The following is a 110,246-nucleotide window of genomic DNA, read 5'->3' as shown; positions in this document are numbered from 1 at the left end:
CGCCTTACTGATCCTAACCAAACTCCGAATACCGAGAAGTACTATCCGGCAGACACACAGTGGGTGCTAACGTCCATTGTGGAGAGGGAAACAACCCTGACCGCCAGTTAAGGTCCCTAAGTTATGGCTAAGTGGGAAAGGATGTAGAGATCCCAAAACAACCAGGATGTTGGCTTAGAAGCAGCCATCATTTAAAGAAAGCGTAACAGCTCACTGGTCTAAATAAGGGTCTCCGCGCCGAAAATGTACCGGGGCTCAAGCCATACACCGAAACTGCGGGTGTGCACTTTAAGTGCATGCGGTAGCGGAGCGTTCTGTAAGTCTGCGAAGGGAGACCCGTGAGGGCTCTTGGAGATATCAGAAGTGCGAATGCTGACATGAGTAACGATAAAGGGAGTGAGAGACTCCCTCGCCGAAAGTCCAAGGGTTCCTGCTCAACGCTAATCGGAGCAGGGTTAGTCGGCCCCTAAGGCGAGGCCGAAAGGCGTAGTCGATGGGAAACAGGTTAATATTCCTGTACTTGGTGGTAGTGACGGATGCCGTGTGTTGTATCTCCTTATTGGATTGGGGGTGCAGCGAAGGTGTTCCAGGAAATAGCTCCACCGTATAAACCGTACCCGAAACCGACACAGGTGGACTGGTAGAGTATACCAAGGCGCTTGAGAGAACTATGCTGAAGGAACTCGGCAAAATGCTCCCGTAAGTTCGCGAGAAGGGAGACCTGTACTTGGGCAACCAGGTATAGGTGGCACAGAAATGGGGGTGGCGACTGTTTATCAAAAACACAGGGCTCTGCGAAGTCGCAAGACGACGTATAGGGTCTGACGCCTGCCCGGTGCTGGAAGGTTAAGAGGAGGTGTGCAAGCACCGAATTGAAGCCCCAGTAAACGGCGGCCGTAACTATAACGGTCCTAAGGTAGCGAAATTCCTTGTCGGGTAAGTTCCGACCTGCACGAATGGCGTAACGACTTCCCCGCTGTCTCCAGCATAGACTCAGTGAAATTGAATTCCCCGTGAAGATGCGGGGTTCCTGCGGTCAGACGGAAAGACCCCGTGCACCTTTACTACAGCTTCACACTGGTATTCGTAATGACATGTGTAGGATAGGTGGTAGACGTTGAAGCCTTTGCGCCAGCAGAGGTGGAGTCATCCTTGAAATACCACCCTTGTCCTTATGGATATCTAACCGCGGCGCAACAACGTCCGGGACCGTGTGTGGCGGGTAGTTTGACTGGGGCGGTCGCCTCCCAAATGGTAACGGAGGCGCGCGAAGGTGGGCTCAGAGCGGTCGGAAATCGCTCGTTGAGTGCAATGGCATAAGCCTGCCTGACTGCGAGACTGACAAGTCGAGCAGAGTCGAAAGACGGCCATAGTGATCCGGTGGTCCCTCGTGGAAGGGCCATCGCTCAACGGATAAAAGGTACGCCGGGGATAACAGGCTGATGATGCCCAAGAGTCCATATCGACGGCATTGTTTGGCACCTCGATGTCGACTCATCACATCCTGGGGCTGGAGCAGGTCCCAAGGGTTTGGCTGTTCGCCAATTAAAGTGGTACGTGAGTTGGGTTCAGAACGTCGCGAGACAGTTCGGTCCCTATCTGCCGTGGGTGTAGGAGAATTGAGAGGATCTGTCCCTAGTACGAGAGGACCGGGATGGACGTACCTCTGGTGGACCTGTTGTGGCGCCAGCCGCATTGCAGGGTAGCTATGTACGGACGGGATAACCGCTGAAAGCATCTAAGCGGGAAACCCACCTCAAAACCAGTTCTCCCTGAAGAGCCGTGGAAGACCACCACGTCGATAGGAAGCGTGTGGAAGTGCAGCAATGCATGAAGCTTAGCTTTACTAATAGCTCGTTCGGCTTGATCCTCTCATTAGTCAATGTTCATCTTTACTTGTGCTACCGGCCTTCGGCCTACTTGAGCACGAGTTTTAAAAGCGCCAAAAGGCGCTTTGAAAAGATAAGTCTTAGTGCACTAACGGCCTTCGGCCTACTTGAGTGCGTTTTGACTTATCAAACGACCAGTTCTCATGGAAAAAGATCACGAACCAATAGGTTCGCAAGCGCAACGCGCGCCAGCCGGACAGGCTGCGCCGTCCGCAGGTCAGGGCGTCAGCCCGCTCAACCGTGAGGACCAAACAAATAAGACCAGTTTAGATTCTCAAGGGAAATGACGTCGAACCGAAAGGTTCGCAAGCACAAGCGTGCGCCGGCCGGTCAGGCCGCGTTCCCGCAGGCCAGCGCAGTCATGCGCGGTGCGGCCGTGAGGGCTAAACAACAAGACCAGTTTTACAATTTATCTGCCCTTCGCCGGCCTGGTGGCTCTAGCGGGGAGCCCCCACCCGATCCCATCCCGAACTCGGCCGTGAAACTCCCCAGCGCTAATGGTACTGCATCTTAAGGTGTGGGAGAGTAGGTCGCTGCCAGGCCTGCAAAGTGCAGATAAATACATCTTCAAAACGATAAAGCGCTCACGGTTGAGCGGGCCAAGAGGCCCTAACCTCCGCGAGGGCCCCCTGACCGGGTGGCGGCCACTTGGCCTTGCCTCAGCTGCGCTTCGGAACTAACGTCCCAAATCGGCGCAAAAACCCGGTCTTCTTGAATTACTGTGCCGTATCCACATGGAAACGGGACGCGCTCAAGCAGCCCGAAGGGCGATAGCGCAAATGAATAACGCGGGATGGAGCAGTCCGGTAGCTCGTCAGGCTCATAACCTGAAGGTCGTAGGTTCAAATCCTACTCCCGCAACCAAATCCCCACAAAACAAACAAAACCTCGCACTCGCGGGGATATGCGCGTCTTGAAAAAGCTGCGCGGCAATTACCGCCACTTAGCGTCAACTAACCTAAAAACCTACGCGCGATATCAATCTGTTAGACGCTGCGGAGCCGCGTGCACGCCCGTCTCAATCCGCGTGAGCAGCTGCTGCCTTTCTTGACTGCCGTCTTCCGCATAGTTCAAGTTTTTAAACAGGGATGTTTGTTCGGTGAAAAACTTGCGAGCTGGATCTTTGTCCTCGAATTCAAATGGTGTCCGGGCAATCTTGTAGACAAGATCAAAGGTTTCCTGCTGGCGGGCCAAGGGCGCGGAGACATCCACGTCGTCAAACGCATCCTGCTGTAGATAGACCATGTCCAGAAAGAGGGCCTTTTGTTGCAGAACAAAATCTTCGGTCGACACGCCCTCCTCACCAGTCACTTGCATCATGCGCGTGATTTCATCTCCCTTGGCGAGGAGATCGATCATTTCTTCAACGCGCGGCACCCAATCCGGCCCGATGTTTTCATGATACCAGTCTCGCAATTGGGTGTGATAGCGGGACCAGGACAACAGGGGATCCACGGCGGGGTAAAACCGCTTGTAGGCGCGCTCTGATGAGAGACCAAGGAAGGTTTTGACAGTCCCAAGCGTTGATTGTGTCACCGGCTCTTCAAAGTTTCCGCCAGCCGGCGAGACCGTGCCGATCATGGTCAGACTGCCCGTATCACCGGTCGCGGTTTTCAGGACACCAGCCCGTTCATATATTCCCTTGATCGCGGAATCGAGATAGGCTGGGAAAGCTTCTTCGCCGGGAATTTCCTCCAATCGACCCGATGTTTCACGCATGGCCTGAGCCCAGCGGGATGTACTGTCCGCGATCAGGAGGACGTCATAGCCCATTTGGCGGTAGTATTCGCCGAGCGTGATGCCGGTGTAGATCGAGGCTTCTCGCGCCGCGACCGGCATGGACGACGTGTTACAGATAATGACTGTGCGATCCATCAAGGTGCCATCACCAGACGGGTCCGGCTGATCGGGAAATTCGGTGATGGTTTCCACCACCTCGCCCGCGCGTTCGCCGCAAGCCACCACGATGACGATATTGACCGCAGAGAATCTCGAAATCAGGGACTGCAATACCGTTTTGCCAGCTCCGAAGGGTCCTGGAATACAGCCCATGCCGCCGCGGGCAATCGGGAAGAACGTGTCGATCAGACGCAAGGTGGTAATCAAAGGCTCGCTTGGATAGAGGCGCTCACTTTGACCCGCTTTTACCAAAGCATCCGGGATTGCGCGGCGTACCGGCCAGTGCTGCACCATGGTCAAATCGCGGGTATTGCCGCGATCATCTTTCAAGGTGACGACAACCTCTTCGATTGTGAAGGTTCCTTCCCGGATCCGCTCAACAGTCCAGGTTCCCTTAAGACCAAACGGCACCATGATCCGGTGATTGAAGCGTCCTTCTGGAACCAAGCCGAGCGTGTCGCCTGCATTGACCGGAGCGCCCGAAGTGACTTTGGGTTCAAACGACCATTTGCGGGTGTGGTCAAGCGCATTGGTCAAGACGCCGCGCGGCAGAAAAAACCCGTGTTCGGCGGCTATGTCTGCCAGGGGATTCTGCAGACCGTCAAAGACCGTGCTCAAGAGGCCAGGTCCCAGAGCAACGGACAACATCTCGCCGCTTTGAATCACCTTGTCCCCAACGCGGACACCGGCCGTATTTTCAAAAACCTGCGCTTCGGCTGATTTGCCGCGAACCCGCAATACTTCGGCTTTCAGGTATTCGCGGGGCTTTCCTTCCCGTTCCGGACCGTGCGGGATGATATAGACAACCTCGTTCTTGATCAGAGGGGCCTCCCCGAGAGGTGCCAATGTCACAAGGTCGTCCTGGACGGCGATGATTTCAGCTGTCGGCTCTGGAAGCTGAACATGACTGGTCATGGGAGAACTCCCTCAAGAGATGGAGAAGTATCGGTAAAAAGTTCGGCAGAAACGGATTGAACCACGGCTGCCGTGTCAGATGGGCTCAAGGCTTCTGTGACGAGGGCTTTCAGACGATCGCGAGCCTGGTCGGCGTTGTAACGTGACCAGCGCTCCACAATGATCCAACGCAACACGTAAATCGCAACAGCTTCAAAATCGAATTCATGGGCAATCGAATATTGGTCCAGTTGGCGGAACACCTCGGTCAGCACCAATCGCTCCATGCCAATGTAATCTTCTGCCCGGATCAATCGATGCGCGTCTGCGACCCAAGGCATGAAATGCCCCAGACCAAAGGCCGGGTCGGCCCAATTGTCCTTGATCATCGAACACCAGCGGCCGTATCCCCAAGCCTCTATCGCGCCAGCAGCATCTTGCCCGTTCCGCCGCCGCCGAAGTGCAGCAATAAGGGTCCGCGTTTCCATGCGACCGGTTACCAGGTTCTGGAGATCCGGGTATTCGGAAAGATCACCAATCACCGCACGTGCCCGTTGGATCACATCGGCATCTTCCTGCATGTGTGCAACGCCGGCCCAGGCCGTCACTTCAACCACTTCTTTCAGCAGGCGGGCATGCCCAGGTTCCAGCATCGCCATGCGCTGGCGCAGCCGGTACTGCGAAATCGGCACCTCCTTGCGGCTGAACAATTTGCCAAGATGCGGCAGGCTGGTGATCAGCGCGATGTACTGGTGAGGATTGGACATGGATTTAACGCAACACCCCTTCCATGACGGCTCTGAGCCTCGGCTGAAGGTGGCGCTTTAGGAGCGTTGCGATCGCCTCTTCGGTCAGATCAATGGAAACGTCCCGCCCAGTCAGCTTGATCTTGATACCGTCAAACCCAGGAGCCGTGGAGAAGGTGACGCCTTCCCGCAAGACATCCCCGGCGAGTGCAATGACGAAATGTGTCAATGTTCCTGGTTCGACCGCTTCCGGAGACTGTTTCAGCTCCTCAAAGGTCACAATCTTTTCCGGAAGCACGATCTCCATTGGCTCAGCATCACTCACGGAGGCGCTCTCTTTGGCATTGGCCGCCATCGCAAGGATCAACTTCTGCAAAAAGGCCTCATCGGCGAGCGTTGTGGCCACCAATCGCTTGGCTTCCTGCTGAATGCGTTCGCCGAGTTCGTTGCGCATATCGAGGACAAGGTCTCGGGCGGCTACTTTCAGGCCATCTTCGGTGGCAGCTTTCTCCTGTGCAGCTTCTGCCCGGGCGGCTGCCTTAAGTGCAGCTGCCTTTTTTTCAGCTTCTGCGACCAGGGCCTCTGCCTTTGCTTTGGCGTCTGCCAATATGGCTTCGGCTTCAGACTGACCAGCTTCAACGCCTTCGGCTTTCAGCCGGTCGATCAGCGCCTGAACACCAGCACCTGCGGCAGTTTCAAGCTCTCCGGCGGTCTTGGTTTCTGACATGCTTGCCTCCTAGCTCGGCATTGTTCCGGCGAGCACCAGTGCAAAGACCAGAGCAAAGACCGAAAAGCCCTCCAGAACTGCTGCTGGTGCGAGCGAAATGCCGAAAATTTCGGGTTTTGCCTTGGACGCGTGAATGGCCGATGCCAGAACCTCGCCCTGCCGAATGCCGGTGAACAGCATGGTGAAGCCGGACAGTACCCCGATGCCGAACATGGCGGCGCCATTTGCTGCATCGACGGTTGTTTGCTGGAGCGAGAACATGATGACGATGCCGTAGATCACCTGAGAGGACGGCATGAGAGAAACACCGATGAACCGGCCGTAACCGCCATCGCTGTCGAGCATTGCGCCGATCGCGGCGCTGCCTCCCAGAGCACAGCCCCAGGCACTGCCGATCGCGCCCAGAGCCACCGGCGCATAAAGCCCGAACCAACCGAGCGCCACAACGAATTCGTTCACAGGCGTGTCTCCTCTTTCTTGAATGGACGAAAGGCCGTGCCTTCGTCTTTCAAACCCCAATTAAAAAATTCAATCACGTTCAGGCGCAGGCCATGGACGCACCCCGCAATCAGTCCAAGGCCGATGTTGATGGAGTGGCCAATTATCAGAACGAGGATTGCAATCAGCAATCCAACGCCAGGGACCGCATCATTCAACTGGCCGGAAAGGGTGTTGATGGTTTCCGCGAGCGATGCGGCCGCCAGGCCCAACGCAAAAAGCCGCATGTAGCTGAGCACATCGGAAAAGATATTCACGACCCGGGCAAGGGAGGCCAACCCGTCGAAAACACGCATCCCGCCGGACGACAGCGAATTGACCTTCCGATCACTTCCAAAGAAACCGACGGTCAATAACCCGGCAACAACGGCGCCGGGGCCAAGTGTGGCAAAGGCCGTGCCTTGTCCCAGGAATGTCGCGAGCCCGCCCAGGGCGACAAGGCACCAGCCAAGCGGCTGAAACCGTCCGCTTGGGGTTGTTTCATTGAGGCTGCGCATAAGGTTGGCCAGGACAATGTGCACCACACCGATGGTCAGCGTGATCTTCATCATCGTATCAACGTCTTTCAAATGCAGGACCTTGAGTTTCGCCAGGAAACTGCCGTCCGGCGGCGCAACACCAAAGTAACTGCCCGTTGCGACACCGAACGCGGCTGTCGAGACCATCAGCCACATGGCCATGCGTAAGAGCCGCCGGCTTTGTTCAGAATTGCTGAAGCGGTTTCGGAAGAGGTACAGCAGTGCCAGGATCAATAGGCCATATCCAGCATCTGTCATGATCATTCCGAAGAAGATGACAAACGATATGTAGACGATGACAGACGGATCCCAGTCTCGATATCCCGGTGTCTGGTAGAATTCAACGAGATCCTCGCCCGCGGCTAACCCCGGCCGGTTTTCAAGCAAGGTCGGTGGCTGGTCTTCTGCGGTTACGTCGTCAAAGACAGCCGCAACACCGATCTCTCCAGAAAGGTCCTCGATTTCTTCAACTTGGTCCTGCCGTGCCCAAGCCTGGAGCACAAAAACCCGTCCGGCATCTCCGGTTTCGAGGCCTGCGCGATGACGTGCGGCTTGATCTCTCGCTGCTGCAAGGTTTGATGCCAGCAAAAACCGCCACTTTGTCAGCGCCTGCCGCTGTAACTGCAGCTCTTCCAGTTCAATCGCAGCTTCTTCGTAGTGTTTTTTGAGTGTTGAGAGAGAGACCGCGCCGACATGAACCCGGGGGACGGGCATGTCGCCAACCTCCGGCTCGTCCGGTGACAACACCACCACATAGGCCCTGTAAGTATCGGCGTGCACGACCTCCAGGACCTTATCCGACGGATCAATTTCTCTGAGCTTTCCTGTGGGGACAACGTAGAACCAGAGGCGATTGCCTTTCAGGTTCTCCAGGTCGGTGAAATTGAACTCGCCCCAGGGTTCGACATCGTGAATACGTTTCTTCAGCCGCGCCAAGCGATCTTCGCAGTCTTTGATCAATTGCCGGTTTTCGACTGATCGGCTGACAGTTTCATTGAGGTCAAAGCTGCTCGGGTCTGTGACCTGCAACCGCTGCACAGGCGCATCCATCAGCCAGCGAAGAGCCTCCACGGCTTCCCGGCCTGTCCCGGCCGGCACCGCTTCAAGTTCCTTTTGCGCATCACTCAGGGGAATGAGATGCAGCGCTCCAAAAGCCTGTGTGGCTTCCAGAACCTTTTCCTTGTCTTCCAGAACGCCGATGAGGCTGACTTTTGTGAGGGGCACAATGCTCATAGCTCAGCCATCCCCTTTACTGCGCTTCGCGCCGCTGTTTTGCGCTTGGAGATTTTAGCGCGGACCACGGCATCGCGTTCGGCGTCGGCCAGAGCCATGCGGATCTTTTTTATGTTCTTCTGGGCTTGCGGGATGAGAACCTTCTCAAAGAGGTTGACCCGCCGCGAGATCACCGCTTCGGCTTCAAGCAGCTTTTCGATCCGCTCCCGTGCAACCTCGCGTTCCAGGTTGAGCTTCAAAAGTTTTTTCAGCCCGTTGACCGCAGGATCCACCCAGTGTGGCCGGGCGAGAAGAGAATAGGGTTTGACGTCGACTTCGATATTTTCAAGCGTTGGCAGCCTGGTGCCGGACAGGTTCTGTTCGCCCCGCTCGACCGATTTCACGGTCACGATCCCTTCGACAGGAACCTGCTCGTTCGCGAGCATCGGCAGTGATTTTGCGATTTCGTCAAAGCGGCGCTCATATTCCGCATCAAGCCTGAGTGCGGTCTCCTTTGCTTTCGCCCTCTCGGCCATGATCTGCAGACGCTTCAGCTCCAAAGACGGAAGGAAGCGTTTGTATTCAGACAGATGTGCGCTCTCCCGGGCAAGGGATGACTTGTTGAGCGCAAGCTTGGCCATCAGGCAGCCTCCCCGTCCGCACCATCTTTAGCCGCGTCCTTTGAAGCAGCTTTCTCGCCAGGGAAATATTTGTCGATCAACCCCTGTTTCATCAAAAGCTGTTCGGGCAAGAAACACTCGGCGAGTGTTTGCCAGCACAGGTCCAGTGCCTCCTCAAGGGGAATGGCCACCTCGATATCCATGAACCGCTTCCGGAAGAGCGCACCAAATTTCAGGAGCCGGTGGTCATAATCGGACAGCTCAAAGGCCATCGACTGCTTCTGTTCTGCGTCCCGGGCCCCCGAATAGAACCGGATCATGGTGTTCATGATCTGGTTGTGATCTTCGCGCGTCACCTTGCCGATAACGTGCTGCTTCAAGCGCGAGAGAGATCCGAACGGATCAAGCATCCCGCTGTGCAGGTAGAACTGCCCCTCCGTGATGTAGCCCGTGTTGTCCGGCACCGGATGTGTGACGTCATTGCCCGGCATGGTCGTCACCGTCAGGATCGTGACGGACCCGGAGCCCTTAAAATCACAGGCCTTTTCATAACGCCGCGCAAGTTGGGAATAGAGGTCGCCCGGATAGCCGCGGTTTGCCGGCACCCGTTCCATCGCGATCGAGACTTCTTTCATGGCATCGGCGAAGGCGGTCATATCGGTCATGAGGACCAGAACGCGCTTGCCTTCCTCAACTGCGAATTTTTCGGCAACGGCGAGAGCCATGTCCGGAACCTGAAGGCGTTCAACAACCGGATCAGACGCCTGATTGATGAACATCACCGTCCGCGGGAAAACACCCGCATCTTCAAACTGTTTCCGGAAAAAGGCGTAGTCGTCAAAAATCAGTCCGAGCCCGCCAAAGACGACGATATCCGCATCCGCCTGAATGCCGATGCGCGCCAGGAACGCGTTATAGGGTTCGCCCGAGACGGAGAAGATTGGGATCTTCTGGCTTTCGACGAGGCAGTTGAAAATGTCGATCATCGGCACGTCCGTACGGATCATGCGCGAGGCGAGCACCCGTTTCATCGGGTTCGCCGATGGGCCTCCGATTGGAACAGTTGGATCGGTCGAAAGGTCCGGTCCTTGATCAATCGGGGTGCCGGCACCATCAAACACACGGCCAAGGATGTTGTCGGAGTACGTAACTTTCGCCGGTTCTCCGAGAAACCGGACAGACGCATTGTTGGCCAAACCCTTGGTGCCGGAGTTGACCTGCAGCGACACCATGTCCTGGTCGATGTTGATCACCTGAGCGAGCGAAGACGTGCCCTCGCCGGTTTCCACAATCGCCAAATCCCCGAGACAGGGCCTGCCTTCGGCCTCACTCTTCGTCGAGGACACCATGATCCGGATGATGTCTCCGACGATGTCAACGATCCGGGTGTGTGAGACAAGCATGCGGATCCTCGCGTCTGATGACCAGTGACAAACCGTGGTTGTTGAAACAAACTTGAACCACTTCAAGGACTTTTCGCAAGGCAAAATTCGACGATGATATGTGTCGAACCCGTCCAGCGATTATCCTGGATCCGGTGAATCTCAACCGGAGATCAGTTAAATTCAGTTTCAATTACGCGGATATGACATTGATCAAGAACACGCCATTTCAAAGCTGATCAGCCGGCCACGGAGGACCGCTTCCGGAGAAGATATCGATGCTCGCCGGTCAGAACGATTACGCCATCCTGGTTGCGGATCGTTGCGGTCATGACCACAACACCGGTTGTGTTTTGTTCAATCAGTTCGGAAATCACCAGTTCTGAATAGAGGGTATCGCCGACATAGACCGGTTTCATGAACTTGCACTCCAGTCCGATGAAACCGATCAACGCATCGGCGACCTCTTCGGGGAACGTACCGGCACCGGCGGCTGATTGGATGAGGACCTGCATGCCATGCGCCAGCATGTCCTTGTGGCCGATTGACTGGCAGTAGACCCGGTCATAGTGGATCGGATCATTGTCTCCGGACGCCAGTTGAAACGCAGCAAACAGGGCATCGGTTTGCGTGCGGGACGGCAGCCCGTAGCGGCGGCCGACCTCCAGGTCTTCAAAAAAGAGCGAAGGTCCCGGCCGATGATCGGCGGGGGTCCAATCGGGTGCGGTCGCTTGATCTGCCATTGAGGATCCTTTCGATTGAGAGTTGAAACATCGGGAAAAAGCCTGTTGCGGGTCTTTCAGGGGACCTCTGAAACCGGATTTGGATCAGGCCAGCGCCCGATGGAGAGCGGCTTGATCAACCAGAAAAGCGTGATGCCGATCAGGGAGGTGGCGATAGACAGGGCGAAGCCGGCACCGTAATTGCCGGTCCAGTCAAAAAGCGCGGCGGAAAGCCAACCGCCGACGGCACCGCCCAAACCGAGCCCGATGGTTGTTGCGCCATAAATTGCGGCGACATTGTTGGGATAGAGCCTTGCAACAAGGGCGGATACGGCCGGACCGCGCGAGCCCATTGCGGCACCAAAAACTGCAACAAACCCAGCTAACACAAGTAGGCTTGGTGTTTCCTGGAGCTGCCACAACAGAGCCACGCCGATCGCCGAGAGAATGTAGCCGACTGTCACGGAATTGCGCTGGCCAAACCGGTCACTTGCCCATCCGAAACAAACAAGGCCGACGACAGACATCGCGCCGACAGCCCCATAGCCAAAGGCGGCCATAACAGGGCTGAACCCTGCTGAAATAAGAAAGGCGATAGCCTGCAGCATCACCGACCACACGGTCACCGAGGCCAAAAACAACGTCGCAAACAATCCCCAAAATGCAGGATGCCGCAAAACACCCGCGCCCAGACTGAAGCTGCGGTTTGCCCGGCGAGGCGGTATATGGTCAGCGCCGCCGCCCATTGTTTGCCATGGCAAGAACCAGATCACGGCGACCATTGCAAGGCTGACCCACCCCAAGACTCCGTAGGCCGTTCGCCAGTCTGTCGCCTCAATCAGTATCTGGGTCAGGGGAACGATGACCACCATTCCCAGAGGGATCCCGGTGTAGGCAAGGGCGTTTGCCAATGTAATCCGGTGGGCAAACCAACGGCTCACCAGGCCGGATGCGACCGTCATGCCAGTTGCTGAAATGCCGATACCGGTCATGATGCCGAGGCCGAGAATGGCCTGCCAGAGATGCTCCATCGTGCTTGCCAGCAAAAAGCCCAAACCAAACAGACAAACCCCGGATGTGTAGACCGGACGGGGCCCAAAACGGTCAAACAACAGGCCGATGACGGGCGCAGAAAACCCTATGGTAGCCATATAGGCGAAGTAGATGGTTCCATAAGTGCTCCGGCTCCAGCCAAGGTCGGCGGTGACCGGCAAAAGGAACACGGCAAACGTCTCGCTGACGCCGCGGGAAAAGAAATTCATTGCGGCACAAAAGACCAGAACCGCGATTGCGGATCTTGTCATTTCATGTGTGGCCGGATCTGGCCGTTTCAACATGCTTGAGGCTCCAATCGGTCCACGCGGCCTAGTTCATCATGCTTGGAAGCCAGGTGATGATCTGAGGAAAGAAGATGAGACCTGCGATTGTCAGGACGTCAGCAACAAAAAACAGGAAAATGCCGCGAAAGACGTCAGAGAGCGGGATATCCGGGCGCACGCCGTTGACGACAAAACAATTGATGCCAATCGGAGGCGTGATAAGGCAGACCTCGGCCATTTTCACCACGATGATCCCGAACCATATGCTGGCCTGCGTCCCACTCATGCCGAAGGCGCTATCGGCTGCGGTGACATCCGGCCCGCCATTCAGAGCCATAACGGCGGGATAAACGACCGGCAAAGTCAAAAGCAGAAGCCCGATGGCATCCATGAACATGCCGAGGATCACGTATCCCAACAAAATGGCGGCAAGGATCAGATAAGGATCGGCAGCAAAGGACAGGATCCAGTTGGCAAACGTTTCCGGGAGGCCGGAAAAACCCAGAAATCGGCCAAAAATCAGGACGCCCCAAATCAATGAGAAGATCATCACCACCAGCTTGGACGTTTCCATCAGGGCGGCCTTAAGGCTTGGCCAGCGCATCCCGTTGATCCAGGCCATCACCAGAACCACGAATGCCCCAAGAGCCCCGGCTTCGGTGGGGGCAGCCCATCCGGTGTAGATCGCGCTGACGATAATCCCGACCACAGCTGCGATCGGCAACACGCCCGGCAAGGATTGAAACCGTTCCCGCCAGCTTACGCCGCGCACGGACGGGCCGGCTTCGGGGCGGAATTTGGCCCAGAGCGCGATTATCGCGGCATAAATCGCTGCGGAAAACAAGCCAGGCAAGAAGCCCGCGAGCAATAGCGCTCCGACCGATTCTTCAACGATGATGGCATAGATGACCAAGATCGCTGATGGCGGGATCAGGGAGGCGAGCGTTCCCCCGGCTGCGACAACGCCGGCGGCGAGCGGACGGTCATAGCCAGCCTTGAGCATTTCCGGGATCGCGACGCGGGCAAACACCGCTGTCGTGGCGGTCGAAGCGCCGGAAACGGCGGCAAAGCCTGCCGTTGCAAAGACGGTTGCAACGGCGAGACCACCCGGCAGCCAGCCAATCCAGGCCCGCGCGGCGGCAAAGAGTTGCGCGGTCATGCCGGCATGGAACGCAAGATACCCAATCAGGATGAAAACCGGGATCAGCCCGAGAACAAAACTGACGGACTTTGAGTGCGGGATGGAGCCGATACTGCCGGCCGCCGCATGCCATCCGATGAGTTCGACAAGGCCGATCAATCCGACCAGCCCGGCTGCGAAGACGACACGGACACCGATCAGAACAAAAACCAGCAAAAGCCCCATGCAGATGACGCCAACGAGCGCAGGATTGCTGTAGCCGATGCCGAAGAAAACGCCGGGGGCACCGCTTGTGAGGGTTTCAAGGAAACTCATTTTCCGCTTCCAGCACTGGAGGTTTCATCCTGGGCCTGATCGGCAGCGGTCTTGATGACCGGCACCGCGACCGGATCCGCCTTGGGCCAGATGAACAAGCGCAAAAAGCCGATAAACTGCAGGGTCAACCGCAGGAACCAGATAGAAAAGGCGAACGGCACCAGAAGTTTCGATGGCCACGTTGGAATCCCGTAGTCGTACGTAACGTCCCCAACCTCAAAGGAGCTGTAAAAAAAACTCCAGCTGTAGCGGATGAGAACAGCAATGAGAATCATGCCGAGCAAGGTGGCGACCGCCTCCAGAAACCAGCGCATGCGCCCGTGTGCAGCGCCCACCAGCATGTCCATACGGATATGCGCGCCATACCGCTGTGCATAAGCCACACCGAGGAACGCAAAAACGGCGATTGCCTGTTCGGATGCTTCCAGAAAACCCGGGATCGGATACCCCGCGAGCCGGCAGAAGATCTGAAACGTCGTTACCAGCATCACGATGAAGATCGTCAAAGCCGCGATGATATTGAGCGTGTCTTCAACCGCACTCAATCCGCGGTTCATCGATAATAAAAAGGCGCCACCGCCATGTGTTCCTGTCATGGGAAATCAGGTTCCGAAGCTGGTCAGATTGCGGGAGGGGGTTGTTCCCGCGTACTTGTGATGAGCCTCAGGACGCAGGAATAGAAAACTGTAAGGAAGGCACCGGTTCGGACCGGTGCCTTTCAATGTGTGTTAGCTGCCGCTGCCGGCATTCAGAACCGTGTCGAGAACGCTTTGGGCGTCAAAGCTTTCCTGATTGTCCGAAACCCATTGGCGCCAGATCGGTTCACCGGCGACACTTTTGAATTCTTCCCGCGTTGCAGGGTCGTAGGTGACTTCGGTCAGTGCTTTCTGGAAGATCGGGAGGTATTTCTCGTCCGCTTTGCCGTAGACCTCGCGGTAGATTTCATCGACTTCAGGTTTCAGAGACGCGAGCAGATCCTTGTATTGATCTGGAAGACTTTCATAAGCTGTTTTGTTCAGTACGATCGGGCAGTCAGCAGTGCCGGGCTGAAGATTTCCTGTGAACCAGCTCGCCACTTCCTGCAGTTTGTAGGCACCGTGTGCGTAGGTGAAGGGAAAGGACACCGCGTCGGCAATACCCCGCTGAAGCGCCGTGTAGACTTCCGTCGCTGGCATGGACTGGCGGACCGCGCCGAGTTTCTCCATGGCAAGGCCGACGCCGCCGCCGGCCCGAACACGCAAGCCGTTCCAGTCTTCCAGTGTTTTTGGCGGTTCGCCAGTTCCCATGAACTCATACTGGGGCAAGTGCGTCGACGCATAGCTTATGGCGTTCCACTTCTCCAGATCGGACACGGTAACCGGATGCTGATAAAGCGCATCGCGCACGGCGATCGATGTGTCGAAATCCTTGATCGGCAGGAACGGCAGGCTCATGACCATCAAGGCAGGTGTTTTTGCCGGATGGTAGAAGTTGCAGACGATCGCAGCTTCAAAGGCATTGACCCTCATGCCGTCGAGGTTCTCTTTCGCCTTGGACAGCTGGTCGCCATAAAAGATTTTGAGCTGGAACTTTCCGCCAGTTTCTTCGGCAAGCCGCGCGGCAAGGTGTTCCGGACCGGCTGTTAAAGCCCGTGATTTGCCCCAAACCGAGAATTTCCAGAAGACTGGCGGGCCATCAACATTTGCAGCCATGACCGGTTGCGACACGAGCCCTGCAAATAAACCGGCAGCAACAGCGCCACAGACCGCGTTTTTAATGCGTTTCATAGTCTTTCCTCCCAATTGAGATCCGCCCCATGCCGCAGCCCGGGCTCAGCGCCCGTTCTCTTCCCTGCTGGCCTTCCCCTAAGACTGATGCCGGTCTAACAAGAGCGGCATTTTAAATTTGTTCCCATTTATGGACTAAATGATCATATATCGAGACACAAGTCTAGCCAACTTTTTCCTTTTCGGCCTGTCCAGATCATCGGAATGGGAAGGTCTTCGAGGCCGCGAGAAACCGTCTTGAACAAAAAAACAAAGAAAAATAACAGGTTATGGTGGGAGGGAGTCGTGGACACACTCGGGAGATACAACTCCCGAAAGCGCTGCCGCCAAGACAAACCGACAATATGGGTGATGGCAGTCGCAGGTGCGCTGCATAGGCGGCAAACGCGAGGTTCTTCGAACGCGATTGCTATCTGAAGTTAGTCGCCTGGATTAATTGCTGGCCGCAATCCGGTCCGAAGCGATCTCGTTGCCGGCAAATCCGAACTCTGCTGTCAGTCTTTGCAAGGTCGCGGCAACATCAGCGCACTTCTCTTCAAGCCGGTACTGCGGGCCGGCAACAACAACTGCAAATCTGCGGTCATCGACCATCACTGGAATGGCAATTGCTGCAAGGTCTGCACTGTATTCTCGAATACTCTGATACCACCCGCGGTCCCTGGATTTTTCAAGTGCTGCTTCCACGTCTTCAGCTGTCATCAGGGCGTTTGCGCCATACCGGTCAAAGGAGACCTTGCTCAAAAGGGCCGCGCGCTCGGCTTCTGAATAGAGAGATAAAAGCGCGCGCCCGGAAGCCCCGGCATGGATCGGGATCCGCATGCCCACATGCGCTGCGTAGCGGATAGGGGACGCGGATTCGATGACATCGAGATAAACGGAAAACCGTCCTGCAGGCGCAGCCAGAATGGCCGTTTCGCCGGTTTCATCAGCAAGTTTCCGCAACAGTTCTGCCAGCCGTTCATTCAGAGGGTCCGCCGACATGATGCTTTCGGCAACACTGGCAAGCCGGGGCGTTGGATAGTAGCCGCCGCGCCGCGCAGGCTCATACATGTAGCCGCGTTCCACCAATGTGTTCAAAATATTGTAGGCGCTCGATCGCGGCCATCCGAAATGCTGCTGAAGTTCCGCCAGACTGGCCGGTTTTTTGGTGCGGGCGAAATACTCGATCAGATCGAGTGCATTCTGGATCTGTTTAACAGCCATGGGGCACGGTCTTTTGTTGCAAGGCGTTGATTCCGCAGCGTGTCGGCGCAACCGGGCAGCCTGTCGAAGTCTTCATTTCTGGTCTCGGTCTTCTATCGCGCTTTCCCACAAAACGCGAGCAATCATCGACGATTGGCTTGACAATGTTTAAATATATGGACTTATTATTCATATATGTAGACATAAGCCAAGGTTTTTTTCGCATGGGCCCTTTGGAAGGCATACGTGTCATAGACATGTCGGCGGTGCTCGCCGGACCGGTTGCGACGCAGACGCTGGGCGACTATGGCGCCGACGTCATCAAGATCGAATCCCCGGCAGGTGACATGTTGCGCCAGGTGGGACCAATGCGGTCGGCGGCCATGGGCCCGCTTTATATGAATGCCAATTACAACAAGCGCTCCGTTTGCCTTGATTTGAAAACGGAAGACGGCCGCGAGGTCTTGCTGGGTCTGATCCGGACCGCTGATATCTTTGTCACCAACAGCCGCCCGAAAGCGATGATGCGCCTGGGCCTGTCTTACGACACGATTCAGGCGCTCAAACCGGACATCATCTACACGGCGCTGCTTGGGTTCGACGAAGGAGGCCGGTATTCGGGCCGGCCTGCCTATGATGATCTGATCCAGGGTGCTGTTGGGCTGCCGTTCCTTCAGGCCAAGGCGAGCGGCGGGGTGCCGCGTTATTTCCCGAACGCGATTGCGGACCGGGCTTTTGGTTTGGCCGCTGCGAACGCGATTCTTGCGGCGCTCGTTCACAAGGGCCGGACAGGCGAAGGCCAGCAGATCGCCATTCCGATGTTTGAGACTGTCGCAAATTTCGTTCTCGGGGATCATCTGGGCGGCCTATCTTTTGAACCACCACTAGATGCGGGCGGATACCACCGGCTCACATCGAAAGCCCGCAGGCCGTTGCGCACGAAAGACGGCTATATTTGCCTTCTTCTTTACTCCGATGCGCAGTGGGGCCGGTTTCTGGAGGTCACCGGAAAGCCAGCCGTTCTGTCGGCTGACAATAGGTTCTCCTCTTTCACCGGGCGGCAAGAGCACTTTGACGATCTCTGTAAAGCTGTCAGTGAAGTCACCAAGACGAAATCCAGCAGCGAATGGCTCGCTCTGCTTGAGACCGCGGACATCCCGGTTATGCCGATGCACTCTATTGAGAGCCTGCTGGACGACCCGCATCTCAACGATGTCGGCTTTTTCGAGACGTACGATCACCCAAGCGAAGGCCGTATGCGGCGCACGAAAGTGCCGACCAGATGGTCCCGGACACCGTCAAGCAAACGCCGGCCACCGCCAAACCTTGGCGAGCATACCGTTGAAGTTCTGAAGGAAACCGGGCTCAGCGAAGACACGATCTACGAATTGCTGCAGTCGGGGATTGTTTCCGCTCCGGCGTCTGAACCGGTTCCAGCTTGAGGCGACAATGGATATCCAGCTTTCCCCCGACAGAACGGCCATTCAGGATGCTGTTGCAAGCCTTTGCAGCCAATTCGATGACGCCTACTGGCTCGAAAAAGACAAGACTGGCGGCTTTCCAACCGAGTTTTTTCAAGCCCTGGCCCAGGCTGGCTGGCTCGGCATTTGTATCCCTGAAGCCTATGGCGGCGCAGGCCTTGGGATTACTGAAGCTGCCATCATGATGCGCACGATTGCCGAATCCGGGGCCGGGCTCTCCGGCGCTTCTGCCGTGCATATGAACATCTTCGGTCTTTCGCCAGTGCTTGTTTTCGGTACCGACGAGCAGAAGAGGCGCATGTTGCCGCCGGTCGTCGCCGGTCAGGAACGTACGTGCTTCGCCGTAACCGAGCCCAACACCGGTTTGAACACGACCCATCTGAACACGGCCGCCCGGCGTCAGGGAGACCGTTACCTCGTCAATGGTCAAAAGGTTTGGATCTCCACGGCGCAGGTTGCGGAGAAAATCCTTCTTCTGGCCCGCACAACACCGCTGGAAGAGGTCGAAAAACCGACACAAGGGCTCAGCCTGTTCTACACCGATTTCAACCGTGACCAGATTTCGGTCCGGGAGATCGACAAGATGGGCCGGAAGACGGTTGATTGTAATGAACTTTTCTTTGAGGATTTCGAGATTCCGGCAGAGAATCTCATTGGAGAGGAAGGCGAAGGGTTCCGGGCGATCCTGCACGGCATGAACCCGGAACGGATCCTGATCGGATCGGAAGCCATTGGTCTGGGCCATGCGGCGCTGCGCAAAGCCTGCGCCTATGCCAAGGAGCGTGTCGTCTTTGACCGGCAGATCGGTCAGAACCAGGGCATCCAGCACCCGCTCGCGCGCAACTGGATGATGCTGGAATCCGCCTGGCTGATGGCGCTGGAAGCTGCCCGCCAGTATGACGCCGGTCTGCCCTGCGGCCCGGCGGCCAATGCCACGAAGTATCTGGGTTCGGAAGCCGGGTTTGAGGCCTGCCAGCAGGCGGTCATGACCCATGGCGGGTTCGGGTATGCCCGGGAATATCATGTCGAGCGCTATATGCGCGAGGCCATGATCCCCCGGCTGGCGCCGGTTAGCCAACAACTCATCCTTTGCCATATCGCCGAACGGGTTCTGGAGCTGCCGAAGTCCTATTGAGTTCAGATTTTTTGCCGCGCCCTTTTATTTTGGAGACTGCGTTCATGAATATTCACACAGGCCAGCACACCCCCTTGCCTCAAGGCGAGCTCGCCGAACTGGTTGCGCCGGATTGCCATGGACAGAACTTCTTTGAGATCGACCGCAGCCTTCAGGATCTGCTGACGTTGTACCTGCCTGAAGACCTGCGCGTTCATCTCTGGCCGAAACTGCAAGAATTCGGGGCTTTGGTCGGCGGTGAAATTGATACGCTTTCCAGAACGGCCGACCGGCACGTGCCGGTTCTCCATCACCGTGACCCGCGTGGCCGGTTCGAGGACTGGATCGAGTTTCATCCGGCCTACAAACGCATGGAGCAGATCACGTTCTGTGACTTCGCAATGGCTGGAATGACTGGAAAACCGGGGGTGTTCGGTTGGCCCGAACCGATGCCGCATACGGTCAAGTTTCTCTTCCAGTATTTGCTCGGGCAATCCGAGTTCGGTCAGCTGTGTCCGATTTCGATGACTGAAACCACCGCTGCGATGATCAAGAAATTTGGCGACAAGGCTCTTATAGAACGGTTTTATGACCGGTTGATCAGCCAGGATCCGGCGACCCGTATGGCTGGCGGACAATTCATGACCGAACGCCATGGCGGGTCAGATGTGTCGCAACTCGCCGTCGAGGCGCGGAATGAGAACGGCACATGGCGGCTCTATGGTGAAAAGTGGTTCTGTTCCGCCGCTGATGCCGATGTCGTCCTGGTGCTTGGCCGCCCGCAAGGCGCCCCGGCAGGAAACAAGGGCCTTGCGGTTTTTGCTTTGCCGCGCCGTCTGGAAGATGGCAGCCGGAACGCTTACCGGATTGTCCGTCTGAAAGACAAACTCGGCACGCTCTCCATGGCGTCTGGGGAGGTGGTTTTTGAGGGCGCGGTTGCCTATCCGCTTGGGGATGTCGGGGCAAAGGAAAACCCCGGCCTCAAGATGATGATGAACCAGGTGTCCTTGTCCCGCCTGTCTCACGGTGCCCGTGCTGCTTCAATGATGCGCCGGTGTCTCAATGAGGCCATGACGGTTGCAAAAACCCGCAGTGCTTTCCAAGAAAAGATCATCGGCAAGCCCTTGCTGCGCCGGCAGCTGATGAAACTGATGGTGCCGACCGAACAGGCGTTGTCGATGACGCTCCATCTCGGCACTGTTTTGACCGCAGCCGGTGACGGCGACACCCATGCCGAGCGCGTCGCCCGGATCCTCACCCCGGCCCACAAATACCGCACTGCGCGCGACAACATCCGCGTGGCGACGGGGGCGATGGAGGTCCGTGGCGGCAATGGGTACATCGAGGACTTCGTCAATGCCCGTCTCGTTCGGGATGCCCATGTTGGCCTTCTGTGGGAAGGAACGTCCAACATTAATGCGCTGGACATCACAACGCGGGCCGTTGGGCGAACAGAGACTCACAGGGACCTGAAATCCGCACTGCTGGCGCAGATCGACGGCTGTCCAAGGCTTCCTAACTCCTTTGCCGGCATCTTGAAATCATCGCTGATCAAGTCGTTGGATCTCGCCGAAGAAATCGCCCGGTCCGGTGAGGAGAGACTTGCCCGCCAGGCCGCCAGTGCCGTTTACCATTCTGCGACCGCCGTTCTTTTGGCCTGCGAAGGTGCACGCCTTGGCGCAGATGGTGGCGATGCGCGCAGGCTGTTGTTGGCGCGAATGGTGATCGACCACCGTTTGTCGCCACAAGATCCGCTGTCCAGCGACGGCAGCGCCTTCGAGAAAGCTGCAACAGATCTTCTTTTGAGCGACGCCCCGGTTTCGATCGGGGCAGCTGAACAGACCTTATCTCTTTGAATTTCAATTCAACAGGCCGGCCGGAGATTGCCGGGGCCAAGACCCTATTGGGAGGATTTCAAAATGAATGTTCAACCGCAACACCACACTTTGCCAACCCCAGAGCTTGCCAACCTGGTGGCGCCGGATTGCCACGGATTGAACTTTTACAGCATCGACAAGAGCCTTCAGGATCTCGTTACTCTCTACCTGCCGGAAGATCTGCGGGCCCATCTTGAGCCGCATCTTGAGACATTCGGTGCGCTGGTCGGCGACGAGGTTGATGACTGGTCCCGCATGGCGGACAAGCACATTCCGGTCCTCCATCACCGGGATCCGCGGGGACGGTTCGAAGACTGGATCGAATTCCATCCGGCCTACCGGAACATGGAAGACGTTGCGCTGGGCGATTATGGCCTGGCCGCGATGATCCATAAGCCGGGTGTGTTCGGTTGGGACAAGCCAATGTCCCACACGGTGAAATTCATTTTCCAATACATCTTCGGCCAGTCGGAATTCGGTCAGCTCTGCCCGATTTCGGCCACGGAAACGACGGCGACCTTGATCAAGGATTATGGGGACGAGGCCACAAAGGCCCGCTTCTACGATGGCCTGATAAGCCAAGACACCAAAACCATGCTCAAGGGTGCCCAGTTCATGACGGAGCGCACCGGCGGATCGGACGTCTCCAACATCCAGCTGGAAGCCCGCTTCGAAGATGGCAACTGGAAGCTCTACGGCGAAAAGTGGTTCTGCTCCTGCACGGATGGCGATGTCGCCCTTCTGCTTGCCCGCCCGCAAGGTGCTCCTGCCGGCAACAAGGGACTGGGGCTCTTCGCCCTGCCGCGCCGCCGGGACGACGGCAGCCGGAATTCCTACCGGATTGTGCGGTTGAAGAACAAACTTGGTAGCCGCTCCATGGCGTCCGGCGAGATCGTCTTTGATGGCGCCGTTGCCTATCCGCTCGGTGAGGTGGGCCCGCATGAAAACAAGGGCCTGAAAATGATGATGGATCAGGTGTCCCTGTCGCGCCTGTCCCATGGGTGCCGGGCCGCCGCCATGATGCGCCGCTGCCTCAACGAGGCGCTGGTCACAGCCCAGAACCGGCATGCGTTTCAGGAAAAGATTATCGACAAGCCGCTGCTGCGCCGCCAGTTGATGAAACTGATGGTACCGACCGAACAGGCGTTGTCGATTACACTCTACCTCGGCAATCATATCAGTCTGGCGGAAGCTGGTGATGAGCGGGCCCAAATGATCACCCGGATCCTGACCCCGGCGCACAAATACCGGACCGCCCGCGACAACGTTCGTGTTGCAACGGGTGCGATGGAAGTGCGCGGCGGCAACGGTTACATCGAAGATTTCGTCAACGCCCGTTTGGTGCGCGATGCGCATCTGGGTGTCTTGTGGGAGGGCACCTCCAACATCAACTCGCTCGACATAACGACACGTGCGATTGCCAAGGTCGGTGCGCACAAGGATCTAAAAGACGAGCTGATGGATCAGATCGACACCAGCTCCGACATGCCGGGCCAGTTCAAGGGCGAACTGCGCAGCACCGTCCAGCAGGCCATCGATTTTGCTGAAGACGTTGCCATGAGCGGCAACCAGACACTGGCCCGCAAGGCCTCCAGTGCGGTCTACAATTCTGCGACAGCCACATTGCTCGCAACCGAAGGCTCGGCGCTGGGCGCAGCTGGCCGCGATGCCCGGCGGTTGCTGCTTGCCCGGATGGTGATCGACCACCGGCTGCGGGCGCAAGACCCGCTGAAAGTGGGCGAAACCGGCTTTGAAAAGGCGGCGACCGACCTGCTTTTGTCGGGGACGCCGGTGTCGCTCGACACGGCCACCGACGTGCTGACGCAGTAACCGCGTGCGGGAAAAACATTTCATGGCACTGAACACCAAAAAACCGCTGGATGGGATCCGGGTCCTTGATCTGACTCGGATCATCTCCGGCCCCTATTGCACCCGTCTCCTTGCCGACTGCGGCGCAGAGGTCTTCAAGATTGAGCCGATGGGCGGAGAACACATGCGGGTCAAGGAACCGCTGCGCGACGGAAAGAGCACGTATTTCGGCCATTTCAACGCCGGCAAAAAAAGCATTGAGATCGACTTCCGCTCGGAACGCGATCTGGAGGCAATCCGCAATCTTGCCGCGTCTTGTGATGTGGTGGTGGAGAATTTCCGCCCGGGCGTCGTCCGCAACCTTGGGCTTGATCACACAACCCTCTCCAAAGGCCGCGAAGATCTGGTCTATTGCTCCATTTCTGGCTTTGGCCAAGAAGGTCCACGCTCCCGACATCCGGCGTACGCACCCATCCTGCACGCGCTCTCCGGTCATGACCTTGCCGCGATGTCCTATGCGGAGGATGTAGGCAAGCCCTTCCGGACCGGGATCTGGTACGCTGATTTGATTGGCGGCCTGTTTGCTTTCAGCGCGATCCAGACCGCCCTGATTGGGCAGCTCCGCCACGGGGCTGGGCAGTACATCGATGTTGCCTTGATGGACAGCATGATCAATCTGCTCGTCTTAGAAATGCAGGAAGCTCAGACGCCAAGTTCCTTTGACCGCTGGCTGGCGACACCGGTGAGGGCGTCCGATGGGCATGTGATCGCGGTGCCGATCACGGGCCGGATCTTCGAACGGCTTGCCGATCTCTTGGGTCACCCGGAGTGGAAAGACGACACTCGCTTCAACACCCAGCTGGAACGGGAAAAGAACTGGCCGATCCTCATGTCATTGGTCGAGGACTGGACGCAATCGCGGACCGCCGCTGACTGTGAAGCATCCTTCATGGGCGCTGGAATACCTTGTGCCCGGTATCAGACAGTCGCCGAAGCAATCTGCGACGAACAGGTCGCGACGCGGGACCTGATGAGCACGGTTGGAACCGGCGCAGAGGCCTTTAAAGTCACCAATCTACCATTTCAGTTTTCCGGAGCTCCGCTGCCGGTTGGCTCCCATGTTCCAGATGTTGGCGAAGACACTGAGGCTGTTCTTGGCGCAGCCCGCACACTGGTGGGTGCCAAGGTGCCAGCAATGAATGGGACCAACGACCACGCTGAAGAGGCCCGCCATGTCTGACACGGCTCTTTACAGCGGCGAACGCTCAACCTTGCGGTCGGACTGCGAAGGGCGCGCTCATCGCGCGGCCTCCGGTCTGCGGGACTATGGCATCAATCGCGGTGACAGCATTGGGCTTTTGTTGCGTAATGATTTTGCCTTTTTTGAAGCTGCGCGGGCGGCCACATTGCTCGGCGCAAGCCCGGTGGCGGTCAACTGGCATTTGGCGCCGCCGGAAATTGCCTATGTTCTTCAGGATTCCGGCGCAAAAGCGCTGATCGCGCATTCAGATCTCCTGCAAACCTTCGGCAGCGTAATTCCAAAGGATATGCTTGTTCTTGAGGTGGACACCCCGCCGGAACTGCGCGTGGCCTACCGGCTTCCGTCCATGAATGGCGTTAAAACCGTTGAAACGGTGGCCTGGGAGCACTTCATTGAAACACACCCGCCACTGACAGATCCGTGCCGGGACTTTACCGACACGATGACCTACACCTCCGGCACTACCGGAAAACCCAAGGGTGTGATCAAGCTGCCGCAGGAGCCGGGGCTGGCGAAAGAGTTTCTTGCGGTCCGCGACCGGATTTACGGGATCAAGCCCGGCATTCGGGCGCTCATCTGCGGCCCGCTCTATCATGGGGCGCCGAATTCCTTCGGGATGCGCACCTACGCTGTGGCCGACAAGGTGTTCCTGATGCCGCGCTTCGATGCGCGGGAATTCCTTGCGACAGTGGAGCGGGAGCGGATCACAACGGCCTTCATGGTCCCAACCATGTTTTCACGTCTCTTGAAACTCCCTCCGGAAATCCGCGACCGTTATAACGTCTCGTCGCTTAAATATGTCGTGACGGCTGCAGCGCATTGTCCGCCGGAGGTTAAAACGGCGATGCAGGCCTGGTTTGGACCGGTGGTCCATGAGTTCTACGCAGGCACCGAACAAAACTATGTGACCTTTTGCACCCCGGAAGAAAGCCTCCGCAAGCCCGGAACGGTCGGCCGTGCGCTGGATGGCGTGACATTGCGGATCATGGACGGTGACCGTCAGGACGTGCCGGCCGGAACACCCGGCGAGATTGTCTCCCGCCTCGATACGGCCCCTGAATTCACCTATGCCAACAATCCGAAAGCGCGGGCGGATCTCGATGTCGGTGGCCTCATTACCACCGGCGATGTCGGGTATCTGGACGAAGACGGATACTTGTTCCTGTGCGACCGGTCAAAGGACATGGTGATTTCGGGCGGGGTCAACATCTATCCGGCAGAGATTGAAGCGGAACTTCATGCCATGCCAGGCGTCGCCGATTGTGCCGTCTTTGGTGTGCCGGATGCGGAGTATGGTGAAGCGCTGATGGCGGTTGTGCAGCCAGAGCCCTCCAGTGATCTTACGGCAGATGAAATAATCGCCCACCTGAAGAACCGGTTGGCCGGGTTCAAGGTGCCGCGCCGGATCGAATTCAAATCTCTTCTGCCGCGCGATGACACCGGCAAGATCTTCAAGCGCAAACTCCGAGATCCCTATTGGGAAACCACGCAGGATTTTCGGGAAAAAGCGGTCAGCTGATTCCCAATCCCACACCCAAACAAAACAGTCGCCGTTTCAGCGGAAAAGTGAAAGCATCGCAAATGGATTTTACCCTTTCAGAAGAACAGACCGCTCTCCAGGAAACCGTGCGCCGGTTTGCCCAGACGGAATTGCCGGACATAGCCCGTGAGGTTGAAGAAACGGATGAGTCGCCTGGACCGGATGTCATGCACCGGTTCGCCGAGCTCGGACTTTTAGGGGTGAACCTGCCGGAAGCCTATGGCGGCGGCGGCATGAGCCATTTCGAAGCGGTTCTGGTGCTGGAAGAAGTTGCCAAGGTCTCCATTGGCGTTGCTTTTCCGATCTTTGAATCCTGCTTCGGCCCGGCACTTGCGATCGCCAATTTTGCCCCGGAAGCGATGCGCCAGAAAGTCCTGCCGAAGGTCTGCTCCGGCGACATGATCGTTGCGGTTTCCATGTCCGAGCCGGGTGCGGGATCAGCGCTGACCGATCTCACCACGAAGGCTAGGGTCGAGGGCGATAGGGTGATCATCAACGGTCAAAAGCGCTGGTGTTCCGGTGCCGGCCATTCGGATGCCTATGTTGTCTATTGCCGTATGTCCGACGATCCCGGAGCGAAGGGAATCGGGGCTGTTCTCGTCGAAAAGGGGGCCGATGGCTTTACCTTTGGCAAACGGGAGCACCATATGGGTTTTCGCGGCGTGCACAGCGCAGACATGTATTTCGATGATGTCAGCGTTCCGGCCGAAAACATCATTGTCCCGGCCGGTGGATTCCGGAAGCTCATGGAGGCGTTTGATCTGGAACGCTGTGGCAACACCACCATGAGCCTTGCCTGCGCGCAGTCGGCCTTCGACTACGTCCTGAATTATGTTCAGGAGCGGGAGCAGTTCGGCAAACAGATCATCGATTTCCAGGCGGTTCAGCTTCAAATCGCCGACATGAAAATGAAACTGGATGCAGCGCGCCTGCTGCTCTACCGGGCTGTCGTGAATGCCGAAAGCGGTCTTCCGTCGGTTGGGGAAAGCTCGATTGCCAAGTGTTTTGCCAATGAGATGACCCGCGAAGTCACCGGCAAGGCCATGCAGCTGATGGGCGGTTATGGGTATTCACGCGAATACCCGATGGAACAAAAGATGCGGGACAGCTGGGGCTGGGGCATCGCCGGCGGGTCCATCGACATTCAGAAAACCAACATTGCAAGTGCCCTTGTCGGCCGCCGGTTCAACCAACGGGCCAGATAACAGGCAGCGCGCAATACGGTCCCCTCGATACTCCCTGCGCACATCACCGGAGTGTTTCTTGCCCGGACGTTTGAACAGCGTCCGGGTCTTTTCTTGCAAAATGCCTATTCTGCCGGAATGAATGGGGCAGAAATCAGTTGATCCGGAGTGCCCTGCGATGAAGATCCGGCCTGCCATGCCAGACGATGTATCGGCTGTTCTAGCCTGTGCGGAAAAGGCCTATGCGCCCTATATCGCGGCAATTGGCCGGAAGCCGGCGCCCATGGTTGCTGATTTTGAGACGCAGATCGGCGCTGGGCAGGTTCATGTTGCAGAAGATGAGACCGGCAGTTTCCTGGCCTTCATCGTCTATTCCCCAAGGGCCGACCACATGTTCCTGGAAAATGTCGCTGTTGTCTCGGCCGCAGCCGGTCGAGGCATCGGCAGGGCTCTGATATCCCACTGCGAGGCGGAAGCCCGTTCGCTCGGTCTTTCCGCCATCCGCCTTTACACAAATGAAAAGATGACCGCCAATCTCAGCATCTATCCGAAACTCGGCTACACGGAGATTGGCCGCCAAACGGAAGACGGCTTCGACCGCGTCTATTTTGAGAAGTCTCTGCTCTAGAGCCTCTAGTGTTAAATCGTCAGCCGTCCCGGCCTTGCGCCGGGACCAAATGCAATCAGGCCCCGGCGCAAGGCCGGGGCAGCGCCTTTTGTTGATCAGAACATCAGGCTCGGCAGGCCGAGTGACAGGATCGGGAAGGCCAGAAGTGCCAATAGGACAACAATGTCCAGCACCAGGAACTTCATGATCCCGAAGAAGATCGTGTGAACCTGTATCTCCCGTCCAACCACCGAATTGATGACGAAGACATTGAGGCCGACCGGCGGTGTGATCAGACCGATTTCCAGCAGTTTGACGACGATGACACCAAACCAGATGAGATCAAATCCCATGCCTTCAATGAGCGGGACCGTGAAGGGCAGGGTCAAAAGCATGGTGCCGATCGGATCCAGGAACATGCCCATCACCAGGTAAATCGCGACGATGCACAACAGGATCATCCAGGTTTCCAGGCCCGAAGACGACACGATATCGACCAAGCCGCCTGTCACCCCGGTCAGGGAGACGAAGGAAACGAAGATCTTTGCGCCGACCGCAATGAAGAACAACGACCCGGTCTGATAGGCAGTCTCGCGCATCGACAGGACGAAATCCGCCCACCGCAACCGGCCTGAAATTGTTCCGTAGATCAACACGAATGACAGGCTGACGGCAGCTGCTTCCGTTGCGGTGAAGATGCCGCCATAGATCCCGCCAATGATGATGATCATCAGCGTGGCGGCCGGCCAGGCTTTGATCGCGGCGGTAAACCGGTCGTCTCCGGAGATGTCACCTTCGGGGACGGGGGCCGCTTCCGGCCGGAGTTTGACCCAGACCAGCACGGTAATGATGAACCCGGCAAGGCTCAAGAGGCCAGGTACTACACCGGCCATGAACAGCCGGCTGATCGATGTCTCGGTGAAGGTGCCGTATAGGATGAACAGTACGCTTGGCGGGATGAGTGCGCCAAGCGTGCCACCCGCGGCGACACTTGCGCTTGCCAGCTGCTTATCATAGCCGTAGCGCAACATCTCCGGAACGCAAATCCGACCCATGGACGAGGCACAGGCGACGCTGGATCCTGTGATCGCCGAGAAACCGCCGCAGCCGATCAGCGACGCAACGGCCAAGCCGCCCGGGAGGCGGGACATCCAGACCCGGACCGCATCGTAAATATCCGTTGTAATGCGCGTGTGATAGGCGATGTGACCGGCTGCAATGAACAGCGGCACCATCGACAGGGAATACGAGTGAATGAACTCAAAGGCGTTGGATTCAATCAGCGCCATCGCCGGACGCAGGCCGCGGTCGAAATTGAACTCAGAGCCCGGGCGCCAGGCATATGTGACCAAAGCGCAGATAGAGGAAACGCTGACCAGCGTAAATCCAATTGGAACGCGCAGGATAAGCAGTGTGAGCGCTGCCACAAAGCCGAAGATACCAATTGTTGAGGGGTCCACTAAAGTGTCTCTCGTTCGAGGTGATTTATGAACGAGGTGGCCGCCTGCCTGAAATCAGGCAGCCTCCTCCCAGCTTGGATCATGTGTCTTGTTGGAATTCCCCCCGCCGCCGGACCCTATGGCGGTCCAGACGTCTTGAAGGAACAAGACAGTCAGGCGGATGAAGAACAGGGCGTAGCCTGCAAAGAAGGCGACCCGACCCGGCCATTCAGGCACTTCCAGAATGCCGAAGAAATAGTTGCCGCTTTCGATCGCGTGGATCATGGCAAGATATCCGGCATAAGTGATCGGGATCACCGCGCACAGTCCGATTATCGCCGCGAGCACATTGAGCCAGACTTGGGCAGCCTTCGGCAGCAGGTCTGTTATCACTTCAACGGCAATAAAGCCGCGATCCGCGGCCACATAGGCCAGTGGCAGGATCAAGGCACCGATCATCAGGTCTCCGACAATCACGACTTCATCCGGGATCTGCATTCCGACAAACGTGCGCAGGACGATGCCAAGCGTGATGTAGACACACATGCCCAAAATGGCGACAGCGGCAACTGCTATGAACGCTGTTTCCAGCCCCGCCAGAAGTCTTAAGGGGGAGGAGAACCGGCCCTGCCCGCTGCCAGGCGGGACCGGTTTACCGTGCGTTACCTTGCCCATGGATAGCCTTTGGTGTTCAGCTCATCCGCATACTTGTCGACGAGAACGGCATACTGATCCCAGATCGCCTGGCCGTCATACCCCCGTTCCGTCATGTCGGAAATCCACTCCTGGACATATTTGTCCGTCATGGCGAGCAACTTCGCGCGCTCTGCGTCGTCCAGCGCAACCACGGGCACCTGACGGCCGATTTCGCCGCTGGCAAGGCCGGCTTTCACATCGTTGATGGTCTCGATCTGAATACGTGCGAACTCGTCGATCATCTGGGACCCGGCAGTCATGATCGCGTTCTGATACTCTGCAGGCAGGTCTTCCCAGACATCCTTGTTCATGACCAGGGCAAAGCCGCCGACCTGGCCCCAGTTGGCCTCGGTGATGTGATCGACAATCTCATAATGCCGGAATGCGCGGTTGGTGTAGTAGTAGCCAGCAGCGCAGTCGACCAAACCGGAATCCAGTGCCTGATACACCTTGTCGAAGGTCATGTTGACGACATTGGCACCAAGCTCATTAAGCGCTTTGCCGACCGTTCCGGTTGCCCGAACCGTGAGGCCCTTGAAGTCATCAGCCGTTTCGATCTTGTGATCGCCGGTGCACTCAAACTGGGTGCCGGTAGAGGTGAAGTTACTGAGGAAGACAACGTTTTCCTTGGCAAGAAAGTCCTGAAGCTGTGCGTTCGTGGTCATCAGCTCGTGCATCGCCCGCAGGCCGACCCAGGTATCGGATGAGGAAATGGGCAGGTCGCCGATTGCAAGGCCTTGAAGCTGCTTGGGCGAATAGGGTGCAATGACGGTTCCCATGTCGGCCGCTCCGGCGGCAACACCGTTCAGCACGGCTGACCATTTCAGAAGGGCACCGCCCCAATGAACGTCGAAGGTCAGCTGGCCTTCCGTCATGCGGCTTGCTTCATCCAGGAAATACTGCAGAGCCTTGGCTCTGGCACCCCGGTTTGGACCGGCCTCGGAATACCGCAGCATGGTCTCAGCGGATGACACACCGGCCATGGCGACGGTCAAGCCCAGACCCAAAAGGGCCGACTTTATGGAAATCATCTTTACCTCCTCCCGTGTTCGGACCGGGTCAAACAGGTTCCGGTCCTTGCGGCATGCGTATGTTCGCCGCGTTGTGCTCCCTTACAACTCAATACATTGCTCTATTATTATAAGTATACGAATTATACGCATATAATATAATTACGCAAGTGCGGCTGACACCCGGCCCGGCGTTGCGGGGTGGTATCTGTTGTCAGACTGCGCTGCTTTTCTTTAGAGCTGATACGCCATCGTCAGCCACTCCCCAGTCCTGCAAGACAGTCTCGTTATGTTCACCGATAAGCGGCGGCCGGGACGGCAAGGTGGCTTTGGCATTCTGAAAACGCGGGGCAGGAGCGGGTTGTACAATGCCATCGCGTTCCACGAAGGTCTCCCGCGCCGCATTATGTGCATGAGCGGGCGCTTCTTCCAGGTCCAGAATGGGCGCGAAACAGATGTCCGTTCCTTCAAACAGCTGACACCAATGATCGCGTGGATGTGCGCCGATGATGCTTTCAAACCGGCGCCGGATGTCCGGCCATTGGCGGGTATCATGGCGGTCGCCAATGTCCGCTTCGTTAAGCTTCAGCAAATGCAGGAACAGCTGCCAGAACTTTTCCTCGATCGGTGCGATTGACACCCATTTGCCATCGGAGCATTTGTAAACACCGTAATAGGGCGCCGTACCGTCCAACCGGTTGCTCGCCCGGCGGTTTTGCCAGCGATTGTTGGCAAGCCACATGTAAACCGGTGCCATCAGGGCCGCAGTTCCGTCTGAAATGGCGGCATCAATCACATCGCCTTCACCGGTTGTTCTAGCCCTCAGCAAGGCGCACACAATGCCAAAAGCGAGGAACATGCCGCCGCCGCCATAATCTCCGAGGAGATTGAGCGGTGGCACCGGATCGCGCCCCTCCTCTCCAAAGGACCAAAGGGCCCCGGACAGCGAGATGTAATTCATGTCGTGACCGGCCGCATGTGCCAAGGGGCCGGTTTGGCCCCAGCCGGTCATGCGGGCGTAAACAAGCGCCGGGTTGCGGGCAAGACATACGTCCGGGCCAAGGCCGAGTCGCTCCATAACACCGGGGCGAAAGCCTTCGACAACAGCATCTGCCTTTTCGATCAGCTTGAGCGCGGTTTCAACGGCTACAGGATCTTTCAAATCAAGCGTGATGGATTTACGGCCACGGGCAACACTGTTTTTCCGCTGTTCGTCAATGCCTTCAATATCCGGCGCTCCGGTCGGTTCCCGGTCAATCCGCAGGATCTCGGCCCCCATATCGGCAAGCATCATGCAGCCGTAAGGGCCGGGCCCAATACCGGCAAATTCAACGATCTTCACACCGTGAAGTGGCCCCATCCCAAGTCCTCCCAGACTTTGTTATCGCCGCGTTCAACCGGCATCTTTGTTAAGTGTTTCAAGCAGGTTCTGCCGCACCGCCTGTAGGTCCGACAGCAAAACGTGAATGCTGGTTTCCGGCAACCCCTTGAAGGACACGCCATCAACTTCTGAACTGCATTCATCCATGATTTTTTCCAAAGGGCGGGCCTCGTCCGTTAGGCAAACCCGCTTCGCGCGCCGGTCGACCGGATCGGCTCGGCGCTCAACAAGACCGCGTGCTTCCAATCGGTCGACAAGGCCGCCGACCGTCACCGTTCCGACATCCATGCGGCGCGCGATATCTGATTGGGTCAGCTTGTCTTCGGCAAGCAGGTGCAAAAGCACCCGTGCCTGGGACATGGTCAGTCCGTAGGGAGCGATGAGGCGATCGAACAGAAGGCCACGAAACCGGGCAATGTCCTGAAAGATCGATTTGCAGGCCGCGAGTGTGTCATCCATTTCGCGTCCGTCCTCTTTGTTATCCCAGTTCGACGCATCCATTGTTCAATACCACCGTATCGCGCTCCAGAACCTTTGACCGGAAAGAGATTACGTCGCCATCCCGCCACATCTCCGTCCGGATGGTTTCGCCTGGATAGACCGGGCTTGAAAACCGCAATTTCAGGGATTTCAGCCGGGTCGTGTCATATCCGCAGAAGCTGCGCAGAACCGCATGTCCGGCGATCCCCAAAGTACAAAGGCCATGGAGGATCGGCGCTTTGAACCCCGCTGCCGCGGCCACCTTCGGGTCGGCATGCAGCGGATTGGGATCGCCGGACAAGCGGTAAAGCAGCGCTGCATGCGGCCTTGTGGGGAGGTCACACACAGCGCAGGGCGCGCGCTCAGGTACTTCGTGCGGTTGCGGCTGTGGGCCCGGTGCCCCGCCAAAACCGCCATCCCCGCGCGCAAAGGTGGTTGACGACAAAGTGGCGAGCTTGTCGCCGGTGCTTTTGTCAACGAGATCGCGTTCGGAATAGATCAGCGCGCCCTTGTCCGCCCCCTTGTCGAGAATGCGGGTGATGCGAGTGCGGGCTGTGACAGTTGCCGATTTCGGCAGAGGCTTGTGCCAGCGGATGCCTTGTTCGCCATGCAGGATCTTGCGCCAGTCAATGCCGGTCTCAGGCTTGCGTAGCCAGAAACCTGGCCCGGCCAGCACAACGGCCAGGGTCGGTACAGCCTTGAAATCGGCTTCCTCGAAAACGAAGGGCAATTGCCCCTCGTCGACCGGGTCATGGCCATATCCGACGCCAAGGGCATAGATGATGCTGTCCTTGATTGAGTAGGTTTGTTCAACCTCCTCGAAGGGCCAGGCCATCAGCTTGTCATAGTCGATGGCCATCAGACCGGATCCCAGCAGAACACGTCGGCTGAGCGCTCAAGGGGCACAAGTGTGCTGGAAAAAGCCGGGAATGCGTGTTCGAGAATGGATTCCGGCGTCCAGCCGTCGGGACGCGCCATGGACCGGATCGGCCGCGGTTGGCTGAGCAGCATGACCTCGCTGCCCCGGGACACAAACACCTGGCCGGTGACGTTCTGGGCGGCATCGGAGGCAAGAGCTGCAACCAGCGGCGCGACCTTTGCCGGTGTCATGCTCTTCAGGCGCTCAACCCGGATACGCTCTTCTTCGGACTTGATCGGGATGGTGCCGATCAGGCGGCTCCAGGCGAAAGGCCCGATCGCGTTGGACGTCACATTGTAGCGCGCCATATCAAGGGCGATGGAGCGTGACAGGCCGACCATACCGAGTTTTGCGGCGGCATAGTTGGCCTGACCGAAGTTACCGATCAATCCGGACGTGGATGTCATGTGAATCATGCGGCCGGATTGCTGCTCTCGGAACACGGTTGCGGCGGCGCGGCTGACATTGTAGGCACCTTTCAAGTGGACGACGATCACCTGATCCCACTCGTCTTCCGTCATCTTGTGAAAGATTGCGTCCCGGACGATGCCGGCGTTGTTGACCACGATGTCGAGCTTGCCGAAGTTTTCGATTGCCTGATCGATCATGCCTTGAGCTGCTGCTGAATCCGTGACGCTGTCGAAGTTTGCAACGGCCTTGCCGCCAGCGGCGGTGATTTCGTTGACGACCTCGGTTGCCGGGAGCGCATCCTCGCCCTCACCACCGCCGGTTCCGCCAAGGTCATTGACGACAACGCAGGCACCCTTTTGAGCCATCAAAAGAGCAATCTCCCGGCCAACACCGCGGCCCGCGCCGGTGACAATTGCAACTTTTCCATCCAGCAAAGCTTTGTCAGACATTCCCATCCCTCAGTATTTTGGCCTCAAAATCGGGCAATTGCGGCGCGTAAGAAGATAAGCCGCCAAATTTGTATCGCAGATTAATAATACGCTTGCGAATAATAATCAAGACATATAATATCCGGCTGAAAGGCGATGCTTCGGACAGCGGCCATCATGGATCGTTGCGAAGGCCGGAGCTGTAAGAGCGGGAGAAATCATGACCCTTGCCGAGACATCGGGGCCAATAGGGGAGTTCAACAAGCATGTCGGGTTTGAGCTGACCGAATGGCAGCGCAATCATGCGTGTGTCGAGGTCGAGATCGACAGCTACCATACCAATGTCATGGGTGTGACCCATGGCGGTGTTTTGGTGAGTGCGCTCGATTTCGCATGCGGCATGGCAGGCTGTTATCGCCCGCCCCCGGAGCCGCGTTTTTATTGCATGACATTGACATTAAACACGAATTTCGTCGCGCCAATGCGTAAAGGGTTGCTGCGGGCACATGGCCGCCGGATTGGCGGGGGGCGGTCCGTGTTTTTTGCCGAAGGAGAAATTGTGCTGCCGGACGGCACTCTGATCGCCACCGCATCGGGCGCGTTCAAGCTGTTTGACCGGAAGCCGAAAACATAAGCGCTGAAAGGCGAGCGAGGAGCAGCATCATGGACTTGGGAATTCTGGCCTTTGGCGGCTACTTGCCGCAAAGCCGGTTGCAACGTGCTGAGATCAGCAAGATGCACGGCTGGTACAACCCGGGCTTGAAAGGATTGGCAAAGGGCGAGCGTACCATCGCCAATTGGGATGAAGACGCCATCACCATGGCGGTCGAAGCGTCCAGGGACTGCCTGACCGGGCTCGATCGTTCCGAGATTTCTGCAGTCTTTATGGCGTCGACCAGCTTTCCGTTCGATGACCGTCAGAATGCCGGAGTGGTTGCCGACGCGCTGAACCTCAAAAGCCAACTGATGACTCTCGATCTGGCAGCCTCTCAGCGCGCGGGCAGTTCCGGATTGTCAGTCGCCTTGCAAGCGGCCTCTGGTGCCGAAGGGCCAATTCTTTTTACCGCCTCCGAACAACGTAAAACCAAGGCCGCGAGCCCGCAGGAGATGACCTATGGCGATGGTGCCGCGGCGGTTCTGGTGGGCACTGGCGAAGTGATTGCGAAATTCATCGGGGCGCACACCGTATCTGCCGACTTTGTCGATCATTTCCGGGGATCCGGTCACGCGTATGACTATGCCTGGGAGGAGCGCTGGCTGCGGGATGAAGGCTATTTGAAAATCGTGCCTGACGCGATCAAAGCCGTGCTTGATAAAACGGGCATTGCGGCAAGCGATGTCACGACGTTCTGTTTTCCGGCCGCCATGAAACGGGTCGCAAGCATGCTCGCAAAGAAGGCGGGTCTTGCGGACGAGGCCGTTGCCGACAATCTCCAAGCGACTTGCGGGGAAGCGGGGGCCGCCCATCCTGTCATTATGTTGGTGCACGCTTTGGAAACCGCAAGACCGGGCGACAAAATCCTAGTGACCGGCTTTGGCCAGGGGTGCGATGCTTTGATTTTCGAAGTGACGGACGCCATCGAAAAGCTTGCACCGAGAACCGCTGTTTCCGGCCATCTGGCCCGCCGCCGGGCGGACACCAACTACGCCCGCTTTCTCACCGTCAACGGCTTGGTCACGATGGAAAAGGGCATAAGGGCGGAGGTCGATAAACAGACCGGCCTGTCCACCCATTATCGAAACCGGGATATGGCACAGCGCATGATCGGAGGGTGCTGCAGTGAATGCGGCACACTGCAGTTCCCCAAAAGCAATGTTTGCGTCAATCCAAATTGCGGTGCCATCGGGACCCAGAAAGACCACGAATTTGCAGACAAGAAGGCCCGGTTGAATTCCTTCACGGCCGACCGGCTAACCTTCTCTCCGGACCCGCCCGCCTATTACGGCATGATCCAGTTCGAGGACGGCGGCCGGTTGATGGCCGACTTCACAGACATTGATCCGGACCAGGAACTGGCCGTCGGTATGCCCATGAAGCTGATGTTCCGGGTGAAGGACTACGACAGGAACCGTGGTTTCCGGCGGTACTTCTGGAAGGCAACGCCAGACAATGATGATCAGGCCAGCGCGCCCGCCGAAGCGGCCGAATAGGGAGGAAAAAACATGGCATCTGGAATTAGAGACAAGGTCGCCATTCTCGGCATGGGCTGTTCGCAGTTTGGCGAGCGCTGGAGCGACAATGCCGAAGATCTGATGATCGAAGCGTTCACCGAGGCGCTCGGCGACGCAGGCATTGAGAAAAACCAGATCGATGCCGCCTGGCTCGGGACGGCCATTGAGGAACAGCATGTCGGCAAGTCCGCCGTGCCCCTGTCGATGGCGCTGCGTTTGCCGAATATTCCGGTCACGCGCGTTGAAAACTACTGTGCCTCCGGCTCGGAGGCTTTCCGGGGTGCCGTTTATGCTGTCGCAGCCGGGGCAGCCGACATCGCGCTGGCTCTTGGTGTTGAGAAGCTGAAGGATACTGGTTACGGCGGTTTGCCTCAGCGCAACCGCGGCTCGGTGAATGATCTTTTCTGGGCGAACGTGTCCGCGCCTGGATCCTTCGCACAGCTCGCATCCGCGTATCGCGCCAAACATGGTATTGACGCCGGCGATCTGAAGCGCGCGATGGCTCATATCTCCGTCAAAAGCCACGACAATGGCGCGCGCAATCCCAAGGCCCACCTGCGCAACCGGATTGATGAAGACAAGGTGCTCAATGCCCCGATGATCGCAGAGCCGTTGGGTCTGTTCGATTGCTGCGGCGTGTCTGACGGCTCGGCCTGTGCCATCGTGACCACACCGGAAATCGCCAAGTCCCTTGGTAAACATGACCTCATTACCGTGAAGGCCTTGCAGCTTGCGGCGTCGAACGGACTGGAAGCGCAGCACAATTCCTGGGACGGCAGCCACTTCGTGACGACGCGCAAATGCGCCGAGCGGGCTTACAAGGAAGCCGGCATCACCAACCCGCGCGATCAGATCAGCCTGTTTGAAGTGCATGACTGCTTTTCGATCACCGAGCTGGTGACCATGGAAGACTTGTTTATCTCACCGGAAGGCGGCGCTGTGAAGGACATCATGGACGGTTTTTATGATGCCGACGGCAAGGTCCCCTGCCAGATCGATGGCGGTCTGAAATGCTTTGGCCACCCGATCGGAGCGTCGGGTCTCCGGATGATTTACGAAATGTATCTGCAGCTTCAGGGCCGTGCGGGTGACCGCCAGCGCAAGGAAGAACCCGTTTTCGGCATGACTCACAATCTGGGCGGTTTCCCGCACCAGAACGTCTGCTCTTTGGCAATCGTCGGAAAGATGGGGGCATAAACACCGCCATCGCGATGGCAGGGCCCGGTGACTGATACCTAGCCGGGCCTTGTCACAGCAGTTCGGCAGAAGTGCCGGCTGCAAAAGCATCCTGGGGAGGAGCAATTGAGCGATTTACTTGTAAAGCGGGACAGCGGTGTGCTGAGCCTGACCCTCAACCGTCCGGACCGGTTGAACGCCCTGTCAACAGACATGCGCGAGGGCATCTTGTCGGAGCTTCTTTCAGAGCTGCATGCTCCGAGTGTGCGCGCTGTTTTGGTGACGGGGTCCGGCCGTGGTTTTTGCAGTGGCGCCGATCTCGATCTTGAGACAATCCTGGCGCGCCGTCAGTATATCGAGACGCAGATCCTTGGTGGTATCAACCGGGTGGTTCAGGCCTTGCGCGACCTGCCGGTTCCGGTCATTGCCGCCGTCAATGGTCCAGCTGCCGGTGCCGGGTTTTCCATTGTCCTGGCGTCCGACATCGTCATTGCAGCCCAATCCGCGAAGTTTCACCTGTCTTTTGCCCGGATCGGCGCGGTTCTGGACGGCGGTGCGTCGTCGCTCCTGACGCACCGGATTGGCGCGTCGCGCACCACGGCGTTGGCCATGCTTGGCGGATCGATGGACGCGGAAACGGCAAAAGACTGGGGCCTGGTGCATGAGGTTACGGAAAATGGCAGCCTTTTAGATACCGCAACCGCACTTGCGCAGCGCCTGGCTTCCGGTCCGACGGTTGCGCTTGGACTGATCAAGCGCGAGATCGCAGCCGCGCAATCGGCGACCCTCGACGAGTCCCTGCGTCTGGAAGCAGCCTGTCAAAGCAAGGCCTTCAACACTCAGGATTTCGAAGAAGGCGTCCGTGCCTTCGGTGAAAGCCGTAAGCCCAATTTTCTGGGCCATTAAAACGGGAAGAGTACCGACCTTATGCCAAAGACACTGTTTTGCGGGCCGCGGTCCATGGCTCAATCCGATGTACGTACCCTTGCCCGACGGGCGGCGAGCGGTTTCCTGAAGGCCGGCGTCACGGAAGGCGGGACAGTCGCCACCATGATGCGGAATGATTTTCCGCTGGTGGCGATGGATCTGGCGGCCGCTCTTGTGAAAGCAGCAGCTGTTCCGGTCAATTGGCGTTTCACGGCTGAGGAAGCCGCCTATATACTGAAGGACTGCAAGGCCAAGGTTTTTGTTATTCACGCGGATCTTTGGAACCAGATCGGCCAGGATCTCCCGGCAGATGTTATTGACCAGCTTCAGATTGTCGTCGTGCCGACCCCGGTCGACATTGCTCAAAGCTATGACCTCTCAGCAGATGCCTGTGCTGTGCCGGAGGGTTTCCCGGTTTGGGGGGACTGGCTCGAAGAACAGTCTGTCTGGGACGGACCGGACGCCCATGGTCAGGCTGCGATGATCTACACCTCCGGGACCACCGGACACCCCAAGGGCGTGCGCAGGCTGACAAATCCCACCTTGGTTCGCACCGGGTACAACAGGATTTTTTCCGAACATTGCCGGACCCTGATGGTGGCTCCGATGTATCACTCGGCCCCGAACCGGTTTGCCATGCTGACCGTTGATGTGGGCGGCGATCTTGTTCTTGTTCCGCGTTTCGATCCGGAAAAGATCCTTCAGATCATTGAGGAGCATCAGATCACCACGGCCTTCATGGTACCGACCATGTTTATCCGGCTCTTGAAACTCCCGGCTGCGGTGCGTCGGCACTATGACACATCCTCCCTGCGGCACATTGTTGCCGCCGGCGCACCGTTCCCCCCGGATATCAAACGCGCGATGATCGACTGGTGGGGACCCGTGATCTATGAATATTACGGCGGCACGGAAACCGGTGCCGTGACGCTGTGTTCCAGCGAAGAGGCGCTTCAGAAACCGGGCACGGTGGGCCGCGCCGTTGAGGACGCGACCATCAAGATCTTTGCCGAAGATGGGTCGGAGTGCCCGCCGAATGTACCTGGCGAAATCTATTGCCGTCTGCATTCCTTTCCGGACTTCGTCTACGAGGGCCGGCCGGAGGATCGGGCCGCTGTTGAGCGGGACGGGCTCTTCACCGTTGGCGACATTGGCTACCTCGATGACGATGGCTATCTGTTCATCTCCGACCGCAAGCGCGACATGATCATCTCCGGTGGGGTCAACATCTATCCGGCGGAGATCGAGGCCGCCATGTTCGGCCATGATAAGGTCCATGATTGCGCGGTTTTTGGAATTCCCGATCCCGAGCTTGGCGAAGCCATCGCTGTTGCCATTCAGCCGGAACCGGACACCACCATCGATACCGGTCAATTGCAGGACTACCTCCGGTCCCGGATTGCCAGCTACATGATCCCCCGTAAGATCCTGATCCAGGACAGCTTGCCGCGGGACGACAATGGCAAGGTTTTCAAGCGCAAGTTGCGGGATGCTTTTTGGGCCGATGCCGGCCGGCGGATTTGAATAAGGAACATTTTATGGCCGATCTTTTGCCCACCACCAACGCCAGCCTCGATGTTCTCCTGAAGCCTCAATCTGTAGCAATTATCGGCGCCTCGGATGATGCAAGCCGGATTGGCGGCCGGCCGGTCTCCAGCACGATCGCTGCCGGGTTCAAGGGCCGGATCTATCCTGTCAACCCGAAGCGGCAAACGGTTCAGGGTCTCAAGGCGTACCCGTCAATCACGGAAGTGCCCGAAGCGGTGGATTGCGCAATTGTTGCCGTTCCCGCGCCTCTCGTTGAAAAGATGGTTGCGGACTGCGCCGCCATGGGCACAAAGTCCACGATCATTTTCAGCTCCGGTTTTGCAGAACTCGGAGCAGGGGGCGCCGAAGTACAGCAACGGATTGCGGCAGCGGCGCAGAAAACCGGGATGCGGCTGATCGGTCCGAATTGTATCGGAGCGTTCAGCGTCAGTGCCGGCTGGTTCGGGACGTTTTCCAGTGTTCAGGCCAGCTTGCGCCTTGCTCCGGGGAAAACGGCAATCGTCAGCCAGAGTGGTGCCTATGGGGCCCACATGTTCTACATGGCGCAGCGGCGCGGTGTTGCGACCGACCTCTGGGTAACCACCGGCAATGAATCGGACATCGATGTGGCCGAAGTCATTGCCTATTATGCCGATCATCCGGATGTCTCGACCATCATGGCCTATACCGAAGGCGTGAAGGACAGAGACCGTATGTGCGCGGCCCTTGATCATGCCCGCACCGCGAAGAAGCCGGTGATCATGATCAAGGTCGGGGATACGGATGTGGGCGCAGAAGCTGCGGCCACGCACACGGCCAGTCTCGCTGGTGATGACGCAATTTATGATGCCCTTTTCAAACAATACGGCGTTTACCGGGCGCACAGCTGCCAGGAGATGGTTGATGTCGCCTATGCCTGCCAGACAGGGCTTTTCCCGAAGGGCCGGAAGATGGCCATTCAGACCGTCTCCGGCGGCATTGGCATTCAGATGGCTGACGAGTCTGTCAAAAACGGCTTGGAAGTTCCGGCGATGCCGGAGGCCTTGCAGCAAAAACTTCTGGGGCTGATCCCCTACGCTGGTGTGCGCAATCCGATCGACATTACCGGGCAGGTCCTCAACCAGCCGGAGGTCATCGGTCAGGGCATCGATCTGTCAATCCGCGAAAGCGGTTGTGATGCCTATGCAATCTATCTTGCGAGCGCTCCGCAGGCACCGGGACTTAGAGACTTCTGCCTTCAGACTTTCAAGTACTTGCGGGAAAAACACCCAGAAACGCCGATGGCGCTCAGCTTGATCGCCACACCCGAAATCATTGCCGAGTATGAAGCGCTCAACATCGGCTGTTACGAGGATCCGGTGATGGCGATCCGCGCCATGGCCGCCCTTGCCCAGTTTCACGAGACCTTCCAGCGCGGCCAGCCTGATGCGCCTGCGGCTCTTTTGGCAGATGTGGCAAAATCGCCGGATGAACGCGTGTCGGAAGCCGGGGCAAAAACCATTCTGGCAAGTGCCGGAATTCCGGTGACGCGTGACTTCCTGACGGCTAGTGCCGAAGAAGCGGTCAAGGCGTGGCACGCGATTGGCGGCCCGGTGGTCTTGAAAATCGCCTCGCCGGATATTCTGCATAAAACAGAGATCGGCGGCGTTTTGATCGGTCTCAACGATGAAATGGCGATCACCGATGGATTTGAAGCCATCCTGAACCGGGCGCGGGAAGCCCAACCAGATGCCACAATTGAGGGTGTGCTCGTCTGTGAAATGGTCTCAGGCGGTGTTGAAACGGTTCTGGGCGTGACGAATGATCCGGCGCTTGGTCCAGCGGTGATGTTCGGTCTTGGCGGGGTTTTCGTTGAAGTGATTAAGGACGTGACTTTCCGTCTGGCCCCGTTTGGCGTTGATGAAGCGCATCGCATGATCGGCGAGATCAAGGGACGGGCGATACTTGATGGTGTGCGCGGCGCACCGCCTGCGGATATTGATACGTTGGCGCAGGCTCTGTCCCGGCTCTCGGTCTTTGCAGCCGAAAATGCTGAACGGCTGGAATCAATCGACATCAATCCGTTTGTGGTTCTGCCGGACGGCGCCGTTGCCCTGGATGCGGTCATTGTCCCACAGACCAGCATGCTTGCCGACCGTCCGGCGGGAAAGTGACATGCGGGCATTCAAGGAACTGCGCGTCATTGACTTCACCCGCGCTCTTTCAGGGCCCATGGCCGCGCAAATGCTGGCGTTGCTCGATGCAGATGTCGTCAAGGTCGAGCCGCCCGGCGACGGAGACCAGCTGCGCGGGGTGCTGGCCAGCCCTGAGATGGCGGCACAACGCCTCTCACCGGCGTTCCTTACCGGCAATCTTCGAAAGCGCAGCCTTGCCCTTGATCTGAAATCGGAGATTGGACGCGAGGCGGCTGGCCGATTGGTTTCCGGCGCGGATGTTGTCATCGAAAACTTCGTGCCGGGAACCGCGAAGAAACTCGGCATCGACTACGAGATGGTTCGAAAATCCAACCCTGATGTCATCTATTGTTCCATCAGCGGGTATGGTCAAACGGGTCCAAGAGCTTCGGAAAAAGCTTATGATTCTGCGATACAGGCAGACTCTGGAATGATGTCGCTGACCGGGTTCCCCGAGACAGGGCCGACCCGGATCGGTTTCATGCTTGTTGATGTCACAACCGGTGTTTCGGCAGCCTATGCCATAGCCGCTGCGCTCTACCGGCGGGCCATGACCGGCAAAGGTCAGTTTCTGGACGTTGCCATGTATGACACGGCCCTTCAGCTGATGTGCTGCCAAGGGGCGGACTATCTGGTTCGAGGGCACCTGCCACCGCTGATGGGCAATGAATCCCCGATGACCCAACCGACTACCGGGACCTTCGAAACATCGGACGGCATGATCCTGCTTGCAACCTTGACCTCAGATCAGCAGGAAGGGACGTTCAAGGCGCTCGGTCTTGCGGAGCTATTGGAAGACCCGCGTTTTTCCTCCGAGCTCGCCCGCCACAAACATCTTGAAGAAGGCCGGGAGCTGATCCGGCCCGTCTTGCGCGGCCGAACCACCCGGGAATGGCTGCAAATTCTGAAGGCGCATGGCGTCCCGGTCCAAGCCGTTCGTGATCTGGGTCAGGCGCTGTCCGACCCGCAGCTTGACCATCGCGGCCTGCTGGTGCAGGCGGGGAAACTGGACACCACATCAGACCCCGTCACCTTGCTTGGCGCGCCCTTCATCGCGAACGAGGACGGGCCACGCCAAAATGCAGAGCCTCCCTTTCAGGTTGGGCAGCACAGTCGCGAAGTTCTGGCGGAACTTGGGTTCTCAGCGTCAGAGATTGAAAACTGCCTGGAAACAGCTCCGTAAGTTTACCCTCGACCAACAGACGATTGTTCGCATGTATATATTTTGCTAAGGATCGCGCGCCGTTAAGGCAGGGATAAAGACTTTGGCCGGTCCGATGGCAAGCAGCGGGTGCAGAAAATCCGCTGATGAAATCGGTTCTGGCAAACCTGAAATTGGACACACATGCACGACCTGGATCGCAAACTCGGAACTTTGTTCAGCGACATTGCCCGTTTCCGCCGGATTCTTTTTGATCAGCTGGCAACCGAGTACGACCTGACCCATGTGCAGGTGTTTCTGCTCAATCATCTTCACAAGGATGATGGACTGACGCAGACGGATCTGGCTTCCCGGATGGATATCGGAACGGTCACGATCAGCGGTCTCGTGGATCGGTTGGAAGCCAAAGGCTATGTGGAGCGCCGACCGGATGAAAAGGATCGCCGGGCCAAACGTGTTTGGCTGACGCCGAAGATGCAGGAAGTCTGGAAGAAAATCGGCGAAAGCATGCGCCAAATGAATGAAGTCACATTCGAGGGTGTCGATGACAGTGACATTGAGCATCTGATCACGACCCTGCGCAAGGCACGGCAGAACCTTCAAGGCCGGTTGAGTGGATCTTGCGCTTAAGCCGGGTTGAGTTAACTCTTCAAAGAAATATCGAAACCAAGCGCTGGCTTTCAAAGCCAGCGGTCTGTTCGTGTTCTGTTTTGACTGACCCTGCAAAGAGCGTTGAGCCTGCTAGATCGCTTTAAACGCTTGCCAGGGAATTAGTTCGCAATATAATAATAAATATACTTATGAAAACGTGATCGGGTGTTCCGGAACCCCGGCCACGCACCTATGAGAGTGTTTGGACGCATGACCCAATCTCCACGGCTCGTCGGACCGGGGTTCTACTGGCAGGACTTTGCTGCTGGTGACCGGTACCGGACATTGGCACGCACGATTACGGAAGCAGACATTATCGCCTTTGTCGGTGTGACCGGCATGACCGAAGTCCTGTTTACCGATCAAACCTTTGGGCAGGGTGTCGCGGCTCGCGGGCGGGTCGCACCTGCAGCACTGACCTACACGTTGATCGAGGGCATCCAGTGCCAGACCCTGATCCAGGCGACCGGCTTGGCGCTCCTGGAGGTCGACAAGAAGGTTCTGGCACCCGTCGCGGCCGGCGATACCGTTCACGCCATCGTGGACGTGTTGGAGGTGCGTCAAACCAGCAAGGGCAACCGCGCTGTGGTGACGACGCGCAACGACATCGTCAATCAAAATGGGGAAACGGTGATCACCTATACCGCCAAACGGCTGATCGCGGGACGGTAAGAGCCATTGGCGTCGAAGCCGCTGGGGGAGCGGCCGGCGCGTAGAGGCAAAAAAATCAAATTGGGAGTGAGGCATGGACATCAATTATACGCCGGAAGACGAAGTTTTCCGTTCCGAGGTAAAGACCTTTCTGGAGGCGGAACTGCCGAAAGGCTTGAGCGACAAGGTTAGGGCAGGACAAAAACTTGACGGCGAGGACTTCATGCGCTGGCAGCGTATCCTTGGGCAAAAGGGTTGGCTTGCACCCCGCTGGCCCAAGGAACATGGGGGCTGCGGCTGGACACCGATGCAAGTGAACATCTTCGATGAAGAAGCCTACCTTGCCGGGGCACCCCGTGTTCTGCCGTTTGGTGTCAACATGGTCGGCCCGGTGATCATCGAATTTGGCAGCGAGGACCAGAAAGCCCGTCACTTGCCCGGGATTGCCCGCGGTGAAGTGCCGTGGTGCCAGGGCTTTTCCGAACCCGGATCCGGCTCGGATCTGGCGTCCTTAAAAACGGCAGCCGTTCGCGACGGTGACAGCTATATCGTCAATGGACAAAAGATCTGGACGTCATACGCGCATTTTTCCGATTGGATGTTCTGCCTCGTGCGAACCGATCCCAATGCGGCCAAGAAACAGCAGGGAATTTCGTTCCTTCTGATCGACATGAAAACCCCCGGCATCACCGTCCGCCCGATCATCACGTTTGACGGCATGCATTCGGTCAATGAAGTCTTTCTGGAAAATGTCCGGGTCCCGGCGGAAAACCTGGTCGGCGAAGAAAACAAGGGCTGGGACTATGCCAAATTCCTGCTCGGGCATGAACGCACCGGGATTGCGGGCGTCGGCGGCTGCAAGGCCGAGTTTGAAAAGCTTCTGGATATCGCCCGGACAGAGAAAAAAAACGGCAAACCATTGATTGAGGATCCGCTGTTTGCGGCGAAGATCGCGCGGCTCGAGATCGACCTCAGGGCATTGGAACTGACCAACATGCGGATGTTGAGCGGCAATGGAACGGGTTTGAACGGAGCCTTCCCGTCCGTTTTGAAGGTCAAGGGCACCGAGGTGCAGCAGCGCATTGCTGAATTGCAGATGGATGCGGTCGGAGCATATGCCTTGCCATGGCAGCAAGCGGCTATGGATCCGGCGTGGAACGGCGACACTGTCGGGCCGGATTATGCAATCCCGCGCATGCCGGCCTATATCGATCGCCGAAAGGCAACGATCTATGGCGGCTCGACCGAGATTCAGAAGAACATCATTTCAAAAACACTCCTGAGCTAAGCGGACCGGCATCATGAATTTCAATTATTCTGAAGAACAATCCCTGATTTCCGACAGTCTCGGCAAGCTGTTGAGCGATGGATGCAGCCAGGCTGCGCGCCGGTCTCTCATAGCCGGTGATCAGGACCATGATCCCGAGATCTGGTGGGCGCTCAGTGAGCTTGGAATGCTGGGCCTGCCCATCGCAGAGGCTTATGCGGGCGTTGGCGGCACCGCCGTCGACACGATGGTCGCAGCCGTCGAGTTTGGGCGTCACCTTTCGCTCGAGCCGTTCACGGCAAGCGTTGTTTTGGGCGGTGGCGCCCTTCAATTGGCTGGAACGGAAGATCAGAAAAACGCTTTTCTGCCTGGCATTGCGGATGGCTCCAAACGCGCCGCAGTCGGGTTTTTGGAACCGGAAAGTCGGTTTGACCTTTCAAGCGTTGCGACCCGTGCAGAACCGGACGGCGATGGTTACCGGCTCTCCGGCCGGAAAACAGCGGTCATCGGTGCTCCATCAGCGGATATTCTGATCGTGTCGGCCCAAACCTCCGGAACCGCGTCTGATCCGGATGGTCTCACCTTGTTCCTCGTACAGCCGGACGCAAGCGGTGTGGAGATAAAACCCTACCGGTTTGCAGATGGCCGGACCGGTGCGGACATTGTGCTTAAGAATGTTCGTGTCGCTGCATCCGATATGCTTGGTCCGAAAGACAAGGCGGCAGACCTCATTGAGCATATCGCAGATCTAGGGACGGCAGCGCTGTGCGCCGAAGCCTTGGGAGCGCTTGAGAAAATCATCGCCATGACGACAGAGTATCTGAAGGTCCGCACCCAATTCGGCCGTCCGATTGGCGAGTTTCAGGCGCTTCAGCATCAACTCGCCGAAATGATGATTGATTTCGAGCATGCCAAGTCATTGGTGTTTGAAGCTGCCATGACTGCCGACAGCCCGGACGCCCCAATTCGGAAGAAAGCGGTCTCTGCCGCCAAGGTCTACCTTGGTGAACGGGGGCGGGTGATCTGTCAAAATGCGATCCAGATGCATGGCGGGATCGGCATGACGGATGAATATGAGCTTGGGGATTACGTGAAACGGGCCATGGTTGCAGAAAAGGCGTTCGGCGATACGGACCACCATCTGGAGCGCTACGCCCATCAGATGCTTTAGATATCGTGGCTGCTGAGCAACGCGATCGGGAGGATAGCCCTCCCGACTGCGTTAACATGTTAGCCGAAAGACATATTTTTCGCCGGGCTCATTTGAAGATCGGATCGGACAATCCGATGCTCTGAGCGGTTGGTCCGCTCCAGTAATCCTTGTGAAACGCCGTAAACGGCACGTCGAAGTCACTCACGGTATAGAGCCCGTACTTGAAATAATAGCCGTCTACCTTGTCGTTGGAATAGCCGTTTGTGCCTTCAAACTGAATCATGTCCTGCCAATCGCTGTCACAGGTCTCCCGCCGGGGCGGACACTGCCGCATCCAGGAGTCGATCCGGCATCATTTTCTGGCGACCACACAACACGGTAGACATATTCGTGGTAGACGCCCTGGTCGATCCGTGGCTCCGAATAAAGGATCTGGCCGTCTCCTTCGATAGTGCCAAGCTGCTCGATGACGTCGTCGCTCCAAAGGGTCACGACAAATCGGCCGTTCCAAAGCCGGTGCGAAATGTTGGGCCGCAGGCTATGGCCACCTGCTCTCAGCCGCTCGTGCCACTGAGACAGGACCAGCCGGTGGTCTGCTTCCATGGGAAACGTTTTCGGGATTAATGTGGAGATCCGGTACCAGACTTCCTCGCCATTTTCGGCTACGTACATGTCGCGCAAACTCAGCGCGGATCCCGGATGAAATAGGTTTGCCAGCCGTTTGATGCTCAGGTCATCCGGGATTTCCTCAGCGGTCATGTCACATTTGTAAGAGTCTTCCTCGACAGGTACGGCTTTACCACCGATGACGATCTCGTCTTGAGCGAGTGCGGCTGACGCGCCCAAGAGCGTTAGAGCTCCGCAAACGGAACAAGCTTTTGATTTCGAAAAAGACATGGTGCGGGTGTCGCCTGCTGTCATAGGGAAGTCCTTTTTTGCTTTCATTCATCAACTGAACGAACGCGAGGGCGTGCTTATCGTTCCGTAAACACAGACTTGTGATCACAGTTTTTTGCGGCCAATTGCACTTTTATCTGGAAAAGAAGGAAGTTGCTTTTTTATGCGAATGATCAAATTCGGAGCTCGCCCTACATAGATATTGGCAAAAATACGTATTATGAACAAAAAATAGGCAATAAAACTGCGTTCAGGCAAGTGTAACCATATCTAATTTATTTATTCAGATTAACTTTATAGAAGTGGTCGGATTGTTATTTCAAAAATACTGTGCCGACCACTGATCAGCCGTGAACTGTTCAGGGCGAGAAAACTGGTGTCACCGCTGTAAGGCATTTCTAGAGTACGGATTTCGCAATTGCCCTCACTTCTTCAAAAACTTGCGTCCCGTTTTTCCAACTTGGGGGCGGATCAGTCCGGTAATGTCGCCATTTTGACAGCTTTGGCGTTTGTGCCGCTCATGCTGATCACGATTGGCAGCCTTGACGTGGTCCGTATGACGACCGCTCAGGCAAAACTTCAATCCACGTTGGACTCGGCGACGCTAGCGGCCGCTTCTTTGAGCAACACCGCGAGTATCGAAGATACGGTGGACGAGTATGTCCGAGCCAACCTGCCCGACACCGCGCCTTGGACAACTTTGAACCTGACGATGGGGAATGTCACGGACAGCCTCAACGCAAAGTCCGTCGAGATCACTGCCACCGTTGATATCGAAATGACGATCTTGAAGCTGGCCGGAATTGATAAGACGAGTGTCGCTGCGTCTTCAGTGGCCCAGCAGGCGGCAACAAATGTCGAAGTGTCGGTCGTTCTTGATATTTCATCGTCCATGGGCGGCTCAAAAATTACCAACCTGCGGTCGGCCGCGAAATCATTTATTGAAACAATGTTGAACGATGATGATCGGGATTACACGTCCCTGAGCATCATACCGTTTGGAGGGACCGTTAACATCGGGGATTTCTATGATTCCTACGCTGTCAACGCATCGACCGCAGGGGTTATCGACTCGCCTTTGCCTGCTGAGTACTACGTTAACAAAAATGTCCTTATGGAAAGTTTATGTTCTCTACGGAGAGAAAGGGGTGCATCGAGTATACCGATGATGATTTCGACTTGACGGCCATTCCGGCAAACAGCCGTCCGCAAGTGCCGGACTTCACAAAGTGGGTGGCCACCAATCCTTGGTGCCCGTCTGAAGATTCCGCAATGGTGTTGAACTCAAATAACGAAACCGCCTTGAAGGCATTGATTGACGACATGGATTTGTCTGATGGCACCGGCATGGACATTGGAACACTCTGGGGAGCGAAGGTGCTGTCCAGTGACATGAAGGGGCTGCTGGGCGGAAACTTTCCAGACAGACCCGCCGATTTCAACGATGAGGACACATTAAAGGTCGCTGTGATTATGACAGACGGCGCGATTACTGCTCAGTTTCGGCCAAGGGATTATACAACTACTGGAAAAATCAAAAACAGCACTCAGCAAACTATCGTATCCAAGGGCAATATAAACACCGCTTCCAGTAAAGCTGATGATTCTGTTGCTTATTTTAAACGCGTTTGTGAATATCTAAACGACAATAACGTCCAAGTATATACAATAGGTTTTCAGATAAATAGCGGTTCCTTGCCGGATAAACTTCTCCAATACTGTGCATCTAGTGTTTCGAATTATTACTTCGTAGAAGGTTTGAACATCGAAGACGCATTTGAAGCAATTGCTGCTTCGGTCAACAGTCTCCGCATTTCCGGCTAGGTGCATTTTAATGCGTGTGTTCCGGAAATTATTGAAAAAGAAAGACGGCGCGACTGCGATCGAATTTGCGTTGATCGGCCTGCCGTTTTTCGCGCTGTTTTTATCATGTTTCGAGATGGGTATGGTGTTCATCCGCATGGCGATGCTGGATCATGCTGTAAATACGACGTCGAAATCTGTCTACATCGGAGCGGTTACCCAAGGCTTGGCCAACAACACGGTTTCCAGTGACGATCTTGAGCAAGATATCTGCGACGTCGTTGGCATTGTCGTCCCGAATTGCACCGACAACATCACGATCGAGCTCACCGAGATTTCCAGCCTGGTAGACCTGCCGGCAACAAATGCGGTCTGCCGCGATGAAGGCGACGACTTCGAACCTGTCGTGAATTTCAGCCCGGGCGCTGCTAACAGCATTGTGTTCATGCGTGCCTGTGTCACGACAGATGTCTACACACCCGGTTTGGGATTTGGTCTGGCGCTCTCGAAAACCGACAACGATCGGTTTGAGATGATATCGTCAATGGCATTTATGAACGAGCCTTTCTAGCGATGCGGACCTTTCTCAAACGGATCTGGACTTTCCAAGCCGATAAAAACGGAACCGCAGCTGTCGAGTTTGCGCTTATTTTCCCCGTGTTGATTTTGATCTTCTTGAACACCGCCAGTTTGTTCGACGGATTTCGGGCCTCTCGCCAGCTCGAACGCGCAGCGAGCGTGACAACAGATCTGGTGACACGATTCACTGGTACTGAGTTCACCAGGGATGACTTCGATCTCATTCAAGCCACGGCGGAGTCGATCCTCGGAAACTACGCGACCGACAGCAATTTCACCATGACGGTTTCGAGTGTCCGCAATTTGTTCGATGATGAGGACGAGTTGGAGGTCCACTGGTCGGAGAGCAATGATGACAACGCGCTTTTGAAAGATGATGACTTGGATAATTTTGATTTTCCAACGCTTGCAGAAGGTGACACGGTCATCGTCGTCCAGCTGTCACTGCAACATTCAGCCTTGTTCGTCAGCGAGATTGTCGGTGACTTCAGTCTGAATGATTTTCACGTCCGACGTCCCCGCTTCAAAACTGAGATTGTCCACGAAGACGACAGCTGAGCGAAGAACAAGCACCGCCTAGCCTTTTGGTCGTCGGCTGTCGCATTTGGAAGTGCCAGTTTTGCTGTTAAGACTCCATATCAAAAACGCTTAAGATCTCTTCAAGCGGTTTTTTGATTTTTGCTGCGGCAGGAACGGTTGCATCGGTTGACGGGTGGCCAACGGCAAGGATCATGACGGGTTTTTCCGCTTCCGGGCGGTCCAGGATATCATTTAAAAACCGCATCGGATTGGGCGTATGGGTCAAGGTGCTGAGACCCGCATGGTGCAAAGCCGTGATCAGCACACCAGTCGCGATCCCGACGCTTTCAGGAACATAGTAGTGTTTGTAGCGTGTGCCATCATCATACGTGCCCCAACGCTGTGCAAAGATCACTATCAGCCATGGGGCGATTTCCAGATGCGGTTTGTGGGCATTGGTCCCAATCGGTTCCAGCGCCTTGATCCAGGCATCTCCCGCGCCGCCATCATAAAACTTTCGCTCTTCTTCTTCGGCGGCCTCTCGAATTTGGCGTTTGAGGGCCGGATTGCGGATGGCAACAAAGTGCCAGGGCTGATGGTTTGCCCCGCTTGGAGCCGTGCCAGCTGCCCGTATGCAGGTTTCGATCACACTGCGGTCCACTGGCTTGTCGGAAAATTGGCGGACCGTATGGCGTGTACGGACATCTTCCAGAAACTCGTCGGCGCGCTGGCGCATGTCTTTATCGGAAAAAGCCCGGCGGTCGGGGATTGGTAGGGCTGTATAGACGAGGGTTGATTTGTCGATCATGGAAAGACCTTGCACGTCTTGGCGGTTGTCCATCAGTATGAAGCCGGCCCGCAATCCACCGAGAGCCAGTGTGATGGATACTGCAGGAATTGCCAATGTAAAGGCAATGCGTGCAGGAGTGGATTTCGGAAAATAGAAACAATATGAGCGAATTAACCGGTTTTGAGAATTAAAAATCCGCATGACTAAAAAATAGTCTTGACCAGAGAGCTGGCAGCTTTCTAGATTTTCTTGACCATTTGGTCAGGCTGTCTGTGAAGAAGGCGAAACGTCCGCACAGTGCAGCGCGGCCATATTGCGGGGAATGTGCAAGAGCGTGAGGGAGATGCTCATTCCTTTGTTCCCGGCAAGGTTTGACTTCCAGAGACGGGCGGAGCCAGCAAGGCACGCCCATAACCAATAGGGGAATGGCAATGAAGGCACTCAAAAGTCTGGCACTGGCTTCGGTCCTTGGCGCTGGTCTGTTTGCGACCGGTGCTCAGGCTGCCGACGAGCTGACGCTCCAGTTGAAATGGGTTACGCAAGGCCAGTTTGCAGGTTACTACGTCGCCAAAGACAAAGGCTTCTACGAAGAGGAAGACCTTGATGTCACAATCAAACCCGGCGGTCCGGATATTGCGCCTCCGCAGGTGATTGCCGGGGGCGGTGCAGATGTCATCATCGACTGGATGCCGTCAGCTTTGGCATCGCGCGAAAAGGGCGTGCCGCTCGTCAACATCGCCCAGCCATTCCAGAAGTCCGGGATGATGCTGACATGCCGCAAGGAAACCGGAATTTCTTCTCCGGAGGACTTCCGCGGCAAGACACTTGGCGTTTGGTTCTTCGGCAATGAATATCCGTTCCTGTCCTGGATGAGCCAGCTTGGCATTCCGACTGACGGTAGTGACGGTGGCGTGACGGTTCTCAAGCAGGGCTTCAATGTGGATCCGTTGCTACAGAAGCAGGCCGACTGCATTTCCACGATGACTTACAACGAGTATTGGCAGGTCATCGACGCGGGCATCCCGGCGGAAGAGCTGGTGGTTTTCAAATATGAAGACCAGGGCGTCGCGACCCTTGAAGATGGCCTCTATGTCCTGGAGTCCAGCCTGGAAGACCCGGCAATGGTCGACAAGCTGGCGCGCTTTGTAAAAGCCTCTATGAAGGGCTGGGCGTATGCTGCCGAAAATCCGGAAGAAGCAGCTGAAATCGTTCTGGAAAACGACGCCACCGGTGCTCAGACTGAAAAGCATCAGATCCGGATGGTTGGCGAGATCAACAAGCTGGTCGATGGGTCTGACGGCAAGTTAGACATGGCCGCCTATGAGCGGACCGTGAAGTCTCTCCTTTCTGGTGGGTCTGATCCAGTTATTACCAAGGAGCCGGAGGGCGCGACTTCAACGGCAGTGACAGACAAGCTCTAAGCGAAGCATCTATCGCTCAAATAGTTCTGAAGTCGGGGCGGGTTATCCGCTCCGGCTTTTTTGTTGTTTTACACGTATTGAGAGAAAATTAGAGAATTACCTTTAAATACTACTTCATATCGTCCAGATCTGGATAGAATATGGGTATTATTGACGATAAAAATGACGAAACGATCTATGGTGACGGAAGTGAAAACCGAGAAAGCATCGTAAAAAGACGCATTGGAATAAATACGCTATTTGTCGCGCCAGTTGCTGTCGTGCCTGTTTTATTCACGATCGTGTTGGTTGTTTTCGGGGCAGTCTTCATCAAGGTCTGGATCGCCGAAAAGGAAACCGCGCAGCGCGAAGTCATGGCGGTTTCTCGGATTTTTGACAGCTACCAGCAATCGCTCGTCGACGAGATGGAGCGGTACGCTGCCTCCAATGCCGCTTACGTCAATGTTGTTTCCAAACCAGATGCGAACTGGATATCAGACCGGTTTGGCGTCGATATGGTCGGTGACTTTTCACCCGACTTTTCGGGACTGATAGAGCCGAGTGATGGCCTGACATTTTCTGCCAGCCGGTCAGGCGAACCGGCGCAACCGGTGTTTCAGCATATCCTGAGCAGTGACTTTGCTAATGCGTTGCAGCTGATACGTAACAATTATCTCGCCGGACTCACCGCGAATGAAGCCGGGGATATTCTGTTCGCCGGTGATTTGGCTGATCTGAATGGATCGGATGTATTCCGGATTAACGGCATTCCAAGCCTTGTAACCGCTTTTGCGATCGTCCCCGATCCTGGCGGTATTCCGATGGTCTATCAGGAGCCATACATCCTGATATCTGTTTTCAAGCTAAACGACCGCAGATTGGCTGAGCTGCTGTCCATCCTGCCTGTTGAACAACTTGAGTTGTTGGATGAAGTTCCAGAAGGGATGATCGGAATTCCGTTAAAGAATGCAGCGGGTTCGAGTGTGGCTCTGCTTGTTTGGAATCCGATCAGCCGTGCAACCGGGGTTATCGTGTCTTCGATCCCGGTGCTGTTTTTATCTCTTGGAACCATTTTGATCATGGTTCTGGCGGCTTTACGTCAGATCACACAGGCCAAGAGTGAACTGGCGGTGCAGGAGCAGGAAGCGCGTCGGGCAGCGTCTCACGATTCCATGACCGGGTTCACCACACGTGCGCAATTTTACAAGGAAGCCGGCAAGCGCTTGTCATCCGAAGACGTGCGCATAAACGGCGCCAGTCTTGTTTATCTGGACCTGGATAACTTGAAAGAAGTCAACGACATCCATGGGCATATGGCTGGAGATTGGCTGATCATGAGCCAAGCAGTCCGGATACGAAAGCGTCTTGGGCCGGATGCGCTGATCGGCCGGATCGGTGGCGACGAATTTGTTATTCTGGTAGAAGGCCGGGTCGGGGAAGACCACTTCCCGAGCAATCTGGTTGGATTGTTTGATGACCTGATCGAGCCAATTGAGTTTGAAGGACGCCTGATCGATGCATCCTGCAGTGCAGGGATCGCGCGGTTTCCGGACCATGGCCGAGGTATACTCGACATCATCCGATCCGCTGATGTTGCTCTTCAAAGGTGTAAGGCCGAAGGCAAACGGTCTTACAGGCTGTTCGACAATAGGATGGATGAGGAGCGCTGCGAACGCCGACAGCTCCGCAGTGAGCTGGCGACTGCCCTTCAGGACGATCAGTTTGAATTGTTTTATCAGTCGATCGTGGTTTCCGAGACGGGCGAACGAGCACATGCTGAAGCTCTTATTCGCTGGCGCCATCCCGAACGGGGGCTTGTTTCTCCAGGGTTGTTTTTGCCCATTGCAAAGGAAGCTGGGTTTACATCCGAAATCGACAATTGGGTGTTGGAGCGGGCGATCCGCGACGCCAGCAATTGGGGCGGAACCGGTGTTTCTGTCAACGTGAGCTCAAGCCAGTTCCAGAAAGAAGGGTTTGCCGAGCACGTCGCTGATCTTTTGATGACCTATGGTTTGTCTGCTGACCAATTGCTGCTTGAGATCACGGAAGACCTGGTGCTGGAGGAGGACCAGTGCACCCAGAAGGTCTTTGCTGAACTCCGTGACATGAATATCGGTCTGGCGATTGACGACTTCGGGACCGGGTATTCCAGCTTGAGTTATCTGCACAAATACCCCTTCAACACGATGAAGATCGACCGCAGCTTTGTGGCACGGATTGGGATCAGTGAAGAAAACGACATGCTGGTCCGCACGCTTCTCGGCATTGCCAAGGTCATGGGAATGAAAACCATTGGCGAAGGTGTTGAAACCCGAGAACAGCGGGAGTTTCTGGTCAATGCGGGCTGCGAATATCTTCAAGGCTATTTGTTCGACCGGCCAGCGCCGTTGGCCGAAAGCGGTTTGAAACGCGCCAGCTGACGCATTCCGTCTTCAAGTGTTTAACTTTTTGGCGTTTTGCGCATCAGGATCCAGGCAAGGAAGCCGATAAACGCGAAAGTTCCCAGGTTCATAAGTGTATCGACGGGATCACCGATAAGCATTTTCAAGCCTCCTTGGGATTGTCGAGGATGAGCGCTTTTATCAGGCAAACCAGCAGCAGCATCGTTATAAACACGAAAGGCAGCGCACCGAGAGCGATAAGTGTCCTCACGGCCGACATGGATCCCGAGAGGATCATCGCTGCCCCGAGAATGCCCAGCAAGCCGCCCCAGATGACCTTGATCTTTGTGCTCGGGTTTTGATTGCCGCCCGTTGAAAACATGCCGAGAACGAAGGCGGCACTCACCACGCTCGTCACAATGAAGAGGAAGGCTGCTAGAATGGTTGCTAATGTGGTCAAGGTGGCCAAGGGCAGGCGATCAAGGAGAGCGAACGTCATGCGCTCTACGTTGGTCTGTGTCAAAGCCAGTAACTCGCCCTTGCCGTTGAGGGTCTCAAAGATACCAACACCGCCAAAAGCGCCAAACCAGATCGTGGAGAACAGGGTCGGGCCGATCAGGACGCCGAGAACAAATTCACGGATCGTGCGGCCCTTGGAAATCCGCGCGACAAAGACCCCGACGAACGGACCCCAAGCGATCCACCAAACCATGTAGGTGAGTGTCCAGTCCTGAAACCACCGGCCGATCTCGTCGCCGTAAAAGGTAAAGGTGCGGAAGCCGGCGGGGATGACATCGGCAATGTACATGCCAATACCGCCGATCACCGAATTCATCAGGAATTCGCTCGGGCCCATGATAACTGTGTAAGCGACTAGGGCGATCGCAAGGCTCATGGCGATGTTGGAAAGCTTTGCCATGCCGGTGCTGAGATCGACCATCAGGGGCGGAATATATGCAATGACCATGACAACAAAAATCAAGCCGACAAGCCACGGCGCCGCCGTCTGGGTGCCAGCAAGCACCGATACTCCATCGGCAACCTGAAATACACCCATTGCAATCGATCCACCAACCCCGATCGCGATTGCAGCAATTGCCATGAAGTCTGAAAACCAGCCAACAAGATTGGCCCACTTCTCGCCCGGGAACAGGCTTTTGATAGGCGCACTGACCAGCATCGGCGTGCCCCGCCGGAAGCTGAAATAAGCAATCGCCAGCGCCGTCGTGCCATAAATCGCCCAGGCATGAATGCCCCAGTTGAAGTTTGTCGCCAGCAGCGCGAAATCGGCAGCTTCCGGGACTGACGTCTTGTCTTTCAAGAACGCAAAATGAGTCAGGGGCTCCGCCACCGCCCAAAACAACAGACCGACACCCATGCCGGCGGCAAACAGCATGGCGATCCAGGTCGGTGTCGAATATTCCGGCCGGACATCATCGGCACCGAGGCGGATGTCGCCAAAACGACTGAAGGTCAGACCAAGACAAAACAGCAGCATGATCGTGACAGACAGCATCACGAACCAGCCGCGGCTTATGAAGTACTGATCAACGATCTCGCGCGCGATGGCCTGTAGGCCTTCCGGGTCGATGACACCCCACAAGCCGACGACGGCACAAAGGCCAATGGAACATGTGAGAAGCAGGCGGTTTGAATCCAATGGGGCCTCCGGACAGAATTTGCGAACGCTAGCCCATCTTGTGATCCATGCCTAGGCCGTCAGAAGCGCACCCGAGCATTCTGATTGCGCGAAGATGTACAGGGGCGCACTTCAACCGCAGAAGTGTTCTGCCCCTCTTGACGTCAAGCCAACTCAAGTCTTCAGTTGGAAAGCCGTACTCATAAAAACGCCCAAATGAAACTCAGATTTCGCTGTGGCGCAGTTTGGCAGGATGCGATTTCTAGAGACGCCTTGGGAGGGGATGTGCTCAATCATAGTCAACCGATGGTGGAGACGTCTCCGGCTGTCTCCGATGAAATACGAAAAACCACCTGTTACATGTGTGCCTGCCGATGTGGGATCAACGTCCATTTAAAGGGCGGGAAAGTCGCATACATCGAGGGCAATCGGGATCATCCGGTGAATAAAGGCGTGCTCTGCGCCAAGGGCGCATCCGGGATCATGCAGGTCACCGCACCGTCCAGATTGCGCAAACCGCTCAGGAGATCAGGCCCGCGTGGGTCGGGTGAATTTGAGGAAATCAGCTGGGAAGAAGCGCTGAAAACAGCCGTTTCCTGGTTGGAGCCCATCCGCAAGACCGCTCCTGAAAAGCTGGCATTTTTCACCGGTCGCGACCAATCCCAGAGCTTCACCAGTTTCTGGGCACAGAACTTCGGTACCCCCAACTATGCCGCTCATGGCGGCTTTTGCTCGGTCAACATGGCAGCCGGCGGTATCTACACGATCGGTGGCGCCTTTTGGGAATTTGGGCAGCCGGATTGGGATCGCACGAAGCTCTTCATGCTGTTCGGTGTGGCAGAGGATCACGACTCCAATCCGATCAAGATGGGCCTCGGCAAACTGAAGGCGCGGGGCGGTAAGGTCATCGGTGTGAACCCGGTCCGGTCCGGCTACAACGCCATTGCCGATGAGTGGGTTGGAATCACCCCGGGCACGGATGGACTGTTCATTTTGTCTCTCTGCCATGTGCTTTTGAGAACTGGACATATCGATCTTGAGTATCTGGCCCGCTTCACAAATGCCCCCTGTTTGGTGATCGACAATCCAGGGTCTGACGACCACGGATTGCTGCTGAAAGATGCTGACGGCAAATCCCTTGTGATCGACCGGGTGACCGGAAAACCGGCACCATTCGACCAGAAAGGTGTCCGACCGGATCTCGGTGCAGAATATGACGCAGATGGCGTGTCCTGCAGGACAGTCTTTCAGCATCTTGCGGAGCGCTATCTGGATGATGCCTACGCCCCGGAGACGGTCGCCGAAGCGTGCGGGGTATCTGCCGGCAAGATCCGGGCTGTTGCCGCAGAGCTTGCCCGCGTGGCATTCGAAGAAGCATTCGAGATCGACCAACCCTGGACCGATTTTCGCGGGGAAACCCATCAGACCATGCCGGGACGGCCGGTGAGTTTCCACGCCATGCGCGGGGTTTCTGCCCACTCCAACGGGTTCCAGACCTGCCGGGCGCTGCATGTGCTGCAGATCCTTCTGGGAACAGTCGAGGTTCCGGGTGGTTTCAGGTTCAAACCGCCTTATCCAAAACCGGTCACGGCGCATCCCACGCCCCATTGCAAGAGCCAGCCGGATTGTCCGCTGGATGGCCCGCATCTTGGCTTCGTCCGCGGCCCGAACGATCTGGCGTTGAAAGACGACGGCACGCCGGCGCGGATCGACAAGGCGTTTTCCTGGGAAAACCCGATGTCGGCCCATGGCCTCATGCATATGGTGATTTCCAACGCCCATGCGGGCGATCCTTACAAGATCGACACGCTGTTTCTCTACATGGCGAACATGTCTTGGAATTCGTCCATGAACACCCGTGGTGTCATGGAGATGCTGACGGACAAAAATGAGAACGGCGACTATGTGATCCCCAAGATCATCTATTCGGACGCCTATTCCTCGGAGATGGTCGCCTATGCGGATCTGATCCTGCCGGACACCACGTATCTGGAACGGCACGACTGCATCAGCCTGCTGGACCGACCGATCTGCGAGGCGGATGCGGCAGCCGATGCAATCCGCTGGCCGGTGATTGAGCCTGACCGCGACGTGCGTGGCTTCCAATCCGTCCTGGTGGATCTCGGCGCACGGCTTGGCCTGCCCGGTTTCGTCAATGAAGACGGCAGTGCCAAATATGCCGACTATGCCGATTACATTGTCAATCACGAGCGAAGGCCGGGGATCGGCCCGCTTGCCGGTTTCCGTGGGAATGGCGAGCAAGCTGGCCGCGGTGAGGTCAATCCCGCCCAATTGGACCGCTACATCGAAAACGGCAGTTTCTTCGTCGAGCATATCCCGAAGGAAGCCGCGTTTTATAAGCCTTGGAATGCAGCCTATCAGGACTGGGCGGTGAGCTTGGGTCTGTTCGACAGCCCGCAGCCCTATCTCTTTGAGATCTATTCCGAACCCATGCGCCGGTTCCAGCTGGCCGCAGAAGGGCACGGCGACCGGCAACCGCCAGATCGTTTGAGAGATCAAGTCAGGCAAGCCTTCGACCCGTTGCCGGTTTGGTATCCACCACTCAGCGATACCATTGCGGACCCGGACGCCTATCCGGTTCATGCGCTTACCCAGCGGCCAATGGCGATGTATCATTCATGGGGCAGTCAGAATGCCTGGCTCCGGCAGATCCACGGCCGGAACCCGCTTTATGTGCCAACCCGAATTTGGGAAGAAAATGGCTTCTCAGAAGGTGATTGGGCAAAGGTAACCTCGCCCCATGGGGAGATTGTTGTGCCGGTTACTCACATGGCAGCGCTCAATGAAAACACCGTGTGGACATGGAACGCCATCGGCAAACGAAAAGGCGCTTGGGCGCTGGATGGGGATGCGCCGGAGGCAACCAAAGGCTTCTTGCTCAATCATCTGATCCACGAGCTGTTGCCGCCGAAAGGCGATGGCCTCAGGTGGTCAAACTCCGATCCGATTACCGGACAAGCTGCCTGGTTCGATCTGCGGGTACGGATCGAGCGTGCGGAGCCACCCCCGGAAAGCCAACCGGCTTTTGATCCCATCAAGTCCCCGGTTGGAACAGGCCCGAATACCGTTCGACAGCAGGTGCGCTCATGACCCAGTTGCCGGAAACAACAGACAAGAAGCTCGGTCTCGTTATCGATCTCGACACCTGCGTCGGGTGTCATGCCTGTGTGACCGCCTGTAAGGGCTGGAATACGGAAAACTATGGCGCGCCTCTGAGTGATATGGACGCCTATGGCAAGGACCCGGTCGGGTCGTTTCTGAACCGCATCCATTCCTTCGAGGTTCAGCCGGAGAACGGGCCGGCCCAGACGATCCACTTTCCAAAGTCATGCCTGCATTGCGATGATGCGCCGTGCGTCACCGTGTGCCCGACAGGCGCCAGCTACAAACGCCGGGAAGATGGCATTGTGCTCGTCAATGAAGACGCCTGCATTGGCTGTGGCCTGTGTGCCTGGGCGTGTCCTTACGGGGCCCGGGAGCTTGATCAGGCCGAGGGCGTTATGAAGAAATGCACCCTCTGCGTTGACCGGATCTACAACGAGAACCTGGAAGAGGTGGACCGGGTGCCGGCCTGTGTCAGAACCTGTCCCGCTGGCGCCCGGCATTTCGGGGATCTCGGCGATCCGGACAGCGATGTGTCCCGCCTTGTGGCCGAGCGCGGTGGGTTCGATTTGATGCCCGAACAGGGAACCAAGCCGGTGAACAAATATCTTCCCCCGCGACCGAAGGATAAGCTCGCGGAAGTATCGGCCGGTTCGGACACGATGCAGCCAGTTGCCGAAACGCCAAAGGGCTTTTTGCGCTGGCTCGACAAAGCATTGGAGGCGCTCTGATGCATCCTGCTCCCTCAGTCATCATTTTCACTGTGTTGTCCGGGCTCGGATTCGGATTCCTTGCCTGGCTAGGTCTTGGTCTTCCGGCGGTAACCGGCTGGACAGCGTTTTTCGCTTATCTGATCGGCTTTGCGCTCGCTGTCGGCGGGCTGCTTTCGGCAACCTTTCACCTCGGCAATCCGCAGCGCAGTCTCCTGGCCTTCACCCAGTGGCGATCAAGCTGGCTGTCGCGTGAGGCCTGGCTTTCCGTGCTTGCGCTTGTCTTCATGGGGATCCACGGCTTTGCAGCCGTTTTCTTCGACATAACGCTGGCGCCGATTGGCGTGACTGGTGCATTGCTTTGTGTTGCAACAGTGTATGCCACCGCGATGATCTATGCGCAGCTTGCCACTGTGCCGCGCTGGAACCATTGGCTGACACCCCTGCATCTGGTGTCCCTATCCCTGGCGGGTGGTGCCATCCTTGCCGGGCAAGGATTGGGTGCCGTTCTGCTGCTTGGGATAGCCGGTTTGATTCAGAGCCTTTATTGGATTTTTGGCGACCGCCGTTTTTCCGAGCACGGACACACAATGGAGACCGCGACCGGACTCGGCGAGCGGGGCAAGGTACGCCTGTTTGAGCCGCCTCATACGGGGACAAATTACCTTTTGAAGGAAATGGTGTTCACGGTCGGCCGCAAGCATGCGCAGAAGCTGCGGATCATCGCGTTCGCTCTCAATTGCGTGCTGCCGATCGTGCTGATCGCTCTGTTGCCTGCCAGCCTGCCGGTTGTCGCCCTTGCAGGAATTGCCTTCCTGATCGGAACGTTTGCCTCGCGCTGGTTGTTCTTCGCCGAAGCGGAACATGTCGTTGGGCTTTATTACGGCAAGCGGTAACAAAAACGCAGGCCACTTGATCTTTGCCGCCCCGGACTTGATCCGGGGCCTTTCAGATACGATCCCGGCTCAAGGCCGGGACGGCAACGCACCACTTTCGATTACGCCTTGTGGTGCATTGTTGTAGGTCAACCGTCCCAAAACAAACCAACGCAGGCAAGGAAGCCTTGCCTGCGTTGGTTTTCATATTTTTGCAGTCGGGTTTATTCCGCAGCTTCGGGCACCGCCATCGGGTTGTTCGGATGGGTTGTCCAGTTGGCGTATTTCTCTTCCACGACCTTGTTAGTGCGCGGATCAACCGTCCCAGGGGCCATCTGCTCCATGGTGATGCAGTTCTCGACCGGGCAAACGTTGACGCAAAGGTTACAGCCGACGCATTCCTCGTCGATCACCTCGAACTTGCGCACGCCGTCGACCATATTGGTAATTGCTTGGTGCGAGGTGTCCTCACAGGCAATGTGGCAGCGGCCGCACTCAATGCACAGATCCTGATTGATCTTGGCCTTGGCGATGTAGTTGAGGTTCAGATGCTGCCAGTCGGAGGCGTTCGGAACCGCCCGGCCGACGACCTGATCAACCGACGTATAGCCCTTTTCGTCCATCCAGTCGCTGAGGCCTTCGATCATGTCCTCAACCACCTTGAAGCCGTAGGTCATAGCCGCGGTGCAGACCTGAACGGATCCGGCGCCAAGCGCCATAAACTCTGCCGCATCGCGCCATGTGGTCACGCCGCCAATGCCGGAGATCGGTAGGTCATGCGTTTCCGGATCCCGGGCGATTTCGGCCACCATGTTCAGCGCGATCGGTTTCACGGCTGGGCCGCAATAGCCGCCGTGAGCGCCCTTGCCGTCGACCATGGGAGCTGGTGACATGGCATCCAAATCAACGCTAACGATCGAGTTGATCGTGTTGATCAGGGAAACCGCGTCTGCGCCGCCCGCTTTTGCGGCCTGCGCCGGTTTGCGGATGTCGGTGATGTTCGGCGTCAGTTTGACGATGCAGGGCATGCGGGAGTGCTTTTTCACCCAGCGCGTGACCATCTCGATGTATTCCGGCACCTGACCGACAGCAGATCCCATACCGCGTTCGCTCATGCCGTGTGGGCAGCCGAAGTTGAGTTCCACACCGTCTGCTTCGGTGTCTTCAACGGCCTTCAGGATGTCGATCCAGTTTTGCTCTTCGCAGGGAACCATCAGCGACACGACCAGCGCACGGTCCGGCCAATCACGTTTAACCTGTTTGATTTCCCGAAGGTTGACCTCCAGCGGTCGGTCGGTGATCAGCTCGATGTTGTTGAGCCCGATCAGCTGCCGGTCCTTGCCGTGAATGGCACCGTAGCGCGGCCCGTTGACGTTGACGACTGGGTCACCGTCGCCAAGCGTTTTCCAGACAACGCCGCCCCAGCCCGCCTTGAAGGCGCGAACAACGTTGTATTCCTTGTCCGTCGGCGGCGCAGAGGCCAGCCAGAACGGGTTCGGCGACTTGATGCCGATAAAATTTGTCGTCAGATCAGCCATGTGTCTCTCCCTCGGCCGTTCAGGCGCTCAGCGCGGCGTTGATGGCTTCCGCAGCGATCTTGCCGTCTTCGACGGCTGCAACCGTAAGGTCTTCGCCGCCGGCAACGCAGTCGCCGCCCGCCCACACATCATCGAGGCTGGTCTTGCGGTCCGCGTCCACCACAATCCGACCCTTTTCGAGGGTCAGGGCGCCACCGAGATCCGTGTCCACTAGGGTCTGGCCGATGGCCTTGAAGACCATATCAGCTTCAAGCGTTACGATCTCACCGGTTCCGGTTAGGGATCCATCTTGATCCTGTGTCCGTTCCAGTTCAATCCCCGTAACCGAGCCGTTTGCAGCCACAAGTGCCTTGGGCTGTGCCCAAGTCATGATCTTGACGCCATTGGTCTGCGCAAGGTGTTGCTCATATTCGGATGCGTTCATGCGATCCTGACCGCGCCGATAGGCAATGGTGACATCATCGGCACCAAGCAGCTTGGTCTGAACCGCAATATCGACCGCGGTCATGCCGCCGCCAATAACGACCACCCGCCGGCCAACAGGAAGTTTTCCGAGATCATCGGCCTGCCGCAGATTGGCGATGTAGTCGACAGCATCCAGAGAGCCGCCTTTATCTTCGCCGTCGAGGCCAAGCGCATTCACGCCGCCAAGACCAATGCCGAGGAACACGGCATCGTAGGACGCCCGCAGATCCGCGAGGTTCAGATTATCGCCAAGACGCGATCCGGTCTTGAGCTCGATGCCGCCGATCGAGAGAACAAACTCGACTTCACGGGCCGCAAAGTTGTCGACGGATTTATAGGACGCAATGCCAAACTCGTTCAGGCCGCCCGCCTTTTCGCGTGCGTCGAACAGGGTCACATCATGACCGTGCATTGCAAGACGGTGTGCACAGGCGAGACCAGCCGGACCGGCGCCGACCACGGCAATTTTTTTGCCAGTGCTGTCCGCCCGTTGATACGGCTGCGTTTCATTTTCGGCCATGTAGTGATCAGTGGCATAGCGCTGGAGCTGACCGATCTGAACCGGCTTGCCTTCCGCGACTTCGCGCACACAGACCTGTTCGCACAGGGTCTCGGTTGGGCAAACCCGGGCGCACATGCCGCCGAGAATGTTCTGGTCAAAGATGGTCTTCGCAGATCCAGTCGGATTGCCCGTTGAGATCTGGCGGATGAATTGCGGAATGTCGATGCTGGTCGGGCACGCTTGCATGCAAGGTGCGTCGTAACAGAAGTAGCACCGGTCTGCCTCGACCTGTGCCTCGTGCGGTTCCAGCAGCGGATGCAGATCGCTGAAGTTCTCAGCATATGCTTCCTGAGGCAAGCGTCCGGCGGCAATATCGGGGCCGGCTTTGGTCTGGGTCATGAAGATCTCCGGAAGGTTGGCGATCGTTTTTGGGAACGGCATCCTTCGTTCTTTTGAGGTTGCTCGTTGGGGTATTGGGCAAAAATTTGAACAGTTAGTCAAATATTTTTAGAACAATTAAAAAGTAGAGTGTAAAACTCAGCAATAATATTGCTGGAACATCAGTGGTTTAGTATATAATTTGGGCGTGATTAAATTTGCGCCATAGGGCAAAATAGTGCCAAACAAGCCGGTTCGGCTGGAGTGTTTTCAATCAGATATGTCGATTTGTGGCAGTTTTTCGGATCGAAAAAACACACCGCATGGCGGTCAGGTGGTGTCTTGTTGAAAGGAAAATACCCTTGAGCGGGAATGCCGAGACTGACCGCTTGCTGCTCACGAGCCCCAAACTTTCCGAGGTGCCAGGGCTTTACGGCTTTCTTGGGGATCCGCGGGCAATGCAGTTCACCCAAATTGACAAGAACCTGGCGTCATGCCGACGGCGGATTGCGGTCCATGAGTGGCGCCGCCGGCGTGACGGATTTGCTCCTTGGACAGTTCGTGTGAAGGGACAGCCAGAAGTTATCGGTTGGGGTGGATTGTATGATGATCCGTTCGACCCAGGATGGGGGCCAGAGCTCGCGTTTTTCTTTCATCCCAAAGCTTGGGGCCAAGGATACGGCGCGGAACTGTCATTGGCAGCGCTTGAGGTAGCCGATATCAAGATCGAATTGCCTCTGGTGTCAGCGTTTGCGCACCCGGAAAATGTAGCATCCCAGAAACTGCTGCAGAAGGTCGGGTTTCAGCCGGAGCGCCATGTTGAGAGCATGAACCGTATCCTCTACCGACGGCGCCGCCCGGCCCGCTAAACGAGGTTCACTCCGGATACCAGAAGCGCGCCTTTTCCGCGCCCCGGTCTATGATGACGTGGGAGTTCGCGAAAACGCGGTAACTGTGGCTCCAATCGCCATCCGGCCATTTGATTCGCACATTTGCCCGTTCGGCAACGCCGAGGCCAAAATGAACAAACCCGAGTTGTCCGGAGGCATGCCCCGCACCGACTTCTATGTCTTTGACGACGGTTCGATTGCCCGTCTTAACGCTGATTTTTGCACCAACAGCACGGGCATTTGCTTTGCCGGGTTGGCGGACGTCAATTGAGAGCCAATTGCCGAGTGGGCGTGGCGTGTCAGCGGATCCGGCGCCAGCATTGCGGAACAGGCTGACCGGGGCGGAACGATTCACCACCACGAGATCGAGAAGACCGTCGGAGTTGAAGTCTGCAAGACCTGCCCCCCGGCCACGCCGATCAAGTGCGATACCGGCGTCTTTGCCGGCCTCCGAAAACTTGCCGCTCCACTGTCCCAGCAAGAGGTTGTCCGGGTCAAACGCGGCAAAATCGGGCATCGCTTCCACATTGCCTTTTGCAATGAAAAGATCCCAGAGCCCGTCATTGTTGACGTCCTGAAATTCGGAATGCCAGCCGGTCGATGGCTTCAGATCATCGCCGGTGTAGGGTCGGTGTGCTGTCACACCAAGATCAAATGCGATGTCCTGGTAGACGGGGACGGTTTCGTCCGCCTCATCATCGAGTTGTTGAAGCTTGGTGTCGCCCATGCTGGTCAGCGCATATTCCGGGAAACCATCGACATTTAAATCGATGGAGGCGATGCCCATTCCCCAGATTTTCAAATGTTGCCAACCGTCCGGCTTGCGGTAAGGGCGTGGCGGCCGGCCCGGCGGAACAGCCCAGAGCTGTTCCTGGCCGCCGCGATAGTAATGCCGGTCATTGGATACGCGCAGGGACGGCTCGCCCGAACGGTTCCAGTCTGTAAACAAGATCGAGAGGCTGCAATATCCGGGTGACAAGCGGGTTGATTCCGGGTAGCTGACGCTGCCGTCCGCAGATACTTCCGGCCGGAACAGGAAGTTGTCGTGACATGTCCCCCAGGGCGAGCCGGGCGCCGAGCGATCGACATAGTTTCCGAAGGCGAGGGTCGGGTAGGCGTTGCCGTCCTCAAAGGTTGCGGAAAAGGCTGTTGTCCATTCCCGTCCGCCGTCGAAGCCGAGCGCGCGGTTGGCAACGTCGAAGGTGCAGTCGCCCTTGCCTTTCAGGATCAGGTTTTCACCCAGCCTCAAAAGAACAAGATCAAGGATGTCATCGTTATCGACATCCAGCGGGTAGGCGCCGAGCACCTTGGAGAGCTGCTTGTCGTTTGGACCGTAATCCGAAACCGTTTCGAAATTTAGTTTTCCTCCCGTGAGGCTTTGGTTGCGGTAAAGCTTGGCCGGGTTTTTGCCGCCCGCCAGAAACATGTCGGGACGGCGATCGCCGTTGCAGTCAAAAATCGCAACCCCGCCGCCGACGAAATACTCCCATGCCCCGTCGTAGGTGTGCGTAATGCCAGCATTCGCGGCTTCTTCGACAAAGGAGGGGATAGGGGCGAGCGAGGTCTGACCGTTTGCCAAGGCCGAACTTGTCAGACCCGTGCAAACGCCTGCTATGCAGACTAGCAGTCCGGACCGTCTAAAAATCATTGGGTGATCTCCAGACTGCGCAGGAAGGCGATGATGGACTGGCGGCCACCTTCATCGAGACTGGCATAGGCCTTGCGGCTGTCGGAGGCCTCCCCGCCATGGGCAAGGATCACCTCGTTCAAGGTCGTCAGGTCGCCGCGATGCCCATAAGGGGCCGTGCTTCCGATCCCCCAGAGTTCCGCCGTGATGAAGACATCCCGTGCCACGAACCGCTGCGCCAGGAGCTCGTTGCCGAGTGTGTCATTGGCCGGGTCAGCGATCTTGTGGCGTTTCAGGTCGCCGAAAAGCGGGACCAGAACGCGCCCGCTGTCATCCCTTGGCAGGGTTTTCACCCACTCCAGTGTTGCCAGATCAAGGGCCAGCGGTTGGTTCACATCGCTTTGACGCAAAGTGCCTGCTGTGTCGAATGGACCCGGATCGTGAAAGACAAGACTGTCGAGTGGCAAGGCTGGGACATGGCAGGAGGTACAGCCGATCTCGTCAAAGATCAGCTCACCGCGTGCAGCGGCCTTTTCCCAGATTTCCGGCATGTCCTGTTTTCTGCCGGGCGGTGGCAGGGTTGCCTGCCAGGCAACAAGGGCCGAGATTTGCCCATCGCTGAATTCGTGCACGAACCCGTCTGCATCGAAATCATCTGTCCCGGTCCAGCGGGCACCGAACCGTTCATCGGCCTGAATGCCGTGATGGTCGTTCATCGCGTTGACGGTGAATTGGCGAAGGGACGCAAAGACACCCTTTTGACCGAAGGGGCGAAGAGTCAGATCGTCGTCAATGCCGTCCAGCTCCGATACATCGAGAGTTCCGTCCGGATGTGCGGTGAGGCGCCCAAACGATATTCCTTTGGTCTCTAGATCCACTGTTGCAGTGGATCCGGTTGTCCTGGCGTCTTTAAGGACTGCGCTGCGCTGGGCGCGCAGATCCGTCGTCATTTCCCGGGCGAGCAACTCGATCAGGCCCGCGCCCTGCAAGGCGTTGGTGTTGCGCTCATTCGAAAACTGCGGGTCGATCGTGTCGAAGTCTGCACTTTCAAAACCTTCGGACACGAAGACATTGACGGCAAAGGATCCTGCACCGCCCATGACCGGTTCATTATGGCAAGAAGCGCAAGCGTTGGCGTCCGGGCCCGCCAGCCGCTGGAAAGTGAGGTGAGACTGCCGCCGGACTTTTGTCGGCACGATGGCACCGGTGGCATCCGGTCGTCCGGCTCCGTCGAGGCTGGTGAACTTTGCTTCGAAAAGCGTTTCGCCAAGCGGCTGCAGCACAGGAATTGGATCTTTTCCGGACTGCGCCAGAGCATTCAGATCAACATCTTCCAGGATGGTTCGTTCGCTCCACGGGGGCAGCGTTTCATCAGCGAGCCCGTGTGCGGGGAAAGCTGCCAGAGCCGCTAGGCTGATCAGGAGAGAATTGCGCCGGGTCATGAGGCTTCCTGCCTTGGCGCTTTCACCTGCGCTCCCAAGAAATCCATATCGAGCCGTTCCATCGATTGGGCCACCAGACCTGTCCTGATGAAGTCTTCGTTCCAAGGCATCACATCAAGTGTGAAGTTGTTGCGCAAGTCCTCGACAAGCGCATCTTTCAAGCCTTCCCACACGCCTTTTTCCATGAACGTGTAGGCCCGCATCGCAGCGCCGGTCAGCACGATGCGTTTCGGGTCTATGAGGGCAATGACCCGGGCGAGTCCGTATCCAAGAACGCGGCCGGCATGGTGAAATGCCTTGCGGGCGTTCTCATCGCCTGAGTCTGCAGTTTCAATAAGTTTTTCAAGGCCTTCTACGCCCGCTTCGATATCCGCCGGGTTTGTATCTTCAGGCAGCTGCGATGCGGATCGCACCAGCGCATAATCGGAAAGATAGGCCTCCAGGCACCCTTTCTTCCCGCACCGGCACAAGGCGCCATCCGGAATGTGATTGGCATGTCCGAATTCTGCAGCTGTGCCGCTGGCGCCCGAAAAAAGATGATTGTCGAGGTAAAGGCCCATACCAACGCCATAATCGAGCATGATCACCGTGAAAGTCCCGCTGTACCGCTCCGGATCCGACCAGTGCAGGGCCTCGGTGATCATGTTGGTATCGTTGGAAATATAGCAGTCCGCGCCAAAGGCCTGATGCAATGGGGCAACCACCGGTATCTTGCGGCCCGAAAACGCCGGGCTCCAGGCAACCAAACCCGCTTCGGTTTCCACAACGCCCTGTGCTGCCACCCCAATTTCCTGAACTTGCGCCTCGGAGATGCCAGCATCTGCAATGAATTGGCGGATGGCGGCAATCAGGACCGGAGGAAAACTGTCTGCATCGGCGGTGGCGCTGTCATACTGCGTTCTCAAACTCGATGCGATCGTTCCCGCAAAATCAACGAGCGAGAGATCCATCGTGTTCACGGAGAGACGGATACAGACCGTGTAGGCAGCTTCCGGATTGAGCCTCAATAGCGTTCTTGGTCGCCCACGGGACTGATGGGATTTCGGTTCATCGCTCTCCACGCTGATGATCAATTTCTGATCAAGCAGGTCGGAGGTGATTGCCGTAACCGTTGCGGGGCTCAGCTGCGTGATTTTACCCAGATCGATCCGGGCTGTTGGACCATTCCGACGAAGTGCCTGTAGAACAATACTTCTATTCTGCCGCCGGATCTGATCCCGGTCCGCCTTGCGTGTCATGATGTTTGTGCTCGCTCCCAAATCATTTTCTTACGCCGCGTTTTCCGGGCTTTTTGGCGATTTTTCCTTCGAAGTCCTCCCTTCGAAGTCAAAGTTTCGCAAAACCATGTTGACAGGAGCCGCGCTTTAGAGCAACTTTTTTTCGGGGTCCAAAAAAAATAACAATAAGGCTGTCCCATTTTTTACCGGATCCGGTCCGGCCACAAACAAACGTGTTTCAGGTGCTGCGCTCCGACATCATGCGGCACCGATGGGAGGAATGATAACGATGCGCAAGTTCACCACACTGCTGGCGGGCGCCCTTGTGTCCGCAACTGCTCTGACCGCTGCCCACGCTGAAGACATCGTGGTCGGTGTCAGCTGGTCCAATTTTCAGGAAGAACGCTGGAAAACTGATGAAGCCGCGATCAAGTCCGCTCTGGACGCTGCGGGCGCGAAGTACATCTCCGCTGACGCTCAGAGCTCATCTGCCAAGCAGCTGTCCGACGTTGAGGCATTGATCGCACAGGGCGCAAACGCTCTGATCATCCTCGCACAGGACGCGCAGGCAATCGGCCCGGCCGTTCAGGCGGCAGCGGACGAAGGCATTCCGGTTGTTGGTTACGACCGTTTGATTGAGGATCCGCGGGCATTTTACCTGACCTTTGACAACGTTGAAGTTGGCCGTATGCAGGCTGCTGCCGTTCTGGCTGTACAGCCGAAGGGCAACTATGTGATGATCAAGGGCTCCCCGACCGATCCGAACGCAGACTTCCTGCGCGGTGGTCAGCAGGAAGTTCTTCAGGCAGCAATCGACAGCGGCGACATCAAGATTGTTGGTGAAGCCTACACTGATGGCTGGTTGCCGGCGAACGCTCAGCGCAACATGGAGCAGATCCTGACCGCCAACGACAACAACGTTGATGCAGTTGTTGCGTCCAACGACGGGACTGCGGGTGGTGCAGTTGCTGCACTGACTGCACAAGGCATGGAAGGCACCCCGGTTTCCGGTCAGGATGGCGATCATGCTGCCCTGAACCGCGTTGCCCGCGGTACGCAGACCGTGTCCGTTTGGAAAGATGCGCGGGATCTTGGCAAGGCCGCCGGTGAAATCGCCGTTGCGCTCGCCAACGGCGGTGAGATGTCTTCGGTGGACGGCGCAAGCAGCTGGACTTCACCAGGCGGCACCGAGCTGACCGCGAAGTTCCTGGCTCCGATGCCGATTACCAAGGACAACCTGACTGCTGTTGTTGATGCCGGCTGGATCTCCCAAGACGATCTGTGCCAGGGCGTCGAAAACGGCCCGGCTCCTTGTAACTAAGAAAAACAACGAAACGGTCCGGGCTCTGGGCCCGGACCGCATGATCGGGGCGCCGGAAAGGTCAGTCCCCATGGGCTGGCCACCCGGCTTTTGAAAAAGCAAATGGTCTCCAAGCAGGAGTAACCGCAATGTCCGATACGGCACTGTCCGGCTCTAAGAGCCCGACGGCACGAAATTTCTTTACCGCGTTGCAGCTGGATACGCGCCTTTTGGGCATGATTGGCGCGTTCATCGTGCTGTGCCTGGTGTTCAATGTGTTCACCGAAGGCCGGTTCCTGACCCCGCGCAACATCTTCAACCTGACGATCCAGACCGTCTCCGTTGCAATCATGGCAACAGGCATGGTCTTCGTCATCGTCACACGCCACATTGATTTGTCGGTTGGCTCAGTGCTCGCCACCGTGGCGGCCGTGATGGCAGTGGTCCAAACGGATATCCTGCCGCAATTCATGGGGCTCGGACACCCGATAATCTGGGTGCTGGCCATCCTGTCCGGTGTTGCCGTCGGAGTGATCATCGGCGGTTTCCAGGGCTGGATGATCGGCTATCTTGGAATTCCTGCCTTTATCGTCACTCTTGGCGGGCTTCTCGTTTGGCGGAACGTGGCCTGGTTCATCACCTCAGGTCAGACGATCGGGCCGCTCGACGACACTTTCACGATGATTGGTGGCATCGGCGGTACGATGGGCGAAACCGGGTCCTGGATCTTCGGCATACTGGCTGTAGCTGCCGCCCTTTGGCTTCAGATCGCTTCGCGCCGCCGCAAGTCCTCGCATGGGTTCCCGGTCAAACCGGTCTGGGCGGAAGTCACCATGGGCGTAATCACGACCGCGGCCATTCTCGGGTTTGTTGCGATCCTGAACGCATACGACATCCCGAAAGCCCGCTTGCGCCGTATGTTTGAGGCATCTGGCGAGACACTGCCGGAAGGCCTGACCATGGGCTATGGGATTCCGTATTCGGTCGTCCTTCTCATTGTTGTAGCAGTGGTCATGACCGTTGTTGCCCGCCGCACGCGGCTGGGCCGCTACATCTTCGCGACCGGCGGCAATCCGGATGCGGCGGAACTCTCCGGCATCAACACACGGTTCCTGACGGTCAAGGTGTTTGCCATCATGGGCGGCCTCAGTGCTCTGGCCGCAGCCGTCGCCGCAGCCCGTCTCGGGTTCTCCACCAACGACATCGGCACGCTTGACGAACTTCGCGTCATTGCAGCCGCGGTTATCGGCGGAACGGCGCTGGCCGGTGGTGTCGGTACGATCTACGGCGCAATTCTCGGTGCTCTGATCATGCAGTCATTGCAATCGGGCATGGCGATGGTTGGGGTGGATGCCCCGCTCCAGAATATTGTTGTCGGTACGGTGCTTGTGCTCGCCGTTCTGGTCGACATCATCTACCGCAAGCGCACGGGAGAGTAACAATGACCGCCCCTCTCGTAGAAATGAAAGACATGTGCATCTCCTTTGGCGGGGTGCGCGCAGTGGACCATGTCTCTGTTGACCTTTTTCCCGGCGAAGTGGTCGGTCTTCTTGGCCACAATGGTGCCGGCAAGTCGACGCTGATCAAAATCCTGTCCGGGGCCTACAAGGCCGACAGCGGTGAGATCCGCATCAATGGCAATGAAGTCCATATTCATTCGCCGCGTGATGCGCGGGCTCAAAACATTGAGACCATCTACCAGACGCTTGCGCTGGCAGACAATCTCGATGCCGCGTCGAACCTATTTCTAGGCCGGGAGCTCACCTCGCCGCTCGGGTTCGTCGACGACGATGCCATGGAGGCGGAAACCCGCAAGATCATGGGCCGTCTCAACCCGAACTTCAAAAAGTTCCATGCGCCGGTGAAAGCCTTGTCTGGTGGTCAGCGTCAGTCCGTTGCGATTGCCCGGGCCGTTTACTTCAACGCGAAGATCCTGATCATGGATGAGCCGACAGCCGCGCTCGGGGTGCATGAAACCCAGATGGTGGCTGAGCTCATTCAAGAGCTGAAGAAGCAGGGACTCGGTATCTTCTTGATTAGCCACGACATCCACGATGTCTTCCAGCTATGTGACCGGATTGCCGTCATGAAGAACGGCCAGCTGGTCGGAACGGCAAAGACCGGGGATGTCACGGATGATGATGTCCTCGGCATGATCATCCTGGGCAAATGTCCTCCAGGCGCAACTCCCGGACCTGGCGCGATTGTTGACGACACGGTCGTCGGATAGACTTTTTGGCCCGCGCCATGGTGCGGGCCATCCCTCGAATTGACCGCAATCATTGTTTGGGTCAGTTCGGACGATTTGCCAATGCCGGGCCTCAAGGTTGAGGTTTCGGCATTCTTTTGAAACCAAAATGAGGAACGCACCTCATGTTTATTGGCCTTGATATTGGTACCAGTTCGGTCAAAGCGATTTTGCTGGATGAAAACCAGGCGCTTGTAGCCTCTGCAACGGCGGAGTTGACGGTGCAGCGTCCGCACCCGGGTTGGTCCGAGCAGGATCCGGAGAGCTGGTGGACCGCCTGCGAAACGGTCCTCGACAGTTTGAAGCAGCAAGTGCCCTCAAAGATGGCCGCAGTGAAAGGCATCGGATTGTCCGGTCACATGCATGGGGCAACTTTGCTGGACGCGGATGGCAAGCCATTGCGCCCCTGCATCTTGTGGAATGATGGCCGGTCCGCAAAACAATGCGCGGATCTTGAGGCAGCGGAGCCAAAGTTCCTGAGCCTCGGTGGCAATCGGGTGATGCCCGGTTTCACGGCGCCAAAGTTGCAGTGGGTGCGTGAGAACGAGCCTGAGGTCTTCGCAAAGACGGCCATGGTTCTGCTGCCCAAGGACTATGTCCGATTTAAACTCACCGGGGTCTATGCCGGGGACATGTCCGACAGCGCCGGAACACTCTGGATGGACGTTGCCAAACGTGACTGGAGCGACGATCTTCTGGCCGCTACGGGCCTCACACGTCAGAACATGCCACGGCTCGTGGAGGGTTCGAACGTCTCAGGTGAAGTGACGTCGGATCTGTGCGTCCGCTGGGGATTTGACAAGCCTCCGGTTGTTGCCGGTGGCGGTGGCGACAACGCGGCATCCGCCTGCGGGGTCGGGGCGGTGGAGCCGGGCTCCGGGTTCGTCTCGCTCGGCACGTCCGGGGTGCTCTTTGTCACCAATGATCGTTTCTCGCCGAATGTGGAGAATGCTGTCCATGCCTTTTGTCATGCCGTGCCGAACACCTGGCATCAGATGGGCGTGATCCTGTCGGCGACCGACAGTCTCAACTGGCTGGCAAGCCGGCTGAAGAAGGCTCCAGGGGAATTGACGGCTGCGCTTGGGGGCGCAGCCGGGCCGTCAAATGTTTCTTTCCTTCCGTACCTCGGGGGCGAGCGGACGCCTCACAATGATGTGGCGATCCGGGCCGGGTTCGCCGGGATTTCCCATGAAACGGGCGATACTGAGCTGACCCATGCCGTTCTGGATGGGGTGGCCTTCGCCTTGAAAGACTGCCTCCTTGCGTTGACCTCTGCCGGCACGAAAGTTGACCGTTTGCTGGCTGTTGGCGGCGGGTCCAGATCTGAGGTCTGGCTGGAGATCATCGCCAGCCTCCTGGAAGTTCCGATCGATGTCCCAATCGACGGCGATTTCGGGGCCTCTCTTGGCGCTGCCAGGCTCGGTCAGGCTGGGGCCCTTGGTTCCACAGAGGGTGTTTTCAGCAAACCCGCACTTCGAACAACCATTGACCCCAACCCAACCCTTATTCCCGCTTACGCCGATGCTTATCAGCGCTGGCAAAAACTGTATCCGGCATTCAAGCAGGCCGGTTTTTAAGGAGATACTTTCATGAGCACTGGATTTTTCGGCGATCTGCAGCCGATCCAATTCACTGGCCCCGACAGCCGCGATCCATTGACCTACCGCCACTATAACAAGGACGAAGTCGTCTTTGGAAAACGGATGGAAGATCACCTGCGGCTGGCGGTGTGTTACTGGCACAATTTCTGCTGGCCGGGTTCTGATCCTTTTGGTGGCGAGACCTTCAACCGCACCTGGATGGCAGCGGGCGGCGACCCGATGGAACAGGCAAGGCTCAAAGCCGACGTGGCCTTTGAGATGTTTCAGATCCTCGGAATGCCTTTCTTTACCTTCCATGACCGCGACATTGCGCCCGAAGGCAAGACGCTGGCGGAAAGCAATGCCAACGTGAATGCGATTGCCGACATCTTTGAAACGAAGATGGCCGAGACCGGGGTGAAGTTGCTTTGGGGAACAGCCAACATGTTCTCCAACCGCCGGTACATGTCCGGCGCTGCGACCAATCCGAACCCGGATGTCTTTGCCTATGCGGCAGCCCAGGTCAAAAACGCCATGGATGTCACCCAACGCCTGGGCGGGGCGAACTATGTTCTATGGGGCGGGCGCGAGGGGTATGAGACCCTTTTGAACACGAATATCAAACAGGAACTGGACCAGCTCGGCCGGTTCCTCAACATGGTGGTCGAATACAAGCACAAGATCGGTTTCAAGGGCGCGATCCTGATCGAACCCAAACCGCAAGAGCCCTCCAAGCACCAGTACGACTATGATGTTGCAACCGTTTACGGCTTCCTGAAAGCTTACGGCCTTGAACATGAGGTCAAGATGAATATCGAACAGGGCCACGCAATCCTTGCCGGCCATTCGTTCGAGCACGAGCTGCATATGGCCCGCTCACTTGGTATTTTCGGGTCCGTTGACATGAACCGGAACGATTACCAGTGCGGTTGGGACACCGATCATTTCGGAATGAATGTGCCTGAGCTGGCACTGGCCTATTATGAGATCTTGATGGCGGGTGGCTTCACGACCGGCGGTACAAATTTTGACGCCAAGTTGCGGCGCCAATCCCTCGACCCGGTTGATCTGATTCAGGCACATGTGGGCTCGGCGGACGCTATTGCGCGTGGCCTCAAGGCGGCGGCTGCCATGATCGAAGATGGCCGTATGAAAGGTTTTGTCGAGGATCGCTATGCGGGCTGGAAGAAGCCGGAGAACCAGGAAGTTCTGAAGGGCGGGAGCTCTCTTGAAGCGCTTGCCGAACGGGTACACGCACAGGATCTTGAGCCGCAACCGGTGTCCGGAAAACAGGAATATCTGGAAAGCCTTGCAAACCTTTTTGTCTGAATTTCCAGACGACGTTTGGGTCCCGGCCTTGAGCCGGGACCCAAACCGCCATGATCCCGGCTCAGGGCCGGGAAAGCGTTCAGGGAATGAGTGTCACACTTTCTTCCGGTCGCGCTTGCAGCGCTCGGAACAGTACTTGACCTCATCCCAGTCCCGCGCCCATTTCTTGCGCCAGGCAAATGGCCGCCCGCAGGCCGCGCAGATTTTCTGTGGCAGATCGCCTTTGCAGCGCATTTTCATGTCGCGCCCCCAAAAAGATCGGCCTGATCCGGATGGGCGGCGGGTTTCCGGGTGCGGCGACCGGGTTTTTCCTGCCCGCGCATCGGGATCCCGCTCTTGCGGCTGCCATGCTTGGTCTGGATCCCCGAGGCTTCCGATCGAAATGCTTGTCCCTTGCGCACGGCCCAGACCTTGTCCCGTGCCTCCTTGGCAGCCGACAGATAATCGACAACGGGGAACGGGTAGGTCCTGCCGAGGACCTTGCCGGCGTTTTCCGCTTTCCAGGGTTCATGAACATGGGCCGGATCGATGTCGTTAAGTTCCGGGACCCAGCGTTTGACGAACACGCCGTCCGGATCCTGATCCTTGCCTTGTTTCACTGGATTGTAGATCCGAATTGTGTTGATCCCGGTGGTGCCGGATTGCATCTGGATCTGGGACCAGTGAATGCCTGGTTCATAGTCGGTGAAGAGGCGTGCCAGATGCAGGCCGGGTTGGCGCCAGTCGAGCCACAGGTGATAGCTCGCGACTGCTGTCAGCATGGCGCGCATTCTGAAATTCATCCAACCGGTCGCGGTCAGCGCACGCATGCAGGCATCGACAAAGGGAAGCCCGGTCTCACCGCGTTGCCAGGCTTGAAGCCGCTCCGCATCGGGCGTTGAAGGCCGCAAGCCGTCATAGGCGCGATGCAGGTTTTTAAATTCGAGGCACGGCTCGTCCTCAAGCTTCTGCATGAAATGGCAGTGCCAGTGCAAACGGCCTGAGAAGGAGCGCATTGCCCCCTGCCATGTGCTGCGGCCTTTGAATTCCGCCTGCTTTATCTCTGCTTGCCGCGCCCATGTCGCCTGCGCCACTTCCCGCATGGAGACTGTTCCGAAGGTGAGGTAAGGCGACATGCGCGAGCAGGCTTCAAATGCCTTCACCGGTGTTGCCATGGCCGCACGGTAGGGTTTTCCGCGGGTGAACAAGAAGCTTTCCAGAGTTTCCATAGCTGCCACACGTCCCCCAATCTGCCGATCCGGGCAGGGATCCGCGGCAAGTTTGAGGTCAGCGGCGTTGGGCAGCGGATCTGAAGACAAGTCGGAAAGGGGTTTGAGTGCGGGTGGGTCAATCGGTTGCTCCGCCATAAACCGGTCCCATAGCCCGGCCCAGCCATTGCGCGACTTCAACCGCCGGATAACGCCTGTCTGGCGGCACTCTGTCCAGGGGACAGCATTGGCCCGGCACCACGCAGCAACCTCCCTATCCCGTTGAAACGTCCAGCCGTTGCCAGTTTCTTCGTGGGACCAGAGACCGGCGATCCGATAGCGCTGGGAAAGGGACGTCAGCACATCTGTCACCGAGCCGGTGCGAAGCATCAAGGGCTGTCCAAGGCGCGAAAGCTCCTGGTTCAGCTCCTGCAACGATTCAGACAAAAATGCATAGTGGCGGGCCGACATGTCCGGTAGGCGCCACAGGTCCGGCTCTATAACGTAAAGCGGCAGAACAGGGCCCTGCAGGCTCGCACGCTTCAGCGGCGCGTGATCGAAAACACGCAGATCTTTCTTGAACCAGGCGATGTGGATTGGTTCTAACACGGGTACCCAGGTGATTTGTTTCCGGAGTTATACGTGGCAACAGAATGCTGGATTTGTAGGGCTAGCCTAAAGTCCGTCGTTCAGGTGGCGGACCTCCGGATCGACAAGAGCGTGCAGCCTGTGTGCCGTATGCTGGGCAAAACGCAACGTGACGGCTTTTCGAGTTGCAGCAGCAACCTTGTGTTCGGGTGCATCGCGCAAGATCTCTGCGCCGTATCCATCAGAGACGATAAGACCAGCTTCTTCAGGAAAAATATCCAACGGAACATCTGGATGGGTAGCGAAGAAGAACCGGTCGCAGTGTTGACGATAGTCCGGCCATTTGTGGTCGGCGCGAAAGTCGGCCACCGACGATTTCACTTCGATAATCCAAAGTTCGTGTTTCGGGCCAAGGGCCAAAAGGTCCGCTCGGCGTGCGGAAGCCAACGTGACTTCCGCAGCGCAGGCAAACTTGCGTTGCCGCATCAGCCGCGCCGCGCCGCGCCATACCTTCAGTGCTGTTTCCGATTGCCGCCCGTCCGCGAGCGGATCATCGAGCTCTATTCGGCTGCCTTCTGAACGAATATCGGTTTTCATTCCACTTTTGTTCCATTTATGTTCGAAAAATGCAAGCAGCGGAATCGCAGAAGTTGACGTGGCAAACGAAAACTGTCTCCATCATGCTTACGAAGGGAGCTGCGCGGACGGAGGAACAGCTCTTTAGGAGGGGAAGTGGTTATGAACCGTTGGGTGATCGCTGCGTGTTTTTGTGCGGCCGCAGCTGTGGCAGCCGCTCCGGCCATGGCTGGCAAGGGCGATCTCAAAAGGTCTGTTCCACGCTCTGCACCGCTGCTTAAGGGCAAGACCCTGGACCTGAGATTTGCAGATTTCGCGCAAGGCATCTGGGTGCGTGATTTAAGCAATTGTCCGGCACCCCGGATCGACCGCAATGACCCCGGCGCTGCCATCGCGATTTATCGCGGGCTTTTGGAAACGCCAAGCCGCATTTGTCAGGTCTATGGGGCTGAAAAGGACAAGCAGTTCACCCAGCGGGCGGCGATCAATTGCCTCTTGAATGATGGCGGTGAGGCCATCGAACTGGTAACCGTACAGCCGCGTGGCACCAATGGACTCATCGTGCAGGAGGGCGAGCGGGCTCCGGTGCATTTCCGGTTCTGTGAAGCCATTCAGCCCGTCCTGCAGTCGGCCCAAAATAACGACAACTGATCGGCCAAGATCGAAGAAACTTGGTTCAGATTTCCGGTCCGGCCCAGACATCGGACCGAGCGGCTTTCTTTGGAGTGCGTGATTCTGAAATATGCGTCGTCAGAGGATCCAGTGTGACCAGCGCATCATATTGGCTGAGGAACACTTGGCCCGTCAGATGATCAAGGAAATCCGTCCGTTTCAGCCGGTCCATAACAGGTCCCTTGACCTCAGACAGATGAAAGGAAACGCCGGAATCGGACAGCCGGTGATTGATTTCTTCCAGACTTTCGAGAGCGCTGGCGTCAATTTCATTCACCGCCGGGCACATCAGCACGACGTGCTCGATGTTCGGCCGGTCCGCGACAAGAGCGTAGATTTTGTCTTCCAGGAACCGGCTGTTGGCAAAGAACAGGCTTTCATCGACCCGTAAGGTTAGGACCCGCTCTCCGGTCACGACCTTGTGCCGATCGATATTCCGGAAATGCTCTGTGCCGGGCACCACGCCAACAATAGCCATATGCGGCCGGCTGTTGCGGTAAAGATAAAGCGCGATGGACAGTCCGACCCCGGCGACCACGCCCTGTTCCACGCCGAAGAACAGCGTGATCAGGATGGTTGCCGCCATCGCGGTGAAATCGCTTTTCGAATAGGCGAATGTCCGCTTTACGGCACCGAAATCGACCAAGGAAAGCACGGCAACAATGATCGTTGCGGCCAGTGTCGCTTGCGGAAGATGGGTGAGGAGCGGCGTTAAGAAAAGCGTTGCGAGCGCGATGCCGACGGCGGTATAGGCGCCGGCCGCCGGCGTGGCTGCACCCGCATCGAAGTTGACCACAGACCGCGCAAAACCTCCGGTGACCGGATAGCCGCCGAACAGCGCTGAGGCGATGTTCGATGTGCCAAGACCAATGAGCTCCTGATCCGGTTCGATCCTTTGGCGTTTCTTGGCCGCGAGGGTTTGTGCAACGGACACGGATTCCACAAAGCCGATCACAGATATCAAAAGCGCTGGGCCCGCAAGCGCCAGCCACAACTCGCTGTCGAAACTGGGCAATTGCGGCATGGGCAGGCCGGATGGGATATCACCGACGATCCGGACGCCCTTGTCGCCAAGGGAGAACACTGCCGAGGCGAGTGTCGTCACAGCGACAGCCGCGACGGGACCGGCCTTGGTCAGGATATCGGCGAAAAACGGTTTGAAACCAAGGCCGAGCAGCCGTCTTTTCAGACCTTTGCGCACCCAGAACAGGAACGCGGTCGCGCCAGCGCCAATGACAAGTGTGATCCAGTTCACTTCATCGAGATGTGCTGCGATCGAAAGCAGGATCTCGTAAAGTGTATGACCGTGGGCGGGAACACCCAGGATATGTTTCAACTGGCTGGAGGCAATCAAAAGCCCTGATGCAGTGATGAAACCGGAGATCACCGGGTGGCTCAAAAGGTTTGCAAGGAACCCGAGCCGGAACAGCCCCATAATGACGAGCATCAAGCCGGAAATGAAGGCAAGGGCAATCGCAGCGCCGAGATATTCGGGGGTCCCTTGAGCCGCGAATTGACCGACGGCAGACGCTGTCATCAGAGAAACAACGGCAACAGGGCCAACGGCGAGTGCCCGGCTGGTGCCGAATACGGCATAGGCCGCCAGCGGCGCGATCGATGCATATAGACCGACTTCCGGAGGTAACCCTGCAAGCAAGGCGTAGGCAAGCGATTGTGGAATGAGCATGATGGTGACAATGACCGCAGCGATCGTGTCGCTGGTTGCCGTCGTCTTGTCGTAGGTTTTGCCCCATTCGAGGATGGGGAAGTAACGCTTCAATCCGCTCATGTTTTGCCTGATGGTGTCAAGAACTCTGGCGTGGTCATGCCACATCGCCGGGAAGACTGCATAAAGAAATCGAGCCGGTTTCCCGGCTCGAAAGAGAGTTAGGGGCAAGCCTTTTTGGTTAGGCTGCCGTGACTTTTTCCGGTCTGGCCATCCACTCCTTACCGCGCAGCATGGCGCGCCAATAAATTGGAGGGAGAATCCGTTCCTTCAAAAGCCACGCGGTCCGCGTTGGCTTGGTCCCGTCCACCAGCCAACGCGGGAAGCTCGGCAACAGCGTTCCGCCATAGCCGAATTCTGCAAGAACTATCTTTCCGCGCTCAACGGTGAGCGGACAGGAGCCATAGCCGTCGTATTGCGCCGTTGCGCTGTGACCTTTGATGTCCGAGATAATGTTTTCCGCCACCACCGGTGCCTGCTTGCGCGCTGCTGCTGCGGTCTTCGCATTGGGCGCGTTCATCACATCGCCAAGCGACCAGATGTTGTCATAGGTCTTGTGACGTAATGTTGCCTGATCCACGTCGACCCAGCCGGCAGCATCGGCCAGCGGCGAGACGCGAATAAAGTCCGGCGCCGTCTGCGGTGGCGTTACATGGATCATGTCGAACTCAACATCGACCTGAAGCGGATCCGTCCCAGGTTCTTTGATCTCAAACCGGGCTTTCCTGGCGGGGCCATCGATCGAGATCAGATTGTGGAAGAAATTTAGGGTCGCATCGTAGCGCTCCACGTAGTCCATGAGGGCGGGGACATAGTCCTTCACGCCAAAGAGGACCCCGCCAGCATTCATGAACTGGATGTCGATGTTTTCAATGCGCCTTGATTTGGTCCAGTGGTCCCCCGAAAGGTACATCGCCTTTTGAGGGGCGCCCGCACACTTGATCGGCATTGGCGGCTGGGTGAACACGGCCCGGCCTGACGTCATCTCCTGCACCAGTTTCCAGGTGTAGGGCGCAAGGTCATACCGGTAGTTGGATGTCACGCCGTTTTTGCCGAGCGTGTCGACGAGACCTTCAATGCCGTGCCAATCCAGTTTCAAACCCGGGCAGACCACAAGCCGGTCGTATTTCACCACGCGGCAACCATCCAGAATGACCGCATTGTCCTTCGGCTCAAATGCAGCCACGGCAGATTTCAGCCAGTGAACGCCTGAGGGGATCAGCGAAGCCATGGTCTTAGCCGTGTCGGAGGCATCAAAAATGCCGCCTCCGACCATGGTCCAGCCCGGCTGGTAGTAATGCACATCGGCCGGGTCGATCACGGCGATATCGAGATCAGCGTCCCGGGACAGCAGGCTGGATGCAACTGATATCCCTGCAGCTCCTCCTCCGACGATGACGACATCGAAACGGGCGTCCTCGGCAGTATCTGTCGGTGTCCGCCCGCCATTTGCGATCCGGCGAACAACGCCCGCCATGTCGTAACCAGCGGCTTTGGTTTTTGTCAGAATACTGGCGACCGGCAAGGCATTGGCCTGAGACAGAGACCAAAGCGTTGCAGAGCGGGTCCCGGTTCGGCAGTAGGCAAGAACCGGTTTCGGCAGCAAGGCCAGATGCGCGCCAAAGGCATCGGCATCTTCATCCTGCACCTTGCCGGCCGTAATCGGCTGGTACCGGACTTCAAGGCCGAATTTCTTGGCCGCAGCCTCGATTTCCTCAAATGTCGGCTGGTCGGCGGCTTCTCCATCCGGCCGGTTGCAGATGATTGACCGGAACCCTTGCTGTGCAATGTCCGGCAAGTCCTCCGGCATGATCTGCGGGCAAACCGAAATCTGCTTGTCGATGGATGCCACCTGCATGGCTGCCGCCTCCCGTTTCTTGTCAATCAGAGCCCGTTAACCGGCACTTTCAGAAATGTTTTTCCGCTCTCATCAGCGGGCGGCAGTTTTCCGGCGCGCATGTTCACTTGAAGGGACGGAATGATGAGCTTTGGCATATCCAACTGGGCGTCACGCTCGGTTCGGAAACGGACGAACTCTTCCCGTGTCTTGCCGCCGCCGACGTGAATGTTGTGCGCTTTTTCATCGCCCACCGTGGTTTCCCAGGCGATGTCTCGGCCATTCGGGCCGTAATCGTGGCACATGAACAGGCGCATATCGTCCGGAAGAGCGAGAACCTTCTGGATGGAATCATAGAGTGTACCGGCGTCCCCGCCCGGAAAGTCTGCGCGCGCAGATCCGCCATCCGGCATGAACAAGGTGTCGCCCGCAAACGCCGCATCGCCCATGACATGCACCATGCAGGCCGGTGTGTGGCCGGGTGTATACATGGCAAAGGCGGTCATTTCGCCGATCTGATACGTGTCGCCATCCTTGAACAGGCGATCGAACTGGCTGCCGTCACGCTGGAATTCGGTGCCCTCGTTGAACACCTTGCCGAAGGTTTCCTGAACAACTGTAATCTGTTCACCGATGCCGAGCTTGCCGCCGAGTTTTTCCTGAATGTACGGCGCGCCGGAAAGGTGATCGGCATGAACATGCGTTTCAATCAGCCACTCAAGATCCAGGTCTTTGTCCTGAATGTAGGCGATGATTTCATCAGCATGATCGTATGTGATGCGGCCGGCCGCGTAGTCGATGTCCATCACACTGTCGACGACCGCGCAGGCGTTTGACGCCGGATCCTTGACCACATAGCTGATCGTGTTTGTGGCTGGGTCAAAAAACGCTTTGACCTCTGGAATAATGGCCATATCGACCGGATAGTTCGAGGAACTCATTGTGTGTCTCCCGTTGTCTGGCTTCGCCAGTTCTATTCTCAGGCTTGGGCCGGACTGGGGCGTGAACCCAGTGTTGTGATCCAGCGCGCCACCAAAATCCCTGCGACAATCGCTGCACCTGTCAGCAATGGACCGCTCAGCCCAAGACCGAGGACCGGAACCAGTCCGCCTGGGCAGAAGCCGCTCATGCCCCAACCTGTGCCGAAGATAGCCGATCCGCCGATCAGTTTCATATCCAGATCTGTTTTTGTAGGCAGCGAAAACTCGGCGGCCAGGACCGGAGCGTTCATGCGGAAAGCAAGCCGGTATCCAATTGCGGCAACCGTTAGGGCACCGCCCATGACGAAGGCCAGGCTCGGATCCCAAGTCCCTGCAACATCGAAGAAGTTCAGAACTTTGGCCGGATTGCCCATACCGGAAATCAAAATGCCCGTTCCAAAAACAAGGCCAATCGCGAATGCTGAAAGAAGCCGGATCATGATTAACCTCCAAACACGTGACGGATGAGGAAAACGGTGACGCCGCCGGTTGCCATGAAGGTCATGGTCGCAACGATAGAGCGGGCGGACAGGCGGGACATTCCGCAAACGCCGTGTCCGCTGGTGCAGCCCGAGCCGAGCGTGGTCCCGACACCTGTCAAGAACCCTCCGGCAAGCAAAAGCGCAGGCGAAGATGGGATGCTGATTTCTGGCAGTTGCCCGGTGGCGCCAAGCAGAACCAGCGGGCTTGTGACCATCCCGGCGATAAAAGCTGCGCGCCACGCCCAGTCGGAATTGATGTTCAGGCTCAGCAGCCCGCCGACAATGCCATTGATCCCGGCAATGCGGCCATGAACAGCCATAAGGGCGACGGCGGCAAGTCCAATCAGCAGTCCGCCTGAGAAGCTGAGTATGGGTGTGAATTCGGTCATGGGGATCCTCATTACGTTATTTTCGAATATATGAATATAAAGCAAAAGATGCAAGCGTTGAGTTGATTAAACGACAAGAGTTTCCTTGGGGAAAGCGGGTGCTGGCCAAAGGCCGGAAAATCCGGCATGGTCAGATGAAAACTGAGCGCCGGAGGGGCTATGAAAACGCAAAACTTGTTGGTCGGATTAGTGTTTTCCACGTTCGCGTGTCTTCAGTCGTTGCAAGCCTATGCAGATGAGGATGCCTACAAACTACCGTTGAAGCTGTTCGGCAAAGACGAAATTGTCGGTGGAATTTCTCCGTGTCATTTGTCGTTCTGGCAGCAGAACCGCGACCCTGAGACAGACGATTATGCGTATCTGTTCCATGCCAACCAGGAGAGCGATGGTTTCACGGGTTCGGGATTGGTGGAGATCGGAGACAAGTTCTACAGCGTAAACGAGCTCGTCTATGGCGGCGAACCCATCGAAGGCCATGGCACTCAATATCTGTTTGCAAGCGATGACCGGGATATAAAGGTCCAGATCGAACTTCTCGACGTCACGTTCCGAAATGACGCCTTTTATTTCGACAAAGCCAAGGTCACTGTCATCCAGAAGGGCAAACTGCCTTTCACGGCGAATGCCAAAGGGGTCAGCGGCTGCCCGAAAACCGCATCGCAATCCCACATGACCTCGACCGTCTCAGATTTGCCTGCAGGCATTCCGATTGGCGATGAGAAGTACTTGTCGGATATGTCCGAAATCCCGGCTGTTTTGCGCCGGCAAATGCGCGATTACGCGAGCGATGCCTGCGATATCGATGGCCAGTTCGCCTGGTCCGGCGCGCGATACGTGATCAACGACTATTATCTGATGTGGCAAATCCCCTGCTTTCAAGGTGCCTATCAGGGATCGGGCGTTTTTGCCGTGACCCAGAACCCGCCGCAAGACTGGGGCGAATTGTTGACCTTGCCAAATCCCCCTGGGTTGGAGGGCAATCAGAACTATTCTGCGATGAACGCCAAGGTGTTGGGACCGCCGGGCCACATTGAAACCACCGAATTTGGCCGGGGCGCGGGCGACTGCGGCGTCTATCAAGTGTTTCGCCTGATTGATGGACCAGGCGAAGTCCTGGAGCTGGAACTTCTCGAGTATAGAGAGAAGATCGACTGTGATGGGAAGGTGTCCGAACCCAACACCTGGCCTTTGGCCTACCAGGCACAATAGCTCAGTCTGCGGCCGGCGTGGAAAGACGGGGAGGTTCGGACAGGCGCGCCAGCACAACATGCGAGAGGTTCGCGCGCTGGCGGGTCTCGGCACCTGGTATGAGACGGGCCGGATTGACTTCAATACCGGGAAGTTCCCGGTCCATTTTCGGACCGGAGAATTCACCCATGGGCCTCAGAATGTCCTCGTGGACGACGCTGCCAAGATAAAGGGGTTCCAGCGTCCCGTTCTCGAGAACTTCGTATCGGCTCGGCCATAGCCGCATGACCCAGCGTCCGCCCTTCGCGCCATCGGCATCGTTCCGGATCAGGATCAGGTCCGGTTGGCGGCCATTCTGGCTGCGGGGCAGGATTGGGAGAGAGTCTGGTGGGGTTTCACCTTCCACAAAGCCGCCCGCGGTCGACAACGACCATTTGGGCGGATGCATCCAGCCGTCTTTCGCCGCTATGTCAGCAAAAGCGGCAAGCGGGCCTGCGTATTGAATGACGAGCGGCTCCTCGGTTTCCCCGTCAATTCCGATCCGGTGTGCCGGAAGGCTTTGCCAGGTTCCGCTTTTCCAGTCGCTGGCCTGGAGGATTTCCTTGTGAATTTGCGGCGCGTAAGTGACCAGCCCGGCGTCGAAGGACCGGGCAACATGCCAGCCACCGAACCCGGCCAGCATGCCGCAAACGATCGCTGTGAGCGTCAACCGGCCGATTTTCTCGTTGTGGATCGGGCCGAACACGAAGGCGAAGGCGGATACAATGGCCGTACCGAACAACAGCCCCGCCAACACATCCGACATCCAGTGCGCCCCGAGATAGATCCGTGAGAACCCGATGGTGATGACATAGGCGACGGTGATCGTGAAAATACCTGCCTTCACCCAGCGGCTGCGGTCATGGGCGATCAGGACTGCGCAGATGCCGAACAGGACGGTGTTGAGCGTCGCATGGCCACTCGGAAAGCTGAAAGAGTCGGCTCCGGTGTAGAGCTCCATGGGCCGGGAGCGGTGCAGCATCAATTTCAGCAACGGCACGAAAATGGCCGTACCGGCAATCGCTATGACAAACCCGATGCCGCGGCGCCAGGCCTTGCGGAAGAACAGATAGGACGCCACGGCAATTGCAATCGCAGTGACCACAATGCCGTCCCCAAGTGTGGTCATGAAGACCATGATCTTGTCGCCGACGGGCGTTCTGAGGCTGTCAAAGAGGTTCAGAATGGCAAGGTCCGCGCGAACCATCGGTTCGTTTGGGGCGACCTCACCGATCAGCCAGAAGAAAGCCGGCATCGTGATAAGGAGGAGCACTGTCGAGGCCAGCATACCCGCAGAACGGGGGTGAGCCGGATCGAAGTTGTGCCCAATCCACTGCGAGATCCGGTCAGGCCGCCGGGCAAACCAACGGGCGATGGCCCCGTGTGCGTTTGGAAACAGGGGCAAGATAATGAGGATCAACCATCGGCCCAGCATGACCGCAAGGAAGATCACCAGCAGAAGCGCGCCCAGGACCAGAGCAAGGCGGCCGCTGATCTGGCCAATTGCATGAAGCGCCGATCCGGCAATGACGCCGGGAGCAATATGCGCCACGCTCCAGGCAATCGCAGAGGTGAAATTGACCACCGAAAACCGGGTGAAGTTCATTCCGGCCATGCCGGCAATTCCCGGAACGACAGACTTCACACCCGGAACGAACCGGCCGATAAAGACGCTTTTGCCACCATGTTGTTTGAAGAACTCCTCGCCGCTTTCGACCACATTGCGGTACTTGTTCAGCGGCCACATGCTTTTGATCTTGTCTTTGAACGCCCAGCCAATCCAGTAGGAGATCGCATCTCCTGCGGTTGCGCCAAGTGTTGTCCAGATGAGCAGCGGCATCAGATCAAGCTTGCCCAGGCCAACAAGGGTGCCAGCGCCCACCAAAACAACAGTGGTTGGAACAAACAATCCGATCAGGAACAATGCCTCGCCCATGGCTGCCAAAAAGCAGATCAACCCGGCAAGTGACGGGTTTTCGGCGATGAAATGCAGGATGGGATCAAGGAAGTCTGTCACGGAAATCCGGCGGTCTCTAAGAAAGTGCTGGCACTGTTATAACCCGGCATCGTGAAATTCGGATGCGGGAAGGGTTTCATATATGTGCTGATCGCATCCTCCAACAGGGAAAATGCAGTTTCCCTTGCCGCATTATACCCGTCTTCATGGACGGAGTGGTTTTTTCAAGTGTGCTGTTTCACAATGTGGCTTCATGGTTCGTGACCGGAGGACGCAATGTTCGAATCTGCCCGCATGCCGCAAAAAATGACTAAAAAGTCCTTCAAGAAACTTGAACCGGAACTTCGGGAGGCGCTGTTGGCGGCGCAGCTTCCGGTGATTGAGAAGCAGCAGTTCTCCACACTCATACTGGTTGATGGCCTTGATGGGGCGGGCAAGGGCGAGGCGGTTGCCCGGCTTTATGGCTGGATGGATGCACGGCATCTCGTCTGCAACGCTTATGGCGAACCCATGGATGAGGCCCGGTTGCGCCCGCCCTTGTGGCGTTATTGGCGGGATTTGCCGGCCAAGGGAGAAACCGCGATTGTTTTCGGCAGCTGGTATCAGTCCCTGTTGCGCGACCGCATTTACAAAAAAATCGACGAGGATGCTTTCGAGAAGGGTCTGGTTCGGATCCGGCGTTTTGAAGAGATGCTGGCGAACGAAGACGTTCTCATCCTCAAGTTCTGGTTTGTCCTTCCCAAGGATGTTCAAAAGGAACGCTTGAAGAAGATCGAAAAGAAAAATGCCGGCCGGCATGTCCTGGCAGACTGGGCGGCCTTAAAGCACCATAAGAAGGCCAGTGAAACCGGTGAGAAGATTATCCTGGAGACCAGTATGGGGTTTGCCCCCTGGTTTGTGATCCCCTCGCAAGATCCGGAGTACCGGGACGTAGCTCTTGGCCAGACAGTCGCAAGATCCATGCAGCTCAAACTTGAAGATGGCGAGCCCACGTCGGTCGCCGCGCCGCCTGTAGTGGGTGGGCTGAAACGGGAAACCGCGGTCGACGCGATCGATTTGACCGAGACACTGGAGAAGACCGAATACGAAGAGCTCAGGAAAAAGTATCAGGACCGGCTTTCCGAACTCTCAGACCGCAAGTCGATGTCGAAGACCGGTGTTGTCCTCGTTTTCCAAGGCAATGATGCGGCTGGCAAAGGCGGCGCCATCCGGCGTTTGATCCGGCCGCTAGACCCACGGATCTACAAGGTGCATTCGATTTCGGCGCCAACCGATGAAGAAAAGGCACGCCCTTATCTTTGGCGGTTTTGGCGCCGCGTACCGCGAAAAGGACATTTCGCGATCTTTGACCGGTCTTGGTACGAGCGGGTTCTTGTTGAGCGTGTCGAGGGTTTTGCCGGTCACGATGACTGGCTGCGCGCTTACAACGAGATCAACGAGTTCGAGCAGGAGCTCACGGACTTCGGATACACTGTGTGCAAATTCTGGCTGGCGATTTCCGAAGAAGAACAGCTCCGGCGGTTCAAGGCCCGCGAGGAAACCGTGTACAAGCAGCACAAGATCACTGACGAGGATTGGCGCAACCGTCTTAAATGGGACCAGTACGCCATTGCCGCCGGCGATATGGTCGACCGAACTTCAACCAACTATGCACCGTGGACGTTGGTTTCTGCAGAAAACAAAAAACACGCGCGGGTCAAGGTTTTGAAGACCATCTGCGACCGTTTGGACGAAGTCCTGTAAACTTGGCCGGGCTCGTTTGGAGCCCGAGCCTGGATTGTCGCAGGGCGCTCTAAAGAGCCCCGGCCAGAGTGTCGATCGCGGCCTGAGCGCCACCCTTTTCATGAGGAATGTCAAGCTTGGCAAGGCCGAGCTCGATCGCGGACAGCGTACCGAGCGTCATGACAGCGTTCACGTGACCCATATGGGCAATCCGGATACCTTCATTGGAAAGCTCTCCGATTGTCCCTCCAATGGTGACGCCGCAAACTTCCTTGGTGAAGTCGCGCAGTGGCTCGGGATCCGTATCCTTGAGCCGAACCACCGTGACACTGTCGGAGCGGTGGCGCGGATCTTCGATGTTGAATTCCAGAACACCGCCTTTGGCCCACTGGCTTACGGCTGCCCGGGTCGCATCAGCCAGGAGCGTATGGCGGTTCCAAACCTGCTCAAGGCCCTCGTCGAATACAAGATCGAGCGCTTTCCGGAACCCGAACAGCAGATGCTCCGGCGGTGTCCCGCAGTATTTTTGGTAATGAACAGGACCTTGCCGGAAAGTCCAGTCAAAATAATTGGTCCGTAGATTGGCGGTTTCGTGCGCCTTGTCTGCCTTTGGCCCTGCGGCGACAAAGGAAAGGCCTGGCGGTGACATCAATCCTTTCTGAGATCCGGTCAAGGCGACGTCGATCCCCCATTCATCCATTTCGAACGGAATGCAACCGAGCGATGCGATGGTGTCGACCATGAAAAGAGCAGGGTGCTTGGCGGCATCAATCGCTCTTCGCAGAGCCCGAATGTCATTCCAGACCCCGGAGGCTGTATCAACTTGAACAACGAGGATTGCCTTGATCTCGTGACCGGTATCCTCCTTCAAACGCGCCTCCAGCTGGTCCGGATCGACCGCTGTACGCCAAGTCCCGGGCAGAACCTCGACATTCAGATCCAGGAGTTTTGAGGCCTCTCCCCAACCGGCTGCAAACAAACCGGAATGAAGCGCCAGGATCTTGTCGCCTCGGTTGAGTGTGTTGGTGAGGGCGGCATCCCAGGCGCCGTGTCCGTTGGCCGCGTAAATGTACGTCTTGCCTTCTGTCCGGAAAAGCTGTTTCAGGCCGGAAAGGCAAGCGTCCGTGGTTTCCAGCAAGGGGCCTTCATAGATGTCGATCGCTGGCCGATGCATGGCCCTCAAGACTTCTTCAGGGACATTGGTCGGTCCCGGAATCATCAAAAACTCCTTGCCATATCGCAGCGGCATGGCGGCATCCTTTTAAAATACAGGGGCAAAGCCCCGAATGAGCTGAAATGAGTGCGGCCGGACGGGCCGGGCGGGTCAGTCTTCACAATTGCGCGCCAGAGGCCTTCGGTCAAGAGTGCATGTTTCTTGCTTTAATGAAAGAATAGATGCAAGTCGGGAGCAAAAAAAGACCTAATGATGAATGCCGGAGATGAAAGTCGAGCCTTTTGTGGCAATTTTGGTCGCGCAGGTGCCAATGTTCATTCGCCGGAAGGGCTGTGATTGCTTCGTAAGACAAATTCAGGGCTTGTTTCTTCGGAATCTGTCTTGTTTCCGTAAAGGAAATTATACAAGCTGGTCTCTGGACGAGATCGTCAACTGGGCGGTGCAGTATGATTGTGGTCGAAGAGGGGGCCAGCCCTCTCGTTTTGTGTTTGCCGCATACCGGTACAGATGTGCCGGCAGTGATCGGAAAACGGCTGAATGCGACTGGTCGGTTGCAGACGGACTTGTCCTGGCGTCTTGAGGGCGTCCTGCGGTTATCCTCCGATGTCAATGCAACAATTGTCAGCTCAACCATCTCCCGGTATGTCATTGACCTTGATCGCGATTTGGAAACTCCTCTGAGCGCTTCCGAAGACCCGAAGACTGCGCTTTGTCCGGTGACCACCCTCGACGGCAAGCGCATCTATTTGGATGGAGAGGAGCCGGGAGCAACCGAAGTCGAACAACGGGTCCTTTTGTTTGCAAGGCCATTCGAAAAAGCTGTGCAGCAGCAGGTGTCCAGGCTGTCCAGGATGCACCGCAAGGTGATCGTGATCGATTGCCAATCCATGCGATCTCATATCAAGGGGGTGACGGACAAAGGCCTGCCGGTCATCAGTGTTGGTAGTGCAGAAGGGACGTCTTGCGATCCCGATTTGCTGAACCTGGTTGTCGGTTCCTTCAAAAGCCAGCAGGGATACACGGTCGGTGTCGATGAGCTTATGAAAGGCGGTCATTTGACGCGGACCTATGGCCGGCCGGAGCGCGGCCTTCACGCCTTGTCGCTTTTGATTGCTCAGAGAGCCTATTTACGCCACGAATCCCCGCCCTTCGAGCCAGACAAGAGCCGGGTGCAGCGCTTGGGGAACTTGCTTGAGGACACCTTCTCGCGGGCCATTGACTGGGCGCGCATGGAGAACAGTCAGTCTTATCCAAGCCATCCGTCGGCTGCTCAAGAACAGGAGGAAACTGTAAGCCCTCCGACGGAAGGCGAAGCAGCCAATGACACCCACGGGCCCGCAGGCGAACGCCCTGGCCAGCCACCCACAATGCTCCAGGTTGCCGAATAGAAGCTGATTGTCCGCAGGGAGAAGATCTCAGACGACGTTTTTCTCGACAATCGGACGATCGGCGGCCAGGCGGTCGAACGCCAGCGGTGTGAGATCCAGCGTTTGATAGGTGCCGGTAGCAATCAGCTCCGACAAGCCACGTCCGACGGCAGGCGATTGCTGCAGCCCGTGGCCTGAAAAACCGAGCGCCATATAAAACCCGTCAACGCCTGCAACGCCGCCCAAAAACGCATTGTGATCAAAAAGGTTCATATCGTAGGTGCCGGCCCAGGCAGCACCGGGCTTGATCGCTTCAAAGGCGGGCACGCGGTTGGCGAGAACGGGCCAGATGTGTTCTTCAAAGAGCCCGTAATCGACATCGAAGTCAGTCGCGTCCGGATCTTGATCCTCGGGCGGTGCGGATCCGCAGATATAGCCTGTACCCTCCGGACGGACATAGGTCCCGGTCGGGTCGATGAGAAGCGGGAATTTCACAAGGTCATCCCGACATTCGAACGTGAACACGCACCGTTTTTTCGGAACGATCGGCACATCAATCCCGGCCTGGCGGCATATGTCCGCACCGCCGGAGGCCCCGGTGCAATTGACCACGATTGGTGTTGAGACAGTGGCCCCATCGGGGAGGCGCACAGACCAGTACCCAGCGCCCTCTCTCTCAATTGCCGCTTTTCCGGAGAAGTAATCCACGCCGAGAGACCGGGCTTTCTTTCGGAAGGCCTGCATCAAGCCATAGCCGTCGAACCAGCCTTCACCCGTGAGTCCATGACTCCCTGCAGCCAGATCACTCGTGTTGAGCCATGGAAATTTCCCTACAAGGCCGTCTGCATCATAATATCCGATGTCTGCACCCAGCTCTTGTTGCAGTTGGTGGTTTTCCTGGAGGATGTGCTGCTTGTCCGGCGTTGCCAGAAAGAGATACCCGCCCTCGTGAAGATCAATCGCCGGGCGGTCGCTCTCAACCGCGAGCTGGGTACCGATCTCCCGGAGAAACTCTATGCCGTAGAGCGAGATCTCGATGTTAATCGCGCTGGAGAATTGCTGGCGGATGGAAGCTGCCGAGCGCGCAGAGGCGCAAATCTCATATGAGGGATCTGCCTCAACAACGATAATGCGTCCTGAAAAGTCCTCGCGCTGGGCAAGATGACAGGCAACGGAAGAGCCCATGACGGCTCCGCCAAGGATTACGACATCCGCGGTTTGGTGCGCCATATAGCCCCCAGAAGAACGAAGCGGGCCAAACGGCCCGCCTCAAAAGTCAATTCTTAGAAAAATGCCTGCAAGCCGGTCTGAGCACGGCCAAGGATCAGCGCATGAACATCATGCGTTCCCTCATAGGTGTTGACCGTTTCCAGGTTCTGGGCGTGGCGCATGACATGGTATTCTTCGGAAATCCCATTGCCGCCATGCATGTCGCGGGCCTGACGGGCGATGTCCAAGGCCTTGCCGCAGTTGTTGCGCTTGACGATGGAAATCATTTCCGGAGCCATCTGACCGGCGTCGAAAAGCTGGCCGACGCGAAGCGCGGCCTGAAGGCCAAGAGCAATTTCGGTTTGCATGTCGGCCAGTTTCTTCTGGAAGAGCTGTGTTTGTGCCAGCGGGCGGCCGAACTGTTCGCGGTCGAGACCATATTGACGGGCGCGGGTCCAGCAATCCTCAGCGGCGCCCATCGCGCCCCAGGAAATGCCGTAGCGGGCCCGGTTGAGGCAGCCAAACGGGCCCTTCAGACCTGATACATTCGGCAGCAGCGCATCTTCGCCGACTTCCACGTTGTCCATGACGATCTCGCCGGTGATGGAAGCGCGCAGCGAGAGCTTGCCGCCAACTTTCGGGGCAGTCAGACCCTTCATGCCTTTTTCCAGGACGAAACCGCGAATGGCGCCGTCATGAGCTTCCGATTTTGCCCAAACAACGAAGACGTCCGCAATCGGCGAGTTGGAGATCCACATCTTGGAACCGGTCAGCTTGTAGCCGCCGTCGATCTTTTCAGCGCGCGTGCGCATACCGGCCGGATCAGATCCTGCGTCCGGTTCCGTCAGGCCGAAACAGCCGACATATTCGCCGCTGGCGAGTTTCGGCAGATACTTGTTCCGCTGCTCTTCAGATCCGTAAGCGTAGATCGGGTACATCACCAGCGAGGACTGAACGCTCATCATGGAGCGGTAGCCGCTGTCAACGCGTTCAACTTCCCGGGCAACCAGACCGTAAGCGACATAAGAGGCGCCTGCCCCGCCATATTCTTCCGGCAGGGTAACGCCCAGCAGGCCGAGTTCACCCATTTCGTTGAAGATTTCGCGATCGGTCTTTTCTTCGCGATAAGCCTCGATGACCCGCGGCAGCAGCTTTTCCTGAGCGTAGGAGCGGGCCGTGTCCATGATCAGCTGCTCGTCCTCTTTCAGCTGATCGCGAAGACGGAATGGGTCTTGCCAGTCGAAAACGCCGCCGCCAGCTGGGGCTGATTTCACATTTGCCGGTGCATTCATAACAGATCTCCCGGGCCAATCAGGTGCTGGCCGCAATCGTTTCAAGGCGCCTTGTTCAAGGCAGATCATTCTGTTTCAGACAGAGTTGCCTGATTTGTGTTTGCGGAAAAGCGAATTCTCCTCCATCATTCATTACAAAATGGAATGAACTAGGAAATTCGCAAGGTATGAAACGGGCATTTGTGCCGCCCGCGGACACCCTCATCGCGTTTGAGTGTGCGGCCCGCCATCTCAGCTTTACCCGTGCAGCGGAAGAGTTGCACCTGACCCAAGGCGCTGTCTCCAAACAGGTGCGTCAGCTCGAAGACCGGCTGGGTGTGGAGCTGTTCCGCCGGGTACGTCAGAGGATCGTGCTGACTGATGCCGGACGGCTTTACCTTCACGATATCCGGGGCGCTTTGGAACAAATGACCCTCGCCACGCGGCAAGTGATGTCGTTTGCAGGCAGTGCCGATGTGCTCAACCTCGCAGTCTTGCCGACATTCGGCACTCGTTGGCTGGCGCCGCGTATTGCCGACTTTATCCGCCGATATCCGGACGCGGGTTTGAATTTGAGCGTTCGGCTGCAGCCTTTCGATTTCGACGAAGAGCCTTTCGATGGAGCCATCCACCATGGGGATCCCGTCTGGGCGGGGGCAATTGCCGAACATCTATTTGATGAAGAAGTCATCCCGGTCGCCTCTCGCGTTTTTCGGGATCGGCACAATATCCGTGTACCGGAGGATTTGACGCGGGTGCCACGTTTGCAATTGGCGACCCGGCCGCTGGCCTGGCGGCACTGGTTTGAAAGTGCTGGCGTGGAAACGGACACGGCTTTCCAGGGCGCCCGGTTCGAACAGTTCGTCATGATCACGGAAGCTGCGATCCACCACGCCGGTGCCGCACTCATACCCCGCTTCTTTATCGAGCAGGAGCTTGCGTCCGGGCGCCTTGTGCGTTTGTTTGATGTTCCGCCGGAGCACGAAACAGCTTACTTCTTTGTTTATCCGGAAGGCCGGACGATGCGGCCGGTTGTTGCAGCTTTCCGCAAGTGGCTGGCCGAAGAAGCCCGATCGGCGAGAACCGACCGGGAGACCATGTTGCCGGGGTAAGCTTGGCCAACTGTATTGGAGGGTCTTTTGAGCAAACGTCACCTGCGTCTGATTCTAAACGGTAAATCCGCAGGCCGGGCCGATGTCCGTGCTGCTGTAGATGCGGTTCGGAACATGGGTCACGAAGTCTCTGTGCGCGTGACTTATGAGGCCGGAGATACCGAGCGGTTTGCTCTCGAGGCTCTGAAAGAGCATCAGGACAAGAAGATAGATGTTCTGGTGAGCGGCGGCGGCGACGGAACAATTCATGCTGTGGTGGACGGTGTTCTCGATGGACTTGAGGCGGAGGAAAAGCCCCCGTTTGCATTCGCGGTTTTGCCGCTCGGAACCGCCAACGACTTCGCCCATCACATCCGGCTGGACCCATCTGACATCGTCTCATCCTTCCGCTTTGCCGCAAGAGGCAAACCCAAGCCAACGGACATTGGAACTGTGAATGGCCGTGTCTTCGTGAACATGGCGACCGGCGGCTTTGGGACGAGGGTGACCGCGGAAACGGATCCGAACCTGAAGAAGTTGTTGGGCGGGGCCGCCTATCTCTTCACCGGGATCAATCGGTTTTCAGAGCTTGCCGCCTGTGAAGGACGCATCGAGGCTGAAGGGTTCAGATGGGAGGGTGCATTCATGGCGCTTGCCATCGGTAATGGCCGCCGCGCCGGAGGTGGGATCAGATTGTGCCCTAAGGCCAAACTGGATGATGGTTTTTTGGACCTGACTATATTGCCGATGCCCGATCGTGGCCGGATTTCAGAACTCTTGTCGATCCTGTTTGAAGGCGATCCGGAGCGGATAAAGGAGATTGCCGTCATGCGCCGGGTGCGGGCGCTCAAGATAGAGGCGGACAATCATGTGCAGGTGAACCTCGATGGCGAACCTCTTCACGCTTCCAAACTGGAAATCGAGACCCATCCGGCGCGAATTGAAATGATACGCTAGCGAACCGTTAGCGGGCTTTCTGTGAAAATCAAGACGGTCCTTAGTAGCAGTGCGGTGCGGATTGATCGGCCTTAATGATGGATGTGAGGCGATCAAGCACCGATGCAATTGACAGCCGTTCGGACAGATATTCGGCGCAAGTCAGGCCAAGAGTTCCAAAGGGCATGCTCCAGACACGAGGACACACGGCAAAGAGCTAAGCTGCAGTTGCGGAAGGTCATTTTTCTCAATGAGAAGTTTGTCTTGGCCTGAAAAACCTGCCTATGATCGCATGAAATCAACTTTGGTGTTTTTGGGAGGAAACACATGAAGGGACAGATGATGCATCGTCCGCTGAAGATTGCGGACCTCATCACTTTTGCTGCTGATACCTTTCCGGACAGCGAAATCGTTTCCGTACGAACCGAAGGTGATATTCACCGAACCACTTACGGCGAAACCGCCAAACGGATCGCGCAACTGGCGCATGGCCTGCAGGGGCTGGGGATCGAAGTCGGGGATCGCATCGCGACCCTTGCCTGGAACGGCTACCGGCATTTTGAGCTATATTACGGGATCTCCGGGATTGGGGCAGTCTGCCATACGATCAACCCGCGTCTCTCCGCGGAGCAGATGATCTACATCATCAATCACGCCAAGGACCGTTTGCTCTTTGTTGATCTGACCTTTGTCCCGATCATAGAGAAGTTGCGCGAACACCTGCCTGCTGATCTGCGTGTCGTTATCATGACCGACCGGGCGCACATGCCAGAAACATCACTGGAGGGTGTGCTGTGCTATGAAGAGGTCCTGGGCGGTCAGCCGGATCACATGGATTGGCCGGACTTCCCGGAAGAGACTGCCGCAGGGCTCTGCTACACCTCTGGTACAACGGGCAACCCAAAAGGGACTTTGTATTCTCACCGGTCCACTGTCCTGCACGCCTACAGTTTGTGCGTGACCCTCCCGAAGGTTCTGCAGGAAGGCAGCCGTATTCTGCCGGTTGTCCCGCTGTTTCATGTCAACGCCTGGGGTCTGCCCTATTCAGCGCCGTTGTCCGGCGCCAGCATGATCTTCCCGGGTGGCGCGCTGGATGGCAAATCCCTCTACGACCTGATGGAGCGCGAGAAGGTGTTTTCCGCCTGGGGCGTCCCGACGGTCTGGCTTGGTCTCATGAATGAAATCAACCAGCGTGGCCGGCTGCCTGACGGTCTTGGCGATATCGTCGTCGGCGGATCTGCTGCGCCGCGCTCCCTGATCGAGGGATTTGAAAAGCAGGGTGTCAATGTCTGCCACGCCTGGGGCATGACCGAAATGAGCCCGCTCGGTACGCAAGGCAATCTGCCGCCGCGCATGGACGATTGGAGCATGAAGGACCGGATTGACCGCAAACAATCCCAGGGGCGGCGGGTTTTTGGTGTCGATCTCAAAATTGTCGACGATGAGGGCAACCGCCTGCCGCATGACGGCAAGACGCCGGGTCATCTTTATGTGCGCGGGAACTCGATTACGTCGGGCTATTTTGAGAACCCGGAAGCCTCAAAACTGGTGTTTGACGAAGAAGGCTGGTTCTGCACCGGGGATATCGCTGCGATTACATCCGACGGTTTTCTGGTTATCACCGACCGGTCGAAGGACCTTATCAAGTCCGGCGGGGAATGGATCAGCTCGCTCGATCTGGAAAACATCGTCATGTCCCATTCCGGCGTTGCCAATTGCGCCGTGATTGCCGTGCCGCATCCAAAGTGGGACGAGCGCCCGCTCCTAATCATTCAATCGAAAGACGACGATGCGCCGCCGCCAAAGGACGAACTTCTTGAGATGCTGGGCGAGCATTTTGCCAAATGGCAGTTGCCGGATGACGTCGTTTATGTCGATGCGCTCCCGCTGACGGCGACCGGCAAAGTATCCAAACTCACCCTCCGCAAAAACTTCGCAGAAGGCGCAGCATGACCCCTGAAAAACTGTTCGCTCTCGCTGGCAAGACAGCCCTTGTCACAGGTGGGGCAACCGGCATCGGCCGTATGGCCGCAGAGGGCCTCTGCGCAGCTGGCGCACGGGTCCTCATTGCCAGCCGCAAGGAGGAGGCTTGCCTGCGGGCAGCCGAGGATCTCAACGCGCTGGGCTATTCTGGCAAAGTGGAAGGGTTCGGCGGGGATGTCGCGACCGAGGACGGGATTGCCGCGCTGACGGATGAGATCGGAAAGCGCACCGATAAGCTCGACATTCTGATGAACAATGCCGGGACCAGTTGGGGCATGCCGCTCGGCCAATTCCCCTATGAAGCCTGGGACCGGGTGATGCGCCTGAACGTGACCGGCCTCTTCCATCTGACCCAAAGCCTGCTGCCGATGCTGGAAGCGTCTGCATCGGATGCCGATCCAGCTCGGGTGGTCAATGTCGGTTCGGTGATGGGCGAAACCCCGCATGGCGACCGGGCCTACAGCTATGCCGCATCTAAGGCAGCTGTTCATCACTTGACCCGGATCCTGGCTAAGGAACTTGCGGACAAGCGGATCACCGTCAACGCTCTGGCTCCCGGACCGTTTGTCAGCAAGATGACGGCTTTTGCAACTGCAGACGAAGACACCCGCAGCCGGGTGGGGGCGCAAGTGCCACTTGGCCGTGTTGGCAAACCTGAAGACATCGCAGCGATCCTGCAGTTTCTCTGCGGGGCAGGCGGCGGCTACATCACCGGAGCGATCATTCCGGTCAGCGGCGGCATCAATGTGGAAACCGGTCCGGACCTGTTTCAGGAGGCCTATAGTTGATCCCGGATCTGGATGACACTGACTTGCCTGTCGAGGCCTTGAGCGGTCTCGTCGGCAAGGAGGTCGGCGTGTCATCGTGGCATCTCATCGATCAGGCCATGATCGATGCCTTCGCGGATGTCACCAAGGATCATCAATACATTCATGTCGACCCGGCGGCTGCTGCCAGGACACCCTTTGGCGGAACGATCGCGCATGGCTTTCTCACCCTGTCTCTTTTGTCCGCCATGGGCCTCGAGGCGCAGCCCAAAATCAGGGGCATGGCTATTGGCATTAACTATGGATTTGACCGGGTCCGGTTCTTGAGCCCGGTGAAATCCGGATCCCGCATCCGGGGTAGGTTTGTCTTGAAAGACGTCAGAGCGGTAAAGCCTGGCGAACTGGATATCACCTGGGCCTCGACCGTGGAGATCGAGGGCGAGAGCCGTCCGGCCCTGTCGGCGGATTGGCTCAACCGGTTCTATCTGGAGACTGGCGCAGACTAAACCGTGCGAGTTGGGGAGGCATTTGTTGGGAGGCGAAATGCTTAAAAAACGCGAGCTGCCAAAGGCTCTGCAGAATTTGCGGCTGCCGGTCGTCGCGGCGCCGCTCTTTATCGTGTCCTGCCCGAAGCTGGTGATTGCCCAGTGCAAAGCGGGTGTAATTGGGAGTTTCCCGGCGCTCAACGCACGAGATGAAGACGGCGGGCCGGTCATGCTTGAAGCTTGGCTTCAGGAAATCACCGAGGAACTCGACCGCCATAATCAGGCCAATCCGGACAATCCTGCAGCGCCCTTTGCGGTCAACCAGATCGTGCGCAAGACAAATGAGCGCCTGGAACGTGACATGGAAATCTGTGTCCGCTGGAAAGTGCCGATCTGGATCACCTCGATGGGCGCGCGGGTGGATGTCAATGAAGCTGCGCATTCCTGTGGCGGCATCGCACTTCATGACGTGATCAACAACACCTACGCCAAAAAGGCGATCGAAAAGGGGGCCGACGGTCTTATTGCCGTGTGCGCTGGCGCTGGTGGCCATGGCGGACCGCAATCGCCATTTGCCTTGATCCGTGAAATCCGGGAATGGTTCGACGGCCCGGTCCTTGCCGGTGGTGCGGTTTCAACCGGTGAGGCGCTGCTGGCCGCGCGAGTTCTCGGCGCAGACTTCGGCTATGTCGGCTCACCGTTCGTTGCAACGCATGAGGCGGATGCAGCCGATGTCTACAAGGACATGATGGTCGCCGGCAGTGCGGAAGATGTCATCACGACGGCTGTTTTTACCGGCCATCCGGCCACATACCTTAGGTCATCAATCACCAAGGAAGGCCTCGACCCGGACAATCTACCGACCGACTGGAAGCCGTCGATCCTGCCGGATGGCGATGATTTACCGAAAGCCTGGCGGGACATTTGGGGCGCCGGCCAAGGGATCAATGCGGTGAAATCGGTTGGTCCGGCTGCCGAGGTCGTCAATCGTTTGGAACAGGAATACAAGGCGGCCATCTCCCGGATGCGCGCCGAGATTTGTTGAGGGATAGGTTATGGATCTTGGAGTAACGGACCGGGTGCGCCCGCTGATTGAGCAGGTGCGTCGCATGGTGGAAACCGAAATCGCGCCGCTGGATGCCGAATACCATGAGGAAGTCGGCAAGCATCCCTCCGGTGACCGGTTCTTGCACACCGACCGGCAGATCGAAATCCTGGAAGGGCTGAAGGCCAAGGCCAAGGAACGCGGGCTCTGGAATTTCTGGTTGACCGACAGCGAGCGCGGTTTTGGCCTGACCACTGTAGAATACGCCTATCTTGCCGAGGAAATGGGCAAGGTCGGCATCGCGGCGGAAGTCTTCAACTGCAATGCTCCGGACACCGGCAACATGGAGGTTCTGGAGCGCTATGGCACGCAAGCCCACAAAGACCGCTGGCTGAAACCGCTTCTGAACGGCGATATCCGCTCTGCGTACCTCATGACGGAGCCGGACGAAGCATCTTCGGATGCCACCAACATTGCTTTGTCTGCCGTGAAAGACGGCGATGAATGGGTGCTCAACGGTGAGAAATGGTGGGCAAGCGGGGCAGGAGATAGCCGCTGCAAGCTTTATATTGTAATGGCGCGCACCGACCCGGACGCACATAAGCACAGCCGCCATTCCATGTTCCTGATCCCGGCTGATGCTGATGGACTGGAAGTCCTGCGGCCGATGCATGTTTTTAATACTGATGATGCACCGCACGGCCATATGCACATCCGCTTCACCAATGTGCGCGTTCCGGAAGCTGATCTCGTTCTGGGTCAGGGGCGGGGCTTTGAAGTGGCGCAAGGACGTCTCGGCCCGGGCCGGATCCACCACTGCATGCGGGCGATCGGCCAGGCGGAGCGGGCGCTCGAACTCCTGTGCAAGCGGGCGCTGAGCCGGGAAGCGTTTGGCAAAAAACTCGCGGATCTCGGGGCCAACCACGACATCATCGCCAATGCGCGCATGGAAATTGAAATGGCGCGCCTGCTCTGTCTAAAGGCGGCGTGGATGATGGATACGCAAGGCACCCGTGCAGCCCAGCCCTGGATCAGCAAGATCAAGGTCATCGCACCGCTGATGGCGCTGAAAGTGGTCGACGAAGCGATGCAGGTCCATGGGGCCGCCGGGATCAGTCAGGATTTCCCGCTGGCCAGCATGTGGGCGCATTTGAGGACCCTGCGCTTTGCCGACGGGCCGGACGCGGTCCACCGGCGCCAGGTCGCCCGGGTCGAGCTTCGCAAATACACCAACGCCGGGTGAGGTTCGTTTAATGACCACTGCGGCACTGGATCTTGAGCGACTAGCATCCTGGCTGGAGCAAAACCTGCCGGGGTTCAAAGGGCCTTTGACGGCGGAAAAATTCAACCGGGGTCAGTCAAACCCGACGTTCCGGCTCTCTGCGCCCTCAGGTGCTTATGTGTTGCGGCGAAAGCCGCCGGGTGTGCTTTTGAAATCCGCCCACGCCGTTGACCGGGAGTTCCGGGTTCAAAAGGCGCTCGCAGCAACGGATGTTCCGGTCGCCCGGATGCATGTTCTGTGTGAAGACGATGATGTGATTGGCTCGGCCTTTTACATCATGGATCTGGTCGAAGGGCGGAACTTTGATGATCCCCGGATCCAGGAGGTCGATACGGCCACCCGGTCGGCTATCTACGACGAAATGAACCGGGTGCTCGCCGCGATTCACTCCGTGGATCTGGAGACAGCTGGCCTGGCCGATTATGGCCCGGCCGGAAACTACTACCGCCGCCAGATCGACCGCTGGACCAAACAGTACCGGGCGAGCGAAACCGGGACGATTGCGGACATGGACGCGCTGATTGCATGGCTTGACCAGAACATTCCGGAAGACGATGGCCGGCGCACGCTGGTCCACGGCGATTACCGGATCGACAACATGCTGTTTGCGAAAGACAGTCCGGAGTGTGTCGCGGTGCTCGACTGGGAACTGTCGACACTCGGCCATCCCTTTGCGGATCTCGCAGCCCTTATCATGCAATGGCGCTGCCCGCCGGGAGCCGAAGGCCGGGGTCTTGCCGGTGTTGATCGCAAAACGCTCGGCATTCCCGAGGACCAAGCTTTTGTGGAGGCCTATTGTAAGCGCATGGGGATCTCCGGCATTCCGGATTTCGGGTTTTATCTGGCGTTCTGCTTCTTCCGGATGGGCGCGATCCTGCAAGGCGTCAAAAAACGTGCGCTCGACGGCAATGCCTCAAACCCGGAGCAGGGGCTGAGACTCGGGAAGGCGGTCCCGGGTTTTGCCAAGGGCGGCCTGGAGGCTATCCAGCATGGCTGATCAGCGGTTTGCAGGCCAAACGGTCATGATCACCGGGGCCGCCGGTGGCTTTGGTGCCGAAGCTGCCCGCAAATTTGCAGCGTTCGGTGCGCGGTTGGCTCTGTCGGACCGGGACGAAAGCGGGCTGGAACGGATCCGCACCGAGCTCCAGGATTCGGGCGCAGATGTTCTGATCGAGGCCTATGATGTCGGCAATGAGGACCAGACCAAAGCGCATATTGATCAAATCCTGGAGCGTTTCGGCTCCCTTGATATTGCGCTCAACAACGCCGGTATTTGTCATGATCTCAAACCGTTGACGCAACTCTCAGTCGAGGATCTTGATCGGATGTTTGCGGTGAATGTGCGCGGTGTCTTTTTGGGCATGAAATATCAGATCCCGGTGATGGCCAAGGCCGGGCGCGGCGCCATCGTCAACATGGCCTCGGCAGCGGGACTTGTCGGGGCCGGGATGTTGTCGGCCTATGCCGCTTCAAAGCACGCCGTGGTTGGACTGACCCGCTCGGCTGCGGACGAGACGGGGCGCAGCGGCGTCAGGATCAACGCGGTCTGCCCGTCCTTTGCGCAAACCGCGATGTACCAGACCTTTTCCGAAGCTTTGGCGGAAAGCCAGAACAGGCCGGCCAGCGAGATCGATGCGGCCTTCACAAAACGGAGCCCGATGGGCCGTGTCATCCGCTCTGACGAAGTGATCTCGGCTGTGCTCTGGCTCGCAGACCCGCACAACACGGCCGTCCACGGTCAGGCCATTCCGGTCGACGGTGGCTTGACCGCAGTGTAAATTATTAAGACCAGCCTTCCTTAATGGTCATCCCGGACGTGATCCGGGATCTACTCTCATTTCAGCTCGCCGCAGATATCGAGCAATTTTCTGGCGGCTCTGCGAACGATTGGATCCCGGGTCTCAGCTTGCGCTTCGCCCGGGATGACAAATGTTTACGATGACAGGTCAGTTCCAGAAGGTTCAGACGACTCAACGTCAGCCGTTGTTCCTTTCAGCAAACGTTCCACCGGTCTCGGCCATTTGGCGCAGGAGAGCCGGAACCTGCCAGTAGTAGCTGTCTTCCTCAGCAAAGGCCTCGATGCGCTTGACGAGATCCGCTGCGCCGATCTGGTCTGCTGTGTGCATCGGCCCGCCACGGAACCGCGGGAAGCCGTAGCCGAAGAGATACACCGCATCAATGTCGATTGGCCGGAGCGCGATGCCGTCTTCAAGAACACGGATTGCCTCGGAAATCATCGCGGTCATGAACCGGCTGACGATTTCATCTGCCGTGAACTTGCGCGGTGTGATCCCGGCCTTGGCCCGTTCTTCTTCAATGATTTTGAGGGCATCCGGATTCGGGCGGGCCCCAGTCTCGTCGTAGATGTAAAAACCCTTGCCTGTCTTGCGACCAAACCAGCCCTGTTCGCAGATCCGGTCGAGGATCGGGATGTAGCGCTCTTCCGCTGGCCGGGTGGCCGCGCGGCGCTTGTTGGTCGCCCAGCTGATATCGAGACCGGCGAGGTCGTAAACCTGATAAGGGCCCATGGCGAACCCGAAATCGGTCATGGCCGTATCGACTTCTTCTGGAGAAGCACCGTCCATCATCATGTAATCCGCTGCCTTTTTGTAGAAGGAGAGGATACGGTTGCCGATGAAGCCGTCGCAGACCCCAGCCCTGACAGCGACTTTTTTCAGTTTTTTGGCAAGGGCAAAGCCGGTCGTCACAGCGTCCAGTGCTGTCTTGTCAGCGACGACCACTTCCAGAAGCCGCATGACATGGGCCGGCGAGAAGAAATGCAGGCCAATGACGTCCTGCGGACGGCTCGTCACGGAAGCGATTTCGTTGATGTCGAGATAAGAGGTGTTGGAGGCAAGCACCGCGCCCGGCTTTGCCACCTTGTCGAGTTCGGTGAAGATGCTGCGCTTCACATCCATCTCTTCGAACACGGCCTCAATGATGAGATCAGCTTCTGACAAGGCTCCCAATTCGACCGCAGAGGACAGATTGCCGGAGAGGATCTGATCGCGTTTGTCGGCCGCGAGTTTGCCGCGTTTGACGGCGCCGTCCAGGTTCTTGGCAATTGTCGCCAGGCCCCGGTCGAGCCCGCCCTGGTCTCGTTCGGTCAAGGTGACATTGAACCCGGCCAAGAGGCATGCGGTTGCAATACCGGAACCCATGGTGCCACCACCGATCACTCCGATTTTTGCAATCTGGCGGGGCGTTTCGTTGGCTTCCGGTATTTTCGAGACTGCCCGCTCCGCAAAGAAGGCGTGGATCAGACCGGCGCGCTGCGGACTTTCCATGCACTCTTGAAACAGGCTGCGCTCTTTTTGAAGGCCGTCGATCAGCGGCAGTGTGCTGGCTTCAACCGCATCCACGCACTTGTGCGGCGAGAACAGCAACGGTTGTGTCTTTTGCAGTTTCTGCCGGTAGACCTCAATGGCATCCGGATCGGCGGCTGTCTCCAGCTCGCCAGTCTTGCGATGGCTCAACGTGCCGTCGGCAAGCGCTTGAGCCGCTTTGAGCGCAAGGTCACGTGGCGCGCCCTCTTCGACGGCATCGACCAGCCCGGACTCCAGCGCCTTTTGCGCCGAAACCGGCTTGCCGCTGGTAATCATGTCCAAAGAAGCAGCAACGCCGGCAAGGCGTGGCGCGCGCTGGGTGCCGCCCGCGCCCGGCAGGATGCCAAGTGTCACTTCTGGCAGCCCGACCTTGGCACTTGGAACTGCAATGCGCGCATGGCAGCTCATGGCGACTTCCAGTCCGCCACCGAGAGCCGTGCCATGAATGATGCAAGCGATCGGTGTTTCCGAGTTTTCAAGGAAATTGCATAGGTCCGGCAACCATGGGTCTTGCGGAGGCTTGCCGAACTCGCGGATATCCGCGCCTGCGATGAAGGTACGGCCTTCGCCGTAGAGGCCAATGGCCTTGATCCCGGCGTCTTTCTGCAAGTCTGAAACAGCTTGATGGATGCCCTGACGCAAGGCATGGGAAGCAGCGTTGACCGGCGGATTGTTGAGCGCGACAAGTGCTACATTGCCGTGTTTTTCGACGGACACCACGTCGTTCACTTTGCTGGCTGCGGATTGCACCGGCGTATCCATTGAGCTTCTCCCGTTTGATTGTTGCGACAAGCATTGGCAATCTTGACGAACGTCTGTCAAGCCACCCAACGGGTTAAGCGCGTTTGCACTACGCGCCGGACCGCGGTTTGTCCGTAAAGGCGCACCGGTCGGGTTTGAGGTCGATCAGAGGTGTGCCGTTGAGGCAGTCGAGCCCGCGCACGGTCAGCAGCGGACCGTTGACGGAGATCAGTTTGACCAATGAAGTGCCAATGGGGTTCGGCCGGTTGGGCGAGCGCAGTGCAAAGGTGCCACGGACATCTCCGGTATGTGCCGGGTTCTGGATCACCAAATCCCGCCGTGCGCGGTCGAGCCAGTACAGCACCTCGACGCTGTCGAAGGTCTCTATGTTCTTGAGTGCCGGAACCCAGGGCTCGAACACTTCAATCCGGCAGTCTGGCCCGTTTTCGGGATCGCCGCGCCGCGGACACTCCTTGCGCTCGAGCCAAGGCGTGTGGATCCGTCCGATATAACGCAGCTGCGCGTCTTCAGGCGGCGTCGTTGGAACGAAGACTTCATGGGGGCGAATATCGGTCATAGAGATCTGTTTGTTGCGTTCAAGGAGAGAGCCAGCGGACGCGGCCCAGCGGAGAGAGGTTATAGCCGCCCATATTGGCGGCCTTGTTCTGAAACTGTCGCGTCCGGGTGAAGTCAAAGAGACGCCGAACAGGGTCGGTGAAATAGGACTTCCGGTCGATCAAAAGATCAAAGTGTTCATCGGTTAGCGGGACAAACCCGAGTTTGTACTGTTTGGCCATGGCTTCAACGCCAAGTGCTGCGTCCGCATCTCCGCTGGCAACAGCCCCGGCCGCCTCACTCTCCGTATAGGCAAATCCGCTAAAAGCCTGAAGATCCTCTTGGCTCAATCCGGCCTCTTCCAGAAGCCTTGTAAAAAGGGCTGCTGCACCGGCGCCCGGTTGACGGCGCACAATGCGCTTGCCTTTGAGATCGGCAACCGAATGAATGTCTTGGGCCGCGTCGCTTGAGACCAAAAGCCCGCGTTTGCGGATGGCCCAGCCGATGAGTACAGCGTCTGTAACGCCGAGTTCGGAGGCTGAGCCGATGTTCCAACCTGTTTTTTCGGGAATATGCAGGCCGGACAGGGCAGCACGGTGATCGGCAAAACAGGTAAGACCCTCCCGGCTGCCATTGAAAAGCGTGGCAAGACCGCAGCCGGAATCTCTGATGGCCCAGTCGAGCAAAGGATCATGAGACCCTGTGATCACCGCAGGCCGGTCTTCCGGTACAAGTGATCCAGAGCCTTCGATCCAGGCGCGGATTTCGGCAGCCGGAAACAGGAGTTTGCCCGTGATGCGCCGGTGTGGGATTTCATCGGCAGCTGCGAGGTCATAGACCTTGCGCTCTTTGACCCGCAACAGGTCGGCGACCTCGCGGGTCGTCAAATAGTCAGGTTGCTGTCCGGCGCTTTGTGGCACTTCAATCCCCATGTATGGAAGCTGAACTTAGCGGAGTTTCAAAGACTTGCACAGGGGTGTCAGCGGCCGAAAGAGCTAGGCTGGAGATCAGCTGGGTTGACCGTGCTGAACATCAGTTCACCTGAATTAAGACGATGACACAGACGGAACAGGGGCAGGCAGTGTTGTTGTGCATTGCCGCAAATTTAAATTGATCTAGTATGTTTTGAACGCGCTCATAAACGTTTGGTCTTTCTGCCGCTAATGGATCCTGAGAGCGTTCTAGATCGCTGGAAATGCAGTTGGGCAATAGGTGTTTTTTGATCATTGCTCGGCTCAGCAATTCTGCCGAAGTTGTTTCGCGCTGCAAAATATTCAATCAGCATGTGATTAAAAAATATTAGTTTTTTTTGATGCCCCCCCTTTCAAAGGGCTTTGATTTTTGTTTTGCTACCGCTCACAGCTGAAACGAAGACAGGCGGCACGGAGGGGTGCGGTCGGAAATCGCTGGGGCTGATAAAAACAAACAAACCAGACTTGGGGACAAAATGGCGAATAATCGGGGCGCTGCTGTTAAGTATGACAGCGTTCAAAAAAGCTATGACGGCGAAAGCCTTGTCGTAAAAAATCTCAATCTGGATATCCCGCCGGGCGAATTTCTGACCATGCTTGGTCCGTCCGGGTCTGGCAAAACCACCTGCCTGATGATGCTGGCAGGCTTCGAACCGGCAACGCACGGCGAAATCTATCTTAACGATCGGCCGATCAACAATGTCCCGCCGCACAAGCGCGGGATCGGGATGGTCTTTCAGAACTACGCCTTGTTCCCGCACATGACAGTGTCTGAAAACCTTGCCTTTCCGCTTCAGGTCCGCAACGTCAGCAAAGCGGAGCAGGAAGAGAAGGTTCAGCGCGCGCTCGATATGGTGGAGCTTGGCAGCTTCGGAAACCGGCGCCCAGCACAGCTGTCCGGTGGTCAGCAGCAGCGTGTGGCCGTTGCCCGTGCTTTGGTGTTCGACCCGGAACTCGTTTTGATGGATGAGCCGCTCGGCGCGCTCGACAAGCAGTTGCGCGAGCAGATGCAGTACGAGATCAAGCACATCCATGAAAATCTCGGCGTGACTGTTGTTTACGTGACGCACGACCAGACCGAAGCGTTGACGATGTCGGATCGCGTCGCCGTGTTCAATGATGGTGTCATTCAGCAACTATCCACGCCGGATGATCTCTACGAAGATCCGCAAAATTCGTTCGTGGCGCAGTTCATCGGCGAGAACAACAAGCTCAATGGCAAGGTCATTGATATCCAGGGCGAGGAGTGCCGTGTGGAGCTTGGTGACGGAACGCAACTCAAAGCCGACCGTGTGAATGTCAGCTCTGTTGGCGACAGGACCACATTGTCGCTCCGTCCTGAGCGTGTCGAGTTCGACACTCACGACAGCATGGACAATATTGTCAATGGCCGGATCGAAGAACTCATTTATCTGGGTGACCACATCCGCGTTCGCATGAACGTGGCTGGCAATGATGAGTTCATTGTAAAAGTTCGCAACCGCGGAGAGAAGCGCAAGCTGCATGTCGGCGAAACAGTCCCTGTGGGCTGGGCGTTGAATGACTGTAAAGCGCTCGACGCTGTTGTCTAAAGTCGCAGGGCGGCCGGTGTCCGGCCGCTAGCGAGATCGACGGAAGAAAACCGTTCAATCCTAAAAGAGGGAGCTACCAAACATGAAGCTCAAGACTTTGGTTCTTGCAGGAACTGCCCTGGCTATGGCCGGTGGCGCAGCAACTGCGGAAGACATGACGCTGGTATCCTGGGGCGGTGCTTATCAAGCATCCCAAAAGGCTGCTTATGCTGATCCTTATGTAGCAATGCATCCGGAAGTGAATGTCATTTGGGACGAGTCGTCTGCAGAAGCTGTTGCCAAGCTGCGCGCGATGAACGAAGCCGGGAACATCACCTGGGACCTCGTAGACGTTGTTGCATCTGACGCCATCCGTCTGTGCGACGAAGGCCTTGCAATGGAAATCGATCCGGACACCGACCTTGCGGCGGCACCGGACGGCACCTCTGCATCTGATGACTTCGGCGACCTTCTCGTCTCCGAGTGCTTCATCCCGCAGATCGTTTACTCAACGACCTTTGGCTATCGCTCTGACGTAGCCGACTGGGGTGGCAAGGAGCCGGATGACATCTGTGATGTGTTCGATCTCGA

The 110,246-nt window shown here is 57.2% G+C and carries 93 protein-coding genes, 1 tRNA gene and 2 rRNA genes (2 of these 96 running past the window's edge); 52 read left to right on the top strand and 44 right to left on the bottom strand.

Annotation, left to right across the window (positions count from 1 at the left end; genetic code table 11):
- The 3 genes from ACQY4Z_RS11655 to ACQY4Z_RS11645 all read left to right on the top strand — a co-directional run.
- Positions 1-1,871, top strand: a 23S ribosomal RNA gene (locus tag ACQY4Z_RS11655) (it extends 856 nt beyond the left edge of the window).
- A 445-nt stretch (positions 1,872-2,316) separates the two neighbouring features.
- Positions 2,317-2,431 (top strand): 5S ribosomal RNA (gene rrf / locus ACQY4Z_RS11650).
- A 245-nt stretch (positions 2,432-2,676) separates the two neighbouring features.
- A tRNA-Met gene (locus ACQY4Z_RS11645) sits at positions 2,677-2,753 on the top strand.
- 114 nt (positions 2,754-2,867) lie between these two features.
- Here the strand turns inward: ACQY4Z_RS11645 and ACQY4Z_RS11640 are convergent.
- From ACQY4Z_RS11640 to ACQY4Z_RS11580, 13 genes are all read right to left on the bottom strand, one after another.
- Positions 2,868-4,703: a V-type ATP synthase subunit A gene (locus ACQY4Z_RS11640; RefSeq protein WP_428529403.1), complete on the bottom strand. Its 1,836-nt coding sequence runs from the start codon at positions 4,701-4,703 to the stop codon at positions 2,868-2,870.
- Positions 4,700-5,449, bottom strand: a complete 750-nt coding sequence (locus ACQY4Z_RS11635) for a hypothetical protein (protein WP_428529401.1) — start codon at positions 5,447-5,449, stop codon at positions 4,700-4,702. Before ACQY4Z_RS11635 ends, ACQY4Z_RS11640 begins: the two co-directional genes overlap by 4 nt.
- A 4-nt stretch (positions 5,450-5,453) precedes the next feature.
- Positions 5,454-6,155: a hypothetical protein gene (locus ACQY4Z_RS11630; protein WP_209180884.1), complete on the bottom strand. Its 702-nt coding sequence runs from the start codon at positions 6,153-6,155 to the stop codon at positions 5,454-5,456.
- Positions 6,156-6,164: 9 nt separating this feature from the next.
- The gene (locus tag ACQY4Z_RS11625) at positions 6,165-6,614 is read right to left on the bottom strand and encodes an ATP synthase subunit C (protein WP_008195907.1); all 450 of its coding nucleotides are present in this window, start codon (positions 6,612-6,614) and stop codon (positions 6,165-6,167) included.
- Positions 6,611-8,404 (bottom strand): V-type ATP synthase subunit I, encoded by a 1,794-nt coding sequence (locus ACQY4Z_RS11620; RefSeq protein WP_428529398.1) that lies wholly within the window; start codon positions 8,402-8,404, stop codon positions 6,611-6,613. Before ACQY4Z_RS11620 ends, ACQY4Z_RS11625 begins: the two co-directional genes overlap by 4 nt.
- Positions 8,401-9,024, bottom strand: coding sequence for a V-type ATP synthase subunit D (locus ACQY4Z_RS11615; protein WP_428529396.1), 624 nt, complete (start codon positions 9,022-9,024; stop codon positions 8,401-8,403). Before ACQY4Z_RS11615 ends, ACQY4Z_RS11620 begins: the two co-directional genes overlap by 4 nt.
- On the bottom strand, positions 9,024-10,406 hold the full coding sequence (locus ACQY4Z_RS11610; RefSeq protein WP_428529394.1) for a V-type ATP synthase subunit B: 1,383 nt from the start codon (positions 10,404-10,406) through the stop codon (positions 9,024-9,026). The genes ACQY4Z_RS11615 and ACQY4Z_RS11610 overlap by 1 nt, the downstream gene beginning before the upstream one ends.
- 218 nt (positions 10,407-10,624) lie before the next feature.
- Positions 10,625-11,128, bottom strand: a complete 504-nt coding sequence (locus ACQY4Z_RS11605; RefSeq protein ID WP_428529392.1) for a MaoC family dehydratase — start codon at positions 11,126-11,128, stop codon at positions 10,625-10,627.
- A 56-nt stretch (positions 11,129-11,184) separates the two neighbouring features.
- The gene (locus ACQY4Z_RS11600; RefSeq protein ID WP_428529390.1) at positions 11,185-12,444 is read right to left on the bottom strand and encodes an MFS transporter; all 1,260 of its coding nucleotides are present in this window, start codon (positions 12,442-12,444) and stop codon (positions 11,185-11,187) included.
- A 28-nt stretch (positions 12,445-12,472) separates the two neighbouring features.
- On the bottom strand, positions 12,473-13,882 hold the full coding sequence (locus tag ACQY4Z_RS11595; RefSeq protein ID WP_428529388.1) for a TRAP transporter large permease: 1,410 nt from the start codon (positions 13,880-13,882) through the stop codon (positions 12,473-12,475).
- Positions 13,879-14,478, bottom strand: a complete 600-nt coding sequence (locus ACQY4Z_RS11590; protein WP_428529386.1) for a TRAP transporter small permease — start codon at positions 14,476-14,478, stop codon at positions 13,879-13,881. The genes ACQY4Z_RS11595 and ACQY4Z_RS11590 overlap by 4 nt, the downstream gene beginning before the upstream one ends.
- A gap of 132 nt (positions 14,479-14,610) precedes the next feature.
- Positions 14,611-15,648: a TRAP transporter substrate-binding protein DctP gene (gene dctP / locus ACQY4Z_RS11585; protein WP_428529384.1), complete on the bottom strand. Its 1,038-nt coding sequence runs from the start codon at positions 15,646-15,648 to the stop codon at positions 14,611-14,613.
- A gap of 432 nt (positions 15,649-16,080) precedes the next feature.
- Positions 16,081-16,851 (bottom strand): IclR family transcriptional regulator, encoded by a 771-nt coding sequence (locus ACQY4Z_RS11580; RefSeq protein ID WP_428529382.1) that lies wholly within the window; start codon positions 16,849-16,851, stop codon positions 16,081-16,083.
- Positions 16,852-17,054: 203 nt separating this feature from the next.
- On the opposite strand from ACQY4Z_RS11580, the gene ACQY4Z_RS11575 reads away from it, so the two are divergent.
- The 8 genes from ACQY4Z_RS11575 to ACQY4Z_RS11540 all read left to right on the top strand — a co-directional run bounded on the left by ACQY4Z_RS11575 (position 17,055) and on the right by ACQY4Z_RS11540 (position 27,724).
- Positions 17,055-18,272 carry a CaiB/BaiF CoA transferase family protein gene (locus tag ACQY4Z_RS11575; protein WP_428529380.1) on the top strand — a complete coding sequence of 406 codons (1,218 nt, stop codon included), beginning with the start codon at positions 17,055-17,057 and terminating at the stop codon, positions 18,270-18,272.
- A 7-nt stretch (positions 18,273-18,279) separates the two neighbouring features.
- Positions 18,280-19,446 carry an acyl-CoA dehydrogenase family protein gene (locus ACQY4Z_RS11570; RefSeq protein ID WP_428529378.1) on the top strand — a complete coding sequence of 389 codons (1,167 nt, stop codon included), beginning with the start codon at positions 18,280-18,282 and terminating at the stop codon, positions 19,444-19,446.
- A 44-nt stretch (positions 19,447-19,490) separates the two neighbouring features.
- Positions 19,491-21,281, top strand: a complete 1,791-nt coding sequence (locus ACQY4Z_RS11565; protein WP_428529376.1) for an acyl-CoA dehydrogenase family protein — start codon at positions 19,491-19,493, stop codon at positions 21,279-21,281.
- A 63-nt stretch (positions 21,282-21,344) separates the two neighbouring features.
- Positions 21,345-23,132: an acyl-CoA dehydrogenase family protein gene (locus ACQY4Z_RS11560; protein WP_428529374.1), complete on the top strand. Its 1,788-nt coding sequence runs from the start codon at positions 21,345-21,347 to the stop codon at positions 23,130-23,132.
- A gap of 22 nt (positions 23,133-23,154) precedes the next feature.
- Positions 23,155-24,351: a CaiB/BaiF CoA transferase family protein gene (locus tag ACQY4Z_RS11555; protein WP_428529372.1), complete on the top strand. Its 1,197-nt coding sequence runs from the start codon at positions 23,155-23,157 to the stop codon at positions 24,349-24,351.
- Positions 24,344-25,891 (top strand): acyl-CoA synthetase, encoded by a 1,548-nt coding sequence (locus ACQY4Z_RS11550; protein ID WP_428529370.1) that lies wholly within the window; start codon positions 24,344-24,346, stop codon positions 25,889-25,891. Before ACQY4Z_RS11555 ends, ACQY4Z_RS11550 begins: the two co-directional genes overlap by 8 nt.
- A gap of 62 nt (positions 25,892-25,953) precedes the next feature.
- Positions 25,954-27,117, top strand: coding sequence for an acyl-CoA dehydrogenase family protein (locus tag ACQY4Z_RS11545; RefSeq protein WP_428529368.1), 1,164 nt, complete (start codon positions 25,954-25,956; stop codon positions 27,115-27,117).
- 157 nt (positions 27,118-27,274) lie between these two features.
- Complete coding sequence (locus ACQY4Z_RS11540; RefSeq protein WP_428529366.1) at positions 27,275-27,724, top strand: GNAT family N-acetyltransferase; 450 nt, start codon at positions 27,275-27,277, stop codon at positions 27,722-27,724.
- A 95-nt stretch (positions 27,725-27,819) separates the two neighbouring features.
- On the opposite strand, the gene ACQY4Z_RS11535 is transcribed toward ACQY4Z_RS11540, so the two are convergent.
- From ACQY4Z_RS11535 to ACQY4Z_RS11505, 7 genes are all read right to left on the bottom strand, one after another.
- Positions 27,820-29,163, bottom strand: a complete 1,344-nt coding sequence (locus tag ACQY4Z_RS11535; protein ID WP_428529364.1) for a TRAP transporter large permease — start codon at positions 29,161-29,163, stop codon at positions 27,820-27,822.
- Between the two features lie 54 nt (positions 29,164-29,217).
- Positions 29,218-29,817, bottom strand: coding sequence for a TRAP transporter small permease (locus ACQY4Z_RS11530; protein ID WP_428529362.1), 600 nt, complete (start codon positions 29,815-29,817; stop codon positions 29,218-29,220).
- Positions 29,805-30,869: a C4-dicarboxylate TRAP transporter substrate-binding protein gene (locus ACQY4Z_RS11525; RefSeq protein ID WP_428529360.1), complete on the bottom strand. Its 1,065-nt coding sequence runs from the start codon at positions 30,867-30,869 to the stop codon at positions 29,805-29,807. Before ACQY4Z_RS11525 ends, ACQY4Z_RS11530 begins: the two co-directional genes overlap by 13 nt.
- A 193-nt stretch (positions 30,870-31,062) precedes the next feature.
- On the bottom strand, positions 31,063-32,208 hold the full coding sequence (locus ACQY4Z_RS11520) for a CaiB/BaiF CoA transferase family protein (RefSeq protein WP_428529358.1): 1,146 nt from the start codon (positions 32,206-32,208) through the stop codon (positions 31,063-31,065).
- Positions 32,209-32,241: 33 nt separating this feature from the next.
- A complete protein-coding gene (locus tag ACQY4Z_RS11515; protein ID WP_428529356.1) occupies positions 32,242-32,688 on the bottom strand; it encodes a MarR family winged helix-turn-helix transcriptional regulator in 447 nt (148 codons plus the stop codon).
- 19 nt (positions 32,689-32,707) lie between these two features.
- Positions 32,708-33,568, bottom strand: coding sequence for a MaoC/PaaZ C-terminal domain-containing protein (locus tag ACQY4Z_RS11510; RefSeq protein WP_428529354.1), 861 nt, complete (start codon positions 33,566-33,568; stop codon positions 32,708-32,710).
- On the bottom strand, positions 33,568-34,488 hold the full coding sequence (locus tag ACQY4Z_RS11505; RefSeq protein WP_428529352.1) for an SDR family NAD(P)-dependent oxidoreductase: 921 nt from the start codon (positions 34,486-34,488) through the stop codon (positions 33,568-33,570). The genes ACQY4Z_RS11510 and ACQY4Z_RS11505 overlap by 1 nt, the downstream gene beginning before the upstream one ends.
- Positions 34,489-34,687: 199 nt before the next feature.
- On the opposite strand from ACQY4Z_RS11505, the gene ACQY4Z_RS11500 reads away from it, so the two are divergent.
- The 11 genes from ACQY4Z_RS11500 to ACQY4Z_RS11450 all read left to right on the top strand — a co-directional run bounded on the left by ACQY4Z_RS11500 (position 34,688) and on the right by ACQY4Z_RS11450 (position 47,345).
- Complete coding sequence (locus tag ACQY4Z_RS11500) at positions 34,688-35,101, top strand: PaaI family thioesterase (protein WP_428529350.1); 414 nt, start codon at positions 34,688-34,690, stop codon at positions 35,099-35,101.
- 29 nt (positions 35,102-35,130) lie between these two features.
- Entirely contained in the window at positions 35,131-36,618 is a 1,488-nt protein-coding gene (locus ACQY4Z_RS11495; RefSeq protein ID WP_428529348.1) for a hydroxymethylglutaryl-CoA synthase family protein, read from the top strand.
- 12 nt (positions 36,619-36,630) lie between these two features.
- Complete coding sequence (locus tag ACQY4Z_RS11490; protein WP_409685118.1) at positions 36,631-37,836, top strand: acetyl-CoA acetyltransferase; 1,206 nt, start codon at positions 36,631-36,633, stop codon at positions 37,834-37,836.
- Between the two features lie 105 nt (positions 37,837-37,941).
- Positions 37,942-38,721: an enoyl-CoA hydratase/isomerase family protein gene (locus ACQY4Z_RS11485; protein WP_428529346.1), complete on the top strand. Its 780-nt coding sequence runs from the start codon at positions 37,942-37,944 to the stop codon at positions 38,719-38,721.
- Between the two features lie 21 nt (positions 38,722-38,742).
- Complete coding sequence (locus ACQY4Z_RS11480) at positions 38,743-40,266, top strand: AMP-binding protein (protein ID WP_428529344.1); 1,524 nt, start codon at positions 38,743-38,745, stop codon at positions 40,264-40,266.
- Between the two features lie 14 nt (positions 40,267-40,280).
- Entirely contained in the window at positions 40,281-42,422 is a 2,142-nt protein-coding gene (locus ACQY4Z_RS11475; protein ID WP_428529342.1) for an acetate--CoA ligase family protein, read from the top strand.
- A 1-nt stretch (position 42,423) separates the two neighbouring features.
- Positions 42,424-43,626 carry a CaiB/BaiF CoA transferase family protein gene (locus ACQY4Z_RS11470; protein WP_428529340.1) on the top strand — a complete coding sequence of 401 codons (1,203 nt, stop codon included), beginning with the start codon at positions 42,424-42,426 and terminating at the stop codon, positions 43,624-43,626.
- A gap of 162 nt (positions 43,627-43,788) precedes the next feature.
- Positions 43,789-44,235 (top strand): MarR family winged helix-turn-helix transcriptional regulator, encoded by a 447-nt coding sequence (locus ACQY4Z_RS11465; RefSeq protein ID WP_428529338.1) that lies wholly within the window; start codon positions 43,789-43,791, stop codon positions 44,233-44,235.
- A gap of 231 nt (positions 44,236-44,466) precedes the next feature.
- Positions 44,467-44,928, top strand: coding sequence for a MaoC family dehydratase (locus tag ACQY4Z_RS11460; RefSeq protein ID WP_428529336.1), 462 nt, complete (start codon positions 44,467-44,469; stop codon positions 44,926-44,928).
- 73 nt (positions 44,929-45,001) lie between these two features.
- Complete coding sequence (locus ACQY4Z_RS11455; protein ID WP_428529334.1) at positions 45,002-46,195, top strand: acyl-CoA dehydrogenase family protein; 1,194 nt, start codon at positions 45,002-45,004, stop codon at positions 46,193-46,195.
- Between the two features lie 13 nt (positions 46,196-46,208).
- Complete coding sequence (locus ACQY4Z_RS11450; protein WP_428529332.1) at positions 46,209-47,345, top strand: acyl-CoA dehydrogenase family protein; 1,137 nt, start codon at positions 46,209-46,211, stop codon at positions 47,343-47,345.
- 88 nt (positions 47,346-47,433) lie between these two features.
- Here the strand turns inward: ACQY4Z_RS11450 and ACQY4Z_RS11445 are convergent, their stop codons facing one another.
- Together ACQY4Z_RS11445 and ACQY4Z_RS11440 are read right to left on the bottom strand one after the other, a co-directional pair.
- Complete coding sequence (locus tag ACQY4Z_RS11445; protein ID WP_428529330.1) at positions 47,434-47,610, bottom strand: hypothetical protein; 177 nt, start codon at positions 47,608-47,610, stop codon at positions 47,434-47,436.
- The gene (locus tag ACQY4Z_RS11440) at positions 47,607-48,248 is read right to left on the bottom strand and encodes a heparin lyase I family protein (RefSeq protein ID WP_428529328.1); all 642 of its coding nucleotides are present in this window, start codon (positions 48,246-48,248) and stop codon (positions 47,607-47,609) included. Before ACQY4Z_RS11440 ends, ACQY4Z_RS11445 begins: the two co-directional genes overlap by 4 nt.
- 394 nt (positions 48,249-48,642) lie before the next feature.
- Between ACQY4Z_RS11440 and ACQY4Z_RS11435 the strand changes: the two genes are divergently transcribed.
- The 4 genes from ACQY4Z_RS11435 to ACQY4Z_RS11420 are packed head-to-tail and all read left to right on the top strand — an operon-like array spanning position 48,643 to position 51,164.
- Positions 48,643-49,407, top strand: a complete 765-nt coding sequence (locus ACQY4Z_RS11435; RefSeq protein ID WP_428529326.1) for a pilus assembly protein TadG-related protein — start codon at positions 48,643-48,645, stop codon at positions 49,405-49,407.
- Positions 49,404-50,048, top strand: coding sequence for a hypothetical protein (locus ACQY4Z_RS11430; RefSeq protein WP_428529324.1), 645 nt, complete (start codon positions 49,404-49,406; stop codon positions 50,046-50,048). The genes ACQY4Z_RS11435 and ACQY4Z_RS11430 overlap by 4 nt, the downstream gene beginning before the upstream one ends.
- A gap of 31 nt (positions 50,049-50,079) precedes the next feature.
- Positions 50,080-50,598, top strand: coding sequence for a TadE/TadG family type IV pilus assembly protein (locus tag ACQY4Z_RS11425; protein WP_428529322.1), 519 nt, complete (start codon positions 50,080-50,082; stop codon positions 50,596-50,598).
- Positions 50,599-50,600: 2 nt separating this feature from the next.
- Positions 50,601-51,164, top strand: a complete 564-nt coding sequence (locus ACQY4Z_RS11420) for a TadE/TadG family type IV pilus assembly protein (RefSeq protein WP_428529320.1) — start codon at positions 50,601-50,603, stop codon at positions 51,162-51,164.
- A 67-nt stretch (positions 51,165-51,231) separates the two neighbouring features.
- Here the strand turns inward: ACQY4Z_RS11420 and ACQY4Z_RS11415 are convergent, their stop codons facing one another.
- A complete protein-coding gene (locus ACQY4Z_RS11415) occupies positions 51,232-51,933 on the bottom strand; it encodes a nitroreductase family protein (RefSeq protein ID WP_428529532.1) in 702 nt (233 codons plus the stop codon).
- 413 nt (positions 51,934-52,346) lie between these two features.
- Here ACQY4Z_RS11415 and ACQY4Z_RS11410 point away from each other — a divergent pair, with 413 nt between their 5' ends.
- Positions 52,347-53,336, top strand: coding sequence for an ABC transporter substrate-binding protein (locus ACQY4Z_RS11410; RefSeq protein WP_133949476.1), 990 nt, complete (start codon positions 52,347-52,349; stop codon positions 53,334-53,336).
- 140 nt (positions 53,337-53,476) lie between these two features.
- Positions 53,477-55,735 carry a putative bifunctional diguanylate cyclase/phosphodiesterase gene (locus ACQY4Z_RS11405; protein WP_428529317.1) on the top strand — a complete coding sequence of 753 codons (2,259 nt, stop codon included), beginning with the start codon at positions 53,477-53,479 and terminating at the stop codon, positions 55,733-55,735.
- A gap of 124 nt (positions 55,736-55,859) precedes the next feature.
- Here ACQY4Z_RS11405 and ACQY4Z_RS11400 read toward each other — a convergent pair whose 3' ends face one another.
- Positions 55,860-57,356: a BCCT family transporter gene (locus ACQY4Z_RS11400; RefSeq protein ID WP_428529315.1), complete on the bottom strand. Its 1,497-nt coding sequence runs from the start codon at positions 57,354-57,356 to the stop codon at positions 55,860-55,862.
- A gap of 285 nt (positions 57,357-57,641) precedes the next feature.
- Here ACQY4Z_RS11400 and ACQY4Z_RS11395 point away from each other — a divergent pair, with 285 nt between their 5' ends.
- Genes ACQY4Z_RS11395 through ACQY4Z_RS11385 form a run of 3 tightly spaced genes read left to right on the top strand, consistent with a single transcriptional unit; the run spans position 57,642 to position 62,064 of the window.
- Positions 57,642-60,446, top strand: a complete 2,805-nt coding sequence (locus ACQY4Z_RS11395; protein WP_428529530.1) for a molybdopterin oxidoreductase family protein — start codon at positions 57,642-57,644, stop codon at positions 60,444-60,446.
- Positions 60,443-61,189, top strand: coding sequence for a 4Fe-4S dicluster domain-containing protein (locus ACQY4Z_RS11390; RefSeq protein WP_209180844.1), 747 nt, complete (start codon positions 60,443-60,445; stop codon positions 61,187-61,189). The genes ACQY4Z_RS11395 and ACQY4Z_RS11390 overlap by 4 nt, the downstream gene beginning before the upstream one ends.
- Positions 61,189-62,064, top strand: coding sequence for a dimethyl sulfoxide reductase anchor subunit family protein (locus tag ACQY4Z_RS11385; RefSeq protein ID WP_428529313.1), 876 nt, complete (start codon positions 61,189-61,191; stop codon positions 62,062-62,064). The genes ACQY4Z_RS11390 and ACQY4Z_RS11385 overlap by 1 nt, the downstream gene beginning before the upstream one ends.
- 203 nt (positions 62,065-62,267) lie before the next feature.
- Here ACQY4Z_RS11385 and preA read toward each other — a convergent pair whose 3' ends face one another.
- Both preA and ACQY4Z_RS11375 read right to left on the bottom strand, forming a co-directional pair.
- Positions 62,268-63,581 carry an NAD-dependent dihydropyrimidine dehydrogenase subunit PreA gene (gene preA / locus ACQY4Z_RS11380; RefSeq protein WP_428529311.1) on the bottom strand — a complete coding sequence of 438 codons (1,314 nt, stop codon included), beginning with the start codon at positions 63,579-63,581 and terminating at the stop codon, positions 62,268-62,270.
- Positions 63,582-63,600: 19 nt separating this feature from the next.
- Positions 63,601-64,947 (bottom strand): NAD(P)-dependent oxidoreductase, encoded by a 1,347-nt coding sequence (locus ACQY4Z_RS11375; protein WP_428529309.1) that lies wholly within the window; start codon positions 64,945-64,947, stop codon positions 63,601-63,603.
- A 341-nt stretch (positions 64,948-65,288) separates the two neighbouring features.
- Between ACQY4Z_RS11375 and ACQY4Z_RS11370 the strand changes: the two genes are divergently transcribed.
- Positions 65,289-65,795 carry a GNAT family N-acetyltransferase gene (locus tag ACQY4Z_RS11370; RefSeq protein ID WP_428529307.1) on the top strand — a complete coding sequence of 169 codons (507 nt, stop codon included), beginning with the start codon at positions 65,289-65,291 and terminating at the stop codon, positions 65,793-65,795.
- Between the two features lie 7 nt (positions 65,796-65,802).
- Here ACQY4Z_RS11370 and ACQY4Z_RS11365 read toward each other — a convergent pair whose 3' ends face one another.
- From ACQY4Z_RS11365 to ACQY4Z_RS11355, 3 genes are read right to left on the bottom strand one after another with little or no spacing between them, the layout of a single operon-like run.
- On the bottom strand, positions 65,803-67,464 hold the full coding sequence (locus ACQY4Z_RS11365; protein ID WP_428529305.1) for a CRTAC1 family protein: 1,662 nt from the start codon (positions 67,462-67,464) through the stop codon (positions 65,803-65,805).
- Entirely contained in the window at positions 67,461-68,885 is a 1,425-nt protein-coding gene (locus ACQY4Z_RS11360) for a di-heme oxidoredictase family protein (RefSeq protein WP_428529303.1), read from the bottom strand. Before ACQY4Z_RS11360 ends, ACQY4Z_RS11365 begins: the two co-directional genes overlap by 4 nt.
- Positions 68,882-70,123: an ROK family protein gene (locus ACQY4Z_RS11355; RefSeq protein ID WP_428529301.1), complete on the bottom strand. Its 1,242-nt coding sequence runs from the start codon at positions 70,121-70,123 to the stop codon at positions 68,882-68,884. The genes ACQY4Z_RS11360 and ACQY4Z_RS11355 overlap by 4 nt, the downstream gene beginning before the upstream one ends.
- A gap of 268 nt (positions 70,124-70,391) precedes the next feature.
- Between ACQY4Z_RS11355 and xylF the strand changes: the two genes are divergently transcribed.
- The 5 genes from xylF to xylA all read left to right on the top strand — a co-directional run bounded on the left by xylF (position 70,392) and on the right by xylA (position 76,559).
- Positions 70,392-71,423 (top strand): D-xylose ABC transporter substrate-binding protein, encoded by a 1,032-nt coding sequence (gene xylF, locus ACQY4Z_RS11350; protein ID WP_428529299.1) that lies wholly within the window; start codon positions 70,392-70,394, stop codon positions 71,421-71,423.
- 128 nt (positions 71,424-71,551) lie between these two features.
- On the top strand, positions 71,552-72,841 hold the full coding sequence (locus ACQY4Z_RS11345; RefSeq protein ID WP_428529297.1) for a sugar ABC transporter permease: 1,290 nt from the start codon (positions 71,552-71,554) through the stop codon (positions 72,839-72,841).
- Positions 72,842-72,864: 23 nt separating this feature from the next.
- Complete coding sequence (locus ACQY4Z_RS11340; protein ID WP_008197073.1) at positions 72,865-73,632, top strand: ATP-binding cassette domain-containing protein; 768 nt, start codon at positions 72,865-72,867, stop codon at positions 73,630-73,632.
- Positions 73,633-73,775: 143 nt separating this feature from the next.
- Positions 73,776-75,227: a xylulokinase gene (xylB, locus tag ACQY4Z_RS11335; protein ID WP_428529295.1), complete on the top strand. Its 1,452-nt coding sequence runs from the start codon at positions 73,776-73,778 to the stop codon at positions 75,225-75,227.
- Positions 75,228-75,239: 12 nt separating this feature from the next.
- The gene (gene xylA, locus ACQY4Z_RS11330; protein WP_428529293.1) at positions 75,240-76,559 is read left to right on the top strand and encodes a xylose isomerase; all 1,320 of its coding nucleotides are present in this window, start codon (positions 75,240-75,242) and stop codon (positions 76,557-76,559) included.
- A gap of 93 nt (positions 76,560-76,652) precedes the next feature.
- Here xylA and ACQY4Z_RS11325 read toward each other — a convergent pair whose 3' ends face one another.
- The 3 genes from ACQY4Z_RS11325 to ACQY4Z_RS11315 form a co-directional block, all read right to left on the bottom strand.
- Positions 76,653-76,799 carry a DUF2256 domain-containing protein gene (locus ACQY4Z_RS11325; RefSeq protein WP_428529291.1) on the bottom strand — a complete coding sequence of 49 codons (147 nt, stop codon included), beginning with the start codon at positions 76,797-76,799 and terminating at the stop codon, positions 76,653-76,655.
- Positions 76,796-78,355 (bottom strand): FAD-binding domain-containing protein, encoded by a 1,560-nt coding sequence (locus ACQY4Z_RS11320; protein WP_428529289.1) that lies wholly within the window; start codon positions 78,353-78,355, stop codon positions 76,796-76,798. Before ACQY4Z_RS11320 ends, ACQY4Z_RS11325 begins: the two co-directional genes overlap by 4 nt.
- Before the next feature lie 66 nt (positions 78,356-78,421).
- Positions 78,422-78,931 (bottom strand): MmcB family DNA repair protein, encoded by a 510-nt coding sequence (locus tag ACQY4Z_RS11315; RefSeq protein WP_428529287.1) that lies wholly within the window; start codon positions 78,929-78,931, stop codon positions 78,422-78,424.
- A gap of 141 nt (positions 78,932-79,072) precedes the next feature.
- On the opposite strand from ACQY4Z_RS11315, the gene ACQY4Z_RS11310 reads away from it, so the two are divergent.
- The gene (locus ACQY4Z_RS11310) at positions 79,073-79,561 is read left to right on the top strand and encodes a hypothetical protein (protein ID WP_166672709.1); all 489 of its coding nucleotides are present in this window, start codon (positions 79,073-79,075) and stop codon (positions 79,559-79,561) included.
- A gap of 25 nt (positions 79,562-79,586) precedes the next feature.
- On the opposite strand, the gene ACQY4Z_RS11305 is transcribed toward ACQY4Z_RS11310, so the two are convergent.
- The 5 genes from ACQY4Z_RS11305 to ACQY4Z_RS11285 form a co-directional block, all read right to left on the bottom strand.
- The gene (locus ACQY4Z_RS11305; RefSeq protein WP_428529284.1) at positions 79,587-81,371 is read right to left on the bottom strand and encodes a SulP family inorganic anion transporter; all 1,785 of its coding nucleotides are present in this window, start codon (positions 81,369-81,371) and stop codon (positions 79,587-79,589) included.
- Positions 81,372-81,489: 118 nt separating this feature from the next.
- A complete protein-coding gene (locus tag ACQY4Z_RS11300; protein ID WP_428529282.1) occupies positions 81,490-83,166 on the bottom strand; it encodes a TIGR01244 family sulfur transferase in 1,677 nt (558 codons plus the stop codon).
- Between the two features lie 26 nt (positions 83,167-83,192).
- The gene (locus ACQY4Z_RS11295) at positions 83,193-84,086 is read right to left on the bottom strand and encodes an MBL fold metallo-hydrolase (protein ID WP_306147942.1); all 894 of its coding nucleotides are present in this window, start codon (positions 84,084-84,086) and stop codon (positions 83,193-83,195) included.
- A gap of 38 nt (positions 84,087-84,124) precedes the next feature.
- Complete coding sequence (locus ACQY4Z_RS11290) at positions 84,125-84,565, bottom strand: DUF6691 family protein (RefSeq protein WP_428529280.1); 441 nt, start codon at positions 84,563-84,565, stop codon at positions 84,125-84,127.
- Between the two features lie 2 nt (positions 84,566-84,567).
- Positions 84,568-84,996 carry a YeeE/YedE family protein gene (locus ACQY4Z_RS11285; RefSeq protein WP_428529278.1) on the bottom strand — a complete coding sequence of 143 codons (429 nt, stop codon included), beginning with the start codon at positions 84,994-84,996 and terminating at the stop codon, positions 84,568-84,570.
- 159 nt (positions 84,997-85,155) lie between these two features.
- Between ACQY4Z_RS11285 and ACQY4Z_RS11280 the strand changes: the two genes are divergently transcribed.
- Positions 85,156-86,205, top strand: coding sequence for a DUF1176 domain-containing protein (locus tag ACQY4Z_RS11280; protein WP_428529276.1), 1,050 nt, complete (start codon positions 85,156-85,158; stop codon positions 86,203-86,205).
- Between the two features lies 1 nt (position 86,206).
- On the opposite strand, the gene ACQY4Z_RS11275 is transcribed toward ACQY4Z_RS11280, so the two are convergent.
- On the bottom strand, positions 86,207-88,240 hold the full coding sequence (locus ACQY4Z_RS11275) for a VTT domain-containing protein (RefSeq protein ID WP_428529274.1): 2,034 nt from the start codon (positions 88,238-88,240) through the stop codon (positions 86,207-86,209).
- A gap of 216 nt (positions 88,241-88,456) precedes the next feature.
- Between ACQY4Z_RS11275 and pap the strand changes: the two genes are divergently transcribed.
- On the top strand, positions 88,457-89,923 hold the full coding sequence (gene pap, locus ACQY4Z_RS11270; protein WP_428529272.1) for a polyphosphate:AMP phosphotransferase: 1,467 nt from the start codon (positions 88,457-88,459) through the stop codon (positions 89,921-89,923).
- Positions 89,924-89,972: 49 nt separating this feature from the next.
- Here pap and ACQY4Z_RS11265 read toward each other — a convergent pair whose 3' ends face one another.
- Positions 89,973-91,151, bottom strand: a complete 1,179-nt coding sequence (locus tag ACQY4Z_RS11265; protein WP_428529270.1) for a pyridoxal-phosphate-dependent aminotransferase family protein — start codon at positions 91,149-91,151, stop codon at positions 89,973-89,975.
- Between the two features lie 371 nt (positions 91,152-91,522).
- Here ACQY4Z_RS11265 and ACQY4Z_RS11260 point away from each other — a divergent pair, with 371 nt between their 5' ends.
- On the top strand, positions 91,523-92,464 hold the full coding sequence (locus ACQY4Z_RS11260) for an N-formylglutamate amidohydrolase (RefSeq protein ID WP_428529268.1): 942 nt from the start codon (positions 91,523-91,525) through the stop codon (positions 92,462-92,464).
- A gap of 27 nt (positions 92,465-92,491) precedes the next feature.
- On the opposite strand, the gene ACQY4Z_RS11255 is transcribed toward ACQY4Z_RS11260, so the two are convergent.
- Both ACQY4Z_RS11255 and ACQY4Z_RS11250 read right to left on the bottom strand, forming a co-directional pair.
- Positions 92,492-93,673 carry an NAD(P)/FAD-dependent oxidoreductase gene (locus tag ACQY4Z_RS11255; protein ID WP_428529266.1) on the bottom strand — a complete coding sequence of 394 codons (1,182 nt, stop codon included), beginning with the start codon at positions 93,671-93,673 and terminating at the stop codon, positions 92,492-92,494.
- Positions 93,674-93,726: 53 nt separating this feature from the next.
- The gene (locus ACQY4Z_RS11250) at positions 93,727-94,944 is read right to left on the bottom strand and encodes an acyl-CoA dehydrogenase (RefSeq protein WP_428529264.1); all 1,218 of its coding nucleotides are present in this window, start codon (positions 94,942-94,944) and stop codon (positions 93,727-93,729) included.
- A gap of 167 nt (positions 94,945-95,111) precedes the next feature.
- On the opposite strand from ACQY4Z_RS11250, the gene ACQY4Z_RS11245 reads away from it, so the two are divergent.
- The 9 genes from ACQY4Z_RS11245 (at position 95,112) to ACQY4Z_RS11205 (ending at position 104,290) form a co-directional block, all read left to right on the top strand.
- The gene (locus tag ACQY4Z_RS11245) at positions 95,112-96,035 is read left to right on the top strand and encodes a LysR substrate-binding domain-containing protein (protein ID WP_428529262.1); all 924 of its coding nucleotides are present in this window, start codon (positions 95,112-95,114) and stop codon (positions 96,033-96,035) included.
- Between the two features lie 27 nt (positions 96,036-96,062).
- Positions 96,063-96,971: a lipid kinase YegS gene (gene yegS / locus ACQY4Z_RS11240; protein WP_428529260.1), complete on the top strand. Its 909-nt coding sequence runs from the start codon at positions 96,063-96,065 to the stop codon at positions 96,969-96,971.
- 306 nt (positions 96,972-97,277) lie between these two features.
- On the top strand, positions 97,278-98,903 hold the full coding sequence (locus ACQY4Z_RS11235) for a long-chain fatty acid--CoA ligase (RefSeq protein WP_428529258.1): 1,626 nt from the start codon (positions 97,278-97,280) through the stop codon (positions 98,901-98,903).
- Positions 98,900-99,721 (top strand): SDR family oxidoreductase, encoded by an 822-nt coding sequence (locus tag ACQY4Z_RS11230; RefSeq protein ID WP_428529256.1) that lies wholly within the window; start codon positions 98,900-98,902, stop codon positions 99,719-99,721. Before ACQY4Z_RS11235 ends, ACQY4Z_RS11230 begins: the two co-directional genes overlap by 4 nt.
- Positions 99,718-100,206, top strand: a complete 489-nt coding sequence (locus ACQY4Z_RS11225; RefSeq protein WP_428529254.1) for a MaoC family dehydratase — start codon at positions 99,718-99,720, stop codon at positions 100,204-100,206. Before ACQY4Z_RS11230 ends, ACQY4Z_RS11225 begins: the two co-directional genes overlap by 4 nt.
- A gap of 37 nt (positions 100,207-100,243) precedes the next feature.
- Positions 100,244-101,230 (top strand): NAD(P)H-dependent flavin oxidoreductase, encoded by a 987-nt coding sequence (locus ACQY4Z_RS11220; protein ID WP_428529252.1) that lies wholly within the window; start codon positions 100,244-100,246, stop codon positions 101,228-101,230.
- 10 nt (positions 101,231-101,240) lie between these two features.
- A complete protein-coding gene (locus ACQY4Z_RS11215; protein WP_209180820.1) occupies positions 101,241-102,473 on the top strand; it encodes an acyl-CoA dehydrogenase family protein in 1,233 nt (410 codons plus the stop codon).
- 10 nt (positions 102,474-102,483) lie between these two features.
- The gene (locus tag ACQY4Z_RS11210; protein ID WP_428529249.1) at positions 102,484-103,509 is read left to right on the top strand and encodes a phosphotransferase family protein; all 1,026 of its coding nucleotides are present in this window, start codon (positions 102,484-102,486) and stop codon (positions 103,507-103,509) included.
- Entirely contained in the window at positions 103,502-104,290 is a 789-nt protein-coding gene (locus ACQY4Z_RS11205) for an SDR family NAD(P)-dependent oxidoreductase (RefSeq protein WP_428529247.1), read from the top strand. Before ACQY4Z_RS11210 ends, ACQY4Z_RS11205 begins: the two co-directional genes overlap by 8 nt.
- Positions 104,291-104,488: 198 nt before the next feature.
- Here the strand turns inward: ACQY4Z_RS11205 and ACQY4Z_RS11200 are convergent, their stop codons facing one another.
- From ACQY4Z_RS11200 to ACQY4Z_RS11190, 3 genes are all read right to left on the bottom strand, one after another.
- Positions 104,489-106,600, bottom strand: a complete 2,112-nt coding sequence (locus tag ACQY4Z_RS11200; protein WP_428529245.1) for a 3-hydroxyacyl-CoA dehydrogenase NAD-binding domain-containing protein — start codon at positions 106,598-106,600, stop codon at positions 104,489-104,491.
- 88 nt (positions 106,601-106,688) lie between these two features.
- On the bottom strand, positions 106,689-107,156 hold the full coding sequence (gene tsaA / locus ACQY4Z_RS11195) for a tRNA (N6-threonylcarbamoyladenosine(37)-N6)-methyltransferase TrmO (protein ID WP_428529243.1): 468 nt from the start codon (positions 107,154-107,156) through the stop codon (positions 106,689-106,691).
- Positions 107,157-107,175: 19 nt separating this feature from the next.
- Positions 107,176-108,054 carry a substrate-binding domain-containing protein gene (locus ACQY4Z_RS11190; protein ID WP_428529241.1) on the bottom strand — a complete coding sequence of 293 codons (879 nt, stop codon included), beginning with the start codon at positions 108,052-108,054 and terminating at the stop codon, positions 107,176-107,178.
- A gap of 527 nt (positions 108,055-108,581) precedes the next feature.
- Between ACQY4Z_RS11190 and ACQY4Z_RS11185 the strand changes: the two genes are divergently transcribed.
- Together ACQY4Z_RS11185 and ACQY4Z_RS11180 are read left to right on the top strand one after the other, a co-directional pair.
- The gene (locus tag ACQY4Z_RS11185; RefSeq protein WP_428529239.1) at positions 108,582-109,676 is read left to right on the top strand and encodes an ABC transporter ATP-binding protein; all 1,095 of its coding nucleotides are present in this window, start codon (positions 108,582-108,584) and stop codon (positions 109,674-109,676) included.
- Between the two features lie 82 nt (positions 109,677-109,758).
- Positions 109,759-110,246 carry the 5' portion of an extracellular solute-binding protein gene (locus ACQY4Z_RS11180; RefSeq protein WP_306147964.1) on the top strand. It continues 613 nt past the right edge of the window, so 488 of the gene's 1,101 nt are visible here — the first part of the coding sequence; the start codon lies at positions 109,759-109,761; the stop codon falls past the right edge of the window.

Source organism: Roseibium sp. (genome assembly GCF_965276855.1).
Classification (GTDB): domain Bacteria; phylum Pseudomonadota; class Alphaproteobacteria; order Rhizobiales; family Stappiaceae; genus Roseibium.
Note: the sequence above shows the minus strand (reverse complement) of the source record. Positions and strands in the feature narration are given on the sequence as shown.

Coding starts and splice junctions, on each gene's coding strand:
- ACQY4Z_RS11640 (WP_428529403.1), bottom strand. CDS start 4,703: ATGACCAGTCATGTTCAGCTTCCAGAGCCGACAGCTGAAATCATCGCC.
- ACQY4Z_RS11635 (WP_428529401.1), bottom strand. CDS start 5,449: ATGTCCAATCCTCACCAGTACATCGCGCTGATCACCAGCCTGCCGCAT.
- ACQY4Z_RS11630 (WP_209180884.1), bottom strand. CDS start 6,155: ATGTCAGAAACCAAGACCGCCGGAGAGCTTGAAACTGCCGCAGGTGCT.
- ACQY4Z_RS11620 (WP_428529398.1), bottom strand. CDS start 8,404: ATGAGCATTGTGCCCCTCACAAAAGTCAGCCTCATCGGCGTTCTGGAA.
- ACQY4Z_RS11615 (WP_428529396.1), bottom strand. CDS start 9,024: ATGGCCAAGCTTGCGCTCAACAAGTCATCCCTTGCCCGGGAGAGCGCA.
- ACQY4Z_RS11610 (WP_428529394.1), bottom strand. CDS start 10,406: ATGCTTGTCTCACACACCCGGATCGTTGACATCGTCGGAGACATCATC.
- ACQY4Z_RS11605 (WP_428529392.1), bottom strand. CDS start 11,128: ATGGCAGATCAAGCGACCGCACCCGATTGGACCCCCGCCGATCATCGG.
- ACQY4Z_RS11600 (WP_428529390.1), bottom strand. CDS start 12,444: ATGTTGAAACGGCCAGATCCGGCCACACATGAAATGACAAGATCCGCA.
- ACQY4Z_RS11595 (WP_428529388.1), bottom strand. CDS start 13,882: ATGAGTTTCCTTGAAACCCTCACAAGCGGTGCCCCCGGCGTTTTCTTC.
- ACQY4Z_RS11590 (WP_428529386.1), bottom strand. CDS start 14,478: ATGACAGGAACACATGGCGGTGGCGCCTTTTTATTATCGATGAACCGC.
- dctP (WP_428529384.1), bottom strand. CDS start 15,648: ATGAAACGCATTAAAAACGCGGTCTGTGGCGCTGTTGCTGCCGGTTTA.
- ACQY4Z_RS11580 (WP_428529382.1), bottom strand. CDS start 16,851: ATGGCTGTTAAACAGATCCAGAATGCACTCGATCTGATCGAGTATTTC.
- ACQY4Z_RS11575 (WP_428529380.1), top strand. CDS start 17,055: ATGGGCCCTTTGGAAGGCATACGTGTCATAGACATGTCGGCGGTGCTC.
- ACQY4Z_RS11570 (WP_428529378.1), top strand. CDS start 18,280: ATGGATATCCAGCTTTCCCCCGACAGAACGGCCATTCAGGATGCTGTT.
- ACQY4Z_RS11565 (WP_428529376.1), top strand. CDS start 19,491: ATGAATATTCACACAGGCCAGCACACCCCCTTGCCTCAAGGCGAGCTC.
- ACQY4Z_RS11560 (WP_428529374.1), top strand. CDS start 21,345: ATGAATGTTCAACCGCAACACCACACTTTGCCAACCCCAGAGCTTGCC.
- ACQY4Z_RS11555 (WP_428529372.1), top strand. CDS start 23,155: ATGGCACTGAACACCAAAAAACCGCTGGATGGGATCCGGGTCCTTGAT.
- ACQY4Z_RS11550 (WP_428529370.1), top strand. CDS start 24,344: ATGTCTGACACGGCTCTTTACAGCGGCGAACGCTCAACCTTGCGGTCG.
- ACQY4Z_RS11545 (WP_428529368.1), top strand. CDS start 25,954: ATGGATTTTACCCTTTCAGAAGAACAGACCGCTCTCCAGGAAACCGTG.
- ACQY4Z_RS11540 (WP_428529366.1), top strand. CDS start 27,275: ATGAAGATCCGGCCTGCCATGCCAGACGATGTATCGGCTGTTCTAGCC.
- ACQY4Z_RS11530 (WP_428529362.1), bottom strand. CDS start 29,817: ATGGGCAAGGTAACGCACGGTAAACCGGTCCCGCCTGGCAGCGGGCAG.
- ACQY4Z_RS11525 (WP_428529360.1), bottom strand. CDS start 30,869: ATGATTTCCATAAAGTCGGCCCTTTTGGGTCTGGGCTTGACCGTCGCC.
- ACQY4Z_RS11520 (WP_428529358.1), bottom strand. CDS start 32,208: ATGGGGCCACTTCACGGTGTGAAGATCGTTGAATTTGCCGGTATTGGG.
- ACQY4Z_RS11515 (WP_428529356.1), bottom strand. CDS start 32,688: ATGGATGACACACTCGCGGCCTGCAAATCGATCTTTCAGGACATTGCC.
- ACQY4Z_RS11510 (WP_428529354.1), bottom strand. CDS start 33,568: ATGGCCATCGACTATGACAAGCTGATGGCCTGGCCCTTCGAGGAGGTT.
- ACQY4Z_RS11505 (WP_428529352.1), bottom strand. CDS start 34,488: ATGTCTGACAAAGCTTTGCTGGATGGAAAAGTTGCAATTGTCACCGGC.
- ACQY4Z_RS11500 (WP_428529350.1), top strand. CDS start 34,688: ATGACCCTTGCCGAGACATCGGGGCCAATAGGGGAGTTCAACAAGCAT.
- ACQY4Z_RS11495 (WP_428529348.1), top strand. CDS start 35,131: ATGGACTTGGGAATTCTGGCCTTTGGCGGCTACTTGCCGCAAAGCCGG.
- ACQY4Z_RS11490 (WP_409685118.1), top strand. CDS start 36,631: ATGGCATCTGGAATTAGAGACAAGGTCGCCATTCTCGGCATGGGCTGT.
- ACQY4Z_RS11480 (WP_428529344.1), top strand. CDS start 38,743: ATGCCAAAGACACTGTTTTGCGGGCCGCGGTCCATGGCTCAATCCGAT.
- ACQY4Z_RS11475 (WP_428529342.1), top strand. CDS start 40,281: ATGGCCGATCTTTTGCCCACCACCAACGCCAGCCTCGATGTTCTCCTG.
- ACQY4Z_RS11470 (WP_428529340.1), top strand. CDS start 42,424: ATGCGGGCATTCAAGGAACTGCGCGTCATTGACTTCACCCGCGCTCTT.
- ACQY4Z_RS11465 (WP_428529338.1), top strand. CDS start 43,789: ATGCACGACCTGGATCGCAAACTCGGAACTTTGTTCAGCGACATTGCC.
- ACQY4Z_RS11460 (WP_428529336.1), top strand. CDS start 44,467: ATGACCCAATCTCCACGGCTCGTCGGACCGGGGTTCTACTGGCAGGAC.
- ACQY4Z_RS11455 (WP_428529334.1), top strand. CDS start 45,002: ATGGACATCAATTATACGCCGGAAGACGAAGTTTTCCGTTCCGAGGTA.
- ACQY4Z_RS11450 (WP_428529332.1), top strand. CDS start 46,209: ATGAATTTCAATTATTCTGAAGAACAATCCCTGATTTCCGACAGTCTC.
- ACQY4Z_RS11445 (WP_428529330.1), bottom strand. CDS start 47,610: ATGATTCAGTTTGAAGGCACAAACGGCTATTCCAACGACAAGGTAGAC.
- ACQY4Z_RS11440 (WP_428529328.1), bottom strand. CDS start 48,248: ATGACAGCAGGCGACACCCGCACCATGTCTTTTTCGAAATCAAAAGCT.
- ACQY4Z_RS11420 (WP_428529320.1), top strand. CDS start 50,601: ATGCGGACCTTTCTCAAACGGATCTGGACTTTCCAAGCCGATAAAAAC.
- ACQY4Z_RS11415 (WP_428529532.1), bottom strand. CDS start 51,933: ATGATCGACAAATCAACCCTCGTCTATACAGCCCTACCAATCCCCGAC.
- ACQY4Z_RS11410 (WP_133949476.1), top strand. CDS start 52,347: ATGAAGGCACTCAAAAGTCTGGCACTGGCTTCGGTCCTTGGCGCTGGT.
- ACQY4Z_RS11405 (WP_428529317.1), top strand. CDS start 53,477: ATGGGTATTATTGACGATAAAAATGACGAAACGATCTATGGTGACGGA.
- ACQY4Z_RS11395 (WP_428529530.1), top strand. CDS start 57,642: ATGGTGGAGACGTCTCCGGCTGTCTCCGATGAAATACGAAAAACCACC.
- ACQY4Z_RS11390 (WP_209180844.1), top strand. CDS start 60,443: ATGACCCAGTTGCCGGAAACAACAGACAAGAAGCTCGGTCTCGTTATC.
- ACQY4Z_RS11385 (WP_428529313.1), top strand. CDS start 61,189: ATGCATCCTGCTCCCTCAGTCATCATTTTCACTGTGTTGTCCGGGCTC.
- preA (WP_428529311.1), bottom strand. CDS start 63,581: ATGGCTGATCTGACGACAAATTTTATCGGCATCAAGTCGCCGAACCCG.
- ACQY4Z_RS11375 (WP_428529309.1), bottom strand. CDS start 64,947: ATGACCCAGACCAAAGCCGGCCCCGATATTGCCGCCGGACGCTTGCCT.
- ACQY4Z_RS11365 (WP_428529305.1), bottom strand. CDS start 67,464: ATGATTTTTAGACGGTCCGGACTGCTAGTCTGCATAGCAGGCGTTTGC.
- ACQY4Z_RS11360 (WP_428529303.1), bottom strand. CDS start 68,885: ATGACCCGGCGCAATTCTCTCCTGATCAGCCTAGCGGCTCTGGCAGCT.
- ACQY4Z_RS11355 (WP_428529301.1), bottom strand. CDS start 70,123: ATGACACGCAAGGCGGACCGGGATCAGATCCGGCGGCAGAATAGAAGT.
- xylF (WP_428529299.1), top strand. CDS start 70,392: ATGCGCAAGTTCACCACACTGCTGGCGGGCGCCCTTGTGTCCGCAACT.
- ACQY4Z_RS11345 (WP_428529297.1), top strand. CDS start 71,552: ATGTCCGATACGGCACTGTCCGGCTCTAAGAGCCCGACGGCACGAAAT.
- ACQY4Z_RS11340 (WP_008197073.1), top strand. CDS start 72,865: ATGAAAGACATGTGCATCTCCTTTGGCGGGGTGCGCGCAGTGGACCAT.
- xylB (WP_428529295.1), top strand. CDS start 73,776: ATGTTTATTGGCCTTGATATTGGTACCAGTTCGGTCAAAGCGATTTTG.
- xylA (WP_428529293.1), top strand. CDS start 75,240: ATGAGCACTGGATTTTTCGGCGATCTGCAGCCGATCCAATTCACTGGC.
- ACQY4Z_RS11325 (WP_428529291.1), bottom strand. CDS start 76,799: ATGAAAATGCGCTGCAAAGGCGATCTGCCACAGAAAATCTGCGCGGCC.
- ACQY4Z_RS11315 (WP_428529287.1), bottom strand. CDS start 78,931: ATGAAAACCGATATTCGTTCAGAAGGCAGCCGAATAGAGCTCGATGAT.
- ACQY4Z_RS11310 (WP_166672709.1), top strand. CDS start 79,073: ATGAACCGTTGGGTGATCGCTGCGTGTTTTTGTGCGGCCGCAGCTGTG.
- ACQY4Z_RS11305 (WP_428529284.1), bottom strand. CDS start 81,371: ATGAGCGGATTGAAGCGTTACTTCCCCATCCTCGAATGGGGCAAAACC.
- ACQY4Z_RS11300 (WP_428529282.1), bottom strand. CDS start 83,166: ATGCAGGTGGCATCCATCGACAAGCAGATTTCGGTTTGCCCGCAGATC.
- ACQY4Z_RS11295 (WP_306147942.1), bottom strand. CDS start 84,086: ATGAGTTCCTCGAACTATCCGGTCGATATGGCCATTATTCCAGAGGTC.
- ACQY4Z_RS11290 (WP_428529280.1), bottom strand. CDS start 84,565: ATGATCCGGCTTCTTTCAGCATTCGCGATTGGCCTTGTTTTTGGAACG.
- ACQY4Z_RS11285 (WP_428529278.1), bottom strand. CDS start 84,996: ATGACCGAATTCACACCCATACTCAGCTTCTCAGGCGGACTGCTGATT.
- ACQY4Z_RS11280 (WP_428529276.1), top strand. CDS start 85,156: ATGAAAACGCAAAACTTGTTGGTCGGATTAGTGTTTTCCACGTTCGCG.
- pap (WP_428529272.1), top strand. CDS start 88,457: ATGTTCGAATCTGCCCGCATGCCGCAAAAAATGACTAAAAAGTCCTTC.
- ACQY4Z_RS11265 (WP_428529270.1), bottom strand. CDS start 91,151: ATGCCGCTGCGATATGGCAAGGAGTTTTTGATGATTCCGGGACCGACC.
- ACQY4Z_RS11260 (WP_428529268.1), top strand. CDS start 91,523: ATGATTGTGGTCGAAGAGGGGGCCAGCCCTCTCGTTTTGTGTTTGCCG.
- ACQY4Z_RS11255 (WP_428529266.1), bottom strand. CDS start 93,673: ATGGCGCACCAAACCGCGGATGTCGTAATCCTTGGCGGAGCCGTCATG.
- ACQY4Z_RS11250 (WP_428529264.1), bottom strand. CDS start 94,944: ATGAATGCACCGGCAAATGTGAAATCAGCCCCAGCTGGCGGCGGCGTT.
- ACQY4Z_RS11245 (WP_428529262.1), top strand. CDS start 95,112: ATGAAACGGGCATTTGTGCCGCCCGCGGACACCCTCATCGCGTTTGAG.
- ACQY4Z_RS11235 (WP_428529258.1), top strand. CDS start 97,278: ATGAAGGGACAGATGATGCATCGTCCGCTGAAGATTGCGGACCTCATC.
- ACQY4Z_RS11230 (WP_428529256.1), top strand. CDS start 98,900: ATGACCCCTGAAAAACTGTTCGCTCTCGCTGGCAAGACAGCCCTTGTC.
- ACQY4Z_RS11220 (WP_428529252.1), top strand. CDS start 100,244: ATGCTTAAAAAACGCGAGCTGCCAAAGGCTCTGCAGAATTTGCGGCTG.
- ACQY4Z_RS11215 (WP_209180820.1), top strand. CDS start 101,241: ATGGATCTTGGAGTAACGGACCGGGTGCGCCCGCTGATTGAGCAGGTG.
- ACQY4Z_RS11210 (WP_428529249.1), top strand. CDS start 102,484: ATGACCACTGCGGCACTGGATCTTGAGCGACTAGCATCCTGGCTGGAG.
- ACQY4Z_RS11205 (WP_428529247.1), top strand. CDS start 103,502: ATGGCTGATCAGCGGTTTGCAGGCCAAACGGTCATGATCACCGGGGCC.
- ACQY4Z_RS11200 (WP_428529245.1), bottom strand. CDS start 106,600: ATGGATACGCCGGTGCAATCCGCAGCCAGCAAAGTGAACGACGTGGTG.
- tsaA (WP_428529243.1), bottom strand. CDS start 107,156: ATGACCGATATTCGCCCCCATGAAGTCTTCGTTCCAACGACGCCGCCT.
- ACQY4Z_RS11185 (WP_428529239.1), top strand. CDS start 108,582: ATGGCGAATAATCGGGGCGCTGCTGTTAAGTATGACAGCGTTCAAAAA.